The sequence below is a fragment of the Ruegeria sp. HKCCD3925 genome (assembly GCF_057221175.1).
Genome location: NZ_JBWVBI010000002.1, coordinates 460,136 through 575,478 on the forward strand (window position 1 = coordinate 460,136; position 115,343 = coordinate 575,478).

General features: G+C 54.9%; 103 protein-coding genes, 1 pseudogene and 1 riboswitch (2 of these 105 running past the window's edge). Of the genes and pseudogenes, 58 read left to right on the forward strand and 46 right to left on the reverse strand.

Annotated features, from left to right (window positions below; genetic code table 11):
• The 3 genes in view from AC2TEM_RS06875 to AC2TEM_RS06885 are tightly spaced (at most 9 nt apart) and all read left to right on the forward strand, a layout consistent with a single transcriptional unit that may run on beyond the window.
• Positions 1-343: the end of a transporter substrate-binding domain-containing protein gene (locus AC2TEM_RS06875; protein ID WP_170423022.1), read on the forward strand. Its footprint begins 422 nt before the window's first position; 343 of the gene's 765 nt are visible here — the last part of the coding sequence; its start codon lies off the left edge, out of view; the stop codon is at positions 341-343.
• Between the two features lie 9 nt (positions 344-352).
• Positions 353-1,105 (forward strand): ABC transporter permease, encoded by a 753-nt coding sequence (locus AC2TEM_RS06880; protein WP_170423024.1) that lies wholly within the window; start codon positions 353-355, stop codon positions 1,103-1,105.
• Positions 1,102-1,899, forward strand: coding sequence for an ABC transporter permease (locus AC2TEM_RS06885; protein ID WP_170407528.1), 798 nt, complete (start codon positions 1,102-1,104; stop codon positions 1,897-1,899). Before AC2TEM_RS06880 ends, AC2TEM_RS06885 begins: the two co-directional genes overlap by 4 nt.
• Positions 1,900-2,081: 182 nt before the next feature.
• Here AC2TEM_RS06885 and AC2TEM_RS06890 read toward each other — a convergent pair whose 3' ends face one another.
• The 5 genes from AC2TEM_RS06890 to AC2TEM_RS06910 all read right to left on the reverse strand — a co-directional run bounded on the left by AC2TEM_RS06890 (position 2,082) and on the right by AC2TEM_RS06910 (position 6,644).
• The gene (locus AC2TEM_RS06890) at positions 2,082-3,068 is read right to left on the reverse strand and encodes a zinc-dependent alcohol dehydrogenase family protein (protein WP_170423026.1); all 987 of its coding nucleotides are present in this window, start codon (positions 3,066-3,068) and stop codon (positions 2,082-2,084) included.
• Between the two features lie 82 nt (positions 3,069-3,150).
• Positions 3,151-3,996, reverse strand: coding sequence for an enoyl-CoA hydratase/isomerase family protein (locus tag AC2TEM_RS06895; protein ID WP_170394211.1), 846 nt, complete (start codon positions 3,994-3,996; stop codon positions 3,151-3,153).
• Positions 3,997-4,087: 91 nt separating this feature from the next.
• On the reverse strand, positions 4,088-4,876 hold the full coding sequence (locus tag AC2TEM_RS06900; protein WP_170423028.1) for an SDR family NAD(P)-dependent oxidoreductase: 789 nt from the start codon (positions 4,874-4,876) through the stop codon (positions 4,088-4,090).
• A gap of 12 nt (positions 4,877-4,888) precedes the next feature.
• Positions 4,889-5,854 (reverse strand): LLM class oxidoreductase, encoded by a 966-nt coding sequence (locus AC2TEM_RS06905; protein WP_170423030.1) that lies wholly within the window; start codon positions 5,852-5,854, stop codon positions 4,889-4,891.
• A gap of 13 nt (positions 5,855-5,867) precedes the next feature.
• Positions 5,868-6,644, reverse strand: a complete 777-nt coding sequence (locus tag AC2TEM_RS06910; RefSeq protein ID WP_170423032.1) for a CmcJ/NvfI family oxidoreductase — start codon at positions 6,642-6,644, stop codon at positions 5,868-5,870.
• Positions 6,645-6,751: 107 nt separating this feature from the next.
• Here AC2TEM_RS06910 and AC2TEM_RS06915 point away from each other — a divergent pair, with 107 nt between their 5' ends.
• A complete protein-coding gene (locus AC2TEM_RS06915; protein WP_170423034.1) occupies positions 6,752-7,663 on the forward strand; it encodes a LysR family transcriptional regulator in 912 nt (303 codons plus the stop codon).
• A 287-nt stretch (positions 7,664-7,950) separates the two neighbouring features.
• On the opposite strand, the gene AC2TEM_RS06920 is transcribed toward AC2TEM_RS06915, so the two are convergent.
• The gene (locus tag AC2TEM_RS06920; RefSeq protein ID WP_170423036.1) at positions 7,951-8,835 is read right to left on the reverse strand and encodes a LysR family transcriptional regulator; all 885 of its coding nucleotides are present in this window, start codon (positions 8,833-8,835) and stop codon (positions 7,951-7,953) included.
• Positions 8,836-8,930: 95 nt separating this feature from the next.
• Between AC2TEM_RS06920 and acdA the strand changes: the two genes are divergently transcribed.
• The 3 genes from acdA to AC2TEM_RS06935 all read left to right on the forward strand — a co-directional run bounded on the left by acdA (position 8,931) and on the right by AC2TEM_RS06935 (position 14,067).
• Positions 8,931-10,148, forward strand: a complete 1,218-nt coding sequence (acdA, locus tag AC2TEM_RS06925; protein WP_170423038.1) for a 3-sulfinopropanoyl-CoA desulfinase — start codon at positions 8,931-8,933, stop codon at positions 10,146-10,148.
• 341 nt (positions 10,149-10,489) lie between these two features.
• Positions 10,490-10,843, forward strand: a complete 354-nt coding sequence (locus tag AC2TEM_RS06930; protein ID WP_170394225.1) for a hypothetical protein — start codon at positions 10,490-10,492, stop codon at positions 10,841-10,843.
• A 593-nt stretch (positions 10,844-11,436) separates the two neighbouring features.
• A complete protein-coding gene (locus tag AC2TEM_RS06935; protein WP_480856052.1) occupies positions 11,437-14,067 on the forward strand; it encodes a tetratricopeptide repeat protein in 2,631 nt (876 codons plus the stop codon).
• 4 nt (positions 14,068-14,071) lie between these two features.
• Here the strand turns inward: AC2TEM_RS06935 and AC2TEM_RS06940 are convergent, their stop codons facing one another.
• Both AC2TEM_RS06940 and AC2TEM_RS06945 read right to left on the reverse strand, forming a co-directional pair.
• Positions 14,072-14,791, reverse strand: coding sequence for a WbqC family protein (locus AC2TEM_RS06940; protein ID WP_170608951.1), 720 nt, complete (start codon positions 14,789-14,791; stop codon positions 14,072-14,074).
• A gap of 5 nt (positions 14,792-14,796) precedes the next feature.
• Positions 14,797-15,399, reverse strand: a complete 603-nt coding sequence (locus AC2TEM_RS06945; RefSeq protein ID WP_170423044.1) for a class I SAM-dependent methyltransferase — start codon at positions 15,397-15,399, stop codon at positions 14,797-14,799.
• Between the two features lie 489 nt (positions 15,400-15,888).
• On the opposite strand from AC2TEM_RS06945, the gene pseB reads away from it, so the two are divergent.
• From pseB to AC2TEM_RS06995, 10 genes are read left to right on the forward strand one after another with little or no spacing between them, the layout of a single operon-like run.
• Positions 15,889-16,902: a UDP-N-acetylglucosamine 4,6-dehydratase (inverting) gene (gene pseB, locus AC2TEM_RS06950; protein ID WP_170423046.1), complete on the forward strand. Its 1,014-nt coding sequence runs from the start codon at positions 15,889-15,891 to the stop codon at positions 16,900-16,902.
• A gap of 45 nt (positions 16,903-16,947) precedes the next feature.
• Positions 16,948-18,153 (forward strand): DegT/DnrJ/EryC1/StrS family aminotransferase, encoded by a 1,206-nt coding sequence (locus AC2TEM_RS06955; protein ID WP_480790487.1) that lies wholly within the window; start codon positions 16,948-16,950, stop codon positions 18,151-18,153.
• Positions 18,150-19,133 carry a hypothetical protein gene (locus AC2TEM_RS06960; protein ID WP_170423050.1) on the forward strand — a complete coding sequence of 328 codons (984 nt, stop codon included), beginning with the start codon at positions 18,150-18,152 and terminating at the stop codon, positions 19,131-19,133. The genes AC2TEM_RS06955 and AC2TEM_RS06960 overlap by 4 nt, the downstream gene beginning before the upstream one ends.
• Positions 19,126-20,172 (forward strand): N-acetylneuraminate synthase family protein, encoded by a 1,047-nt coding sequence (locus AC2TEM_RS06965; protein WP_170423052.1) that lies wholly within the window; start codon positions 19,126-19,128, stop codon positions 20,170-20,172. Before AC2TEM_RS06960 ends, AC2TEM_RS06965 begins: the two co-directional genes overlap by 8 nt.
• A gap of 38 nt (positions 20,173-20,210) precedes the next feature.
• A complete protein-coding gene (locus tag AC2TEM_RS06970; protein ID WP_170423054.1) occupies positions 20,211-21,254 on the forward strand; it encodes an N-acetylneuraminate synthase family protein in 1,044 nt (347 codons plus the stop codon).
• Positions 21,251-22,282 (forward strand): Gfo/Idh/MocA family protein, encoded by a 1,032-nt coding sequence (locus AC2TEM_RS06975; RefSeq protein ID WP_170423056.1) that lies wholly within the window; start codon positions 21,251-21,253, stop codon positions 22,280-22,282. Before AC2TEM_RS06970 ends, AC2TEM_RS06975 begins: the two co-directional genes overlap by 4 nt.
• 4 nt (positions 22,283-22,286) lie before the next feature.
• A complete protein-coding gene (locus tag AC2TEM_RS06980) occupies positions 22,287-22,988 on the forward strand; it encodes an acylneuraminate cytidylyltransferase family protein (protein WP_170423058.1) in 702 nt (233 codons plus the stop codon).
• A 45-nt stretch (positions 22,989-23,033) separates the two neighbouring features.
• Positions 23,034-23,777, forward strand: coding sequence for an SDR family oxidoreductase (locus AC2TEM_RS06985; RefSeq protein WP_480790488.1), 744 nt, complete (start codon positions 23,034-23,036; stop codon positions 23,775-23,777).
• Positions 23,767-24,255 (forward strand): GNAT family N-acetyltransferase, encoded by a 489-nt coding sequence (locus AC2TEM_RS06990; RefSeq protein ID WP_170423062.1) that lies wholly within the window; start codon positions 23,767-23,769, stop codon positions 24,253-24,255. Before AC2TEM_RS06985 ends, AC2TEM_RS06990 begins: the two co-directional genes overlap by 11 nt.
• Before the next feature lie 28 nt (positions 24,256-24,283).
• On the forward strand, positions 24,284-24,949 hold the full coding sequence (locus tag AC2TEM_RS06995) for a PIG-L family deacetylase (RefSeq protein WP_170423064.1): 666 nt from the start codon (positions 24,284-24,286) through the stop codon (positions 24,947-24,949).
• On the opposite strand, the gene AC2TEM_RS07000 is transcribed toward AC2TEM_RS06995, so the two are convergent.
• Positions 24,946-25,626 carry a class I SAM-dependent methyltransferase gene (locus tag AC2TEM_RS07000; RefSeq protein ID WP_170423066.1) on the reverse strand — a complete coding sequence of 227 codons (681 nt, stop codon included), beginning with the start codon at positions 25,624-25,626 and terminating at the stop codon, positions 24,946-24,948. The genes AC2TEM_RS06995 and AC2TEM_RS07000 overlap by 4 nt on opposite strands.
• Before the next feature lie 302 nt (positions 25,627-25,928).
• On the opposite strand from AC2TEM_RS07000, the gene AC2TEM_RS07005 reads away from it, so the two are divergent.
• Positions 25,929-27,251 (forward strand): NAD(P)-binding protein, encoded by a 1,323-nt coding sequence (locus AC2TEM_RS07005; RefSeq protein ID WP_480790501.1) that lies wholly within the window; start codon positions 25,929-25,931, stop codon positions 27,249-27,251.
• 643 nt (positions 27,252-27,894) lie between these two features.
• Here AC2TEM_RS07005 and AC2TEM_RS07010 read toward each other — a convergent pair.
• From AC2TEM_RS07010 to AC2TEM_RS07020, 3 genes are all read right to left on the reverse strand, one after another.
• The gene (locus AC2TEM_RS07010; protein WP_480856053.1) at positions 27,895-29,412 is read right to left on the reverse strand and encodes a glycosyltransferase family 2 protein; all 1,518 of its coding nucleotides are present in this window, start codon (positions 29,410-29,412) and stop codon (positions 27,895-27,897) included.
• 83 nt (positions 29,413-29,495) lie between these two features.
• Positions 29,496-30,635 carry a glycosyltransferase family 61 protein gene (locus AC2TEM_RS07015; RefSeq protein WP_170423070.1) on the reverse strand — a complete coding sequence of 380 codons (1,140 nt, stop codon included), beginning with the start codon at positions 30,633-30,635 and terminating at the stop codon, positions 29,496-29,498.
• 522 nt (positions 30,636-31,157) lie between these two features.
• Positions 31,158-32,030 carry a hypothetical protein gene (locus AC2TEM_RS07020; RefSeq protein ID WP_170423072.1) on the reverse strand — a complete coding sequence of 291 codons (873 nt, stop codon included), beginning with the start codon at positions 32,028-32,030 and terminating at the stop codon, positions 31,158-31,160.
• Between the two features lie 498 nt (positions 32,031-32,528).
• On the opposite strand from AC2TEM_RS07020, the gene AC2TEM_RS07025 reads away from it, so the two are divergent.
• The 13 genes from AC2TEM_RS07025 (at position 32,529) to AC2TEM_RS07085 (ending at position 42,913) form a co-directional block, all read left to right on the forward strand.
• Positions 32,529-33,317 carry a glycosyltransferase family 2 protein gene (locus AC2TEM_RS07025; RefSeq protein WP_170423075.1) on the forward strand — a complete coding sequence of 263 codons (789 nt, stop codon included), beginning with the start codon at positions 32,529-32,531 and terminating at the stop codon, positions 33,315-33,317.
• 255 nt (positions 33,318-33,572) lie between these two features.
• On the forward strand, positions 33,573-34,268 hold the full coding sequence (locus AC2TEM_RS07030; protein ID WP_170423077.1) for an FkbM family methyltransferase: 696 nt from the start codon (positions 33,573-33,575) through the stop codon (positions 34,266-34,268).
• 396 nt (positions 34,269-34,664) lie between these two features.
• Positions 34,665-34,765, forward strand: a riboswitch (TPP riboswitch).
• A gap of 79 nt (positions 34,766-34,844) precedes the next feature.
• A complete protein-coding gene (gene thiD / locus AC2TEM_RS07035; protein WP_170423079.1) occupies positions 34,845-35,633 on the forward strand; it encodes a bifunctional hydroxymethylpyrimidine kinase/phosphomethylpyrimidine kinase in 789 nt (262 codons plus the stop codon).
• On the forward strand, positions 35,630-36,658 hold the full coding sequence (locus AC2TEM_RS07040; RefSeq protein WP_170423081.1) for an FAD-dependent oxidoreductase: 1,029 nt from the start codon (positions 35,630-35,632) through the stop codon (positions 36,656-36,658). Before thiD ends, AC2TEM_RS07040 begins: the two co-directional genes overlap by 4 nt.
• Entirely contained in the window at positions 36,655-36,852 is a 198-nt protein-coding gene (gene thiS, locus AC2TEM_RS07045) for a sulfur carrier protein ThiS (RefSeq protein WP_170423083.1), read from the forward strand. The genes AC2TEM_RS07040 and thiS overlap by 4 nt, the downstream gene beginning before the upstream one ends.
• Position 36,853: 1 nt before the next feature.
• Positions 36,854-37,624: a thiazole synthase gene (locus AC2TEM_RS07050; protein WP_170423085.1), complete on the forward strand. Its 771-nt coding sequence runs from the start codon at positions 36,854-36,856 to the stop codon at positions 37,622-37,624.
• Positions 37,621-38,217: a thiamine phosphate synthase gene (locus tag AC2TEM_RS07055; protein ID WP_170407481.1), complete on the forward strand. Its 597-nt coding sequence runs from the start codon at positions 37,621-37,623 to the stop codon at positions 38,215-38,217. Before AC2TEM_RS07050 ends, AC2TEM_RS07055 begins: the two co-directional genes overlap by 4 nt.
• Positions 38,214-39,182 carry a HesA/MoeB/ThiF family protein gene (locus AC2TEM_RS07060; protein WP_170423087.1) on the forward strand — a complete coding sequence of 323 codons (969 nt, stop codon included), beginning with the start codon at positions 38,214-38,216 and terminating at the stop codon, positions 39,180-39,182. Before AC2TEM_RS07055 ends, AC2TEM_RS07060 begins: the two co-directional genes overlap by 4 nt.
• 42 nt (positions 39,183-39,224) lie before the next feature.
• Positions 39,225-40,133 carry an ABC transporter substrate-binding protein gene (locus AC2TEM_RS07065; RefSeq protein WP_480763033.1) on the forward strand — a complete coding sequence of 303 codons (909 nt, stop codon included), beginning with the start codon at positions 39,225-39,227 and terminating at the stop codon, positions 40,131-40,133.
• Entirely contained in the window at positions 40,130-40,801 is a 672-nt protein-coding gene (gene tenA / locus AC2TEM_RS07070; protein ID WP_170423092.1) for a thiaminase II, read from the forward strand. The genes AC2TEM_RS07065 and tenA overlap by 4 nt, the downstream gene beginning before the upstream one ends.
• Positions 40,798-41,523: an ABC transporter ATP-binding protein gene (locus AC2TEM_RS07075; protein WP_170423093.1), complete on the forward strand. Its 726-nt coding sequence runs from the start codon at positions 40,798-40,800 to the stop codon at positions 41,521-41,523. The genes tenA and AC2TEM_RS07075 overlap by 4 nt, the downstream gene beginning before the upstream one ends.
• Positions 41,520-42,173, forward strand: coding sequence for a TenA family protein (locus tag AC2TEM_RS07080; RefSeq protein WP_480856054.1), 654 nt, complete (start codon positions 41,520-41,522; stop codon positions 42,171-42,173). The genes AC2TEM_RS07075 and AC2TEM_RS07080 overlap by 4 nt, the downstream gene beginning before the upstream one ends.
• A complete protein-coding gene (locus AC2TEM_RS07085; RefSeq protein ID WP_170423096.1) occupies positions 42,170-42,913 on the forward strand; it encodes an ABC transporter permease in 744 nt (247 codons plus the stop codon). The genes AC2TEM_RS07080 and AC2TEM_RS07085 overlap by 4 nt, the downstream gene beginning before the upstream one ends.
• Before the next feature lie 210 nt (positions 42,914-43,123).
• Here the strand turns inward: AC2TEM_RS07085 and AC2TEM_RS07090 are convergent, their stop codons facing one another.
• The 4 genes from AC2TEM_RS07090 to AC2TEM_RS07105 form a co-directional block, all read right to left on the reverse strand.
• Positions 43,124-44,425 carry a glycosyltransferase family 4 protein gene (locus AC2TEM_RS07090; protein ID WP_480790490.1) on the reverse strand — a complete coding sequence of 434 codons (1,302 nt, stop codon included), beginning with the start codon at positions 44,423-44,425 and terminating at the stop codon, positions 43,124-43,126.
• 173 nt (positions 44,426-44,598) lie between these two features.
• Positions 44,599-45,555, reverse strand: a complete 957-nt coding sequence (locus tag AC2TEM_RS07095) for a glycosyltransferase family 2 protein (protein ID WP_480856055.1) — start codon at positions 45,553-45,555, stop codon at positions 44,599-44,601.
• A complete protein-coding gene (locus AC2TEM_RS07100) occupies positions 45,518-47,266 on the reverse strand; it encodes an ABC transporter ATP-binding protein (RefSeq protein WP_480568386.1) in 1,749 nt (582 codons plus the stop codon). The genes AC2TEM_RS07095 and AC2TEM_RS07100 overlap by 38 nt, the downstream gene beginning before the upstream one ends.
• A 137-nt stretch (positions 47,267-47,403) precedes the next feature.
• Positions 47,404-48,087: a DnaA N-terminal domain-containing protein gene (locus tag AC2TEM_RS07105; protein ID WP_170423102.1), complete on the reverse strand. Its 684-nt coding sequence runs from the start codon at positions 48,085-48,087 to the stop codon at positions 47,404-47,406.
• Positions 48,088-48,557: 470 nt separating this feature from the next.
• On the opposite strand from AC2TEM_RS07105, the gene AC2TEM_RS07110 reads away from it, so the two are divergent.
• Positions 48,558-49,865, forward strand: coding sequence for an AAA family ATPase (locus AC2TEM_RS07110; protein WP_170423104.1), 1,308 nt, complete (start codon positions 48,558-48,560; stop codon positions 49,863-49,865).
• Complete coding sequence (locus AC2TEM_RS07115; RefSeq protein ID WP_170423106.1) at positions 49,862-50,968, forward strand: ParB N-terminal domain-containing protein; 1,107 nt, start codon at positions 49,862-49,864, stop codon at positions 50,966-50,968. Before AC2TEM_RS07110 ends, AC2TEM_RS07115 begins: the two co-directional genes overlap by 4 nt.
• An 881-nt stretch (positions 50,969-51,849) precedes the next feature.
• On the opposite strand, the gene AC2TEM_RS07120 is transcribed toward AC2TEM_RS07115, so the two are convergent.
• Genes AC2TEM_RS07120 through AC2TEM_RS07155 form a run of 8 tightly spaced genes read right to left on the reverse strand, consistent with a single transcriptional unit; the run spans position 51,850 to position 59,134 of the window.
• Positions 51,850-52,692, reverse strand: coding sequence for a fumarylacetoacetate hydrolase family protein (locus AC2TEM_RS07120; RefSeq protein ID WP_480856056.1), 843 nt, complete (start codon positions 52,690-52,692; stop codon positions 51,850-51,852).
• A 17-nt stretch (positions 52,693-52,709) separates the two neighbouring features.
• The gene (locus AC2TEM_RS07125) at positions 52,710-53,465 is read right to left on the reverse strand and encodes an SDR family oxidoreductase (RefSeq protein ID WP_170423110.1); all 756 of its coding nucleotides are present in this window, start codon (positions 53,463-53,465) and stop codon (positions 52,710-52,712) included.
• Positions 53,466-53,473: 8 nt separating this feature from the next.
• Positions 53,474-54,976: an aldehyde dehydrogenase (NADP(+)) gene (locus AC2TEM_RS07130; protein ID WP_170423112.1), complete on the reverse strand. Its 1,503-nt coding sequence runs from the start codon at positions 54,974-54,976 to the stop codon at positions 53,474-53,476.
• A gap of 12 nt (positions 54,977-54,988) precedes the next feature.
• The gene (locus AC2TEM_RS07135; RefSeq protein ID WP_170423113.1) at positions 54,989-56,101 is read right to left on the reverse strand and encodes a fumarylacetoacetate hydrolase family protein; all 1,113 of its coding nucleotides are present in this window, start codon (positions 56,099-56,101) and stop codon (positions 54,989-54,991) included.
• A gap of 1 nt (position 56,102) precedes the next feature.
• Positions 56,103-56,933: an amidohydrolase family protein gene (locus AC2TEM_RS07140; protein WP_170423115.1), complete on the reverse strand. Its 831-nt coding sequence runs from the start codon at positions 56,931-56,933 to the stop codon at positions 56,103-56,105.
• Positions 56,930-57,358: an RbsD/FucU domain-containing protein gene (locus tag AC2TEM_RS07145; RefSeq protein WP_170608945.1), complete on the reverse strand. Its 429-nt coding sequence runs from the start codon at positions 57,356-57,358 to the stop codon at positions 56,930-56,932. The genes AC2TEM_RS07140 and AC2TEM_RS07145 overlap by 4 nt, the downstream gene beginning before the upstream one ends.
• Positions 57,348-58,400, reverse strand: a complete 1,053-nt coding sequence (locus AC2TEM_RS07150; RefSeq protein WP_170423119.1) for an aldo/keto reductase — start codon at positions 58,398-58,400, stop codon at positions 57,348-57,350. Before AC2TEM_RS07150 ends, AC2TEM_RS07145 begins: the two co-directional genes overlap by 11 nt.
• The gene (locus AC2TEM_RS07155) at positions 58,397-59,134 is read right to left on the reverse strand and encodes a GntR family transcriptional regulator (RefSeq protein ID WP_170394143.1); all 738 of its coding nucleotides are present in this window, start codon (positions 59,132-59,134) and stop codon (positions 58,397-58,399) included. Before AC2TEM_RS07155 ends, AC2TEM_RS07150 begins: the two co-directional genes overlap by 4 nt.
• Positions 59,135-59,218: 84 nt before the next feature.
• Here AC2TEM_RS07155 and AC2TEM_RS07160 point away from each other — a divergent pair, with 84 nt between their 5' ends.
• The 6 genes from AC2TEM_RS07160 (at position 59,219) to AC2TEM_RS07185 (ending at position 68,892) form a co-directional block, all read left to right on the forward strand.
• Positions 59,219-60,772, forward strand: coding sequence for an altronate dehydratase family protein (locus AC2TEM_RS07160; protein WP_170394141.1), 1,554 nt, complete (start codon positions 59,219-59,221; stop codon positions 60,770-60,772).
• Between the two features lie 29 nt (positions 60,773-60,801).
• Positions 60,802-62,340: a sugar ABC transporter ATP-binding protein gene (locus tag AC2TEM_RS07165; RefSeq protein WP_480790491.1), complete on the forward strand. Its 1,539-nt coding sequence runs from the start codon at positions 60,802-60,804 to the stop codon at positions 62,338-62,340.
• Positions 62,337-63,344 carry an ABC transporter permease gene (locus AC2TEM_RS07170; RefSeq protein ID WP_170423121.1) on the forward strand — a complete coding sequence of 336 codons (1,008 nt, stop codon included), beginning with the start codon at positions 62,337-62,339 and terminating at the stop codon, positions 63,342-63,344. Before AC2TEM_RS07165 ends, AC2TEM_RS07170 begins: the two co-directional genes overlap by 4 nt.
• Before the next feature lie 47 nt (positions 63,345-63,391).
• Positions 63,392-64,336 (forward strand): ABC transporter substrate-binding protein, encoded by a 945-nt coding sequence (locus AC2TEM_RS07175; RefSeq protein ID WP_170423123.1) that lies wholly within the window; start codon positions 63,392-63,394, stop codon positions 64,334-64,336.
• Positions 64,337-65,175: 839 nt separating this feature from the next.
• Positions 65,176-66,426 carry an aminotransferase class V-fold PLP-dependent enzyme gene (locus AC2TEM_RS07180; RefSeq protein ID WP_170423125.1) on the forward strand — a complete coding sequence of 417 codons (1,251 nt, stop codon included), beginning with the start codon at positions 65,176-65,178 and terminating at the stop codon, positions 66,424-66,426.
• A gap of 21 nt (positions 66,427-66,447) precedes the next feature.
• Positions 66,448-68,892, forward strand: coding sequence for an FAD-dependent oxidoreductase (locus AC2TEM_RS07185; protein WP_170423127.1), 2,445 nt, complete (start codon positions 66,448-66,450; stop codon positions 68,890-68,892).
• 16 nt (positions 68,893-68,908) lie between these two features.
• Here the strand turns inward: AC2TEM_RS07185 and AC2TEM_RS07190 are convergent, their stop codons facing one another.
• Positions 68,909-69,793, reverse strand: a complete 885-nt coding sequence (locus AC2TEM_RS07190) for a LysR substrate-binding domain-containing protein (protein WP_480856057.1) — start codon at positions 69,791-69,793, stop codon at positions 68,909-68,911.
• A gap of 206 nt (positions 69,794-69,999) precedes the next feature.
• Here AC2TEM_RS07190 and AC2TEM_RS07195 point away from each other — a divergent pair, with 206 nt between their 5' ends.
• The 7 genes from AC2TEM_RS07195 to AC2TEM_RS07225 are packed head-to-tail and all read left to right on the forward strand — an operon-like array spanning position 70,000 to position 78,771.
• On the forward strand, positions 70,000-71,355 hold the full coding sequence (locus AC2TEM_RS07195) for an MmgE/PrpD family protein (protein WP_170608943.1): 1,356 nt from the start codon (positions 70,000-70,002) through the stop codon (positions 71,353-71,355).
• A gap of 16 nt (positions 71,356-71,371) precedes the next feature.
• Positions 71,372-72,613, forward strand: a complete 1,242-nt coding sequence (locus AC2TEM_RS07200) for an FAD-dependent oxidoreductase (RefSeq protein WP_170608941.1) — start codon at positions 71,372-71,374, stop codon at positions 72,611-72,613.
• A 1-nt stretch (position 72,614) separates the two neighbouring features.
• Positions 72,615-72,878: a sarcosine oxidase subunit delta gene (locus AC2TEM_RS07205; RefSeq protein ID WP_170407402.1), complete on the forward strand. Its 264-nt coding sequence runs from the start codon at positions 72,615-72,617 to the stop codon at positions 72,876-72,878.
• Positions 72,878-75,715, forward strand: a complete 2,838-nt coding sequence (locus AC2TEM_RS07210) for a 2Fe-2S iron-sulfur cluster-binding protein (protein WP_170423137.1) — start codon at positions 72,878-72,880, stop codon at positions 75,713-75,715. Before AC2TEM_RS07205 ends, AC2TEM_RS07210 begins: the two co-directional genes overlap by 1 nt.
• Positions 75,716-75,717: 2 nt before the next feature.
• A complete protein-coding gene (locus tag AC2TEM_RS07215) occupies positions 75,718-76,266 on the forward strand; it encodes an aminomethyltransferase family protein (RefSeq protein ID WP_170423139.1) in 549 nt (182 codons plus the stop codon).
• Positions 76,263-77,228, forward strand: coding sequence for a D-2-hydroxyacid dehydrogenase (locus AC2TEM_RS07220; protein ID WP_170423141.1), 966 nt, complete (start codon positions 76,263-76,265; stop codon positions 77,226-77,228). Before AC2TEM_RS07215 ends, AC2TEM_RS07220 begins: the two co-directional genes overlap by 4 nt.
• A gap of 4 nt (positions 77,229-77,232) precedes the next feature.
• On the forward strand, positions 77,233-78,771 hold the full coding sequence (locus tag AC2TEM_RS07225) for a trimethylamine methyltransferase family protein (RefSeq protein ID WP_170423143.1): 1,539 nt from the start codon (positions 77,233-77,235) through the stop codon (positions 78,769-78,771).
• Positions 78,772-78,813: 42 nt separating this feature from the next.
• Here AC2TEM_RS07225 and AC2TEM_RS07230 read toward each other — a convergent pair whose 3' ends face one another.
• The 5 genes from AC2TEM_RS07230 to AC2TEM_RS07250 all read right to left on the reverse strand — a co-directional run bounded on the left by AC2TEM_RS07230 (position 78,814) and on the right by AC2TEM_RS07250 (position 86,228).
• A complete protein-coding gene (locus AC2TEM_RS07230; RefSeq protein ID WP_170423145.1) occupies positions 78,814-79,554 on the reverse strand; it encodes an aspartate racemase/maleate isomerase family protein in 741 nt (246 codons plus the stop codon).
• Positions 79,551-80,618, reverse strand: a complete 1,068-nt coding sequence (locus AC2TEM_RS07235; RefSeq protein WP_170423147.1) for an aminotransferase class I/II-fold pyridoxal phosphate-dependent enzyme — start codon at positions 80,616-80,618, stop codon at positions 79,551-79,553. The genes AC2TEM_RS07230 and AC2TEM_RS07235 overlap by 4 nt, the downstream gene beginning before the upstream one ends.
• The gene (locus AC2TEM_RS07240) at positions 80,615-82,267 is read right to left on the reverse strand and encodes a hydantoinase B/oxoprolinase family protein (RefSeq protein WP_170423149.1); all 1,653 of its coding nucleotides are present in this window, start codon (positions 82,265-82,267) and stop codon (positions 80,615-80,617) included. The genes AC2TEM_RS07235 and AC2TEM_RS07240 overlap by 4 nt, the downstream gene beginning before the upstream one ends.
• Positions 82,264-84,363: a hydantoinase/oxoprolinase family protein gene (locus tag AC2TEM_RS07245; protein WP_480856058.1), complete on the reverse strand. Its 2,100-nt coding sequence runs from the start codon at positions 84,361-84,363 to the stop codon at positions 82,264-82,266. The genes AC2TEM_RS07240 and AC2TEM_RS07245 overlap by 4 nt, the downstream gene beginning before the upstream one ends.
• Before the next feature lie 257 nt (positions 84,364-84,620).
• A complete protein-coding gene (locus tag AC2TEM_RS07250) occupies positions 84,621-86,228 on the reverse strand; it encodes an ABC transporter substrate-binding protein (protein WP_170423153.1) in 1,608 nt (535 codons plus the stop codon).
• Between the two features lie 218 nt (positions 86,229-86,446).
• On the opposite strand from AC2TEM_RS07250, the gene AC2TEM_RS07255 reads away from it, so the two are divergent.
• From AC2TEM_RS07255 to AC2TEM_RS07265, 3 genes are read left to right on the forward strand one after another with little or no spacing between them, the layout of a single operon-like run.
• Positions 86,447-87,427 (forward strand): ABC transporter permease, encoded by a 981-nt coding sequence (locus tag AC2TEM_RS07255; RefSeq protein WP_170423155.1) that lies wholly within the window; start codon positions 86,447-86,449, stop codon positions 87,425-87,427.
• Positions 87,424-88,344, forward strand: coding sequence for an ABC transporter permease (locus AC2TEM_RS07260; protein WP_170423157.1), 921 nt, complete (start codon positions 87,424-87,426; stop codon positions 88,342-88,344). Before AC2TEM_RS07255 ends, AC2TEM_RS07260 begins: the two co-directional genes overlap by 4 nt.
• A complete protein-coding gene (locus AC2TEM_RS07265) occupies positions 88,334-89,974 on the forward strand; it encodes an ABC transporter ATP-binding protein (RefSeq protein ID WP_480856059.1) in 1,641 nt (546 codons plus the stop codon). The genes AC2TEM_RS07260 and AC2TEM_RS07265 overlap by 11 nt, the downstream gene beginning before the upstream one ends.
• A gap of 46 nt (positions 89,975-90,020) precedes the next feature.
• Here the strand turns inward: AC2TEM_RS07265 and AC2TEM_RS07270 are convergent, their stop codons facing one another.
• The gene (locus AC2TEM_RS07270; RefSeq protein WP_170423161.1) at positions 90,021-90,263 is read right to left on the reverse strand and encodes a hypothetical protein; all 243 of its coding nucleotides are present in this window, start codon (positions 90,261-90,263) and stop codon (positions 90,021-90,023) included.
• A gap of 506 nt (positions 90,264-90,769) precedes the next feature.
• Between AC2TEM_RS07270 and AC2TEM_RS07275 the strand changes: the two genes are divergently transcribed.
• Positions 90,770-91,078 (forward strand): helix-turn-helix domain-containing protein, encoded by a 309-nt coding sequence (locus AC2TEM_RS07275; protein ID WP_170683839.1) that lies wholly within the window; start codon positions 90,770-90,772, stop codon positions 91,076-91,078.
• An 83-nt stretch (positions 91,079-91,161) separates the two neighbouring features.
• Here AC2TEM_RS07275 and AC2TEM_RS07280 read toward each other — a convergent pair whose 3' ends face one another.
• The 7 genes from AC2TEM_RS07280 to dctP form a co-directional block, all read right to left on the reverse strand.
• Positions 91,162-91,836, reverse strand: coding sequence for an adenylate kinase (locus tag AC2TEM_RS07280; RefSeq protein WP_170423165.1), 675 nt, complete (start codon positions 91,834-91,836; stop codon positions 91,162-91,164).
• Between the two features lie 121 nt (positions 91,837-91,957).
• Complete coding sequence (locus tag AC2TEM_RS07285) at positions 91,958-92,365, reverse strand: universal stress protein (RefSeq protein ID WP_170423167.1); 408 nt, start codon at positions 92,363-92,365, stop codon at positions 91,958-91,960.
• A gap of 127 nt (positions 92,366-92,492) precedes the next feature.
• Positions 92,493-94,007 (reverse strand): malonate--CoA ligase, encoded by a 1,515-nt coding sequence (locus AC2TEM_RS07290; protein WP_170423169.1) that lies wholly within the window; start codon positions 94,005-94,007, stop codon positions 92,493-92,495.
• A gap of 5 nt (positions 94,008-94,012) precedes the next feature.
• Entirely contained in the window at positions 94,013-95,269 is a 1,257-nt protein-coding gene (locus AC2TEM_RS07295) for a malonyl-CoA decarboxylase (protein ID WP_170423171.1), read from the reverse strand.
• A complete protein-coding gene (locus tag AC2TEM_RS07300) occupies positions 95,266-96,582 on the reverse strand; it encodes a TRAP transporter large permease (protein WP_170423173.1) in 1,317 nt (438 codons plus the stop codon). The genes AC2TEM_RS07295 and AC2TEM_RS07300 overlap by 4 nt, the downstream gene beginning before the upstream one ends.
• A gap of 5 nt (positions 96,583-96,587) precedes the next feature.
• Positions 96,588-97,130 carry a TRAP transporter small permease gene (locus AC2TEM_RS07305; RefSeq protein WP_170423175.1) on the reverse strand — a complete coding sequence of 181 codons (543 nt, stop codon included), beginning with the start codon at positions 97,128-97,130 and terminating at the stop codon, positions 96,588-96,590.
• Between the two features lie 101 nt (positions 97,131-97,231).
• Positions 97,232-98,218 (reverse strand): TRAP transporter substrate-binding protein DctP, encoded by a 987-nt coding sequence (dctP, locus tag AC2TEM_RS07310; protein ID WP_170423177.1) that lies wholly within the window; start codon positions 98,216-98,218, stop codon positions 97,232-97,234.
• Positions 98,219-98,356: 138 nt separating this feature from the next.
• Between dctP and AC2TEM_RS07315 the strand changes: the two genes are divergently transcribed.
• From AC2TEM_RS07315 to AC2TEM_RS07325, 3 genes and pseudogenes are all read left to right on the forward strand, one after another.
• Positions 98,357-99,013, forward strand: a complete 657-nt coding sequence (locus AC2TEM_RS07315) for a GntR family transcriptional regulator (RefSeq protein WP_170423179.1) — start codon at positions 98,357-98,359, stop codon at positions 99,011-99,013.
• A 180-nt stretch (positions 99,014-99,193) separates the two neighbouring features.
• A complete protein-coding gene (locus AC2TEM_RS07320) occupies positions 99,194-99,451 on the forward strand; it encodes a metal-sensing transcriptional repressor (RefSeq protein WP_170423181.1) in 258 nt (85 codons plus the stop codon).
• A 4-nt stretch (positions 99,452-99,455) separates the two neighbouring features.
• Positions 99,456-99,645: pseudogene (locus AC2TEM_RS07325) on the forward strand (MFS transporter); the annotation flags it as partial.
• Between the two features lie 286 nt (positions 99,646-99,931).
• Here the strand turns inward: AC2TEM_RS07325 and AC2TEM_RS07330 are convergent.
• From AC2TEM_RS07330 to AC2TEM_RS07345, 4 genes are all read right to left on the reverse strand, one after another.
• Positions 99,932-100,810 (reverse strand): sulfotransferase domain-containing protein, encoded by an 879-nt coding sequence (locus AC2TEM_RS07330; protein WP_170423183.1) that lies wholly within the window; start codon positions 100,808-100,810, stop codon positions 99,932-99,934.
• Positions 100,811-100,895: 85 nt separating this feature from the next.
• Complete coding sequence (locus AC2TEM_RS07335; RefSeq protein ID WP_170423185.1) at positions 100,896-102,137, reverse strand: glycosyltransferase; 1,242 nt, start codon at positions 102,135-102,137, stop codon at positions 100,896-100,898.
• The gene (locus AC2TEM_RS07340) at positions 102,137-103,189 is read right to left on the reverse strand and encodes a glycosyltransferase family 61 protein (RefSeq protein WP_170423187.1); all 1,053 of its coding nucleotides are present in this window, start codon (positions 103,187-103,189) and stop codon (positions 102,137-102,139) included. The genes AC2TEM_RS07335 and AC2TEM_RS07340 overlap by 1 nt, the downstream gene beginning before the upstream one ends.
• Before the next feature lie 292 nt (positions 103,190-103,481).
• Positions 103,482-104,609 (reverse strand): DegT/DnrJ/EryC1/StrS family aminotransferase, encoded by a 1,128-nt coding sequence (locus AC2TEM_RS07345; protein ID WP_480790493.1) that lies wholly within the window; start codon positions 104,607-104,609, stop codon positions 103,482-103,484.
• 227 nt (positions 104,610-104,836) lie between these two features.
• On the opposite strand from AC2TEM_RS07345, the gene AC2TEM_RS07350 reads away from it, so the two are divergent.
• Positions 104,837-105,760 (forward strand): glycosyltransferase family A protein, encoded by a 924-nt coding sequence (locus AC2TEM_RS07350; protein ID WP_170423189.1) that lies wholly within the window; start codon positions 104,837-104,839, stop codon positions 105,758-105,760.
• A gap of 204 nt (positions 105,761-105,964) precedes the next feature.
• Here AC2TEM_RS07350 and AC2TEM_RS07355 read toward each other — a convergent pair whose 3' ends face one another.
• From AC2TEM_RS07355 to AC2TEM_RS07370, 4 genes are all read right to left on the reverse strand, one after another.
• Positions 105,965-107,329 carry an oligosaccharide flippase family protein gene (locus tag AC2TEM_RS07355; RefSeq protein ID WP_170423191.1) on the reverse strand — a complete coding sequence of 455 codons (1,365 nt, stop codon included), beginning with the start codon at positions 107,327-107,329 and terminating at the stop codon, positions 105,965-105,967.
• Between the two features lie 408 nt (positions 107,330-107,737).
• Positions 107,738-108,547, reverse strand: a complete 810-nt coding sequence (locus AC2TEM_RS07360) for a CpsD/CapB family tyrosine-protein kinase (protein WP_170423193.1) — start codon at positions 108,545-108,547, stop codon at positions 107,738-107,740.
• Between the two features lie 40 nt (positions 108,548-108,587).
• Positions 108,588-110,123 carry a GumC family protein gene (locus tag AC2TEM_RS07365; RefSeq protein ID WP_480790494.1) on the reverse strand — a complete coding sequence of 512 codons (1,536 nt, stop codon included), beginning with the start codon at positions 110,121-110,123 and terminating at the stop codon, positions 108,588-108,590.
• Positions 110,123-111,022, reverse strand: a complete 900-nt coding sequence (locus AC2TEM_RS07370) for an ExeA family protein (RefSeq protein WP_480856060.1) — start codon at positions 111,020-111,022, stop codon at positions 110,123-110,125. The genes AC2TEM_RS07365 and AC2TEM_RS07370 overlap by 1 nt, the downstream gene beginning before the upstream one ends.
• A 468-nt stretch (positions 111,023-111,490) precedes the next feature.
• On the opposite strand from AC2TEM_RS07370, the gene AC2TEM_RS07375 reads away from it, so the two are divergent.
• The 4 genes from AC2TEM_RS07375 to AC2TEM_RS07390 form a co-directional block, all read left to right on the forward strand.
• Complete coding sequence (locus AC2TEM_RS07375) at positions 111,491-112,093, forward strand: polysaccharide biosynthesis/export family protein (RefSeq protein WP_170423197.1); 603 nt, start codon at positions 111,491-111,493, stop codon at positions 112,091-112,093.
• Between the two features lie 34 nt (positions 112,094-112,127).
• Positions 112,128-113,558 carry a hypothetical protein gene (locus AC2TEM_RS07380; protein WP_170423199.1) on the forward strand — a complete coding sequence of 477 codons (1,431 nt, stop codon included), beginning with the start codon at positions 112,128-112,130 and terminating at the stop codon, positions 113,556-113,558.
• A gap of 28 nt (positions 113,559-113,586) precedes the next feature.
• Positions 113,587-114,843 (forward strand): glycosyltransferase family 4 protein, encoded by a 1,257-nt coding sequence (locus AC2TEM_RS07385; protein WP_170423201.1) that lies wholly within the window; start codon positions 113,587-113,589, stop codon positions 114,841-114,843.
• A gap of 324 nt (positions 114,844-115,167) precedes the next feature.
• On the forward strand, positions 115,168-115,343 hold the beginning of the coding sequence (locus AC2TEM_RS07390; protein ID WP_170423203.1) for a hypothetical protein. The gene runs 4,042 nt beyond the window's last position; only the first 176 of its 4,218 coding nucleotides appear in the window; its start codon is at positions 115,168-115,170; its stop codon lies beyond the right edge, outside the window.

The following is a 115,343-nucleotide window of genomic DNA, read 5'->3' on the forward strand; positions in this document are numbered from 1 at the left end:
CATCCACCAGGCCTATGCGCAGGAATATTTCAAGGATGCTGAACTGCGGGTTTATCAGACACAGGATGAGGCCAATCAGGACCTGTTCGCAGGCCGTATTGATGCAACTCAAGCAGACAGCATCGCCATGGCCGACTTTGTAAACTCGGATGCGGGCGCTTGCTGTGAAATTAAAGGCGCCGTTGCAGATGATCCCGCTATTCTGGGACGCGGCGTTGGGGCTGGCGTGCGCAAAGGGCAAGATGACCTGCGTGAGGCGCTGAACAAAGGCATCGCCGCAATTCTTGCCGATGGCACGCACGAGAAGATCACATCGAACTATTTCTCGGCCAGCATTTACTAAGCCGCTGCTGTGAACGGACTGTTGGATTCACTTGGATTGGCGCAGAGCGCAGAGCTTTTGTCGCTCTCGCCGCCGGGATGGGGGGCCAATCTGCTGCGCGGATTGTCCCACTCATTGCAGATCGCTTTCGGCGCTTATGCCCTCGGTCTCGTGATCGGATTGTTCGGAGCTTATGGCAAACTCTATGGCGGGAAGGTCACGCGCGATCTTCTCGCCATCTACACGACGGTGATCCGGGCTGTGCCCGAGCTGGTCCTGATACTGATCCTGTATTACGTGGGATCTGACATCATAAACAAAATCTCCGCCGCAATGGGCGGGGGTCGGGTTGAGGTCAGTGGTGTTGGCGCAGGCATATGGGTGCTGGGTGTTGTCCAGGGTGCTTACGCGACCGAGATTTTGCGCGGCGCAATTCAGGCGGTTCCGCCCGGTCAGATCGAAGCCGCCAAATCCTACGGGATGCCCGCCTTCATGACCATGCGCCGCGTGACAATCCCGGCCATGATGAGCTTCGCCGTGCCAGGTCTTGCCAACCTGTGGCTGATTGCAACCAAAGATACCGCGTTGCTCGCTGTTGTGGGTTTCAACGAGCTGACACTGGAAACCCGCCAGGCTGCAAGCAGTACACGCGCCTATTTTACTTTCTTTCTGGCAGCGGGATTTCTTTATCTCATGGTAACGCTGTGTTCGGGCGGCATCTTCGCTCGGATTGAGAAATGGGCGCGTCGCGGCCAACCCTCCCTTAAAGGAGGGGGCAGATGATTGATTTCAGATCGTTGATGCAACCACATCGCATTGTGATGATGCTGATATTCGCTGGAATCGTTGTCTGGTGCGCCGTCTCTCTTCAGTGGGACTGGATCCCGAAATATGCGCCGCTCGCCCTTCAGGGCATTTGGACGACAATCTGGCTGTTGGTGGTCACCGTAGTTTTGGGTTTCCTACTCGCCGTTCCACTTGGATTGGCACAGGCGGTTGGGCCTTGGTATCTTGCCGCCCCTGCCAAGGCATTTTGCACTATAATCCGTGGCACACCGCTGCTGCTGCAACTCTGGTTATTGTATTATGGGCTTGGGTCTTTGTTTCCGCAGTTCCCCTGGATACGCTCTTCCGAGTTGTGGCCCTATTTGCGACAGGCCTGGCCATATGCAGTACTGGCGCTGACGTTGTCCTATGCCGGCTACGAAGGAGAGGTGATGCGCGGTGCCTTCAAAGGGGTCGCCAAGGGTCAGCTTGAGGCAGCCAAGGCATTTGGCATGCCACGTTTCACCATGTTTCGCCGTATCTGGTTGCCGCAAGCTATCCGCAACGTCCTGCCGACATTGGGCGGTGAAACCATATTGCAACTCAAAGCAACTCCATTGGTTGCGACGATCACTGTCGTCGACATTTACGCCGTATCTTCACGTGTGCGCTCCGACACTTTCATTATTTACGAGCCGCTCATCCTGTTGGCCGTATTCTATATTCTCGTCGCGGGCGTGATCGCATTTGGTTTCCACTGGCTGGAAGTAAAGGTTCTTGGGACTGGAAACCGCAATGGCGGTACCAGTTAGTATCGCCAGCAGCGGAGGGGATCCATGTGCTGCGTCAGCTCCGACCAGTGCTTTGAGTTCATAGCAATCTGAGCTGCAACTTGCATTCAGCTTGGCTGAGTACTGATGGTCGATATCAATATCAGGCCCTACTGGAATGGTGCACAATTATATCTCTGCGCACCAATCCCGGCCGGTTCCGTTCACAGCTCTACAACAACTTTTCCGACCGCCGCTCCGTTTGTCAGGTGCTCATAGGCTGCATCGACATTGGTCCACCCAAACCTCTGTTCGTCAACAATTGGTTTGAGTTGGCCCGCGTCCGCCATTTCCGCCAGAGTTTTCAGGATGTCACCATGGGATTGACGCCCGACATCATGCATCATCGGGATCAGCATGAAGACGACGTGCAGAGACAGACCTTTGAAATGCACAGGTGTCAGATCAATCTCGACCATCGCGACGGTTGAGGCGACTTGGCCATTGAGCTTGGCCGCTTCGAACGAGTTCGTCATGTTAGGCCCACCCACGCTATCAAACACCACATCGAAGCCCACGCCATCAGTGTGTTCGGCCACGTAGTCCTCGACCTTTTGGGTTGTGAAATCCAACGGGCGCGCACCGAGATCCTCGATGAGGGCTAACTGATCCGCTCCGCGACCTGTTGCCGAAACGGTTGCGCCAAAGTGGCGCGCAACTTGAACGGCAACATGACCAACGCCACCGGCACCGCCTTGAACCAGAACGGTCTGCCCTTCGCCGACACCGGCGCGGGTCAATCCTTCGTAGGCGGTGATGCCTACGAGAGGCAGCGCCGCGGCCTCTCGCATGCTCAGCGTCTTGGGTTTGTGTGCAATCAGGCGGGCATCCGCATTGATGTACTCGGCAAGCGAACCAGGGAGGTCCATCAAACCACCGGCGCAGCCATACACCTCATCGCCTATGGAAAAACCTATAACACCTTCGCCAACGGCTGTGATTGTGCCAGCAAAATCCATGCCAAGGACCGCGGGCAAATTGGGGGACAGAGGTAGATCCGCGCCCATGCTTCGGATCATTGTATCGACGGTATTGACGCTGGCCGCGGCCACTTTGACGACTACATGCCCAGACGTTGCGACCGGGTCAGGCATTTCTACAAGCTCGAACGGTGCATCGGGTCCGTAGGCGTTCAGAACCATTGCTTTCATTGGGATATTCCTTTTTTAACGAAGTGTCAGGCGCGGCTTTGAACAGCGCACGCCTGACGTGATCATTGTGTTGGAGGACGGATCAGTTGATATCCTGAACCTGCATAACCAGATCGCCCCACTTGCGCTGGTTTTCGATGTCGTGTTCCAGACCCTGTTCATCCGCGATGGTGAACCGTTTGACCGCCGGGGTTTTGCTTGTGGCCTGATACAGCCAATAGGCTTCGGCCTTCAGCGCTTCATCAATGGGTTTGTCGATGGATTCATAGACCATCTGCTTGCAGGCATTGATCGACTCTGCCGGGAATTTTGCGATCCGCTCGGCCAGAGCCGTCACATACGGGCCAATCTCATCTGGCTCCAAAGCCTTGTTTATGGTGCCCAGACGTTCTGCATCATCCGCATCGTAGTCTTGTGCGCTCAGGATGATCTCAAGCGCTTTTCCAAGGCCGGTTTGACGTGCCATGCGCGAAGCACCGCCGCCGCAAGGCAGGATGCCCATTCCAACTTCCATCTGCATGAACTTGTACTTACCCCGCGCCGCAAATCGCATGTCGAGCGCCAACGCCAACTCGTGTCCGCCACCACGTGCGAACCCTTCCAGCTTTGCGATGGTGGCTTGTGGCACCTTGCTGATCCGCTCGCAGACCGATTGAAGGTCCAAAAGCTGTGCGTCCTCGCGGGATACGGCCTCAGTCGACATATCCTTGAGCAGCTCGGTATCGTAGTGGCAGACCCAGATTTCCGGGTTGGCGGATTGAAAGATCACGACCTTGGTTTCGCGGTCTCGCTCTAGCCGCATGGCCAGACTGTTGAGGTCGGCCAGCATTTCCTGGCCTTGCACGTTTACGGTGCCAAAGTTGAATGTGACTGTTGCGATGCCGTTTTCAACAGCAACGTCAAAGGTTTGAAAGTTCTCATATTTCATCAGACAGTCCTTTCTTGGGCCTCGACGCGGCACGCGCGAGGGGTAAGGGAGGTTAAAGTTGGAAGCGCGTATGGCTTTAGCGCAGCGCGGGTCAGTTGGTCTGGTTAATCAAACCTTTGATTGTGTTCATGACGTCGGCGACGTGAGTTTTGTCCAGTGCTGCGGCATGTGGATTCGCGAAGGCACCGCTGTCATTGTCAAAATAGGCACCTGACGCATCAGCGAACCGATCACCCAATGCCGCATCAATCAGGATATCAGCGCCGATGTTCATATCGTTCCCGGCTAAGCCGAATCCTTCTTTCACCATCTTTGAGGCCAACAGCGATCCGGGATTTACCGCGACCATGACGGGTGCATCGGACAGAGATTTGGCCCATTCCCGGGTCCAGATGGTGATCGCCAGCTTGCTTTGCGCATAAGCCTCCATATCAGCCAGCGGGACACTACCCTCCAGTGCATTTATATTCACCGGGGCCTGCGCTGCCGATGACAGGTTCACGACGCGCCCGGCGGCGGGAATGATCGGCATCAGCAATTCTGTGAGCAGATAGGGTGCGAGTGTGTTGACGACAAAGCGGATGTCCTGCCCATTCGCAAGCACGGTTTGCGGAGCTTTCAGCACACCTGCATTGTTGATCAACACGTCCAGTTTGTCATGTTTGGCCTTTACGCTCTCAGCCAGTTCTCGCACTGCGGACAGATCGCTCAGATCAGCGCTATAAGTTTCGACATCGCCGCCGACTTCGGAGGCCGCGCTGTCCAATTTGGAGGTACTGCGTCCATGCAGAAGTACTTTGTGTCCATCGGCGGCCAGCTTCTTTGCCGTGAGCAAACCAATGCCGTCGGTTGAACCTGTAATGAGTATAGTCTTGGTCATTGATCTGATCCTTTAGGAAAAGTCGGGCAGTACGGTATCTGCCAAGTGTTCGAGGGTCGTATCGATGGGCGCTTGATTGAACCGTAGGTTCAGTGCAACGTGATTGACCCCAAGCGTTTCTATTTCACGTAGATAGCTACGCAGGAAATCGGTGCCAGACTGAAACCCAAGATGGATCGGGCGCGGTGGTGCGGCGTGATCGGCAACGACATCGATATACAGGGATTGCATGACAGGCTTGTCTGGCTGGCCCGCTTCCTTACCGCGCCTCCGATAGTCCGCAATAGCCTGCCTTTGGGCAGTCGCATTGCGCGGATAGGTCATCCAACCATCGCCGTTCTGCGCCACCCAATCGGGGGATTGCTGGCTACCACCCGTAATAATCATCGGCAGGCGGGTCCCATGCGGCTTTGGCAGCAGGTCAATCCCGCCAGACAGCGTACCCTGTGCACTTTCACGCTCGGGATAGTCCAATCCAACGGCGCGGATATAGTCAAAGCTGTCGCGGAAACGTGCCCCGCGGTCATCATAGCTCTGGTTCATAGCCGGATACTCCTCAGGCCGGTCCCCGGAGGCTACACCCAAGAGCAACCGTCCGCCCGAGAGCACATCCGCGCTCGCCGCCGCCTTGGCTACATGAGCGGGGTGACGCAATGGCAGGATCACGCTCGCGGTTCCAAGGGCAATTCGGTCCGTAACCGCAGCAAGCGCACCCAGATAGACAAATGGATCGAAAATCTGTCCTGCATCACCAAAGCTTGGAACGTTGAATGGCACGTCGCGCAGCCAAAGTGATGCAAACCCGAGGTTCTCCGCTTTCCGAGCCGCTTCCAGATGATCCCGAAGCGTCGGCTCTGCACCGACTGCATATGCTTCGAGCGGCAACACAAGGCCAACGCTCAGCCGTCCCGGTCGAAATACCCGGTTATAGGCCACGTTGATTTGGGCAAAATCAGCAGGCTGCATTTTATCCAACATGTCCGGCTCTCCTTTAATAGCGCACCAATGTGCGGCTCTCGATGCTTTTGCGAATGGTGTTGACGTTTGAATCTTCGACCATATCAAGCGCACTATGCGCGATCGACGGAGCACCTCGATTGTCATAGATGTTGAAGATCGCGACCTCATCCGGCGTCATCTTCGACTGATAAATCCACTCATGCCTGGGGTTTCCTACCAGCCCCATTATTTGCCCATTGCGGTCGGGATAGATCAGGTCCAGCAAAATCCAATCAGACGGTTCAACTGATGACGGGCGAACAAAGCCCAGGGGTGCTGAGTTGATAGGATGATCCACAGGGCGCCACACATTAACAAAAGCATAGTGACCGCGCGCCCACTCGGCTGCGGCCTCGGCACCCAAAAGATCGACAAGCCGCTGTTCGGCTCCTTCCTTGCTATAGTCACTGTGGACGTTGCGCGCGGGTTTGCGCGTCGCTCCTGGGTCATCTATCCGAACCGTGTGATCAAAAACCACAACCTCGCGCGCACCTAACTTGTTCGAGAGCATTGCCGTTAGTTCCGCATCGTATGTCGGTTTCCAGACCTCGCCGGTAAAATCTTGTACCTGCGTTTCCAGCAGCGCGAACTCAACAACATCAGACGCAAATGTAACTGTGTTGCTCGTGGTGCGGGCATCTGTCAATGCAACAGCCGTGCTGGCCAGTTCGGGCGAAATCAAATTACCAGCAATCCCGCCTGCATCTAGTTCAAAGGCTTGCCGCCAGGGCTTGTGAACGTGGTAGTTGACTGTGGCTGTCCGCGTCATCTGCGTCTCCTTCCCATGCCGAGTTGCATCCATGAAGGGGATTTAACGCTAATCTATTTGCGTATAAACTGCCCATTCATGGATTGATAATTCGGGTTTACGATATAATGGGGCTTGATACAGACGCGCTGAGATTGTTTGTAGCGGCGGCAGAAAGGCTGAACATCAGTGCGGCGGGGCGCGCTTTGGGCATGGCTCCAGCTGTCTCGAGCGCAAAGCTTGCCAAGTTGGAGCAAAGCCTGGGTTCCGAACTGTTACATCGCACAACGCGCAAGGTGTCGCTGTCTGTTGAAGGTGCCGATTTCCTGCCCTTCGCCCGAGAGATTATTGCGCAGGAAGAGGCGGCACTTACGGCGTTGGGCAAACAAACAGCGACCATCCGCGGTACATTGCGCTTCGCTGCACCCAGCACCTTTGCTCAGCTCTACATTGCACCAATCCTGCCGAAATTTCTTCAACAGCACCCCGATCTGACGCTCGATTTGCGCCTGTCGGATGTGCAGTTCGATCTTATCGAGGGGAGTTACGACCTTGCACTAAGAAATGCGCCGCTTGTCGACACCAGCCTGAAAGGCCGAAAATTGGCTGATGACCGACGCATACTGTGCGCTGCGCCGCACTATCTTGACACATACGGCACACCCAAAACACCTGCCGATCTGAAAAGCCACCACCTGATCGCTTTCCAAAATCGCCAATTGCGCACGCTAACGGGTAAGGCAGGTGAGAAAACCGCATTTGACCCAGCGATGGCTAAGGGTCAATTGATCATAGACGACGGCCAAAGCCAGGTCTGCGCCACTCTGGCCGGCGCCGGAATATCCCTAAACGCACTATGGAGCGTGTATGATCACCTGAAATCGGGCCGGTTGTTGCAAATTCTGCCAGACTTTGAGGCTACGGAAGACAATGTTCTATGGCTTATCTATCCCAAGTCCAACGTATTATCTCCCAAAGTTCGGGTATTCATGGATTTTCTGATCGCAGAGATTGGCTCAAATCCACCTTGGGAATCATGATCCCAATATTGGTCAAGCGCGCCTTAAGACATCACGGCGCCAGTTTGGAGAAATGCACGAGGCGGACACGCCTTTTACAATTGCAATAGCCTGATCTGTTCCGCGAATTATGAGTTCCCGTGAATGCGGCCATCGCTCCCGTAGCGAGTGGCTAGTTAGACAGGCTGCATCGCAGCATCTAAACGGTTTATCCAAGGCCGGTTCCGGTCGTTCTTGCGTGAACCCAAAAGAGGGTTTCAAGACCTTAGTCGATCAAGCCGAAGCCGCGAGTGCAGGAAAGGTGTTTCTTATTCGCCCGCAGCGACGGCCTCGCCTGTCGAGAATAGCGCGGCAAGCATCGCCTCACTTCCAGCCAGCGCGCCCTTGCGCACGGTCGCAAGAACAAGTTTCCGAGCCGACGATTGTGGGAGACAAATACTTTTGACGTCGTCAGACCGATACCGCAAAACATCGGGGACAGGCAGAAGCGTAAATCCCAAGCCTGCCGAAACACATTCCATAATCGCTTCAAGGTTATCAAGGACAATGGTTTCGGAACCCTTTGGTCTTTTGTGCTTAAGCATCTCTCCAGCAATGAGTTTTCCGATCCCGGTGTCGGGCATAAAGTGAAAGAAGGGCTGTGCATTCAATAAACCCGCGAGGCCGTCTTTCAGCAATTTCTCATGGGCTGCAAAGGCAAAGGGTTCCTCTCGAAGCACCTTTTCCGCAAGCGTGTCTGGAACACCTTCTGCATCTGTAAGAAGGGCGGCATCAAGCTGACCGCTTACAACCTTTTCTTGTAGAACCTTGGACAGGCCGGTTTCGAATGAGAAGGTCGCTTGCGGTGTTTGACGTTTTGCGTTGTTCAGGAAGTTCGGCAGCAAGCGAACGGCAGCAGTTGTGACAAATCCTATTCGGAAATGCCCGACAAGCGTGTCCGTCGGGCGACAGATTTTGAGAAGGCTGTCTTCGTGCTGCAGGAGCGGGATCGATGCCTCGACGACGCTCCGGCCGATTGGCGTAAGTCGCGGTGGTCGTACGGTGCGGTCAAAGAGGTCGACGCCAAGCTCCACCTCAAGCGCCTTCATCTGCATTGAAAGTGCAGACAATGTCATGTTTTGCTGCTCGGCCGCTTTCGCAAAGGAGCCGACATTCGAGACCCGTATGAGGGTTCTGAGAGAACGTGTCTGCATAAGTTAAAGTATACTGGATTAGATATCCAATTTTATTCGATTGTGTTGTATTACTGCAAGCGTATTCTGTTAAAAAACAGAGACGAGGGATACGCATGCCGCATCCGCTTGTGAACGTTGCGAAAGAACTGGCCCCAGAATTTGAGAAACGTGCCGCAGATTGGGACAGATCGCGCAGGTATTGCTGGCAGAATGTTGGCGAATTGGCCGATGCTGGCATCATGGGTATGACCATTCCCAAGAAATATGGTGGGCAGGGCGCGAGTTTTCTGGATGTCACCATGGTGGTGGAAGAGATCGCAAAAGCCTGCACCCTGACCGCCCGCATCGTTGTCGAGGGCAACATGGGCGGCATCAGTGCGGTCATGGGGTACGGCAATGATGAGCAGAAGGCTTTTTGTGCTCAGCATGTCCTGGCAGGAGATAAGCCTGCGATCTGCATAACCGAACCTGACTCGGGAAGTGCCGCGACCGAAATGCAGACTACCGCGCGGAAACAGGGTCGCACATACATCCTCAACGGGTCCAAGCATTGGATCACTGGTGGAGGGGTCTCGAAGCTGTACCTGATCTTTGCCCGCGTGCTCGATGAGGCAGGCGTCGATCAGGGGATTGGCGGTTTCATTCTGTTTGCCGATCCGATGTCAGGTGATACGCCCAAGGGGTTCACCGTGGTGGGTCGCGAATACACGATGGGCCTTTGCGGTATGCCCGAAGCAGAATTGCGGTTCGAAAATGTCGAGATCAACGAGAAATGGCTGGTCAAACCGCCTTCAGGATTGAAGCGTGGCTTTGCCGACCTGATGAACGCTTACAATTCGCAACGCGTCGGTGCGGGAGCAGTTGCTATGGGTGTTGCGGCAGGGGCACTTGAACATGCAAAACGCTACCTCGTTCAACGTGAACAGTTCGGGCGCCCGCTTGCAGAATTCCAGGGGCTTCAATGGATGCTGGCCGATATGGACACGAAAGTTCATGCAGCCAGGTTGCTGCTCCATGAAGCGGCACGATCGCGTGGCCCAAACGGTAGTCAGTATCCCGATATGACCATGGCCGCCCGCGCCAAGCTTTTTGCGTCCGAGATGGCTATTGAGGTGGTCAGCGATGCGCTGCAGATGTTCGGCGCGCGCGGCTACAGCGATCGTGAACCTCTGGAGCGGATGTATCGCGATGTGCGCATGTTCACTATCGGCGGCGGGACCGCACAGATTCTCCGGACCCAAATCGCCGGAAATATTCTAGGCATTAAAACACCACAGACGCGGGACGGATATACGCGCCTTGCCGACATGGAGCGTTACGCGGCTGAATAGAAGACCCTATAAAAATTGAAAAAGGACTTTCGGGCCGCCGACTTCCTTGTGCCGCAGCCCTACGCGGCTGCGTGCCGTCACGCCTTCGGCATGCTCGGCCGATGGTTTTTTCGCGCTAATCTAGTTGCCTATTTAGCCAACTTAGCTGCGCAAGAAAGGCGCTGCATTCATGCGCCAGAGAAGTTTGCGACCGAGCCAGCGAAACAAATGCAATTTTACGCTGCGTAAAATGGCTGGGCTATTTTTCGACAATCGTAAACTTCCTAAATGAGATTTGCCTAGGCAGGCAAGTTTAGCGCGTACGCCAAGCAATTACTTCGATTCCCGAAAGGAAAGCTGCGATGAAAAAGTTCATTTTTGTTGCTCTCATCAGTCTTACCGCATGCACTCAGTACCCGATGCAGAAGCCACTGATGGTTGACGGAACCAGGAATGCGACCTTCTACACAGATGAGGCTGAATGCCGATTGATGGCCGCGAGTTTCAATCCTGGGCAGCGTAAAATGGATGCTACGTTCGGCGCTATTGATGGCGCGGTCACTGGTTGGGTTGTTGGCGAGAAGGAAGATGTCATCGGAGGTGCGATCGCAGGTGGCATAGTCGGATCTGTGCGCGGCCAGTACAATGACGAAATGGCGCGGCGTCATGTGCTTGTGAACTGCATGCAGGTGCGTGGTCACGGAGTGGTGGGCTAGTAATGGCTGCAGATTACTTAGTGGTTTATCGAAAGGGGCCTTGGCTGTGACTCAGAAAAGGGTCCGAACAGAGTTCGTAATTTGGGGCAAACTCTGACCAGAGAAGGAGTGCTCTAATGCCGAATAAACGTTTTAGTTGTAACAGATAAAGAAACCGGCCTGATTGGGTGGGTGAACTGTGTCGCGCAGATCTTCCGAAGACGCGTCTCGATTGCCTTGCATTTTGGCGCATCGAATTGACATATTCCACCCAGAAGCGCGCTTCTTTCAGGCTACAGGTGATCAACTTCCGCATGTTTAGCACCGATGAGCAAAGTGTTTTGAAATGCCGAAACTACGTAAAAGGCCGTCCCAAAAATGCGCCAATCCAGAACACGACACCGATGGTGTGGGCGAACGATATGTCCGGTGTGCAATGGTCTTTCTGTTCGTCGTCACAACAATCGTTATCAACTGGCTTTGAAACCTGAACCTAACTGTTTTAATGAAGTTTGCGGCTGAACCGTCGAGCCTCAGAAATGTCATTGAAACGAATGCACCGAGACAATATAGAAATGCCGCAAACTTGAACTTGTTCTCCATAAACATTTAGAATGCGCGAAATTACGAACTGGATAGGGTTTTGCATGCGTTTGTTGAATCGATTCTTCAAAAATAAATCTGCTGCAAAAGCGCCTAAAAATGGTGTATTCACCATCTCGAAGGTTGGCGCCACGCACTTTCCGGACGCAGAACTAGACGATGACACCGCATTCGTGGTCAGTGCGGCACTTACGGAACTCACACTTGATGATCGCACCAAGAAAAAGTTGCGTAAACTTCTTCTTACGTTGGCCACCAATCAGCACAGCGGCTTTTTTGCCATTAGACCGCATGAAATCGGTGACGCCGAAGCGACAGAATGGCTGCTGCGCGCAGCGATCAATTGCTTGCCACAAGATTCCGGCCTATTGAGCCAACTAATAGCTCGCCTAACGACGAGCGGAAAAGTTGAAATTTGCACCAATGTTTTGAATAACTATCTAAGGTTCAACCCAGACGCGGCTACGGTCGTCGTCGAGAAATTGCATTTAGATGCAAATGCGAACAAACGCGAACATATCGAAGCTGATCTTTTGCGCGTCTCTGACCGATTGCTTGACAGCCCGCAATTGGCACAGAGGGCAATTGCGCTCCTGCAATCGATAGGAGAGAGCTCAATGCGCCTTCAGCTTTGCCGGAACGCTGCAGATAAATATCCTAACCAACCCCGCTTTCTCCTTGGTCAAGCAATATGTCTGGCAGAATTAAACCAGACACAAGCCTGCGACCGAATTTTTGAAGACATTTGCAACAGGTTTCGCGGCACACCAGAAATTGTCGCTGTCGCTCGGCAATTTATGCGTCGCGATCAGTACGAGACAGCCATCACATTACTCTCCGAGCACATAGGCTATGCGCCTCAAGCGCTGAAGATCCTATTCGTAGCCGCCCAAATTGAAGCATATGTGTCCGACGACAATATTGCGGCTGCAGAAGCTGTCGTTGCAAACAGAGTGCCCACCGACGAAGACGCGCAAGGTATCTGGCAGATCGCCCTCATATATCGGTCTCAAGGAGATGACAAAAAAGCGCTTCGCCACTTGAAGCAATTCGAGAAGTTGCTCGATGGAAAAAAGATGCCTTCTGCCGCTGAATTGCTGCGGCTCCAGCTTGAATGTTCAGATCAAACATCGAATGTGATCGAGGCAGTCCCAGTTTCGTCGCCTCTGAAAGGCGTTTGCGTGATGATTTCACAGAATTTGACTAATTCTCTGATTTGGCAGGGCCTTACCATAGCAGAGTTACGTAAAGAAGGGTATGCGAGCATCGTTCTAGAAGAAAATAATTTGCGCGCAATGCCAACTGGCGACCCCGACATTGACCGATTCCACGGCTGCATTTGCAGATCTCAGGTTCGATTTAAAGGCGAGCCAACGGGACCGGCAAAGCTGCGCAACAGATGGAAAATAGATCTAGACGCGGAAATTATAGAAGTGAACGGATTGAATTTATTCCAGCCGATCCGAGAGCGCGTCTCCACCATTCAGCGTAGATACTCCGTCGATTTCCAGGATGTGCGAGCGCAAGAAGTGATCGAAGAAATGATTCAAAAAGCGGATGTCGCGGTGTCTGTCTTCGAAGACCTACGTGCGACCCTTGAACCCAAAGGTTTGCGGGTGCTTTTTCTCGGAGTCATGTCGCACTACGTACCGAGCGCTGTTTATAAAAAAATGTGCGCGATGACTTCGGAAACCGCAAACTTCGCCTATGTAGCATTTTTGGTCGCCTATCAGCACTATTATACGGTGATGGGCAACACGCATAGCACAGCTCTATCAGTAAAGAATCTGACTAAGACAAAAGTCCGTATGCCCCACAAACCTACCCGCCAGGAATTCCTTGACTGGATTGAAGGGTTAGATGACCCGGAAACACATATCGAACGTGCAAAGCAGTTGACGACTGCGGACAGAGGTCGCATTCAAGAAAGCATGGAACGATCGGAAGCGCTTGAGAAAATAATTTCCCATCGCGCGAACGGCGGTAGTGTTGTGTGTTTATTTGGGAAGCTGACCTACGACATTGGGGCTGACCGCGAAGGTGGACCTGGGCACAAGGACATGGCTGATTGGGTGCACCACTCTGTTGAGGCAGTTCGCGGCAAAGACGATGTCCTGTTACTGATTAAGCCACACCCCAATGAGCTTCGTCGGGAATTGAATCGCCCTGTGGAGTTCTTCTTTGATCTTTTGCCAGAGTCTCTTCCATCAAATGTTATGCGTTTGGATCATAGATGGTTCAACAACAATGATCTGATTCCGCTAACTGATCTTGGTACGATCTGGCACGGCACCGCGATACTGGAATTGATGCTAATGAAAGTACCAATTCTGGCCTGTTCTTGGACCGGAATGAACGACAACCCAATCAAACCGCTCGCGCCCAAGAGCCGAGAAGATTATGCAATGTCTCTGTCCAGCCCGAAGCAGTTCAAAGTTACCGATGAGGATGCTTTACATGCAGCCCTCACGATCGCCTATATGGGTAGTGATGAATTGATGATCCCATATGAATATGCGCACATGCCATTCCTACGTGGAGTGAAGGGCGACAAGCCCACGCATTGGTTTCCTGAGAAACTGGAACAGTACTTGAAAGAGGGTGACCCGAATATCGAGAAATTGGCGAAACGATTGATCTGAAATTTCAATCTATGGCTAAGCTGTCAGGATCGGACAATAAGATGTCTGTAGCGCCGGGTCCGCAATTAAACAACAGATCGACAATACTAAGATGTGGAATAAATGGATCTCCGTTCTGTCGATATAGCGGGTGTCGGTAGTCATGAAATACCACCTCGATGCCAGCTTCTCTGAATGCATGCAAATCAAGGTAATCGCGCCCGAATGGGCCAGAGATATACATATCAGCACTGCACTTCTTGCAGATCTCAAGAACTAGATCAGCTTTGCGCGCACGTGTTTTCAGTTGATGCGAATAAATGAGATTTGGCTTCAGATCTAGTATGTCCAGTAGATGGTCCGTAATCGGGTTTATATAATCGACCAGATTTGGCGATTTTTGTTCGAGCAGAGCGAAGAGACCTTTTGAGAAATCTTTATAATATGGTGTCTTAGAATAGTTCGCCTGGAGCGAGGAAATATGCTTTCGCTGCCAGTTTATCCTATCGGATACTAGTATATCGTGAATGGGCGTTTCCTGCTTTATGCCCTTGGTCTGGATCGGAATCGTAAGCCAGGAAGCACCAGAGTTAGTGCGCACCCTGTTTCGGTTAGTAAACTGAGTCTTCGTGTTTTTGTCGATTGCGACATGGTCAAGAATGACAACTGTGTCAGATTTTGCAATCCGATCAAAAAATCCCAGCCAAGGTAAGTATGCAGGCTGCATTATTGAGACTGTAGTCATAACGCTTATCGATACAAATAGACTGTGAAATCAGCCGGGTGATAGTCATGCCTGAGAACGACTTTCCTTGATAACTTCTGGCAGTCAGTTAAGCAGCGCGCTGGATTGGCATAGAATTCATCCGGTTCTTTGCTGTCAGCCAAATCGCTCAAAGTGTTAAAGCATACACCTTTACGTGCCAACGCATACATATCCGCCACAGTTTTGTTCATTGTTATATGGCATCCCTGAACATCAAAACAGAAGATGCCGCTTGCAAAGACATAGTCAAATTGTTCACATTCAGAAAACATGCTCAGGTCACCATGATAAATTGTCGACAAACCCGTGTTTTCCCGAGCACGCTTGACCATTTCCAGCGTTATGTCACAGCCATAATAGTCATGCTCGAAATCGTTATCGGTCAACCAATTGTGGAACGCACCCAATCCGCAACCGACATCCAGAATTCGCGCGCCTCTCAATTGGGCAATCTGACTCATGACCTCAAAGCGTCGCATTTGCGATCCGTGGGACCCCCAACCTACAGCGCGAAAGCCGTCTTGCTCTGACACTACCATCGACGTGAATCGTTCGGATACCAATTGCCTGTCTGTCTTCGCGTTCATGGGTTTACTCATTTTCGGCCTCACTGCAGTAGCGTATCGCATCGCAGACTAGCAAGGTAAATACAATCTAACCCTTTGATCACTTGTTAATCACCCGCGGTCGGTTCATGATCTTCCTTTGCTCAATCCAAGAGATAGTTTCTGCCGTTAAGAAATCAGTTGCCATGCTCGGAATGTCCTGCACAACCGCTATCAAGCGAAGGGAGTTACCATGGAAGCTTAGAAACAGCCAATTCACTTAGCGCATGGCGTGTTATGCCCGCTTAACTGTCTAGGATTAAGTACCGGCGCGAGTATCTCACCTGGCTAGCTGACTTAGAATGCAGAATCGTATCGACGATATTCGATTGACGGTTCAATACCCCGCCAGAACGAACGTTTCATTCCCTATTGAACCTCTGGACAGTACATTGCTTCTTCGGTACGCAAGCCTTGGTTCGAGCCACACTTTTGGCCTACGGCCACGACACTTCAAACAAGGTTATGAAAATGACAGACGCTCGCTTCCCACCCATGGATCTGACCGGAAAATGCGTGCTTGTAACAGGGGGGACGGGTTCGTTTGGAAAGCGATTTGTCAGACGTTTGGTGGAAGAGGATCAAGCCACCCGAATAGTTGTTTATTCTCGTTGCGAACAGCGGCAATATCAGATGGCGAATACTCCAGAGTTTCGTGATTGCGCCAAACTCAGATTCATGATCGGCGATATACGAGACCTTCATCGGCTCGAAATGGCCACCCGTGGTGTAGACATAATAATTCACGCTAGCGCGATAAAGCATGTCCCTATTGCAGAATACAACCCAATGGAATGCGTGAAGACAAATATCGACGGTGCGCAAAATGTCGTCGATGTCGCGATCCGTAATGGAATCGAGAAGGTTGTCGCTTTGTCTACAGACAAGGCTTGCTCGCCAGTGAATCTTTACGGTGCGACTAAATTGGCCAGTGATAAAATCATGGTCGCTGCAAACAACCTGAGTGGCACCGCGAGAACACGCTTTTCTGTTGTCCGCTACGGAAATGTCGCGAACTCCAATGGTTCGGTTTTGCCACTTTTTCAAAAACTGATCGCAGACGGGTCAGATCATTTGCCGATCACTGATGATCGCATGACCAGATTCTGGATAACATTGGATCAAGGTGTCGACTTCGTTATGACTTGCTTGCAGGCCATGCGGGGCGGTGAGATCTTTATTCCGAAAATCCCAAGTATGCGCATTGTTGACCTTGCAAAAGCGATGGCACCTGAACTTCCACATAAAATCATCGGAATTCGTCCCGGTGAAAAGCTTCATGAGGCCATGATAACGGTAGACGACGCGCGCATGGTTTATGATATGGGGGATAGATACGCAATCGAACCACCATTTACATGGTGGGATAGGGAATCTTACTCGTCGCTTGGATACGAAACTGTGCAACCAGATTTTAGCTATACTAGTGATAAAAATGACCAGTGGCTCACGAATGAAGAACTGCTCAAAATGGTGCGTGGCTGAGCATATAGGATGGATCGTCCCTTTATTCCATATGGGCGGCAGAGTTTGACCGAAGACGATGTTTCTGCGGTCGTGGATGTTCTTCGCAGTGAATATTGGACCACGGGTCCAGCAGTTCCAGCGTTTGAAAGAGAATTCTCTGCCGCCTGTGGAGAAGTCGAATCCATTGCGACATCTAATGGAACAACTGCATTACATCTCGCCGCGCTTGCTGCGGGAGTGGGGCCGGATAGCTGTGTTATCGTGCCAGACATCACATTTATTGCAACTGCCAATGGAGCCCGTTACACAGGCGCTGAAGTAGTGCTCTCGGATGTTTCTCCTCAGACTGGGCTGCTCGGTCCAGAACAGTTGGAGGTCGCGCTAGAAACTGCAGGACGGCCTGTACAAGCTGTTTTCGCGGTTCATTTGGCAGGTCAGACAGTTGATATGCAGGCGCTACGCGAGGTGTGCGATTCTCAGCCGAATGGTAAGTCGGCGTATTTGATCGAGGATGCCTGCCATGCCGTTGGCAGTTTGGCGCAAGACGGCACGCCCGTTGGCTCATGTTTACACAGCGACTTGTCCATTTTTTCGTTCCATCCGGTCAAGACCGTTGCTGCAGGCGAAGGCGGGATGGTTACATGCAAATCACCAGAGATGGCTGAACGCCTCCGGCAACTGCGCAGTCACGGAATCACGCGAGACCCGGATCAATTCCGATACCAAAATAATGCAGTGAGCGCTTACGGGGCTATAAACCACTGGTACTATGAGGCGCTAGAGACCGGCTTCAACTACCGCCTAACAGATATTCAAGCCGCGCTAGGTTTGTCACAATTGAAGCGACTGGCAAGCTTCAAAGCAAAACGGCAAGAATTGATCTCTAGATATGAAAAACATCTTGTAGAAGCACCGCTCGAAGTACGAAATTCCATTCGATTGATCGAACGTGTCGAAAACTGCGATCCGTGCTGGCACTTGTGCGTTGTGCAGATTGACTTCGAAAAACTCAAGATCGACAAGTCAGAAATGGTCGCCGCATTGCGGGATCGATCTATTGGCTCGCAAGTTCACTATGTGCCGCTTCATATGCATCCGGTCTGCAGCCCGGGTCATATGCCTGCAGTCTCGACAGTTCGCGATCTCAGTGGAGCGACGCGGTACTACGACTCATGCCTTTCATTGCCGCTATATCAAGACTTGAGCCTATCTGACGTGGATTACGTGTGTGATAATCTCATCTCGCTATTGAAGACCTCGTTGGTATGAAGATTGTTTTTCGTGCTGACGCGGGCGATGGGATCGGAGATGGTCATCTCTCTAGGGATCTTGCGCTTGCGGAAGCTCTGCGAAAGTTGGGTGCGGACTGTAGACTACTTACCCGGCCTGAGAATACCGCATCGCGGAGCGCTTGGGTTACACGAAGTTTCGCGGTCGAAGATTGGCTATATCCAGCCGGTAAATATCAAGACATCAAAGCTATTCTAGACTATCTTGATACAACCAGAGCTCATGCGCTGGTAGTTGATAATTACGCATTTGATGAATATGCTTTGAATACGCTTTCGCGCCGGAATTCCCTCGTTGTGTTCGACGATTTGGCAGTTATTGATCCATCGGCTGAATTGGTTATCAACCAAAACCCTGGAGCCCAAACGTGGTGCTCGACAGCTTATAATAATGCCCTGAAAAGAGCCCTGGGGTCTAAATTTGCCTGCCTGCGTAGAACCATCGTTGATCAACCCTCGATCTCCCGCGAAGGCGTGCTTATTGCCTTTGGCAACGCGCAACCGAATGGCCTCTCGACTACGATCGCAACTATTCTATCGAACGCTGGAGAAAAGGTGACAATTGTCGCCCCCGAAACAGCAATGATACCGAACCTTCCGAACGTGACTGTCAAAAAGCCACAGGATTTTGCCCCGCTGCTGGCAGCAGCAGAGGTTTCCGTGATTGGTGGAGGGGTGACATCTCTGGAAGCCTGCCATCTTGGTACGCCATCTATCGTTTTGCCGCTAGCGGACAATCAGGTTGCAGGTGCTCAGGCCCTAGCGTCTGACGGCTCGGCAATCTGCGTAACTACACCAAAAGAAGCGGCTTTTGCTGCGGTTTCTCTGCTTAATGATGACGGCTTGCGCTACCGAATTTCTTTAGCCGCACGACGTGTTGCGGATGGCATGGGGCCGCAACGTCTGGCAAAACTGATACTTGATACTCTCTTACACAAGAATGAGGTCCCAGATGAATAGTCGCATTTTTGAGCGCATCATGGATCCAATCATGCCCACATATATTGTCGCAGAGATTGGGATTAATCATAATGGATCTCTCGATCTGGCCAAACAAACAATCGATGCCGCAATTGAGTCCGGCGTGGATGCTGTAAAGTTTCAGAATTTTGCGACCGCGGATTTCATAACCGACCCAACACTCACTTATAGCTACGAAAATGCAGGCAAAACGGTCACGGAAAAGATGATCGACATGTTTCGACGTGTTGAAATGGATGACGATTTTCTGGCGGAAATTGGCAGGTATTGTAACGAGAGAGGGGTAGATTGGCACTCTACACCGACCAATTCTGAAGGTATTCAGCGTTTGATCGAGTTGAATGTGCCTGTGTTGAAAAATGGATCGGATTATCTTGGTCACTTACCTCTTATTTCTGAAATGGCAGCCGCTCAAAAGCTTCTGGTACTTTCAACAGGAATGGCAACATTCGAGGATATTGAAGACGCGGTTTCTGCAGCACTAAGTGAAGGCAATGATCAAATCGTAATACTCCATTGCACATCTCAATACCCAACACCCCCAGGGGAAGTCGGCATGAAGCGAATGACGCGCATCGCTGCAGCATTTGGATTGCCGGTTGGATTTTCGGATCACACGCTTGGTTCAACAGCTGCGGTCGCTGCCGTCGCACTTGGCGCACGCTGGCTCGAAAAACACTTCACTCTGGACCGTGGTCTTTCGGGCCCCGATCACAACATGTCCGAAGACCCGGAAACTATGAAAAGCTATGTGTCCGATATACGAAATCTGGAAGAAATGTTGGTGCGCGACACCTTTCTTCTAAGTGAACGTGAAAGAGAAGCGAGGGCAGCGCATCGCCTATCTTGCGCCGCTTCAAGAGACCTAAGTGCGGGGATGCGTATCTCGGCTGAAGATATTCGATTTGCGCGCCCCGGTCATGGCTACCCACCCAAATTTGCGGATATGCTTCTTGGCAGGGCGTTGCGGCGGGACATTGGGTGCGGAACGCTTTTCTCTGACGCGGATTTTGTATAAATCCGCCCGGTAACAACTCAGCATATCAAAGGTGCCCTATGACGAAGACGATTGAGATCGATGGCAGGACAATCGGCGAAGGTGAGCCCTGCTACTTGATTGCCGAAGTCGGGACAACTTGCATGGGCAATATAGATCGGGCGAAACAGTTGATCGACTCGGCCTGCGCGGCCTGCATGGACGCGGTTAAGTTCCAAGTTATCGACCCCTACCAAGATATTCAGGATGAAGCTGAATACCGGGTGGTCTGGGATGGGATTGAACAAACTGTCAATATGCGCAAGATGTTCGAAGCACTATCCATGAGTAGAGATGAATGGGGAGAACTCATATCGTACTGCTCTGAAGAAAATATTACATTCCTGGCGACCTGTGATTTCGTCGACGGCATCAATATGTTGGAAGATCTCGGTATTTCGGCGCACAAGATTGGCGCATGGGATACCACATACAAGGACCTCATTGATGTGATTGGGCGTACCGGAAAACCTATGATCGTTGACTTAGGGCCGACATCTCAGCAGGAATTGACGGAGCTTGTCTCCTGGTACACGTCTGCGGGTGGATCAAGCGTTATTCCTTTGCATGACTATCACACCTCTATCCCGAAGCAGATGAATATGCATGCAATCACGCACTTGAGTGCGAACACTGATGGCCCAGTTGGGTATTCTTCCCCCAATACTGATAGTGATCTCGACTTTGTCGCGTTGGCTCTTGGGGCGCATGTCATAGAAAAGCGGCTAATCATGTCGCGCAACGACCATGTTTTACATGCGCATGAATCTCTCGAGCCCGATGAACTTATCACTTGGTCAGAAAAAATTCGCAATGCCGAAGCGGCGCTCGGTCGTGTCGCGATAATTCCTTCCGACAATGATCTTGCTGGGGCTAGGAAGTATTACCGATCAATAGTTGCCGCACGCGACATTGCAAAAGGGACCATCATCGCGCCCGAGGATCTCGATTACAAGCGACCCGGAACAGGTATTGCTCCAAAAAACTCACAACTGTTGATCGGGAAATCAGCGACCCGAGACCTCACTGCAAATACGCTGTTATCGGCCGACGATTTCAAATGAAGCACTCCGAGATGCACGAAAGCTGGTCGCAGTATTTACGGGAGTGCGCAAGATCTATTGACCCTATCGGGATTGTCGGCCTCGGCTCCATCGGAAAACGATATGCGAGAATCCTGCGTGAGCATGGTCTCAGAGTCTTTGCTTTTGAGGTAAATCAAACTATTGCGCAAGAGATTGCATCCAAGACAGGTGTCGTCACACGCAGTTCTATGGAAAGCCTACTTAGTGAGAAACTTTCATTTTGCATCGTGGCAACGCCCCCGGATCAACACTTGCAACCGGCAGAAGCGGCACTTTGGGCGGGAGTCCCGGCACTTGTAGAAAAACCTCTAGCGCACACCCTGGCGGACTCCGAAGCCCTGGTGAGAATTGCGGAAAAATCGGGAACTGCCTGCTATTGCGTTTGCAACATGCGTTTTCACCCCGGCTTACGCGCTCTACATCACAACCGGCATCGAGCTGGCGAGATATGCTTTGTGCGGGCACATTTTGGTCACCGCCTCAGCCAGATGCGTCCGGCGGGAACCAATATTTTTGCTGCAAGCTCGGAAATGGGAGGGGGAGTCATTCTAGACTGTATCCATGAGTTTGATTACCTGCAGGCAATGCTCGGACCATTGCACCATATTAAGAGCACTACCGCCTCTTTGGGGCCAGACAAGATTGCAGCTGAAGACTGGGCCCGTATCGAACTTCAAACAATAGATGGAATGCCCGTAAGCTTGGATTTGGACTTTATTTCTCGAAGAAAAAACCGCGGTTGCGAATTGATAGGCTCAGAAGGTTCCGTCATCTGGTCAAGTTTGGGGCGCTCCCCAGAGGAAGTTTCCGTAACATTCTCTGATGATCGGGTTGTACAATCGCTATACAATAAATGCGGACTAAATGCGGACGAGGAATACGGGCTGATGCTAGCGGATATGATCCGATCCCTTTCTGCTAAATCTCTACCCATGATCCCTATTCAGACAGTACAGGAAGCTGCGCGTAGTCTTTCGTTATGCCTTCAAGCTTTGGAAGATTGTTAACCCAATGTCACACACTGCACCGGTCGCATTAATTCCCGCGCGTGGAGGATCAAGGCGACTACCTAGAAAGAATGCCTTACCCTTTGCCGGCAAGCCAATGATGGGCTGGACAATCGAAGCGGCATTGGAAACGGGTATTTTTTCAAAAGTTTACATGACAACCGAGGACGACGAATATGCAACCATCGCTCAGCGATATGGCGCACAGGTTCTTGGTAGATCCGCGCATTTGGCACAGGATGATGTCGGGTTGATCGATGTGATCAAAGACGCAGCAGTCAACGTTCCGGATTGGCCTGATAGATTTTGTTTGTTGCTTCCCAATTGCCCATTGAGAAACGCGAACGACATTCGCAGGTTTTTTGACGCATTTGAAGTCAGAGATTGTGTGGCTTTGCTAAGCGTTGTTCCATTCGGCTGGACCCCACCACAAAGAGCCTTGCGACAGAGCGAAGCCGGGCTAGAGTTCATATTTAGCGAGGCGATGTATCAAAAATCGCAGGCTTATGAAGAAACCGTCTGCCCAAGTGGGGCGATATACTGGGCAAAAACTGAGGCACTGCTTGCGGCGAACAGCCTTTATGTTCAAGGTATTCAAGGTCTGGATATGCCATGGCACCGGGCTATCGATATCGACGAATTATATGATTTCAAACTCGCTGAAGCGCTTAAATTCGCGCAAGACGGCGGATACTCATTTGAATAAAGCTCGATTTGTGATCGTCGAGCCGAGAAGTGATCGAGGTGGGTAGTGCTTAGTGAAGGAACTTTTGTAGTTACAGGAGGCTTGGGGCGCGTTGGATCGGCTATCTGGCCAGCCATAGTCGAAGCTGGCGGAACGGCAATCGTCACAACCCGATCATCCAAGCGAGCACATGCGTTCAATCAGAATGCTCCGGCACGGGCACACGCAATCGCGTTTGATCCCAAAAGTCGAGAGGACTTTGACGCATTCTGGTCGCACCTACGCGCTGATGGGCACACTGTATGCGGGCTCGTCAACAACGCGATGGGTACGGTACCTACAAAACCAATGGATAAATTGGAAGTATCAGATTGGCAAGATGCCGTAAAGGTCGACTTGTCCGATCTGATTTCAATTTGCAACTCTCTTATTGCCATCGAGAATCCCGTCTCGATTGTAAATGTAAGTTCAATATACGGCGCGATGGCACCAGATTTCTCAATATATGATGAAAACCGCTTGCCACCATCTCCTATCTACGCGGCCACAAAAGCGGCTCAATTACAGTTAACAAAGTACCTTGCTGTTGCCTGGGCCGACAAACGTGTACGAGTGAACGCGGTATGCTTGGGTGGTGTCTTGCAAACTCAAGCTGAAGAGTTTTTGGAGGCCTATGGCAGGATGGTGCCTCAACGCCGCATGATCACGCCTACAGAAGCTGCGGATAGTATCTGTTTTTTGTTGTCTAATAAGGCGAGTGGTATCAGCGGGCATACAATTTTTGTAGACGGGGGTCGACATGCATGGTGATATCTGTGCGGTCACTCGAATGACCGGCGCCGATAGCGACTTGGTTTTCCGCTGGCGCAATCTGCCTCAAATCGTGGCGTTAAGCGGAAGCGGACAAAAGGTTACAAAGCCCGAGCATGACCGATGGTTCAGCGAGGCTGTGTCTGATTCTAACAGGTTGCTATTGAAGATCACGTCGGCCGAAGGTGCGATTGGACTAGTTCGTTTTGATCTTGGCGAAGATGAGGTTAAGTCTGCGGTGGTGTCAATTTATCTGCTGCCCGAGCACTCTGGTCGCGGATTGGGTCAGAAGGCGTTCAGTAATGGGGTCGCATTGCTGAAAAGTGATTGGCCAGACACTCGATGTATCATTGCCGAAGTCGTCCATGATAACGCACCTGCAGTAAAGTTCTTTAAATCCCTTGGGTTCAATCAGATGGGCGAGGTCAGAGGCTCCAAAACCAGACCATTGATACGTTTTTATCTTGACGTTAGCTAGTCAAGCGAAGCTTAGGAAAGGGTATTAGATGAGTGTTTTGGTACTTGCGGCGCACCCTGATGATGAGGCATTAGGCTGCGGAGCTACAATCGCGCGTCACGTCGATGCGGGCGAAAAAGTTAACATAATTTTTGCATCAGACGGCGAGTTATCTCGGCCAGACGCGGCGTTGAAGGCGGTTTCGAAACGTGAAGAGATGGCTCGGGAAGCTGCATCGGCCCTAGGTGCAGAACCGCCCTTATTCCTGGGATTTCCGGATAACAAGCTCGACACCGTTCCTATGTTGGAGATTGCGCAAGCCATCGAGATCACTGTCGCTGACATGTCTCCACGTAGAATTTACACCCATCATGCGGGCGACCTGAATGTGGATCATAGTATGCTTGCGCGTGCCTGTCTCACAGCGTTTCGGCCTCAGCCAGGAAATGGCGTGATTGATATCCTGGGCTTCGAAGTGCTGTCAAGTACACACTGGAATGCACCCGAGAGCGCGTTCACACCAACAGTTTTTGTAAATAGCGAGGGCTACGTCGCACAAAAGATCGAAGCGCTAATGGCATATACGCCGGAGATGAGAAAATTTCCTCATGCAAGATCACTAGAGGCTGTCCACCATCTACTAGGAATGCGAGGAGCCATCGTTGGTTTGCGGGCAGCTGAAGCATTTACTCTTCTTCGACGCATCGAGAGCTAGAGTTTTTGAGCTACCAGCCGCCATTCGGTATGCTGTCCCATTTCTGACGACAAAACATCTTCGATCATAACATGCTGCAACTGTGCCAGCATGAACTTGTTCTTTAGTAACTCGTCAATGTCTTGACGCGACAGAAAGGTGATCTGGGCTTGACCTGCCAGTGTACCGCCGTGAATCTCTTGGAACGTATGTTCGTCAAATTTTGTTCCTTTGGTCATACTGGTATGATCCGCGCTGTATCCTTGGGAAAAAAGCAAACCTTCTGATTTCAGGACTCGGTGAACCTCTGCAATTGCATTGGTCATTTCTGCATAATCTACGCAGGCAGTTGACGCTCGATCAATAACAAGATCAAAGCTTTCATCGTCGAACGGCAGTGGCGAGAATTGTGCCTGAAGAAAAGTTCCATTCAGCGCGTCAGCTTCAAAACGGGCTTCCGCATTTCGAACAGCCACCTGGCTTATATCAATTCCGGTGACCTCAAACCCTTCTCTGGCCGCGCACCAGAGATTGGCTCCAGTCCCACATCCAAGCTCGAGAATTTTGATATCGGCCTTGTTCTTCGACAAAACTCGCGGAGCGCGCATCAAGAAACTTACGACCATGTCCCATGGGTATCCTTGAGCATGTCCATCTAAGTATTTTTTTTCCCAGTATTCGTGAACAGTTTTTGCCATAGTTCAGGCCTTTGAGTGCGTCGTTTGCTGCCAGACAAAAGCCATTCAACCCTATACGAGAACCGGCTTCAACTGCGGCAGTTTTGCGCACGCAAAGGGACTGATAGTCGCGCTTTGCCATGTACCTCCATCAAAGTAGGCTTGAATAAAGATCAGATAAATGGTCGAAACGCTCAAGCCGACATATAACTTACATAGTGTCGTGTTCTCGCGTACCGTTTTTATGCAGTATTACCGCACACTAAATCACGCTATGCACCGCGTCTCAGAATTAACAGGGGAAATGCGCTATGTCCAAATCAATGCATTGGTGCGTCGTAGGCGGGGGAATGTCTGGATGCTACGCCGCAGCATTTCTGACTTCCAAAGGACACAAGGTGACATTGCTCGAAGGCTCGTCCAGACTTGGTGGCATTCTGGCTGGGCCGAATTGGAATGGTTTTGCCCTCGACAATGGATGCCATCTGTTTGATTTCGCCGATCCTGAGTCATCGGAGATTTTCCGCGCCACCATGGATGAGCAACTCGTACCTGTACCAGTCACATACGCATCAATCGGGGACTACGGTCACGAGATGGGTATTGCGGTTCCTGATCTTTCTTCAGCGCAGCAGGCTGATCGAGTCGAGATGATTTCCGAGTTACGTGCCGCCGCGGAGAATAAGTCGCGGGCCGCTCGTTCACTACCTGATGCAGTTGCATTGCGATTTGGAAATCGTATAGCTGCCGAGCTCATGCCTGGGTTCGAAAAGCTCTGTGGTCAAGCTTGCGCGCAACTGGCACCAGAAGCGTTCGATATACTGAGTTACGCAAAACGAGTAAGACTTGGAGATGATCTGCAAATGGCATCTCTCAAACAGGAAAGCCCTACCCTGGACGATCGCCTTGCTGTCAAGGCAAAACCGAGACCAAAGCCGCGTAATTTCTACCCTTCTGAGGGAGGGATGGCATTCTTCTGTACCAAATTGAGGATGTATCTTGAGAGTATTGGGGTGAAGGTGCTTACAGATACACGCATCGACCGCATTCGCCATGAAGACGGGAAAGTTAGGTTGCAGGCGGGAGATGACATCGTGGCCGACAAGCTGTATTGGAGCTTACCTGCATCGACATTGTCATCTGTGCTCGGTGGATTACCCAACACACGTACTTTCTTCCACCCTGTGAGTGTGGATTTTTTTGCGTTTTCGCTGCCAGCAGATCAAATCACACCGATCACTTACCTACATGACTTCCGAGCGAAGACAGCCATATTTCGTAGTTCTTCTCCCGGGTTATACGGCAATCAATTCAACGAGGACGGGCATTCATTTGTAATTGCCGAGGTGTATGACAGTCTTGTCACTCCTACCTTGGCTGAAAACACGAAATCAGCGAATCTGATATTCGAGCAATTGAAGGATGTCGGTCAAGTTGCAAGGCATGCGGAGTTCAAAAACACTCACTCTTGGAGGCTACCAACCGGGCTTATGCTACCAAAACTAGGCTGGAAAGATGCGATTTCACCACTGGCTAGTCGCTTGGCAGAGAACGAGTATTGGCTGATAACGAATCCATTGGTCCCTCGCGGGAAGCGTTCAATATTTACCTCGATCAAAGCACTGCTCTGGCAGCATATATCGTGAATCTGCAGCCCGCTTCGATGTCGCTACGCGATTCTTTCGCGACTTTTTATATGGAAGAATCTATTCAATTGGCGGCCTAGACACCTCGTTAGTAGGATAAATGGCTTTGCCGGTTTGTTAGTTGCCTGAAACAGGAGGCTACCGAAGCGGAATTCAGGCGTTCAGTTCGCGCGTGTAGTTTTGCGATATATCGAAAGCATCAGCTCTGGCATGTCGATAAGAATTGACAAAAACGCGGTGGCGTTTGGGAGGAACAGTGAGGCGATTTAGTCACGGGCGGCCCAAAACCTCTACGTCTTTTTGAGTGATTTGCACCGCACCATGATCTTCTCCGGTCGGGGACACCGATGCGTGACTTCAGCACGCTTATTCAAGCCCTTAAACCGCAGCAAGTCGGATAGGTTTAGTATGAGGCTTCTGTAAACTGACATCACGCTGCCGCAACCCTACAAAGCCGTTTAAGGGAAAAACACCGCCGCTGAACTGCTTCTTCCGGATCATCTGTACAACTTAGATGTCATCCAATATTGCGGACACTGCTTCAAAGGACTTATCCAAAACTGTTGAATGACAACCGAGCAAGCCCGCTACGCAACTGCCTTGAACTTTGCGCTACTCTCCGACAACTACTATCTGGGCGGTGTCAGCTTTGCATATCCGCATCCATGATGGCGCGGATCCGTTGCAAATCCTCAAGTTCGATGCTGGTGATCTCGTCATAAAGGTTGCGAAACTCGGGCTCATCCATCAAAAACTCAATCTTAGCTTGGTGCCAGGCAACAGCTTTTTCGTGTAGCTGCGCAATCTGCGGAATGGCTAGCAACGCTTCCATCGCCACTGACAATCTGGCCAGGTTGCGTTGGATAGTGACGTCCTGATACTGGTTCCAATCCATCCGTATCCAATAATTGCGCCCGACAGTGCGATCCACATGCAGGGCCCGGCCGCGTTGACGCTTGACCAAGAAAGACTGCGCAGATCTTAGTGCGTAGTGGTTTAGCTGGACCAGCTCATAGCCGATGGTCTTGATATCGGATCTCCAGCCATTCTTTGCCACTTTGTGCGTGATATCCTGACCCGATCCATTGACCCATAGCACCTGTTCGGCTTTTGCTTCTTTAAGCTTATTGGGCCGGTGACAGCTTAGTTTACGATAGGCACGAATATTCCTGGTGGCGGTCTTGAAGCCCCAAGCGGTATGCGGTTTGGGCAGATATGACGGAGCGCATCGGTCAAATTGCGCAAGGACCGGCCTGTCCTCGTAGGTCTTTATCCCGGCCGACCCAAATTGCCGCCAGGTCATGGCAATATTGCTGACCCCCTCGGGCAGGCGCTTATAAAGTTCCGGCAGTGTCCCGTTACCAAAGCGGATGTTGATAAACTCATCCACATCAATATGGATAACCCAATCAGCACGTTTGACCACCTTGAGCTTTGCAGACTGGTTCAGAGCCCACTGTTGCGGGGAATTGCCCTTCCATTTGTTGTTGTCGACATGCGTGACCAGACCGGTTTTGGCCAGCGCATCCAGCATCAGATCCGTGCCATCCTCGCAGCCATTGGTATAGATAACAAAGTGATGCACCCCGATCGATTGGTGGTATGCAATCCATTCCAATAAGAATGGGCCTTCGTTTTTCATGCAACCGATCAGCACCGTGCCGCTGGAACCCTCTGGCGGCCTGAGGTCCACCGGCACCGTGTCACCCATGGGTCGACTTTCGTCAAAACTTGTCAGGTCATTGCGCGGCAAGAAGCGACGGGCAAATGGCAGCACTTCTTTTGGAGTGGATTCTTCTTTTGCAGAGGAGGCCAGGGTAAAGAATGCAGGAGGCTGCGCAGTCAGATCATCTGGCCATTCAATCTGGTTAACTATCGCATCGGCACCAAATTGTGTGGCCCAAATTCTGGCGCGATCAGATCCTGAATCAAGATCAGTCAAAATCAGGATGTCGGCCGCCAATTGCCCCAAAACTTCGTGGACTCGACCAACAGAGACTTCCGTGGTGAGGTTTTCTGCTAGCCCTGGCATGGCCAAAAGCATGAACCGCGGTCGCTCATTAGCAATCGCACTGGCGAGTGCGAGCAAAAAATCGGGCGGCTCGGCCTTTGCACGTCTTCGCCGTGTAATCTGCGCAAACGTAACCAGTTGCTGCTGCAAATCCGCATTATCGATACTCAAAACAGACGCAACCCCATTGGCTTGGCGCGCCTGATCCCGAGCTGTGTCGCGTATATCCAGGATTAGCTGCAATAGTTAGCGGGCTCTTGATGGATGGGAACCAGCTGGTCGCCAAGGGCTTTTTCCAGTTTTCGGATGGTTCGCCGCCGCTGCCGCCAGAACATTTCTTCCCAGGCCAGATCAGGTGAGACAAATCCTGCATCGGCAAGCATTTTATGCAATCTGGACATGTCAAGCTCTCCAAGTGAATGGCGGTTGGGGCGACCGCGCGAAGCCAATACCCAATCAGTGCGAATGGCATTGGCGACCAAAGGCTCTTGCCCGCAAAAGGCCGCTAGCTGAGCTGAGATATTGTGATGCACCGAAGAAGTGCGGCGCGGGATCATTGCAACCTGCTGATCTGGACGGCCTACCAGAGCAAAAAGATGCAGTGCCGACCCGTCTAGTGCAACGATCTGACGGGCGGCTTTGTAACGCGCGATCTGCTTTTCCATCGGGTGTTGTTCCGGATAGAAAATCTCGTACCCGTTCTGGCGCAAATTCTCTTCGAGAAACTCTTCTCCGATAACGCCACCCCGCCGTATTCCAAGACCCGCGCGCGAAATATAAAGCCGCTCCGGCCCATCAGGGGGAACGTCGGCGCCAAAATTTTGATGGATCAAGGCACGATATTCAGGCGTTCCCGCCACAATCGGGCCCAGCCCAAATCCCTGACCGGGCACATGCAGATGTTCTACCTGAGTTGGCTCGGTCACCACTTTGATTGGCAGATCAATACCCAAAAGCGCAAAAAAATTATGCTGCATGGGGCGCGTTTCATCCCCATTGGCGGGTCGCTTGGGGGTAAAGAGGACCCCATCAATATCCTTCGCGATTGCCGGCAGCGGCCAAAGACGTGCGGTGCTTTCAGCCAGGAAATGACCAAAGTGTACCCATAACAGCCCGGCATAAAGCCAGCGACCCGACAATTGCGGCAAAGGGTCTGTTGGCGATACCGGCTGGGTGGTCATGGCACGCTTTCCCCGCCAAAGCGCCCCATGCGCGCAATATTCCCGGTTTTCAGTCAGAACACCAGCTTCCTGCACCGTGTCGGAGACTGCGGGCGGAACCACAATGGCCCGCTCAAGCGCAACAAGTTCGCGCGACCATCCTTGATCAGGCTGAGGAGGTTGGTTCAGATCATTATCGTTAAGGGTAGACATCTTTGTTCACACCCTATCAGAGCGACCGGATCGACAAAGACATGCTTCTAGTCGGTCTTCTGCTGTTAGAAGCCGGGATAGATGATCGGTGAATATCCTTGTGATCTGCAACCAGCGTCTTTGACATTCGACTATCCGATAAACTGGGCCCCAGATTAGTCCGAGACCCGCGTTCGGGCTTCTTATCATTCGGCCCTATACTCCTTAGCATCCTAATATGGCCGGACCTGCATCGCTGCAAGCAATCGTAGTGAAATTTCTACGCTAGAAAAAGTAAAGGCTCTATCCGCAGAAGGACAATCGAATATGTTGACAGTGTCGCAGTTTATCATCCTTGCCTGAAGCGACCGCCATTGCTTTGATTGCCAAGTTGTTGTCCGTTGTACTCAATGCAATGGCCGGTTGGGAAACCGTCCGCCAAACAACTTGGCACTACGGTATTAGCAGATGACACCTAGTGTTATTGTTTGCGATCGCCCCAAACCTGGACACAGACTGGCGCTTTTGACTTGCCCAGACATTTTAATCTTGGTCAACAGACTTCAGCACATCCTGTGGCATCGCCTTAGAGGGATCGATGTCATGTTTCTTGCATAGCTTGGCGACCTGGCTGTTGGGATGCGGCAAAGGAAACCCACCGTCCATATTGTATTTCTTGCGCATGCTTGAGCCGCCAATGTGATGAACCCCCAACGCGTTTTCATTGAGCGATATGCGGGAAAACCGCGGCCGGAAATAATTCAAGCGCATGGCCGTAGGTTCTTGGGAATAGAATGACTCGGGTGGCAGGGCGTGTTTGACTTCACCGTTTTTGCCCAGGAAATACGAGATAGCCTGAGGCCCGAACGTATAAAATGGCAGCTGCGACAGGTTTTCCAACGGTACCGAGAAAGAGCCGTCTTCATTGGACTTGCCGATGGAAACATCAATATTCTTTTTCCACGGCCAGTCATTGGGGATCACGATCTCAGACCCGTTCATAAAGTCATGCATACCCTGCAATGTTGGAGAACTGTGCGGCAGCCGGAGAGCCGCATTGTTATAATAGCGTTTCTCTTTTGCGAAAATATACGGAATGTCGGGGATCGGCTGCATACACAACATATCGCAATCCATCCAGATTTCGTCGGATTCCCGAAGCATGTTGATCCTGAAAAAATCCGACAACGGGGCATAAGCGCTGTTTCGCTTTTCGTTTCGCCATATTTTCAGGTGGTCAGGTAAGAAAATACGTGCATCCGCATTTTCAACGCCCGGTGGCGTATTCGTGATTTCATTCAAAGAGTACAACTTGACCTTATGGCCGTGATCCACAAAGCTTTTGAGGCAGAGTTGCTCGAAAAAAGTCAGACTGGATCCATGCCAAAACGATGAAATTACTGGAGAAATATCCATGCTGGATCGATGCCCGTTATATTTTTCGCTTGCTCCGCATTAGCATGGCTCCGGTATTCGATCCACTGGTTTAATGATCCCGATACAACCGCAATTGTGATGGTGACCCAACCGTCCAATATGAACTGTCTGTAGCGCAGGTCCGTTAGTCAGAATTCTCGCACCTTTGTGTTTCGCGAAAAAGAACGAGCGGTAACGATCAAACTTTAGGGGCTCGCAATAAGCGGTAATTGTTTGGTTACCTCAACTTTGGTCCAGTTTTCTCAGTCCTCCCCGACAAAGGTCGCAAGATCACCCAAACTGTCTTAAATCGGATCGTCCAATAAGACCTCAGGATGCTCTTGATTAAGGCGGAAAATTCACCGATCAAGGTTGCCACAAATCCAGACTTACTGGGCAATAGAGGAAGCCGGTGACTCTAAAGACGTGCAATCAGCGAATTTGGCTCTTCCCAAACACAGGACTCCTTTGAAGATGGCCACCTGGAGTGTCGTTACCATGGTCAAAGAGCCGCCAGAGCTGGTGGCTATATTTGCTTCCTATTATGCGTCAATCGGCGCGCAAGAGATCTTTATCTTTCTGGATGGTGATGATCCGAAAGCGCGGCAACTTCTGGCTCAGATACCGAACTGTCGCGTTGAAGTGATGGATGACACGTTTTTTCGAAGGAACTGGGACTGTACTTATCCAGAAAACAGTTTCAGACGCCAAAGGCTGATAGCGACAAAAGCCTATCGAGAAGCAAAAGTCGATTGGATGCTTTTCCTCGATGCGGATGAGTATCTGCAAGCCGATGATTTTGCACAAGAGCTTGCTGACCTGCCCTCGGATGTTGATACGATTTCAATTCCTAATGGCGAGCGTGTGTTTTCAACCGAGGACACCACACCCGGACTATTTGGTGGTCTTATGCTGAAGCCTAAGCACACCCGCGGCTATGTCGCCCGAAGCTTATTCGGAGAAGAACGACTCAAGTACAGCGACAGAGGATTTTGTGCGCATCGTTTCGGAAAAAGCGCCACCCGAACGGGGAAGAACATCAAATTGGGTGTTCATGCGCCACAGCGGTGGAGAGCTAACATCAAGCGATATGTTTCTCAACAATCGGTCATTTGTCACCTTGACGGACTGACCGAAATCCACTGGATGCTCAAATTGCTGAGATATCATGATAAGCGCACATATGAATCACCGAAGGGCAGCAACGATTTCTGCTATGAACAGGTCCAATTCCTGAAATATTTATCGTCTATGAACGCTGTTCAAGAGCTTCATGACATTATCTGAAAATACGACAAGGACACCGAAGAAAGACTAAGGGGTAATGGTCTTCTCGATGATGTGCAGGTCCGCCCTTTCCGGCGTTTGGATACTTATTATCATGACCACGAGTTTGACTTGTCGGTTGAGTGGTTCAACGAGGTTCTGAAGACGAATATCTCGGACCTCTATGCGAGATTACCGACATGATGTTTGATGCAAATAGTCTGACCTTATGCAAAACATGCTCTACCGACGGCTCATCCTTGGAATGGAGCAAGAATGACCGAAACGAACCCTGATGTTGCGATCCAGTACCGTGGATTGAAGATACCTTCATCGCCATTTCTGGACGAAACGATCATGAATCTGATCGAGCAGGACAATTATGAAAGCTGGGAAATGGATGGCGCTTTGAGCGTCGTTCAACCTGAGGATCGTATTCTGGAAATGGGCGCCGGGCTGGGTATCGTGAGTGCTGTTGTCGCGCTCGAGAACAAACCAGAGGCTATTCTCAGTTTTGAAGCCAATCCAAATCCAATTCCACACATCCGTCGTTTACATGCCCTAAATGGGCTTTCAGACCGGATCGAAGTCCGGAATGCGATACTAAGCGCCAATCCAAAGGATCCCGACTCTATTCCGTTTCATAATGACGCTTCATATCTAGGGTCTTCAGTTTTTGATAATGAAGGTGAATCAACAAAATCAGTGCGCGTAGCTAAAGCGGACTTCGAAGCGGTGAAACGAGAGTTCGCTCCGACGGTTCTTGTGATGGATATTGAGGGGGCGGAACTGGATTTCTTGAGGAATGCGGACCTGTCGGGCATTCGAGCCATTGTTATTGAATTCCATCGCCTCATTTATGGGCACAAAGGTGTCCGGGCCTGTAAAAGGATTCTTTCGAACACAGGTTTTCTACGGCTGGACGATTTGTCCTGGAGGGTTGTTTGGACCTGCACACGAGATCTTGGCTGAACCGCGTCATTGAGACGAGCATTTTCGAACTATGCGAATTGGCCAAGGCAGTTGAGCGCCCTTAAATGAAACGTTTAGCCGACTTGTGACCTGAATTTGCCCATAGCAATTTATTCGTTGCAACTATGTGCATCTGCGGACGGGAACTTGTGACAGGACCTCAAAGAACCGTTTCTGCCTTCAATCTCGGATCGCGGGGCTGGGTCAACGACCACGATGTCGGCGCTGGGTGTCCCTGTCTTATTGTGCCGTTTTCCGGTCATAGCATCTGGAAACACCACCATTTTGCGACACCGGCAACACCCCGAGTTAACTGCAAAGCTCAAAGCGAAGCCGCACCCATCAAACGGTGTGCAACAAAGCTGTTGACGAGACCTGATCTCATCAATAATCGGTAACCATCTGTTGGGGTGCCCCTCGGGGCTGAGATGCAGACATGCAAACCCATTGAACCTGACCCGGTTAGGACCGGCGGAGGAAACAGGCATACCGGGCGCTCCGTGTCACAACTCGTGTCACTACACAGGCTCTGGGTCTTTCCACGCACATCCTGACCATGACAACGAAGGATGTGCCATGGTTGCGACTGCATTAACGATTGCCGGTTCCGACAGCGGAGGCGGCGCGGGCATTCAGGCGGATCTCAAATCATTCGGCGCAATGGGCGTGTTCGGTTGCAGCGTGGTGACCGCGATAACCGCGCAGAATACCTGTGACGTGACCGCAGTACATCCGGTACCCGACAATGTGGTCGCGGCTCAGATCAAGGCGGTCCTGGACGACATCCGCATAGACGCCATCAAGATCGGAATGCTGGGCACGCCATCATTGGTCGAAACAGTGGCCCGTGCATTGGAAGGTTTTTCCGGACCTGTCGTCCTCGACCCCGTCATGGTGGCGAAATCCGGGGTCGCCCTGCTTGAAGATCAAGCGATTGCCGCGCTGAAGCAGTATCTTCTGCCGCGCGCTGACCTGCTGACACCGAACCTGCCCGAGGCGGACAAGCTGCTGGGACAAACCCATAAGGGCGACAGTGCCGGACTGGTTGCGCCGTTGCTGGCGCTAGGTCCTAAGGCAGTTCTGATCAAGGGCGGCCATGCCGATGGCATTGAGTGCCTTGATGTGCTGGCAAAGTCAGGGTTCGTTGTCACGCTGGAGGCACCGCGGATCGCGACCCGCAACACGCATGGTACTGGCTGCAGTTATTCCGCAGCAATTGCGGGCTGCCTTGCGCGGGGCATGGATCTTGAAACTGCGGTGCGGCGGGCGCATGGCTGGCTGCACGCTGCAATAAAACGTGCCGACGGGTTGGAGATTGGACAAGGCCATGGCCCGGTACATCATTTTCACGAGATGTGGGCATGAGCGCTGTCACCATTCTGGGTGCCGGGGTTGCCGGGCTTTGCGTTGCAGCCGAGCTGGTGTCACGCGGTGTTTCCGTACGGATGATCGACCCGGCAGGTCCCGTGAATACGCATTCCTGCAGCTGGTGGGCCGGGGGCATGTTGGCACCGGAATGCGAGGGCGCAGTCACCGAACAGCCCGTTGTGGAACACGGGCGCAAAGCAGCGGATTGGTGGCAAAAGCAGGGGGCGCAGTTCGGCCAGGATGTGATCCGGAACGGTACCATGGTTGTCGCTTTGGGTCGGGATCAGAGCGAGCTGGTGACATTTGCACGGCGCACCGAAGGTGTGGAATGGCTGGACCGTGAGGGCATCGCCCTCCATGAGCCACATCTGGCCGAGCAATTCGGCAAGGCGTTGTTCATCGCGAGTGAAGCGCATCTCAATCCCCGCCCGATGTTGGCCGGGTTGCATGCGCAGCTGGTGGCCTCGGGCGTTGAGTTTCTGACCACAAGCGAAACGCTGGGTCAGGTCATCGACTGCCGTGGTCTGGCCGCGCAGGATCGGCTGAGCGATTTGCGCGGCGTAAAGGGTGAGATGCTCATCGTGCGCTGCCCGGACCTGTCGCTATCGCGTCCCGTGCGGCTGCTGCATCCTCGTTTCCCGCTCTACATCGTACCTCGCGGCGATGGCGTATTCATGTTGGGCGCAACCCAGATCGAAAGTGGGCAGCGCACCCGCGCAAGCCTGCGATCCGTGATGGAACTAATGAATGCGGCCTATGCGCTGCACCCGGCATTTGGTGAGGCCGAGCTGCTGGAAATTGGCGTCGATGCCCGCCCGGCCTTTGCGGACAATCAGCCGCGCATCCGCCATTTCGAAGATCGCATCATGGTGAACGGGCTGTTCCGGCATGGCTATCTGCTTGCTCCGGCGTTGGCGGAAATGGTGGCAGATCTGGTGACCTGCGGCACGCAGCCCGCGCTTTGGTACGAGAACTGCGAAGGCACGAAAAGCGCGTATGAAACACCGGGGAGAACCACATGAAACTGATGGTGAATGGTGAGGTCACCGAGGCCAAGGGCCCCAGCCTTGCCGATCTTCTGATCGAACTTGGCAAAGGCAATGACAAACTGGCCACGGCGGTGAACGAGGTGTTCGTTCCGGCATCAACACGTGCGGCGCACATGCTTTCCGATGGGGACCGGATCGAGCTGGTTTCGCCGCAGCAGGGGGGCTGACATGCCGGAATTCTACGGCAAGGAAATAGCGTCGCGCCTGATGTTGGGCACCGCGCAGTATCCGTCGCCCGCAGTGCTCGCCGATGCGTTTCGACGTTCGGGCGCAGGCATTGCCACGGTGTCGCTGCGTCGCGAGGCGGGTGGTGAAAGGGCCGGGCAGGATTTCTGGTCTCTGATCCGTGATTTGGGTGTCGAGGTGTTGCCCAACACCGCCGGGTGCCACTCGGTACGTGAAGCTGTCACCACAGCGCAGATGGCGCGCGAGTTGTTTGAAACCAACTGGATCAAACTGGAAGTGATCGGCCATGCCGACACGCTGCAACCCGACCCGTTCGGCCTTGCAGAGGCGGCGCGCATTCTCGCCGACGAAGGGTTCGACGTCTTCCCCTATTGCACTGAAGACTTGGTGCTGTGTGAGAAACTGATCGAGGCTGGCTGTCGTGTGTTGATGCCTTGGGGGGCGCCGATCGGCACCGGACTGGGGCTGAACAACCTTTACGGCCTTCGCTCGGTACGGGCTCATTTTCCCGAGGTGCCTCTTGTGGTTGATGCAGGGCTGGGCCTGCCATCACAGGCGGCACAGGCCATCGAAATCGGCTATGATGCGGTGCTGCTGAACACGGCGGTCGCTAAGGCAGGTGATCCGGCGGCGATGGCCCAAGCGTTTGCCCGCGCGGTTGAAGCCGGTGCCTTGGCCTTCGGTGCCGATGCTATGGAACCGCGCGACATGGCCGCGCCCTCAACACCTGTTTTCGGAAAGGCCATGCTGTGACGCTGCCGTCGTTCTACCCGATATTCGATGACATCTCATGGCTGCGCCGAATGCTGCCGCTCGGAGTGCGGTTGGTGCAGCTGCGCATCAAGGAACATCCCCTGGATGCGGTGCGCGCGCAGTTGGCGGAGGCGCGGGATTTGTGCCGCGACCACAGCGCGCTGTTGGTGGTCAATGACTATTGGCAACTGGCGATTGAGCTTGGCTGCGACTGGGTGCATCTGGGGCAGGAAGATCTGGATACCGCTGATGTTGATGCAATCCAGGCTGCTGGATTGAAACTTGGCGTCTCAACCCATGACGAAGCAGAGCTTAAGCGTGCGCTGGCTTTGCGGCCTGACTATGTGGCGCTTGGGCCGGTGTATCCGACCATCCTCAAGAAGATGAAGTGGCACCAGCAGGGTGTTGAAAAGCTGACCGACTGGAAGGCGCGGATCGGACCTATTCCGCTTGTGGCGATAGGTGGCATGTCGGTCGAGCGCGCGCCGGGTGCGTTCGCCGCCGGGGCCGACATCGTGTCCGCCGTGACCGACATCACCTTGAAGGACGACCCAGAAGCCCGTGTACGCGAGTGGCTAAGGATCTGCCCATGAGCCGCTATGCACGCCAGATTGCTGTACCTGGCTTTGGCGCATCGGGGCAGGAAAACTTGCGCACCGGGCATGTACTGGTGATTGGCGCAGGAGGGCTTGCCGCACCAGTGCTGCAATATCTGGTCGGGGCCGGTGTGGGACGTATCCGTTTGGTTGATAATGATATGATCAGCCTGTCGAACCTGCACCGCCAAACGCTGTTCCGTGAACGCGACATAGGGCAATCCAAAGTGCAGGTGGCAGCACGTGAAATGATGGCGCTGAATGATGAGGTGCGGATCGAACCGGTCGAAACCCGCTTTGATCCGGCCAATGCCCCGCAACTTTGTCAGGGTGTTGATCTGGTGCTAGATTGCGCCGACAGTTTTGCCGCCAGCTATGTGGCCTCGGATGTTTGCCTTGCTGCCGATCTGCCGCTGATCAGCGCCAGCGTTGTGGGCTCGGAGGGCTATGTTGGGGGCTTCTGCCACAAGGCTCCGGGTCTGCGCGCGCTGTTCCCGGATCTGCCTGCAAGGCTGGGTTCCTGCGACGCCGATGGCGTGCTTGGCCCGACGGTGGGTGTGATCGGCAGTCTGCAAGCGCAGATCGCGGTTGCGGTGCTGAGCGGGGACCTTACGCCAATGGGGCGTCTGGTGACCTATGACGCCACCAGCATGCGCTTTGGCGGTTTTCGCTTTGACGGCGCACCGGATCCTGCACCAGAGCCGGACTTCATAGCGCAAGAGATGCTTCGGGCCGGCGATCTGGTAATCGACCTACGCGCCGCAGATGAAACTGGCCCGGAGCTGGCCGGGGCTCAGCGCCTCAGTGTCGATGAAATCGATCCGCGTGACCCCCTTTTGCAAAACAACAGACGCCTCATCCTTGCCTGCCGTTCCGGTCTTCGGGCCTGGCAGGTGGCGATGCGGATTTCCACGAAAAACGGGCCCGAAATCAAACTTCTGGCCCTAGGTGACAACAACTGAAACGAGGAAACCGAATTGAAACATTTTCTGACCGTAGCGGCGATGCTGATGGCTACACCGGCGCTGGCACAAGACAAGATGACTCTGCTGCTGGATTGGTTCGTGAACCCTGATCACGGTCCGATCATCGTGGCGCAGCAAAAGGGTTATTTCGCAGACCAGAATCTTGAGGTCGAGATTGTGCCGCCTGCTGATCCCTCGGCCCCACCCAAACTGGTGGCCGCTGGGCAGGGTGACATCGCCGTGAGCTACCAACCAAACCAGCACCTACAGGTAGCCGAAGGTCTGCCGCTGATGCGCGTAGGTACACTTGTGGCGACACCGCTCAGCTGTCTTCTGACACTAAAGGACGGCCCGATTCAAGAGATCAGCCAGCTAAAGGGCGGCAAGATCGGGTTCTCAGTTGCCGGCGTAGAAGAAGCGGTGCTGAGTGCCATGCTGGGCAAGCACGGTGTCGCGCTGGACGAGATCGAAATGATCAACGTCAACTTCTCGCTCAGCCCGTCGGTCATGTCCGGACAGGTCGATGCGGTGATCGGTGCCTATCGCAATTTTGAGCTGAACCAGATGGAAATCGAAGGCGTCGAAGGCCGATGCTTCTATGTCGAAGAAGAAGGCGTGCCGACATATGACGAGTTGATTTACGTCGCCAACCCCGAGCTGATGGACACGGACAAGGTGCGCCGCTTCCTGCGCGCCACCGAGCTGGCCACGCAATACATCGTCAACAACCCGGATGAAAGCTGGGAGGTTTTCAAAAGCTACGCGGAAGAGCTGGACGACGAGCTGAATGCAAAGGCCTGGGTCGACACCCTACCCCGCTTTGCCTTGCGTCCTGAGGCGCTGGACGAAGGCCGCTACATCCGCTTCGAGGAATTTCTGGCCAAAAGCGGCCTGGTCGAGGGCACCCGCCCGGTATCGAAAATCGCGGTCGATCTGGGGGCACAATGAACTACGGTACCTCATTTGAGGCGTGGCGAGCGGCGGCCGGGGAAACCTGGCCTGCCTATACCCGCCACGCATTCGTGCGGGGCATGGGTGATGGAACCCTCCCGCGCGCAGCGTTTCTGCACTATCTCAAGCAGGATTATGTCTTTCTGATCCATTTCGCCCGCGCTTGGGCGCTGGTGGTGACCAAGGCCGAGACCGTCGCGGATATGCGCCTCGCCGCGGGGACCGTGAATGCACTGATCAATGACGAGCTTGCCCTGCATATCGGCATCTGTGCCAAGGCTGGGATTTCCGAGGAAGAACTTATTGCAACGCAAGAGCGTCAGGCTAATCTTGCCTATACACGCTATGTGCTGGATGCCGGGCATTCAGGGGATATGCTTGATCTGCTGGCCACACTGGCCCCCTGCGTCATGGGCTATGGTGAGATCGGGGCAGAGCTTTCGGCGACAAAGACCTCGGAAACCTATGCCGATTGGATCAACACTTATGGCGGGGAAGATTACCAACAGGTCTGCTGCGATGTTGGCGCGCTGATCGATGGCGTGGTAGCGCGGCGCATCGGGGATGACCCGCAAAACTGCCCACGTTGGGCAAATCTTTGCGACCGCTTCCACAAGGCGACCGAGCTTGAGGTCGGCTTTTGGGGCATGGCATCGCAGCCATGAGCCCGGCCCCCGCCCTATATCTGCGCGGATCACTGTCGATTGGCGACACATCCATCGCGCGCGGCATTGATCTGCGACTTGATGCAGGGCGGTGGACCTGTCTTCTGGGGGCCAGTGGTGTGGGCAAATCCACAGTGCTCAAGCTGCTGGCCGGACTGGGAGATCATGTTTCTTTGGACGGTGAAATCTGGGCCTCGGACGGTGGCGCGCTGGCCGGGCGGGTGGCCTTAATGGCGCAGAGTGATTTGTTGCTGCCTTGGCTATCAGCGCTCGACAATGTGGCAATAGGGGCACGATTGCGCGGCGAGAAATTCGATCGGGGCCGGGCCGAGCAGGTACTGGAGCAAGTTGGGCTAGGCACACATCTGGGCAAGAAACCGGGAAAGCTCTCCGGTGGGCAAAGACAGCGCGTGGCCTTGGCCCGAACCCTGATGGAAGACCGCCCCATTGTGTTGCTGGACGAACCATTTTCAGCCCTTGATGCCCTGACTCGGGTGCATATGCAGGACCTCACCGCACAGCTGCTGAAGGGACGTACGGTGCTGCTTATCACCCATGACCCGGCCGAAGTGGCGCGGCTGGGGCAGAACATCATGATCATGACGCGCGACGGGCTGCACCCGGTCGAAACTCCAATGGGCAGCATCCCGCGCCCTGTTGATGATCCGGGCGTGCTGGGCATCCAGGCCGCGCTGCTTCAACAACTCAGGACTGACAGATGAGCACAAGCGAAACTCTCAGGGCGCTGAACCAGGACAACTGGACAGCGGCCACGACACATGACTTTACCAATGCGCTGGCTACCGGAACGCTCGATCACGGCAAAATGGCTGGCTATTTACAGCAGGATTACCTTTTCGTGGAAGGCTTCGTGCGTCTGCTGGCCTCAGCAGTGGCGCATGCACCCAACCTCGCCGATGCTGTGCCGGGCGCACAGTTTCTAGGTCAGATCTGCGGGCCGGAGAACACCTATTTTTTGCGTGCATTCAGCGCACTGGATGTGCCGCAGGCAAGCGAAGCCGCACCCGAAACACTGGCGTTTCAAGCCCTGATGGACGAGGCTCGTGCATCAGGGCGTTATGAGCGGATGCTGGCGGTCTTGGTCGTCGCGGAATGGGTCTATCTGGATTGGGCTAGCCCGGTCGAAAACCGCGCCGATAATCTGCCGTTCTGGCTGGGTGAATGGATCACCCTGCACTCCGGCGACGGGTTCGAAAGTGTGGTGGCCTATCTGCGTGAGCAATTGGATGCGATCTGGCCGACCCTTTCGGACCAGGCGCAGGCCGAGGTTGCCGCCACCTTCGAAAAAGCCGTGGCCCTAGAGCGCGCCTTTTTCGATGCCGCATGGGCAGGATTCCCGGCTGCCCGATGACAGGTTGGCCTGCAGGAATCGCTGCAGCCGCAGTGGCAGTGTCGCTTTGGCAACTGGTGGTCTGGGCCACCGGCTTGCCGCGTTTTATCTTGCCCCCGCCAGCGTTGGTTTCCGAAACCATTTGGAACAGCCGCAACCTTCTGCTGGAACATGGACTGGTCACCGCGACCGAAGTGCTGATCGGGCTGGCCCTTGGCGCAGTGCTGGGCGGGCTGTCGGCCATCGGCCTTGCCGCCTCACCGCTAGCACGCGCGCTGGTGCGACCAATTTTGGTGTTTTCCCAGACCATCCCCGTCTTTGCCCTCGCACCGATTCTGACCCTGTGGCTTGGCTTCGGGCTCGAGGCCAAAATCGCCATGGCGCTGCTGATCATTTATTTCCCGGTTACTTCGTCTTTCTTTGATGCACTGATGCGCAGCAATCGCGACTGGCTGGATCTGGCTCGGGTCATGGGGGCGTCACCTGCCCGAGTAATGTGGCACATCCGTATTCCATCTGCTCTGCCCGGATTTGCCAGCGGCCTGCGTCTGGCTGCTGTCTATGCCCCGATCGGTGCCGTCATCGGTGAATGGGTCGGAGCGTCGCGTGGGCTGGGATATCTGATGTTGTTGGCCAATGGCCGTGCCAAAACCGACCTGATGTTCGCCGCGCTGATCGTGTTGGCGGGACTTACCATCATCCTGCACGCAACAGTCAATGCCCTGTGCAATCGGTACCTGGATCAGCGTGATCAGATATGAACAAAGTACTGAACATCAATATACGCGAACGCGGAGATCAACTTTAATCGTGCCACCCGTTCCGATAAATGTGCTCGAAGCGGGAGCCTCAGATTTCCGGGTCGCGACGTGAAACACAGCCTGATCGTCGAGCGCAGAATGTGCCGCGGTCCTCTATATCCCGATGGATTAGACCCAAAAGACGAGGAAGCTAGTTAACTACCTCGGGGGTCAACTGGCGCGATCCGCGAGGACGTGGTTGTAAACAGCGCTGACTTTGAGCGCTTTGACCGGCCAAGTGAATTCATCTGAAACGCGCTGGCGCGCCCGCGCGGCCATATCTGGCAAAACGCCGCGATCTGCCAAAATTCTGTCCAGAGACTGTCTTAGAGCGCTTACAATGTTATTTCTGGATGCGATAGGCACCGCAAAGCCCGTATCTGGTGTTACCAGTTCTGATGGTCCCGCATAGTCAACAATCATCGGCACTAGGCCAATCGACATAGCTTCCAGCACAACCCCACCTCCGAATTCCCTGATCGAGGGGAAAAGTAAAATGTTAGACTGCACTGCAATATCCTGAACCAATTCATGAGGGACGTTGCCATGAAAGGTGACTGCATCTGTAAGCCCATCAGCCAGAACTCGCTCTTCTAGTTCAGCTCGCATCGGACCATCTCCGATCACATCAAGCCTCATCTCACCGCTAGCAAGATGCACCCGGGCAGCCTCAATGCCCATATCAAGGCCTTTGTAAGGGACGAGACGCCCAATAAAAACTGCCCGTAGTGGACCGTCCGGTTTTTGCTGTGCAACCCGGTTGAACCGAGTGGTGTCGATGGCGTTTTCGGGAATGTAATGAACTCTGTTCTGGTATGTCTTTGAGAATTCGCCAGCTGTATATTCCGACCCGACAATGATAGCCGAAGTGGCGTTCAGCATGCGACGTCTGCCAGGCATCGCTTTGTAAGCACTCCGGACGTAGGACAGCCATTCTCGTTCGCGGCGGCGTTCAGCATTAAAACCTTTGGGCCATGGTACGCCACCATTTATTGGTCCGACAACGAATGGCACACCGACAGCGTCACACTTTGCCGCGATAGGTGAAACAGTAGTGGGTGTGAGCGGCGTAACTCGATGAACAATATCGTATCGACCTGCGCGAATTTCTTCTGCAAAACGCTTCCACACCAGATGCTCAAAATAGGGATAACTCAACGCATTAATTGCGGTATTCATCGTCCAACCCTTGCCCTGCCCCATTCGAAGAACCTGTGCCAGTTGGTACATGGGTTTGGCCACCGTTTCTGAGTCAATTATTGTGAAGTCTTTTCCTTCAATATACCCAGCCCGCAAAATAGCATCTCGATTACGAATATGCGTCACGAGATGCACATCGGCCACTTCCTTCAGCGCGTGGCACAGCGACCAACCAACAAGAGGTACACTAACCCATTCGGGATTGGCCGCCTCGGCGATTAGGAGAACACGGGGACGCGACGCCTGGGCGCGGTTCTGCTGATGCTGCGGCATGTGTCATTCCTTCGTGTGGATACAGAATGCAGGTAGCACAGCCACTGAAGCCGAAAAAGTACCATTGATATCAGCGCTAGCCGAGAGTTAAACCGTCCGGATTAAATTGAATTAAGCCGATCCAGTACGCCGTGCGTCAGGTTCTGAAGGTGGTTTGCCATTGCCAGTTGCCACTACTTTCGCTGATCAGGCCTCCGTAGCCAGAGAAGCCGAATGGTTTCCGTAATTTTTGCAACGCGGATCACATAGTGAACGCCCCACACACCAAAAGCCTGTTTGGTTGACAGATCTTGATTCCTCAGAAGATTTTTCAACGTCTTGAAGGAAGGGATCAATTTCTGCACAGGCGGGATGTAATTAACGATGCCGCGCTTGGCATTGCGGCGCAGCCTAGCCCCCTCAATACGACGGGCTTTGGTGATGTGATCCCCAAGACTGTCGCGCGCCGGATGACGGACGATGGCGTCTTCGGCAAACACAATCGCTTCGCCCGCAGATTGAGCACGATCATTCCATTCCATGTCCCCGCCGGACAACACCGTGTCGTTGAACCGACCGATGCGATCCATAAGCTCCCGCCGTACGATCAGATTGGCCGTAACCGCACGCCCCCGTTCCACCCATTTTTTTTGCTCTAACCCCAAATGAACATCATATAGTTCGGTCGTCTTCCAATCCTGCCCGTTCGGGATCAGCACAACATTGCCGCCAAAGCGATTAACCTCGGGGTGGTCTTCGGCTATTTTCAACCCGGCCTCTAGATAGAGCGGGTCAGGCTGACAATCGGAGTCGGTGAAAAACAGCAGCTCCGAGGCGGCTTCTTCGATTCCTCGGTTGCGCGCTGCGTATGAGCCGGGTTTTGCCTCACTTAGAATGCGGGCGTTGGCGGGCAGGCGAAACCCGTTGGGCATGGGGTCGGTCGGGTCATTGTTGACTGCAAGTATCTCGAACTGGTTTGTGTTCAGTGTCTGAGAGGCGAGCCCATCCAGACAAAGCTGCAATTGGTCCCAGCTTTGATAGGTCGGGATGATCACTGACGCGCTCAGGGGCGAACGCGCCGGTGTAATGTCAGGCCGTTGGATCACGTCGGGATCATTCGGCATTGACGGCGTTCGAGTACTGATGGTCATACAGGGTTTTGAATGGCCCCGGTTTCTTCAGCAACTGTTGGGCGCTGCCCTGCTCAAGAACTTCACCAGCCTCAATCACGACGATCTTGTCCGCATGCATGATGGTTGAAAGCCTGTGAGCCACGATGATTGTCGTACGCCCTTCGGTCAGGCGGCCCAAGGCTTCCTGAACCAGATGTTCCGACCGCGAGTCCAGCGCACTAGTTGGTTCGTCCAGCAGCAGGATCGGGCTGTCGCGCAGAAGCGCGCGCGCAATCGCAAGGCGCTGTTTTTGACCACCGGACAGGAAGGCACCATTTTCACCAACCAGAGTGTCAAAGCCTTTCTCAAGCGACATGATGAAGTCATAGGCATTCGCGGCCTTGGCAGCCTCGATCACGTCGTCTTGCGAGGCACCCTCACGGCCAAAACGGATGTTGTCGGCGATTGAGGCCGAAAACAGGAACGTCTCTTGCCCGACGAACGACATGTTCTGGCGCAGTGATTTGAACGAGGCGTATTTGATATCCTGACCATCGATCGATACCGAACCACTGGTCGGGTCATAAAGGCGCAGGGCCAAATTCAAAATGGTCGACTTGCCGCCGCCGGACAGACCAACCAGAGCGGTGGTCTTGCCAGCTTCGAACGTCAACGAAAGCCCTTTCAGGATCGGATCGCGACGACGGTAGCCGAAAGTGACGTCGTCGAACACCACCTCTCGCGGACCATCAGGCAGGCTTTTTGGATTGGCCTCTTCCGGCAGAGTTTCAGGCTCGTCCAACATATTGAACAACATCTGCACCCGGCGCAGACCCAGTTCCATCTTCACCCGCACCTTCGTCAGACGCTTCGCGGGCTCATAGGCCATCATCACAGCGGTCACGAACGACATCAGTTCACCCGGAGTAGACGCTGCAGCGCCAAACAGCTTACCAGCGCTCAACCCGATGACCGAGGCAATTGCAAACCCGGCCAGAATATCGGTCAGCGGGCTTGTCGCTGCCTGCAAACGCGCAAGCTTATTGCGCCGCTTCTCGACGCTTTTCACGGCCGAGTTCATCTTATTGGCCATGCGCTCTTCCAACCCGAAAGTCTTAACCACGCGAATGCCAGACGAGGTTTCCTGAATGACTTTCATGATCGCGCCCATCGATTGCAGTTCCATATCTGCAATCTCGCGAATCTTTCTGAGCAGTATCCTGATCCCTAAAACCGCCAGCGGGCCGACGATCAGGGTAAAAAGGGATAATATGGGTTGCTGATAGAACATAACAGCCAGCAGACCGATCAGGGTCAGCATATCGCGAACTGCCGTGGTCACCATTATCTCGATCACCGTGCGCGCTGCCTGGGCCGTTTGTGTCACCTTCAACAACAAATCCGAGCTTTCTGTCAGGTTGAAGAATGAAACACCCTGCCGCAAAAGCTTATCGTAAAGCTTGATCTGTTGTTTCGAGACAATCCGGTTCCCGGCACGCGTAAGGGCCACAATCTGGACGTAGGTTGCAATGCCTTTGACCAGGAAGATCGTGAACACGGTCATCGAAACGCCAAAAATCTTGGCTGAGTTTTCACTGTCAAACAGCGAATCCACAACATCGCGCATGATAAAGGCGATACCCGCGGTTGTTGCCGCAACAAATACCATCGCGATGATCGCGATCGTATAAGGTACCGCTTGCTCGCGCATATTCTCGGAGAGAAGTCGCCACAGGACGGAATCACTCAATACAGCCGCAAATTTTGATTTGATCTTTTGCAATGCACATGTCCACTGTGATCAGGATCGAGCTTTGTCACATCTGACGCGCTCATAAACAGTTTCCGCTAGATAGTCGCCTGTTGCCAGTTGAGCAAGCCCGCGCCCTATTCTGCCGCTTCAATGCGAATTGTTCGAACCGAAGGGTCTACACGTGAATAAGCGGCTAAAACCCTCCCCGACCATTTCTGTGCAATGTAATCCGCCATGAAACGCGTTGGCGCAATCAGAGTCGCCAGGCCCCCTGCCCTTTCGGCTTCGTTCAGATGCTTGAACCAACTGGACCAAAGTTCTGGGTCACGCTCATGTAGGATCGATTGAACCTGTGCCCAAACGTCTTCACCCTGCGGCGGCGGGATCGATGGCTTTGACTGAAATGGCACAACATTAGTATCGCGCTCTGGCTTCTGCTGCATTCGTTCCTGGAAATCCGTTCCGATCACGGGCCAGGCTTCCATTGTGTCCAGCATGATCTGCTTGAGGTCGAGTTCATAAACCGCAACCCGACCCCGAGCGGCGGGTCGTTTGACCGCAATCCAGCCTGCGCTGCGCAGCTTAGCCATCTCACGTTTAACCGTGCGTTCGTTCACGGACCACAACCGAGCGATCTCTTCCCGGCCAATCGACAGTTCATTGGAGCGCCAGTTATAGCGCGTGGTAATTAATGTCATGATGCGAAGAACACTGCGATGACGATGCTTGTCACCTGATAAGGCGTGAACGGCGAGCGCCGACAAGATATCGTACTTCAGTGCAGGCGCATTTCGCCCGACCGGTTTCGCAACCTGCATCCGTTTCCTCACCGCTCTTTTTTGCCTCATGCGGGTTGATCCCGCCGTAATCGCGCCGTTTCCCAACGCTTTTCGTGATTGTTCACTGATTAGCGTCCAATACTTCGATTCTGTCAAGAGTTCGTTGAGATCACGCTATTTGATAGGTGCTATTCGCTATCAAAAAATAAAAGAAATAGGTGAAGTTATGGTGATGGGGGACACATAGGGTGTCCCCTTATGGAGCAGCAATGTCCCCCTATATGCCGTGTTAGCTCGAGTTGTGTCCCCCTAAATCTGGTGGGATATCCGACGTCAGGACGATCGCAGAGAGCAGCAGCGTTCCGAATCGGTCAGCACTAGATACGGCCATATTTTCTTACCCGTGGGTAACATCACAACCTTACAATAATTTCTTTTGCCAAATATGCAAATCGGGCGTAAATAACAAAAGAGAGAAAAATAACGTCCAGAAGAATGAGAACTGAGGCATGTACACGCACGAAGACCTGAATGCATTGCGCACCCAGTCCCTGAAATTGCAGGGCTGGATTCGCCAGCAGACTTTCAGCCCTGAGATGGAGAAGACGCTAAGGCGGTTCTCAAGCTGGGAGGTGTCCGAGCTGATCTTTAAGGTGAACCAATCGACTTTCCGAGGAAAGCTGGCCGCCGATCCTTCATTGCCGGGAGGCGAGGTCGAGCCTGATGGGCGGCAGCGTTGGTTTAGTCTGGAAGAGGTAAATGAGCTCAGGCGGCGGCTTAAGGTTAATCGCAAAGCGCTCACTCCCCCACGCCCTGCGGGCAAGCGGGCGGTTCGGGCCGCTGTTGCCAATTTCAAAGGGGGGGCTGGCAAGTCGACCGTGGCGTTGCATCTTGCACACGCCGCTGCTCTGGACGGCTACCGAGTATTAGTGGTGGATTTTGACCCTCAGGCGACGCTCAGCCATTCGATGGGTCTGACCGATGTCGCTGAAGACTTCACCGTCTGGGGTATCATGGCGCGGGATCTGATCCGTGAAACCGAGCGCATGAATAACCGCCCTGCGGCTGCGGAATCAGGAACCGCCCTGCCCCGCCGAGAATTACCACCCTCTATAACGGATATGGGCCTCGGCGAACTGCGCATTTCTGATTTTATCAAGCAGACCTCATGGTCAACGATTGATGCGATTCCTTCTTGCGCCAACGCTGCTTTCGTCGAATTCGCATCAGCACAATATCGGCACCTGAATCCTGAGTGGTCTTTTTTTGCAGCTGTGTCTCGCTATCTGGATCAAATACCGAATGATGCTTATGACCTGATCCTGTTCGATTGCCCGCCTGCGATAGGATACCAATCCATGAATGCGGTGTTCGCAGCAGACATGTTGTATATCCCGTCGGGGCCCGGATACTGGGAATACGATTCAACCACCTCATTCATTGGACAGTTGGCTGAAGCCCTCGAAGATCTGGCCTATGGTTTCGACAAGACCTTACCCACGGGTAAGATTGGTTTACCCAAGACATTCTGCGAAATTCGGTTTTTGCTTACGCGCTACGAACCGGGGAACGCACTGCACACAGCGATGTATGACGCATTCCGCAAAGTCTTTGGTGAGCACCTCGCCGAGCACCCGGTCGAGATGACGCGTGCGGTCGAGCAATCGGGTCGATTCCTGAGTTCAGTTTATGAGATGGATTACCGTGAGATGACGAGGGAAACCTGGCGTCGCGCGCGTTCGACATTTGATAATGTTTATGATGAATTCCGGGGCGTCATGCTATCGGCCTGGGACAAGCTGGAGGATGACGTATGAGCCGAAAACGCAGAATGTTCGATATCGATATGCCAGCGATGGAAGAAATCCCGGTTGGCAAGGTTCCGGATAAAGCGCTTGAGAAAAGGCGCGGACCAATGGCCACTGCAATCTCCGAGAACGCTAATGCGCTACGCGACCAGCAAACTACCGAAGATGCAATCAGAGTCGAAAATGACAGGTTAGCGCACGAGCTTGTGCGACTACGTTCCGAAGGGTATGTTACTGAACAGATCGCATTGGCGGATGTTGTTACCGAGCGCCTGACGCGCGACCGCAAGCCTGGCCCTGATCCTGAGTTGGATGAGTTGAAAGCTTCTATTCAGGATGTAGGTCTTTCGAACCCGATCCGGGTCGAGCGCCGCAACGATGGACGCTTTGAGTTAATTCAAGGAATGCGCAGATTATCGGCATTTCGCGCATTACTTGAGGAAACCGGCGACGCGCGATTTGCGACGATACCGGCCGGTGTTTCTGACGTCGCCGAGCTGGATGAAAGCTATCGTCGCATGGTCGATGAAAACCTGATCCGAAAGGATATCTCGTTTGCGGAAATGGGCGCGCTCGCACGTGCCTATGCGCAAGACCCGGCCAATGATTGTCCGGATGTCGACAAAGCGGTTTCAACCTTGTTCAAATCTGCAAGCTATACCAAGCGCAGCTATATTCGGGCGTTTGCGAGTTTGCTGGCCATGTTGGAAAAGGTTCTTATGCACCCAAACGATATTCCACGGAATGTGGGTGTTGAGCTCAAACGAAAGCTCGACTCTGATCCCGGATTGATCCGACAAGTCAGTACGGCTTTGGTGAATGAACCAAATCGCGACAGCGTGCGCGAAGTGGCCATTCTTCGCGATTTTCTCACAATCGAAAATGCGACCGCCGCCAAGCCAAAGGCTGAAGCCGTTGGTAAACCACGCCGCGCGAAGACAACGTTTCAGGTAAGGGGCAGGGCAGGGATTGCAAAGTGTTCTGCATCCAGCGGAAGGATCGAACTTCGCTATGATCTCGATTTTACCCGTGTCGATAGGGCGAAATTAGAACGTGCTGTGGCCACCTTGATCGAGGATCTGCGAGAAGAGGACGATCTTACCCACGGGTAAGACGGGCTTAGCGAGATAGATCCGAAGCGCGGCGCTGGTTAATTTCAGCGCCGTTTTTTTGCACAAACAGACCAATCGTGTAATACGGTACCCTGGGAGACCATCTAAACGCTTAGCTTTTACCGTCCGGCCTCAAATTCTTGTTTTGTAGTTCGGGCAGGTATGTTCCGAGCAGAGTTGACGACTAAAAGTTCAGGCCATCAGTAGAAGGTTTCTTAACGTATTGATATGGAACTAGGGCAGATAATCTACAATTTATGTAGTTAGTCGCGGCTGAACAGATACACAGTTTTCGCGGCAGGGCAGGGACGACGCGATCGCTTCTATCTTCGAGCGCCCCGGCACTACATTTCAACGGGAAGACCAACATAGCGTACCGAAACATATTCGAGGCGCGTGAGCATATAACGGATTGGCCGTGAGCACCTATCAATGAGGGATATGATTGCGCTGTGGCTTGCCAAAGAAAGGGCGGCGATGGGTTGAATGATTGACCGAGTAGAAGGTCATTTGGACGTAGTGTGCAAAATACTTTAATAAGTATTATTAAGAGCTGTATCGGTCTGCCTACTTTAATGCGAAGGCGCCCCATCTAGCCGGCTTAGGGGCCTGCTGAATCGTGATTTAAGGACAGGCTTTGTTAAAGCTTGCTAAAAAAACAATGACTCTTCTCAGTATTGAAACGCCCGAAGCAACCAGAAAGATGTTCGGTAACCTGATCCGATACTACAAATACCGGATTAATCGCGCGAGAAGCGCCTATAAGAATATATACTGGCCTGATAGATAATCAGTATACGGGCGGCGTTATCTGAGACAAAACCTTCTCGCTTACTTTTGTTGCTTCAAGGCTACATATGGCATTCGCCAACAGCGCGCTCTCATCCCTGGATGACGTTCTGACGTTGCGTGCCCAGACCCTGAATACCAAGCTCCATTTTGTCGCCGGGATTCAAGTAGGTCTGCGGGTTCTGTCCCATACCAACACCCGGGGGTGTGCCTGTAGAAATTACGTCACCGGGTTGCAAAGACATAAATTGCGACAGATGCGAGATGACCGTCGCTACGCCAAAATGCATCGTTTTGGTTGATCCGTCCTGATATCGGTGCCCGTTTACCTCAAGATACATCGGAAGGTTCTGCGGGTCGGGGACTTCGTCTCGTGTTACCAGCCAGGGGCCAATTGGGCCGAACGTGTCCGCAGACTTTCCTTTGACCCATTGGCCAGAGCGATGAAGCTGAAAGTCACGTTCTGACAAATCGTTCACTACGCAGTAGCCGGCGACGTGGTCTATGGCTTCCGCCTCAGAGACATATTTGGCCTCTTTGCCGATAACAACTCCCAGCTCAACTTCCCAATCGGTTTTGACCGATCCGCGCGGGATTTCTACGGTATCGTCGGGGCCGGCGATGGCCGAGGTGGCTTTGAAGAAGATCACGGGCTCAGCAGGCAATTCCATGCCGCTTTCTGCTGCGTGATCGGCATAATTCAGGCCAATGCATATGAACTTTCCAACATTGCCAACGCAAGGACCGATGCGCGGGTTGCTGTCTACCAATGGCAGGCTGGCCAAATCTAGTGCGCGGAGCTTTTCAAGAACGACATCGCCAAGAGTATCGCCCGAGATATCATCCACCACACCGGAAAGGTCGCGAACCGAGCCGTCTGAGGCCAAAATGCCGGGTTTCTCAGCGCCCTTCGCGCCATAGCGTAGTAGTTTCATTGTCAGGTCCTTCCTGCTCAGATCGTCCAGCCGCCATCTATGGCAAAGGGCTGGCCCGAAGTGTATTTGCTGGCATCACTGGCCAAATACAGAGCCAGTTCAGCGATCTCTTCCGCTGTGCCAATACGGCCCATCGGTTGACGGGCGATGAAATCAGTCATTGCCTGCTCATAATCCCCGGTGGTGCGAAGCCGGTCATGCAGGCTGGGGCTGTCCACCGTACCTGGACAAATCGCGTTGCACCGAATGCCCTGGGTCACAAAATCGGCTGCCACAGACTTGGTCAGGCCAATCACCGCTGCTTTTGACGCGCAATACGCAAATCGGTTGGGCACGCCTTTCATGGACGATGCGACCGACGACATATTGATGATCGATCCTCCGCCTGCTTTCAGCATTCCGGGTAGAGTCAGTTGGATCAGTCTGAACATGGCCTTTACGTTGAGGTCAAAGCTGAAATCCCAATCCTTTTCAGTGCATTCAAGAATTGATCCCCCCGCTACATAACCTGCGCAGCTAAACAGAATGTCCAGTTGCGGCAGATTGACCGCTGCATCTGTAACGGCCTTATCGTCCATTACGTCCAGTTGCAGCGGTTCGATACCCGGAATACCGCCCAATTCGGCAAGCGCAGCATCGTTGATGTCGCTGGCTATCACCCGTGCGCCTTCGGCAGCGAACAATTCGGCGGTTGCACGGCCAATGCCTTGGCCAGCTGCTGTGATGAGAGCGGTCTTATCTGCAAGCCGGTTGGATGGGTTGATTGTCGACATGAACAACCTCACAATATCTCGGGTAGAAGCTCGGATGGGATGTCCTGATAACAAACCGGCCGCAGGAAACGGCGTATCGACAATGTTCCCACGGATGTTGCGCCAAAGTTGGTTGAGGCGGGGTAGGGGCCTCCGTGAACCATGCTATCGCAAACTTCGACCCCGGTCGGAAAGCTGTTGGCCAACAATCGCCCAGCCTTTCGTTCAAGCAGCGGTAGCAGTGCCTGAGCGTCGGGTTTGTCGCCAGCGTCCAGATGTAGTGTGCAGGTCAACTGCCCTTCGATGGCCCGCGCGATCTGTTGCATCTGAGAGCTGTCGTTCACGCGTACGATGATGCCCAATGGTCCGAAGACTTCTTCTTGCAGCTTCCGATTGGCGAGCCAGTCATCACCTGAAACAGTGAACAGGTATGGGGCCGCATCGCGTGACTTGCAGCTTGTGCCGATAATCTTCGATACACCGGTACCAGCAGCTACACGCGAAACTCCGTTTCGGTATGCCTCCGCAATTCCATCGGTCAGCATTGTCTGTTCGGCCACCGAAGACAGGCCAGCCTCTGCCGCTGCTTGAAACGCGTCAGCATCCGGACCTTCGATGATCACGGCGATACCGGGATTGGTGCAGAACTGTCCAGCGCCCATGGTTAGGGACGCGGCCCAGCCATTGCCGATTTCAGCACCGCGCGCGGCCGCCGCTTGCGGCAGTATGAACATCGGATTGACTGAACCCAGTTCGCCAAAAAACGGAATGGGTTCATCGCGTTGCGCGCATAAATCGAACAGCGCCCGTCCACCTCCGAGGCTGCCCGTAAAGCCAACCGCCCGGATCAAGGGATGTTGCACCAATCGCGTGCCCACATCCCGTTTGCCACCCTGTACCAATGAAAACACTCCGGGATGAATTCCTGTCGCTTTGATGGCGGCGTCGATTGCCTGGGCGACAATTTCGCCAGTGCCGGGATGGGCCGAATGGCCTTTGACAACGACAGGGCATCCTGCGGCTAATGCTGCGGCTGTATCACCCCCTGCGACTGAGAAGGCCAATGGGAAGTTCGAAGCGCCGAACACCGCAACAGGACCCAGCGGGCGCTGTATCATGCGCAGGTCGGGGCGGGGTAGGGGTGCACGATCCGGCATGGCCGGGTCATGGCGCATGTCCAGATAATCGCCCGCTTCGATGTGATCGGCGAATAGGCGCAGCTGGCCGATGGTACGGCCACGTTCCCCTTGCAGGCGTGCCTCGGGCAAGCCGGTTTCCTGAGTGCCGATTTCGGTGATGGCATCCTCGCGGGCATCAATCTCATCTGCGATCTTGCGCAACAGCGCGGCGCGTTCGATACGAGATGACCACCCGAAAGTGGCAAATGCCGACTCTGCTGCCTCCACTGCGTTATCAATTATCGCCGCTGTCCCCACAGAAAAGTCATGGCTTGGTCCATGCGCTGGTTCCGACGCAAAAGTGGTGTCTGCGCCGATCCATTCGCCAGCTATCAGGTGTTTTCCGGTCAACATATTCGTTCTCTCTTACAGCAGGCCGCGATGGGCGAGGTTTCGCATCAGGTGTGATGCCCCAAAGGACCATTCGGGGCATTCCGTCGACAGGCGCACGGTGTTTGTCAGCGCTCCAAGGCGCGTATTGGAGATAGTGACGACATCGCCAATTTTGTGAGTGAACCCACCGCCAGGTGTGTCACGGTCTTGGGTCGGGGCGAACAGAGTGCCAAGGAAAAGCATCAGCCCATCAGGATATTGGTGATGGCGCCCGATAGTCTGCTTCACAAGGTCTGCAGGATCGCGACTGATCTGGGACATGGATGAGCTTCCGTTCAGCACAACTCCATCCGATCCGGTCACGGTCAGCGCAAGTTCAGCCTGGCGTACATCGTCCAGTGTGAACCCATCATCGAACAACCGGATCATCGGTCCGATCGCGCAAGAGGCATTGTTGTCCTTTGCTTTGCTCAGCAACAAAGCCGAACGACCTTCAACGTCACGCAGGTTGACGTCGTTCCCCAGCGTAGCGCCCTTAATCTCGCCCTTAGATGTAACGGCCAGAACGACCTCGGGCTCGGGGTTGTTCCAGGTCGAAATCGGGTGAAGACCGATTTCTGAACCAAACCCGACCGAAGACAAAACTTGTGCTTTGGAGAACACCTCGGCATCGGGGCCGATCCCGACTTCCAGATACTGGCTCCAGAGGCCTTCAGCGATCAGTGCTTCTTTGACCTCTGCGGCCGCGTCCGATCCAGGTACGATGTTCGAGAGGCTGTCTCCGATCCGGTCTCCGATGCGCGCCCGGATCGCGTCGGCTTTGGCAGGATCACCGGAGGCTTGTTCCTCGATTACGCGTTCGACCATGGACCCGGCAAATGTGACACCACAGGCCTTGACCGCCTGCAGGTCACACGGGGCCAGCCATTGGTGGTCGGCGTCCAAAGGGCCGATATCTTCACCTTGAGCGTTGCGCACATGATCTGCTTCATCGTCGCGTTCCAGAATGTCCCTGACAGTTGGCGCCGTTTTTGACGTGATATCGATAATCCGCCCATTGCGCAGGGTCACCACGCTGGGGCCGATTCCGCCGCGCTCAATACGGCCGAGCCACAGCCCGTTCGAATCCAATGTACCTATGGTCATTTTAATTCCTGAGGTTGTAGGCGCGGGCGGCGTTGCCACCCATTATTGCCTGTCGTTCTGCGCTGCTCAGATGTTTCAGCAACATGTCGGTGGTTTCACACCAGCGCTCATAGCTACTGGCCAAGGTGCAAACTGGCCAATCGCTACCCCAGATCAGACGCGATGGACCGAAGGTGTTCAGCAGGTGATCCACGTACGGGCGCAGGTCTTCGATCGTCCAATCTGCGGCAGCCTCGGTCACGAGGCCGGATAGCTTGCACCATGCGTTTGTATCCCGGGCCAAGGCCGACACGTTGTCGGACCAATCATGCAAGATTGCGTCTTTGATCAACGGTTTCGAGCCATGGTCGACGACTACACGCATTTCCGGATGGCGTTCCAGAAGTTGTCTGAGCGGGCCCAGATGTTGGGGCAAGGTCAATGCATCGAATGTCAGGTCATGCCGTTGGACAGCCTCGAAAGCTGGAGGCAGCGTGTCGCCGAGCATCCACAGAGGGTCAGCGATGTCCTGTATCATCGGACGAAGACCGACCAGTGCCGGATGGGCGTCTAACGCAGAAATCTGTGAGCCAACATCATCGGCTTCAAAATCAACCCAGCCGACAACACCTTTGATAAACGCATTCTGGTCGGCCAGCGAGAGCATGTATTCCGTCTCAGCCACAGTGGGCGCCGCCTGGACAAGGACTGTGCCATCGATCCCGGCAGCCTTAAGCAGGGGCATTAGATCGTCCGGCGTGAAATCCCGGTAGATCGTGTCCAGATCGGGCGTCAGCCAGCCATAGTCGCCACGCGCCAAAGCCCAGAAATGCTGATGCGCGTCGATCCTCATGCGATCACACCCTTTTTCAGGATGATGTTGCCATAAAGCCTGCGTTCGCCCGTTTGAACGATGGCAAACGCGTTGGCCGCACGCTCGTAGAATGCAAACCGTTCCAAGCCCTGAACTTTGGCCGGGTTGTCGGCGGTCGTGTCGATGATGCGTTGAAAGTCCGCGACTGCGTCGGGAACCGCCTCCGCGTCGCCGACAACCTGCATGGTCAACGCCGGATCAGGAACGAATGTGTCCAAGGGCATCACCGACAAGACCGCTTGCAACACTTCACTGGCCGAAGATCCATCCGCCCGAATGCAGTCCGGCCCGCTGCTGGAACCCGGGAAGTTCGCATCTGCAATAACGATTTCATCCCCGTGGCCCATGGCCCTGAGGGTATACAGCAGCTCCGGCGACAGGATCGGATCGATGTTACGCAGCATCTGCAGTCTCGCTTGGCAGAGGCGCATCCGGTCGGATCAGACCTTCGGATCGTAGGTCCGCCCACAGGCCCGGGGGAATGTCACGCTCCATCAATGCCACATTGGATTGGACTTCGGATGCGTTTACAGCCCCGGGTACAACTGTTTTGACGCATGGATGGCCCAGAACAAATTGCAACGCCGCCGCAATCAGCGGAGTGTTGTGGGCTGCGCACACGGCTTCGATCTTGCGGACCCGGTCCAGAATGTCTTCTGGTGCGTCTGCATAATTGTACTTGGCGCCGGGTACAGCTCCGGTGGCGAGAATGCCTGAATTGTAAGGCCCCCCGAGGATAATCCCGACATCGCGCTGCTCACAGAGTGGCAGAAAACTGTCGAGCGCTTCCTGCTCCAGCAGCGTATAGCGCCCGGCCAGCAGGAACCCGTCGAAATCCCCCAGTCCAAGCAGCCTTTCGCAAACCTGCCATTCGTTTACGCCCGCGCCGATTGCAGCGATCTCGCCTGCGTCGCGCAGTTCGGTTAGCGCTTTGTAACCCCCACCATCAAAAAGTTCGCGCACCTTGGCGTCCGACATTTCCTGACTGCCCTGGCTGAAGACACAGACATCATGGACCAGAAGAATGTCAGAATTGGCAACGCCGATCCTGTCGCGGCTGGCCTCGTAAGACCGCATGACCCCGTCATAGGTATAGTCGAACACAATCCGTTTCTGCGGCACATCGACAAAGGCTTCAGGTGTCACTTCATGCGGTTTGCAATCCAGTAATAAACGCCCGATTTTGGTCGAAAGCTGAATGTTCTTGCGACCGAACCGGTCGATCGCCTGCCCAAACCGATGCTCTGACCGGCCAAGCCCGTATTGCGGCGCGGTGTCGAAAAAACGGATGCCTGCGTCATAGGCGGCTTGCAATGCAGCCTGCGCGTCCTCGTCCGAGACTTTGCGGTACAGGTTCCCCAATGGTGCCCCACCGAACCCCATGCGGGTCAGGGGAACGGGCCGCGTGGTCCGGTTGTTCAGTAATTCTGTTTGGGAAACGGTCATCCTGCCTCGCTATTCAGCTGTGGGGTGAGGTTGAACAGATGCGGCTTCAGTTGCTCCAACTGCTCAATGCGCGGCATCAACTGCCCGAGGTGGGCGCGCATAGCGACCTGCGCGGCCTGTTCGTCGCGATTGCTGATTGCCTCGAAAATGGCCCTGTGTTCTGCCAGTGTTTCAGCGATCCGGCCAGGGGTGGGCAGCAATAGCATGCGTGCGCGACTGACCTGTAAGGAAACGGTTTGGGCAACGTCGGCGAGGCGGCGGAAGCCTGTAAATTCCATCAGAAGACTGTGGAACTCTTCATCAGCCTGATAAAAGCCTGGGATATCATCATCCATAATCAACAGTTCCTGCAGACGCATGTTGCGGCTTAACCTTTTACGCTGAACGTCGGTTATGTCGCGCGCGACTTTGGCGACAGTTGCAAGTTCAAGCGCTTCACGCAGGAATACGCCTTCGCGGATCTCGTCCATCGAAAAGTAGGATACGCGAGTGCCTGATTGCGGCACTACATCCACCAGACCTTCCGAGGCCAAACGCGCGATCGCATCGGCCACAGGTGCGCGCGACACACCCAATCTTTCACACACAGGTGCCTTCCTGAGGTTCGCTCCGGGTGGGAAATCCAGTGAGAGAATCGCCTGCTTCAATGAGTGGTGAACCCGCTGAGCGAGCGGTCCTTCGATCGTTGTGATCTCGGGCAACAGTTCGGCATCAATATCTTGGTGTTTGTTCATACTGCATAAGTTAGCATTCTAACATGTTAGTTGACAAGTAGAGATATTGGATTTAGCAACATTGACCAAGCAAGTGGAGAAGAGATGCGAGCGAACGGCAGCATAAACGTTTTGGAAGAGGCGGCTCGCGATGTCGTAAAGCTAAATCCGCAGGACAACATCGTTATTGCTTTGCGTGACTTGCAAGCGGGTGAGCAGCCGGCACATGTTCCCGTGCAATTGGCTGCGCCCGTTACCCGCGGCCACAAGCTAGCCGTGTCATCAATCCAAACTGGCGAGAATATTGTCCGCTACGGTCAGATCATCGGGCAGGCCAAATGCGATATAGCGCCTGGCGAACATATCCATGTGCACAACCTTGGCATGGGGGCGCATCAGCAGGACTATGCACATGCCAGCGCCAACACCCCGCTGCCTGTTCTGACTGAAAAGCGTACATTCGACGGATACCATCGATCTGACGGTAAAGTGGGAACCCGAAACTACATCGGGATTCTAACCACCGTGAACTGCTCGGGTTCGGTAGCGCGTTTTATCGCCGACGCAGCGGAAAAGACCGGGTTCTTGGAAAGCTATCCCAATGTTGACGGTGTGGTCCCGATTGTGCACGGGACCGGATGTGGAATGTCCAGCAAGGATGAGGGTTATGCCACCCTGTTTCGGACGTTGGCCGGCTATGCACAGCATCCGAATTTCGGGGGTATTCTGCTGATCGGTCTGGGCTGCGAAGTCATGCAGGTGGCAGATCTTGTCGGCGGTCGACCAATCCGCGCTGACGGTGCGCTGCGTTATATGACCATTCAGAACGAGGGCGGAACACGCCGCACTATCGAACGGGGGCTGGCGGAGTTGCGCGGCATCGCCCATCTGGCCAATCAAGCCGAACGCGCTCCGGCTCCGATCAGTGCCATCACGGTCGGTATGCAATGCGGCGGCTCGGACGGGTATTCTGGGATAACCGCGAACCCGGCGCTGGGGTATGCGTCGGATTTACTGGTGCGCCATGGCGGAACAACGATCCTGTCGGAAACCTCGGAAATCTACGGTGCCGAACACCTGCTGACCCGGCGGGCCGAGACGGTTGAGGTGGGTGAAAAACTGATCGAACGCATCCACTGGTGGGAGGACTACACGGCCCGAAACGGCGGTGAGATGGACAACAACCCAAGCCCAGGCAACAAGCGCGGGGGGCTCACAACCATTCTTGAGAAATCGCTTGGTGCCGTAGCTAAGGGAGGCACCGCGCCACTGCGAGACGTCTACAAATTCGGTGAGATGATCGACAAGAGCGGGTTTGTCTTCATGGACAGCCCCGGTTTTGATCCGTGTTCGGTCACCGGGCAAGTCGCTTCGGGTGCGAACCTGATTGTGTTTACCACCGGGCGTGGTTCGGTGTCTGGATATCAGCCAACGCCCTGCATCAAGCTGGCCACCAATTCCGAAATGTATGCCCGCATGGCCGAGGATATGGATCTGAACTGCGGTGACATCGTGACAGACGGGATCAGCATCGAGAGCAAGGGCGAAGAACTGTTCGAAATACTGATCCGTGTCGCCTCAGGCAAGAAAACCAAAAGCGAGGAACTTGGATTTGGGGGCGTTGAATTCGTCCCCTGGCAAATTGGTGCGGTGATGTAAACCGCGTTGGCCCAAGGGGAGAGGGGCAAATGGGAGGCAATAAAAATAGACTGGTCGAAATGACGGGGATTGATAAGTTTTTCCCCGGCGTGCACGCGCTGAAATCCGTGCAATTCGATCTTGAACCGGGTGAAGTTCACGCGCTGATGGGCGAGAACGGTGCCGGTAAAAGTACGTTGATGAAAATCCTGTCGGGTATTTATCAACGTGACGGTGGGACCTTGAAGATAGAAGGGCGCGAAGTCAGTCCGACAGCCCCGCGCGAGGCGCAGGATCTAGGTATTGGGATCATCCATCAGGAACTGAGCCTGATGAACGACCTGACTGTAGCCCAAAACATTTTTATCGGACGCGAACCGCGTAAGAGCTTTGGCCGTTTGGACGAGGCGGCGCTGAATGCGCAGACTGCCGAAATCTTTGCTTCGATGAACCTCAGCCTTGATCCCAAGGCGTTGGTTGGCAGCCTGACCATCGCAAAACAGCAAATGGTCGAGATCGCCAAGGCACTGTCCTTTCGGTCCAAGGTGCTCATCATGGACGAGCCAACAGCGGCCCTGAATGACGCCGAGATTGCCGAGCTGTTCGTGATCATCCGCCGCCTCAAGGCTGAAGGTGTGGGCATCGTTTACATTAGCCACAAGATGGACGAGCTGAAGCAGATCTCGGATCGCGTGACGGTTATGCGCGATGGGGAATATGTCGGAACAGTTGGGGCTGCTGAAACCCCGATCAGCCAGATCATCGCCATGATGGTGGGCCGAGAGGTCAAGGAAGAACCGCTGGACGTGCCCGACCTGGGTGATGCGGAGATGTCTTTGCAAGTCACAGGGCTGAGCCGGAGCAACGAAATTCAGGACGTCAGTTTCTCGGTCCAAAAGGGTGAAATTCTGGGCTTTGCCGGTCTGATGGGCGCAGGTCGTACAGAGGTTGCACGGGCTATCTTCGGGGCCGATCCCAAAGATAGCGGCGAAATCCGGGTACATGGTCAGGTGGTGTCGATCAAATCACCCTCCGACGCCGTCAAAGCGGGGATTGGATACCTGTCCGAGGACCGAAAGCACTTCGGTCTCGCCACTGGTATGAATGTACGCGACAACATCGCGCTTGCCTCGATGGACCTGTTCACCGGCGCAGGCGGGGTTCTGCACGATGGTGAAATCAGCGACACCGCCAAAAGCTACATCCAGCAATTGGGCATTAGAACGCCATCGGATGTGCAGGAGGTTCGCCTACTGTCAGGCGGCAATCAGCAGAAGGTTGTCATCGCCAAATGGCTGCTGCGCGACTGCGATATTCTGATCTTTGACGAACCGACCCGCGGTATCGACGTCGGCGCGAAATCCGAGATTTACAAGTTGCTGGAAGAACTGGCAGGGCAGGGCAAGACGATCATCGTGATCTCATCCGAACTTCCCGAGATCATGCGTCTTAGCCATCGCATCGCCGTGATGTGCGAAGGACGACTGACCGGCATTCTGCCCGGCGGAAAAGACACCACTCAAGAAGACATCATGCATCTGGCCACGCAACGTGCGGCGGCGATGCAGGTAACAGGGACAGTCCAATGACCACAGCAACCGACATCGAAAAGAAAAAGCCACTATCGGGCCTCGCGGACAGTGGCGCCTATCAAAAGCTGTTGGCCTTTGCCAGTTTGATCGTCCTGCTGATCGGATTTTCTATTGCGTCGCCGAATTTCATGCAGACATCGAACATGATCGCCATTCTGCAGGCGACATCAGTGAATGGCGTTCTGGCCGTCGCCGCGACGCTGGTCATTATCACCGGCGGGATCGACCTTTCAGTCGGAACACTGATGACCTTCTGTGCTGTGATCGCCGGGGTGGTCCTGACATATCTCGGCATGCCCTTGCTGTTGGGTGTGGCCGCAGCCATTGCGGCGGGCGCATTTTGCGGACTTTGCTCGGGCACTTTCGTAGCGAAAATGAAAATTCCGCCATTCATTGCGACGCTTGGAATGATGTTGATCCTCAAAGGCCTGTCGCTGGTGATCTCGGGCACGCGACCAATCTACTTCAATGATACGCCGGGCTTCGATCTGATTTCGCGCGGGTCGCTGATCGGAGAGGTTTTCCCGTCGCTGCCCATCCCCAATGGGGTCTTGATCCTGTTCCTGGTTGCCATCGCGGCCTCGTACATTCTGGGGCGCACGGTTCTAGGCCGGTACACCTTTGCACTTGGCTCAAATGAGGAAGCAGTGCGCTTGTCCGGCGTGAACACCGACATGTGGAAGATGCGCATTTACGCTCTGGCCGGCGCGATCTGCGGCATCGCCGGAATCCTCATCGCCTCGCGCCTGAATTCCGCACAACCGGCATTGGGACTGGGTTACGAGCTGGAGGCGATCGCAGCTGTGGTGATCGGCGGCACCTCCTTGTCCGGTGGACGCGGGACGATCCTGGGTACGCTGATCGGTGCGCTTATCATGGCCGTGCTGACCAACGGATTGCGCGTGCTGTCCGTTGCGCAGGAATGGCAGACCGTTGTGACCGGCGCAATCATCATCCTGGCCGTCTATGCCGATATGGCACGGCGCAAGAAATCGGGATGACCTAGCAGCTAATTCAAAGACCAAAACGACCAACTGGAGGAGAAAACATGTTATCACGTCGTTTCATTCTGGGTGCGCTGAGTGCAGCCACCCTGGCAGGACCCGCCTCGATGGCGGCAGCCGAAGAGATCTACATCCCGCTGGTATCCAAAGGCTTCCAGCATCAGTTCTGGCAGGCCGTGAAGTCGGGTGCGGAGCAGGCGGCTGACGAATTTGATGTCACCATCACATTCGAAGGCCCGGACAATGAGACCATGGTGGACCGTCAGATCGACATGCTGGCTGCCGCTCTGGCCAATAATCCAAAGGCAATCGGTTTTGCCGCGCTGGACAGCCAGGCTGCTATCCCGCTTTTGAAACAGGCCAACAAAAAGGGCATTCCGATCATCGCCTTCGACAGTGGTGTTGATAGCGATATTCCGCTTTCAACCGCGACAACGGACAACCTGGCGGCAGCAGGGTTGGCAGCAGACAAGATGGCTGAAAAAATCGGGGGCAAAGGGAAGGTTGCTGTTGTCGCCCATGACCAGACAAGCCGCACAGGTATTGATCGTCGCGACGGTTTCGTCAATCGCATGGCTGAGAAGTATCCGGATATTGAAGTTGTCACGGTTCAGTACGGCCAGGGCGACCACCTGAAATCGACCGAAGTCACCAAGGCGATCCTGACGGCTAACCCTGATCTAAATGGTATCTTTGGCACCAACGAAGGCTCAGCTATTGGTGTTGTAAACGGTGTTCAGGAGCTGGGCACCGAGGGTTTGGTGATCATCGGTTATGACAGTGGCAAGGCCCAGAAAGACGCAATCAAGAGCGGTCTGATGGCGGGTGCGATCACGCAAAACCCTGTGGGCATCGGCTATGAGACTGTGAAAGCAGCGGTTGCGGCTCTGAATGGGGAAGAGGTTCCAGGTCTGATCGACACAGGCTTCTACTACTACGATGCCTCGAATATTGACGACCCGAAGATCTCGGCCGTTCTGTACGACTAAAAGTACTTATTAACACTGTCCGGCCTGCCTTTTTGGTGGGCCGGACAACCAATGTTCATCGTTCAGGTGAATTATGTCAGTTTTTGCGGGGCAACGGCGTTTGGGTCGCAACACCGGTCTGTCGCTGCTCTGCGCATGTCCTTGGTGCGTCGATGATGGGTTTAAGCCTAATTAGCAGAAATTTTGGCAAATTGATTTAATACTCGAAGTCTGGACATAAGCTAACCTGTTGCAGACGATTAACTTTTCAGCTTTCAATCAGCAAGCTCTATACACCAATATGTTACAAGCTATTGACCATCGACGAATGCGCCACCAGCGCGGGAGTGGTTCGCGGTATCGCCGCGTCGAAGGCAAGTTCGTGATCTCTTACAATGGCGATTAGTCAGGTCTGAAAGGCGTGACGAAATCCCAAACTGCTGTAAACAAATGCATGAATCGCTATCAATCTAAATACCCCTGCCGATATGGGAATATCTGGAATGCAGGATGCATGCCCGCTTCTACGATGTCTGGTTTGTGATGGCGGTACAGGCTGCGCCAATGAGGTTGGATCGTCACTCTCTCAACACCGTCCTGCAAAGCGATGTCTCTAGAACAACGCTCAGGTTACAAACCGTCGGCCTGACCAGCGGTTTCTCAACCAAGCGAAGGCATGCGTGAGGGTGTGATCGGGCCGACGAAATTGAAATTCGCGAACCATATCGTTCTTGTGGCTGAGTTCTCTTGGCTCGATGGTCTCAATTTCCACCCACAATGCCCCAAGTTTTTTTGTGAGTAGTTTTGCAAAAGGGCGCATATATCTTGCCAGAATGACATTTTCGCAGGAATGGTTCCCGATGACTAAGATCACTCCAGAATTGCTTGAACAAATCCGTGCCCGATTTGCGCAGGTCGACCACTGCCCGCAGCAGGGACCGCGTATTTTCTTTGAAAACGCGGGTGGCGCGCTGACGCTGAATTCGGTTGTGGGCACCTCGCAGGCTTATGCTTCGATCCCTGACAATCAGGGCCGCGACAACCCGGGAAGTCACGAACTGGTGCGGGTAATCAACAAGGCCAAAGAAGATATGGCCGTGTTCATGAACGCCCCCGGTGGCCAGTTCTTTGTCGGCGAAAGCGGGACCGAGCTGCTGTTTCGTTTGATAATGAACGCCTGTCTGGGCACAGGCACCGGTCGGGTGCTTGGCACAACGCTGGAACATCCCGCGACCCGAAGCGCTTGCGCGCGTTGGGCCGGGGTGGCCGGGCAAGTTCATGTTCTGGTGGTCCATGACGACGCCACAGGCACCGTCACCGCAGATGCTTATGCGGCGCAGGTAACGCCGGACACAAAGGTTGCGACTATCGTGCACACCTCGCCGGTGACCGGTATGGGCGTGGATGTAGCGGCTGTGGCTGCCGAGATCCGCGCCGTTGCGCCCAATTGCTTCATCATAATCGACGGTATCCAGCACGCCGCGCATGGCCGGATCGACCTGACCGCCTATGATGTCGATGGCTATGTGATCTCGCCTTACAAGGTGTTCTCGCGCCATGGTTACGGGGTGGCCTGGATTTCTGACCGGCTGACCAAGCTGCCACATAACAGCTTGATCGACGGCCCCGCCGACAATTGGGAAATGGGGACGCGTGATACCGGCTCTTACGCTACAATGTCTGACGTAATCAGCTATTTCGAATGGCTGGGCGCACAGGTCAGCGACGCCACCGACCGGCGCGCAAAATTCGTCGCTGCCGGAGAGGCGATCCATGAGCAGGAAAAAGCTCTGACTGATGCGATGATCCGCGGAACCGGCAACCTGCCTGGGCTGGCCGAGATGGAGAAGGTGACCATTCTGGGCGGTGTCGATAACCCTGCACGCGAGGGGCTGGTGTCACTGCAGGTCGAGGGCGTGCCGTCGGTCGATGTGGTCAAGCAACTGAACGAACAAGGCATCCGTACGCATTTGCGCAAGGCCGATCACTACTCGGGCAACATCTTGACACCGCTTGGCATGGACAGCTGCGTGCGTGTTTCGATGTGCCACTACAACAGCGTCGCCGAAGTGGCCCAGTTTCTGGGTGCAATGAAAACCATCGCCGCCTGAGGCATTTGAGAGGGGAAGCACATGAAAACGCATGCACAAGCGGTTGTAATCGGCGGTGGCCTAGCCGGCTGTTCAATTCTGTATCATCTCGCCAAGTTGGGTTGGACCGATGTGGTCCTGCTAGAGCGGGACGAACTGACCAGCGGCTCGACCTGGCACGCGGCGGCCAACATTCATGGGCTGCATGACAACAACAATATCACCCGCATCCAGCACTATACGATGAATCTATATAAAGAGCTGGAACAGGAAACCGGTCAGAGCTGCGGCGTGTTCCAGCCCGGCTCGCTCTATTTAGCGCAAACCGAAGAACGCGAGCATCAGCTGCGCCTACAGGAAGCCAAGGCTAAATTCTATGGTTTGAACTTCCACGAGGTCAGTCGCGAGCAGGCCAAGGAACTGCACCCGCTGGCGCAGTTCGACGATATCCGCTGCATCATGTATGAACCCGATGGCGGCAATGTGGATCCCTCGGGCGTGCCCCACGCCTATGCTGCCGGTGCCCGCGCCATGGGAGCAACCATAGAACGGTTCTGTCCGGTACTAGGTACGGATCAGCAACCCGACGGGTCTTGGATCGTGCGTACCGCAAAGGGCGATATTCACACGCAATGGGTGGTGAATGCCGCTGGTCTTTGGGGCCGCGAAGTTGCGGCGCTGGCGGGGCTGACTCTGCCGTTGCAACCGACCGAGCACCAGTACTTCGTGACTGAATCCATCGAAGAAGTTGCCAATCTGGGCCGTCGCCTTCCGTCAATTGCAGACCGGGATGGCGAGTACTATTTCCGTCAGGAAGGCAACGGATTGCTCATCGGGGCCTATGAGAAGGACATGAAGTTCTGGGCCGAGGACGGTACGCCGCTGGACTTTGCCCATGACCTGTTCCCCGACGATTTGGATCGGATCATGGAAAACGTGATCCGCGCTACCGAACGTGTGCCAGTTGCCGCCACCGCAGGGGTCAAACGGGTGATCAACGGGCCGATGATCTGGTCTCCGGACTCCAGCGCCTTGTGGGGTCCGGTGCCCGAACTGAAGAACTATTTCCTCTGCGGCGGACTGATCCCGGGTTTCTCGCAATCGGGTGGTCTGGGCCTGCTGGCGGCGCAGTGGATGATCGAGGGCGAGCCGCAATACGACATGTTTGCATGGGATCTGGCCCGCTTCGGCGACTGGGCCGACAAAAAATTCACCAAGGCACGGGTTGAGGACCAGTATACCCACCGTTTTGCCATCCACTTCCCGAACGAGGAGCGTAGTGCAGGTCGCCCCGCCCGAGTCCGCCCTGCCTTTGAAATGCAGAAAGACATGGGCTGTGTCTTTGGTCTGAACTGCGGCTGGGAGCATCCCCTATGGTTCGCCGATCAGCCCGGTGTACAGGAAACCAACGGCTTCACACGCCAGAACTGGTGGGAGCCGGTGGGACGTGAGGTACAGATGCTGCGGGAGAATGTGGGCGTCATCGACATATCGAATTTTGCGAACTACATCATCAAAGGACCCGGCGCGCAAGATTGGCTGGATCGCTTGGTCGCCAACCGCGTACCGACCGTGATCGGGCGGTCTTGCCTGACGCCGCTGATCTCTGTCCGTGGCGGCGTGGCTGGCGATTTCACCATAACCAAGGTGGCCGATGACGAATACATGATGATCGGATCGGGCATGGCCGAGCGCTATCATCAACGCTTCTTCAACATGATCGACCTGCCAAAGAACACAACCTTCGAAGTCGCCACGGACCGCATAGCAGGGTTCAACGTCGCCGGTCCGAAAGCGCGTGACCTGCTGCAGCGGCTGACCAATGCAGACCTGTCGAACGAGGCGTTCCGCTTTATGCGCTCGGCCACAATCGAGGTTGCAGGTGTCACCTGTCTGGCCATCCGCGTCAGCTTTACCGGCGATCTAGGGTGGGAGTTGCACTGCGCCGAAGAAGATCAGACCCGCCTGTACGCTGCGCTGCTGGATGCGGCCAAGCTGCTGGATGGCGGCCCCGTTGGCGGCCGCGCGCTGGGGTCGTTGCGGATCGAAAAAGGTTATGGCTCATGGGGCCGTGAGTATTCGCAGGAATACTGGCCGCAAGAGGTCGGGCTGGCGGGCCTGATCAAGCTAGACAAGGATTTCCTGCACAAGGATGCGTATCTGTCGGTCAAGGACAACGCCGCGCGCGAAGTGCTGTCAATCTTCGAGGTCGAAGTCTCCGAGGATGCCGACGCGACCGGCGGTGAGCCGATTTTTACCCCGGATGGTACCCCGGTTGGCCGCGTGACATCCGGTGCATACGGCTATTCGGTCGGCAAATCGCTAGCGCTTGGCTATATAAACCCTGAGGTCGCACAACCTGGTGATACGGTCGAAGTGTTCATCCTTGGCATGCCCCATAAAGCGAAAATCCTGTCCGAGCCTCCCTTTGATCCGGATGGAAACCGCCTGCGCGATGTTAAACCGGCACTGGAAGGGGCTGCCTGAGCAGCCCCGTTGCAGGTCAGCGGTTCATGCTGGCGGCGGCGTTTAGCAGCCAGTCCTGAAACAGCCTGACCGACGGTGAAACGGGTTTTTCCTTGAGACGCACGAAATAGGCCCATGGGCTGTCCAAATCGAATTCGAACGGTTCGATCAGCAGCCCCCGGTCCACATAAGACCCGGCCAGAGAGCGGGGCAGGGCGACGCAGCCCAACGACTTCGCCGCCATCTCCATTGCCAGATTTGAAGCGTTGGTTCGCAGCCCTTCCTTCTGGTTCAGGTCTGCCAGATCAAAATGGCGTGCGACCCGTTCCCAATAAGCTGGACGACCCAGAATATGGATCAGAGGTGCCTCTTGCAGTTGCGCCGGATCGGTCAGCTGGGCGCCATTGACTGTGAATTCGGGCGCGCACACGACCGCAAGCTTTTCGGCCCACAGCTGCCGCGCGCCCACCGTCACATCGTCAATATGATTGACCGTTATCGAAATGTCCGAGACGTTCGGCTCGACATCAATCCAGACGGTGCCGTGTACCGTCAGGTCGATATCCGGGTGCTGGTCGCTAAAACCCCGGATTACGTCCGGTAGCCAATTCTCGGCCAGGCTGACCGGGCAAGACACGACGACTTTGCGGGTGTGTGACCGCTGGATGACCGATTGTGTGGCCACGTCAATCTCATGCAGAGCATGCCGCACTGAAGGCAGATACGCCTCGCCCACGTCGGTCAGCGACAATGACCGGGCATGGCGCACGAACAGAGGCCGCTGCAAAAACTCTTCGAGCGAACGCACATGGTTGCTGACGGCGGATTGGGTGCAGTTCAGCTCATCTGCCGCGCTGGTAAAGCTGAGGTACCGGGCGGCGGCCTCGAAGGAGCGCAGGAAGATCAGGTGGGGCAGGTTCATCATGGCGATAGGTTCCTGGGCGAGCGGGTAGGTGGTGCGCCGGGAATTCTGTTTCGCGGCGGGAATTGATCTGGTTCATATGCTACAATGGAGCGGAGCCAAAGCTACAAATTTTCCGGGGCCATTGCCCTCGTATTGTTTTCGTGCTGCGATGGGCAAACACACTTAGGTTTTGGCCGAACCCGAAACCTCATCTGTAGGGCATCGTGACCAACACATTTCAAACTATCGCAAAGTTTGCGCTAAATCGAAGGGTGCAGGATTTCCCCGACAGCGCGCTCGAAGCGGCGGCACTGATGCTGCTGGACACGATGGGGATCACCATCGGGTCCGGACCGATGCAGGCCGGTCAGATCGCGCGTGACAGCGCAGTGGCGCTTTACGGTGCGGGCGATCCGGGCCTCAGCGCACGGATGCTGTTCGATGGCCGCAAGGTTAGCGTTGCCGGCGCGGCTTATGCCGCTGCGACTCAGACCGATAATCTGGATGGCCATGACGGCTATAACCCCACCAAGGGCCATATCGGTGTTGCCGTTGTGCCGGCTCTGGCGGCTTTGGCGGAAACGGTCGCGGATTTTTCCGGCCCCGAGGCGTTGGCGACCGTAACTATTGGATACGAAATCGCCGGGCGCGCCGGGATTTCGTTGCATGACACAGTCAGCGACTACCACACTTCCGGCGCATGGAACGCGTTGGGAGTTGTGGCCGTTGCCGCCCGTCTGCGCGGGCTGAGCGCAGAACGGATGCGGCAGGCCATGGGCATCGCCGAATATCACGGGCCGCGCAGTCAAATGATGCGCGAGATTGCCAACCCCACCATGCTGCATGACGGCTCGGGCTGGGGCGCGCTGGTGGGTGTATCCTCGGCAGTGCTGGCCGAGAAGGGATTTACCGGCGCGCCGGCGATCACAATAGAGGCGGATGAGGTCGCGCATCACTGGCGGGATCTGGGCAGCTTCTGGCAGATGGAACATCAATATGTGAAGCCCTATCCGATCTGTCGTTGGGCCCATGCGGCGATCGACGCCACTAGGGCGCTGATGCGTGAATATGGCCTGTCTCATCAGGACATTGCCGCGATTCAGGTGAACACTTTCCACGAAAGTGCCTGCCTGTTTCAGGGTATGCCGGATGACACTTCGAAGGCGCAGTATTCGCTGCCCTTCGCTGTGGCGACGATGGTGGCGCACGGCCGTATCGGGGTCGAGCATATCACCGGCGCGGGCCTCTCCGATCCGCTGGTCGCGGCGATTGTCGACCGTATCTCGGTGGCCGAGACCGCGCGCCATTCCGACCGCTTTCCTCAAAGCCGCGTTGCTGATGTCGTCATGACCTTGACGGATGGGCGGGAACTGGCGTCGGGCGACGTCCACGCGCGCGGCGGGCCCGAGGCACCCATGGACCGTGACGAAGTGATCGCCAAGTTCATGGAGTTCGCCAGTCCACCGCTGGGGGTCAGCCGTGCCGCCGCCATACGCGACGCGGTTCTGGGGTTGCAGTCGCCGGACGCCAAATTCTCGGATCTCGGCGCGCTGATTTATGACGCCGCTGACAACCGCTGAAATCAGGACAACAAAAATGCCGCTAAGGCTGCTGAAATACGGGCTATCCGCCGATTACCCTGTCACCGGAGACATTCCGACCACGCCAGAGCTTAAACCCAGTTACGATGTGGTCATCGTAGGTGGTGGCGGCCACGGACTGGCCTGTGCCCACTACCTATCAAAGTATCACGGCATCACCAATGTGGCTGTGCTGGAAAAGGGTTATCTGGCGGGCGGCAACACCGCGCGGAACACCACTACCATCCGCTCGAACTACATCACCAAAGAGGGCATCGCGTTCTACAAGGAAGGTGTGCAGCTTTACGGGGAGATGAGCGAAGAGCTGGATTTCAACGTCATGTTCAGCCAGCGCGGTCAACTGACGCTGGCCCATACCGAGGCGACGCTACGCTCGTTCCATCTGCGGGCCGAGATGGGTAAACACGCGGGCACCCGGATCGAGGTCGTTGATGCGCAGACGGTCAAGGACCTGTCCCCGCATCTGAATATGGATGAGGGCGGGCCGCTGGAAATCATCGGCGGTTTGTGGCACGCCGATGGAGGCACTGCGCGGCATGATGCGGTGGCCTGGGGCTATGCAGCGCAAGCCAGCAGGCGCGGGGTGGAAATTCATCAACGTACCGAGGTTGAAGGGTTCGACACTGCCGGTGGCAAGATCACAAAGGTGCGCACCAATCGCGGTGATATCAGTGCCGGTCAGGTGGTGATTGCTGTCGGGGGCATGAACTACGACATGACGATGAAAGCCGGGGTAGAATTGCCGATCCGTTGCTATCCGTTGCAGGCGATGGTTACGCAGCCGCTGAAACCGTGGCTGCACACGCTGGTCAGCTCGGTCAGCCTGCACACCTATCTGGTGCAGTCTTCGCGAGGCGAGATCGTGATCGGCGGTGGCTCGGACCCTTATCAGCTGTATTCCACCCGCTCGACACTGGACATGAAAGAACATCTGGCCGAAGGCGCGGTACATTTGTTCCCGTTCCTGCACGGGGTGCGTCTGCTGCGACAATGGGCCGGGATTACCGACATGACGCCCGATTACTCACCCATCATGGGTGCCAGCCCATTGTCCAACCTATGGCTAGATTGCGGTTGGGGCACTTGGGGGTTCAAAGCCACTCCGGTGGCGGGCAAGTACATGGCGCAGTCCATCGCCAACCAGAAGGTCGCGCCGATACTCGAACCCTTCACAATGGAGCGTTTCGCCACTTTTGATCTGCTCAATGAAATGGGCGCAACTGCCGCGAGCCACTGACATGAAGATCCTGATCTGCCCGATGAACGGGCCCCGCAATATTAATGAATTCCAGAGCTTCGGCCCCCTGCGCGCCAACCCCGACCCGGATGCAACCAGCGATCAGGACTGGGCACGTCACCTGTTCCGCGCCGACAATTCACGCGGAACGCTAGTGGAATGGTGGCGGCACGTGCCCTCGAACTATTTCTTTCTGGCCGAGCGCAACGCCACCACGAACGAGGTGATCCGCACTTTTGACCCCTCAGAGCTGGAGCAAAGGTGATGGCCCGACTTCCCGCACCCTGGGGCAACAGGATCAATCGAGATGCGCCGGTATCGTTCAGCTTTGAAGGGCAGGCGTTTCAGGGATACGAAGGTGATGTGATCGCCTCGGCTTTGGCCGGGCAGGGGAAGTGGATGCTGTCGCGCTCGTTCAAATACCACCGACCGCGCGGTGCGATGTCGATGGCGGGGACCGAGGCTGATACGCTGGTGCAACTGCCCTCGGACCCGAACGTGCAGGCCGACCGGCTTCCGATTTCTGCAGGGCTGCAAGTTACGGCGCAGAACGTCAACGGATCACTGTCGCGAGACCGCGACGCATTCATGGACAAGCTGGGGCGATTCATGCCGGTGGGGTTCTATTATCGCACCTTCATGGGCCCGACGCGCAATAGCTGGCTGAAACTGTGGGAGCCGCTGATCCGCAAGAAGGCGGGGCTGGGCGTTCTGGATATCAACGCACCGCATGAAGACTACGAAAAGGCCAACCTGTTTTGTGACCTGCTGGTCGTCGGCGCGGGGCTGGCCGGGTTGACCGCCGCCATCGAAGCCGCCGAAGCCGGGGCTGACGTCATCCTGGCCGAGCAGGAGCCGGTCTTGGGCGGTGCGCTGACCTATGGCCGCGATGCCGACAGGCTGTCCGACCTGCTGGCGAAAGTGCAAAGCCTGCCGAACCTCCGCATCATGACCGGTACAGTGGTGAACGGCTGGTTCGAGGACAACTGGCTGCCGCTGATCCGGGGCAACAAGCTGTTCAAGACGCGCGCGCGCGAGGTTCTGCTGGCCACCGGCTGCATCGAACAGCCCGCGATCTTCCGAAACAATGACCTGCCGGGCATCTTGCTGGGCACTGGTGCGCAACGGCTTATGCGGCACTATGGTGTGAAACCGGGCAAGCGCGCGGTGGTTCTGGCCGCCAATCTCGACGGTTATCGGGTGGCGCAGGATCTGTTGGACGCAGGCGTAGAACTGGCGGCGGTGGTTGATCCGCGCCCCGGCGGCAGCGGCGGCGAGCTTGGCCAGCTACTGTTAACAAGGGGGACGCGTGTCATTCACGGCACCGTGGGCGAGGCGCGTGGCAAGACCCATGTTACCGGCGTAAAGGTCGGCGGCGACTGGCTGGATTGCGATCTGTTGGTGATTTCGGTCGGCTATGCGCCAATGTGGCAACTGCCCTGTCATGCTGGCGCGAAACTTGGGTACAATGAAACGGCGGCGCGGTTTTCCCTGTCTCTGCCAGACGCTCCGCTGGGCATTGCCGGGGGTGTTGCCGGAGTCTTTGCGCCTGATGCAGTGGTAGCCGATGCGCAACGCGCGGCACAGACGGCGTTGACTCGTCTGGGGCTGCCAACCCGCGACATCGCGCAGGTCGAAGATGTCGAGGCTGCGTTGACGAATTTCGAACCTGCAATCGCCGGGCATCCCAAGGGCAAGGATTTTGTCGACCGGGACGAGGATATTCAAATCAAGGACCTGCAAAACGCGGTTGAGGAAGGCTATCGCGAGTTGGAGCTGATCAAGCGCTTTACCACCGTCGGTATGGGGCCGTCACAAGGGCGGCACTCGGCGCTGGCCACCGCCCGGGTGGTGGCCAAGGCGACCGACCGCACCATCGGGCAGATCGGCGTGACTACGGCCCGTCCGCCCTTTGGCCCCGAAACGCTGGGCGTGCTGTCCGGTCATCATCACCCGGCAGACAGGCGCACAGCGCTGCATCACGAACATATCCGGTTGGGGGCGGACATGCGCCCGGTCGGAGCGTGGTGGCGGCCTTATTTCTACGGCCCCAAACAAGACGCCAAGCGCCTCATCGAAGAAGAGGTGCATGCGGTGCGCAATGGGGTCGGCGTGCTGGATGTTTCAACTCTGGGCGGGCTCGAGGTGCGTGGCCCGGATGCGGGCGAATTCCTCAATCGCATTTACACCATGGCCTACAAAAAGCAGCCTGTGGGCCGGTGCCGGTACTGCCTGATGGCAAACGAAATGGGCACGGTGATCGACGATGGCGTGGCGTATCGGCCGGCCGAGGATCTGTTCTATGTCACCGCCACCACCGGGGCCGTGGCGCGGGTTTATTCGGATATGTTGTTCTGGAATGCGCAGTGGCGGTTGGATGTGGATGTGCTGAACGTCACCTCGGCCTTCTCGGGCTTCAACATTACCGGTCCCAAGGCGCGCTCCGTGGTCGAGGCGCTGGACAGCGATATCGATTTCTCGCGCGATAGCTTTGCCTATCTCGACGGGCGCAGCGGCATGGTGGCCGGGGTGCCAGTGCGCGCCATGCGGATTGGGTTCACCGGCGAGTTGAGCTACGAGCTGCACTGCCCCACCAGCTATGCCCACACCCTGTGGGATGCGGTGATGGCGGCGGGTCACGCGCACGAGTTGCGCCCTTACGGGCTGGAAGCCAGCCGGATTCTGCGGTTGGAGAAAGGCCATATCCTGATTGGTCAGGACACCGACGCGCTGACCTCGCCGGATGAGCTGGGGTTCGAATGGGCGATCTCGAAGACCAAGCCGTTTTTCGTGGGCAAGCGCTCAACCGAGATGCGCCGAAACAAAGGCCTGCCGCGCAAGCTGGTCGGGCTGACATTCGACGGGCCAGATGTACCGGGGGAAAGCTGTCTGGTACTGAGGGACGATGTACCGGTGGGGCATGTGACCTCGGTCCTGTGGTCGCCGACGCTGAACACCCATATCGCGCTGGCATATGTGCATGGCGATGACGCTACGCAAGGATCGCAGGTCACGGTGAAGTGCCGCAATGGCAAGCGCGTCGTTACAACTGTGCGCGGCCACACCTTTTTTGATCCTGAAAACAAACGGCAGGAGGTGTGATGATGCGAACCTATCCGCTTGACCCAAAGGGCGCTGCTGAAGGCACACCGCTGGTTTCCGGGCAGATTTTCCTGCAGGACCTGACCCATACGCCGCGTTTTGGCCTCAAGGGCCGAGGCACCGTGGCGTTTCTGCAATCGCGGGGCCTGAAGGTGCCAGACGTCAACGAAACCGCCGATGGCCTTCTGCGTCTGGGTCAGGAAGAGGTGGTGGTACTGGATGCGCCTGCCGACCTGTATGCCCGGTGGCAGGTCGCCGCCACGCCAAAGGGCTATTATTCCTGGCGCGAGGAAACCTGGGCCATGATGCACCTGACCGGCCCGCGCCTGTTCGATCTGCTGGCCAAGATTTGCCCGGTCGACCTGTCGCCCGGTGCCTTTCCAGTGGGAAAGATCGCCCAGACCCGCGTGGGCTATGTCGAGGCAATCACATGGCGCAACGACCGCAAAGGTGTGGGGTTCGATGTCCTTTTCGACGTCGCCGCCACTGCTTTTTTCGCCAACGCGGTAGCCATTGCCAGCGCCGAGTTCCAACCGGAGGTACCCGCATGAAATCCCCCACCGTGATCTTGCACACCGATAACCCCGACGCTGCCCGTGCGGTTCTTGCTGAAGGTCATCCCGATCTGCCGATCCACACCTGCGACAGCTACGAGGCGCTCACGGGTTTGATCGAGGATACAGGGGCTGAAGTTGTCTATTCCGTTCGCTTTGCGGGCACCCCCGGCTTTCCACGCGCAGCACTGGTCGAGAACCCGCAAATCAAATGGGCTTCGGTCGGCGGCTCAGGTACCGATCACCTGAACCCTTGGAACCCTGATGAGGTAACGGTGACAAATGCCGCCGGGGTCGCCGCCGATATGATGGCACAATATGCGCTGGGGGCGATGCTGCATTTCACGCTGGATTTCCCGGGCTTTCGTGCCGCGCAGGCGCGGCGGGACTGGATCGGCGGCAAAGTCGAGCCCATCGACAGCAAGACGGTGCTGATCATCGGCCTTGGCAAAACAGGAGAGGCTGTTGCGGTACGAGCCAAAGCTATGGGGCTGAACACAATCGGTGTACGGGCCCGCCCGAAACCGACCCCCAACGTGGACGAGGTACACGGGATGGAGGCTTTGCCTGATCTCTGGCCACGCGCTGACTTTATCGTCGTTTGCGTACCACTGCTGGACAGCACGCGCGGTCTGGTCGGGGCGGAGGCTTTTGCCGCCATGAAACCGACGACGGTGATAATCGACGTCTCGCGAGGTGGGGTAATTGACGAAGCACCTCTACTGGCCGCGCTGGAACAGAACCGGATCAGAGGCGCGGCGCTGGACGTGTTCGTTACCGAACCGCTGCCTCAGGGGCACAGGTTCTGGGAACTGGACAACGTGATCGTCACACCGCACTGCAGCTCGGTCTATGACGGCTGGGATCTGAAATCGGTCCGCATGTTTTCCGAGAACCTGATGCGCTATCGCAAGGGCGAGGTGCTGAACAACATCGTAAACCCACAACGGGGATACTAGGTCAATGGCACGAGACAGACGCAGCGGCGGGCGACGCGGCAAATCCGGGCGCGCGGCGGCGGGAATCGAACAGCTGCCCTGGCAACAGGTGCGCAACAGCTATCCGCCGTTCGAGCTGTTGAACCCTGAACAGATGGATCAGCTGCATACAACCTCGATGCGCATTCTGTCCGAGGCCGGTATCCGGGTGATGGGCGACAATGTTATGGACATTTTCGAACGCGCGGGGGCCATCGTAGACCGCGACACCAAGACCATCCGTATGGACGAAACCATTGTCGCCGAAGCGTTGAAAACGGTGCCCTCGGAATTCACGCTGACCTCTCGCAACCGCGCGAAACAGATTACGCTGGGCGGCGATCATGTGAATTTTGGTTTGGTTGCCGGGCCGCCGAACGTACATGACTGTATCAAAGGCCGCCGTCAGGGTAATTACGATGACTATTGCAACTTCATCCGGTTGGCGCATCACTTCAACGCTATCCATCTGATCGGCAATCAGGTGATGGCCCCGATCGAAATGCCCGCCAACAACCGCCATCTGGACACCTACAACGCCAACCTGAGCTATAGCGACCTGAGCTTTCACTGCACCGCTATCGGGCGCGGGCGGGCGATGGATGGCATCAACATGATGGCGATTTCGCGCGGTCAGAAACCCGAGGACATGCGCGGCGATCCGGGGGTGATCACAATCATTTCGGTGAACTCTCCACGCCTGTTCGACGATGCCATGGGTGACGGCCTGATCGCGATGGCCGAGTATGGTCAACCGGTGACGGTCACGCCGTTCACTCTGATGGGGGCCATGACACCGGTCACGCTGCCTGCCGCGCTGGCGCAACAGAACGCCGAGGCGCTGTTCGGTGTGGTGCTGACGCAGTTGGTCAGCCCGGGAGCGCCTGTCATGTATGGCTCGTTCACCTCGAATGTGGACATGAAATCTGGGGCTCCGGCCTTTGGTACACCGGAGAATGCCAAGGCGAATATTGTCGGCGGGCAGTTGGCGCGGCGCTATGGCATTCCGTACCGGACATCGAATGCAAATGCGTCCAACGTGGTGGATTTGCAGGCGGCATACGAAACGATGATGGCCACCTGGGGCGCGGTTCTGGGAGGGGCTAATATCGTCTATCATGCCGCCGGCTGGCTTGAAGGCGGGCTGACCGCATCTTACGAGAAATTCGTTATGGATATCGAGATCATCCAGAACATGATGGAATTCCTCAAACCGATGAAATTTAACACGGATGAACTGGGCCTGGACACCATCAAATCGGTGCCCACTGGCGGCCATTTCTTTGGCGTCGATCACACGATGGAACGCTATGAAACCGCGTTCTACAAACCGATGCTGTCCGACTGGCAGAACTATGAAAACTGGGAGGCGGCCGGAGCCAAGGACGCCCTGCAACGCGCCACCGAGGTTTGGCAGCAGGCGCTACGCGAGTATCAGATGCCCGAGATGGATCCCTCCGTGCGTGAGGAGCTGGATGCCTATATCGCCAAACGCAAGCAAGAGATCGGCAGCGGCGAACCCTGATGGAATATCGGGGCAGGGGGGTCGACCGCTGCCCCGGTTCGGTTACAGCAGATCGAACAACCGGCCCGGCAGCGCCTCGTGGCGTGGCAGACCCAGCGCCCGCATCATGCAGAACATCATCGCCTGATTTGAGGTCACTACCGGCTTGTCCAGCGTGTCCTCGATCTGCGCGATGGCCTCGACTGCGCGCATGTCGGTGCAGCTGAGCACGACGGCTTGCGCGTCCGGGTGGTCTGCCTCACAGGAGAGGTCGTAAACCTCGTCCGGGGTCAGCTCTCCCTGCCCGTAATTGCCCAGCTCGCGGCCAACATCGGCGCAGCGCACGGTTTCGATGCCGTTTGCGGCCATGAAATCCATCGCCTGCGTGTTGATTTCGCCCAGATAGGGCGAGGAAAAGCCCACTTTCGTCACCCCAAGCGCCTGAATGGCGGCGATCAGCGATCCGGCGGCGGTCAGCGATTGCGCCCCTGATCCGGCCTTGATCTGCTGCGCCAGATCGGCGTCGAAAGTCGGCCCATGGGTCAGCGTGGCCGAGGTGCAGCCGTACAGCACCACATCTGGCCGCACGCCCGAAATCATCCGCAAATCGTGGCTGATGTCCGAGGCCCCAAGCCCTGCCATCTGGTCAGAACCGGGGATTTCATCGACATCATAACCACCCATGCGCTGGAAATGCACGGTGGTATCCGGGCAGCGCATCAAGGCCATATCGGCCTCGAGGTTGGTGTTGGTGAAGGGCACCAGAACGCCGATCTTGGCCCGGGTACGCGTTTCGTGGCTCATGACGTTACCTTTCTCAGAACGGCCAGACAGCGATCCATTACCGGCGTGTCGCAGATCGTGGCGCGCAGGCAGTCGGACAGACCATAGCCGCCCATACCGCGCATCAGCAGTTTCTCGGCCCGTAGCGCGGCGTCGGCCTGTTGCGCCTGCTCGGTCGAGGCAAAGCGGATCAGCACGAAATTGGTGTGGCTGTCCGGTACGATCAGCCCCAGATCGCGGCAGTCCTCCGCGAGCCGATCGCGAATGGTTGCCGTTTTCGCGACCACGTCCCGCATATGCGCCTGATCGCGCATCGCCGCCGCTGCCGCAGCCTGCGAGGCAATCGAGATGTTGTTGGGGTTCAACAGCTTGCGCAGCTCTCTGGCGATGTCGGTGGGGAAATAGCCCCACCCGGCGCGCGCCCCGGCAAGCCCGTAAGCCTTGGAGAAGGTGCGGGTGATCACGGTATCCCCCCGATCAGCCAGCGCGAAAATCTCTGCTGGATCGTTGGCTTGGTCGGCGAACTCGGCATAGGCCTGATCGACCACCAGCAGCACGTCGCCGGGTAGCGCGTTGCGCAGGCGCAGGATGTCGGCATTCGGGATCAGGGTGCCGGTGGGATTGCCCGGGTTACAGACAAACACGATACGGGTCGCCGGGGTGACGGCGGCCAGAACCGCGTCGACGGATACGGTCAGATCGACCTCGGGCGCGGCGACGTATTCGGCCTGCGCCTGCGCCGTGGCCGAGGCCACGAAGGCATAGCCATACTGCGTGCCCAGCACGTGATCGCCGGGCCCGGCAAAGGCGCGGATCAGGCAGCCGATCAGCTCCATCGAGCCCGCGCCACACAGCACCCGCGCCGGGTCGACCCCGTGTACCCCGGCAATGGCCGCGCGCATGTCGGGCCATTCGGGATCGGGGTAGAGCGTCAGATCAGCCAGCGCTGCCTGCCCGGCCGCCACGGCGGACGGACTGGCCGGAAAGGCGCTTTCGTTCTGCGCCAGCGAGATGGTGCCTTCACCACCCAGATCGGCCAGCGCATAGGCGCCCATGGCGCCGACATGAGAAACCGGACGGATCATGTGTCACCTCCGTAAGCTTTGGCCCCCTCGGCACTGACCAAACCGCGTTTGAGGTCCAGCTCCAGCGCATCCGAGTTGCGGTCGCCCGGATCGCCGAAACCGCCACCACCGGGAGTGTCGAAGATCAGATAATCGCCGCCTTCAACTCGCAGCTCTCCCTTGCCGGGAATGTCGCTGTCGCCTTCGCGAAAGCGGATGCGCCCGGGCGCGCCGGGTTTGCCGCCCATGCGCCCAAGGGCGGGGAACTTTAGTCGCTCGACCGACAGGAACACGATGAAGGGCGCACCGTTGGACGAGGTCATCTCGATCCGCTGCCCCAGCCCGCCGCGATACTTGCCCGCGCCGCCGGAATCCGCACGCAGTTCGCGCCGCCAGATGGTGACAGGCGCGACGCTTTCGGTGATCTCCACCTGCGAACCGAACACGCCCGAGGGGTAGGCGGTGGCTGACAGCCCGTCCGCATGAGGCCGCGCGCCGGTGCCGCCATTATGTACCGGTTCCACTGCGAATTCGCGCCCACCATCGCGGGCCACCTCGGGGGCGTGGCGCATGGGCAGGTCGAACATGCAGCTTGCGCCCTCGGCGGGCACTTCATCAGGTAGTGCCTGATGCAGACAGCCCAGCACCAGATCGGGTGTCACCTGACCCAGCGTGTGCCGCATCGCCACCGGCACCGGGCGCTGTGCGTTCAGGATGCAGCCCTTGGGGCCGTCCACGGTGAACGGCTCCAGCGATCCGGCATTGTTGGGGATGTCCGAGCCGACGATGCAGCGCAGCGCAAACACGGTATAGGCGGTGGCATAGTTCAGCGGCACGTTGATGCCCTTGCGCGAACAACCCGAGGTGCCGGTGAAATCCACATGCATCCCCGATTTACTGACGGTCAGCGCGGCGTGCAGCTCCAGCTCATTCTCATAGCCATCCATCTTGAGGACGTTCTTATAGACCCCCTCGGGCACCTCGGCGATGGCCTCAAGCGTGCCACGGCGCGAAGTGTCGATGATATAGGACCCCAGCGCATCCAGATCGGTCAGGCCGAACTCTTCCATCATACTGACCAGCCGGTTCACCCCGGCCTCGCAACAGGCGATCAGGGCATAGATGTCGCCCTCGTTGGCGATGGGCTCGCGGCTGTTGGCGCGGATGATGTCCAGCAGCAGCGCGTTAGGGGTACCTTCCTCGACCAGTTTGCAGGGCGGAATCAGCAGCCCCTCGTCATGGATGTCGGAGCCTTCCGGCCCCATGCCCAGACCACCCAGATCAACCAGATGCGAGGTGCATGAGGTGAAGCCCACCACTTTGCCATCCTTGAACGCGGGCATCATCAGCAGGAAGTCGTTCAAATGCCCCGAGGCCAGCCACGGATCGTTGGTCATGTAGATATCGCCCGGTTTCATGGTCTGAACCGGGAAAGCGGCGCGCAGATGCTGCACCGCTTCGGCCATGGTGTTGATATGGCCCGGCGTGCCGGTTACCGCCTGTGCCAGCATCCGGCCGTTGGCGTCGAAGATCCCGGCGGAGATATCGCCGCATTCGCGCACGATGGGCGAAAAGGCGGCGCGGATCAGGGTTTGGCCTTGTTCTTCGACCACTGCCAGCAAACGGTTCCACATCACTTGTAGGCGGGCGGGGGAAAGATCGGTCGTCATGAAGCGCCTCCTTTCTGGTCCTGAACCAGGACGAGGTTTCCTATGGCGTCCACATGGGCCGAGAAATCAGCCGAGACCAGCGTGGTGGTCTGCGGCTCGTGGATCAGCGCCGGGCCTTGTATGTGATCGCCGGGGTATAGGTCAGCCCGCGCCACGAATGCGGCCTGTTTCAGCGCCCCGTCCACATCGCAGGTGATCGGGTGGGATACGGTTGCGGTGATGGTAGTCAATGCCGGAGTTTCCGGCACTGGCGGCACGGCGCTGTCGCTTGTGGCGACGCGCACCGCCCAGTTGAGAATCTCGATCTGCATCCCCGGCACCGGGCGTGAGAACTGCTTGCGATATTCTTCCTCAAAGGCGGTGGTCAGCGGTGCAATATCGTCTGCCGTCAGATGCCGGTCGGGCAGAGTGATCTCGATCTCGTGACCCTGACCGTTGTAGCGCATGAAGGCGGTGCGCTGTGTTTCGGTCGGGGCATCGCCCGCGCCTTGGGCAACCACGCCTTTGGCCTCGACGATCATGGTGTCGAACAGCGCGTTGATCTCATCCATGTCCATGCTGTCCAACAGCGAATAGCGCGAGCGGACGATTTCGAACGACACGGGTGCGAACAGGAAGCCCACGGCAGACCCCACGCCCGGATTGGGCGGGATTACAATGCGGCTGACCCCGGCGGATCGTGCCACCCGGCTGGCATGCAACGGCCCGTTGCCGCCAAAGGCAATCATCGTGCGCAGTCCAAGATCCTTGCCCGATTCCACCGCGTGCATCCGGCCTGCGCTGGCCATGCTTTCATCGACGATGCGGCTGACGCCGTCGGCTGAGCCAACGGCATCGAGATCTAGTTTCGACCCGATCACCCGGCTCAGCGACTGTTTGGAGCCTTCGGGGTCCAGCTTGATATGCCCCTCGGCAAATGTGTCGGGCACGATGTAGCCCAGCGTAATGTCGCTGTCTGTCACCGTGGGCTCGGTGCCGCCGCGCATGAAGGCCACGGGTCCGGGTTCAGACCCCGCCGATTTCGGACCCACGGTCAGGCGTCCCAACCGATCCACCCCGGCGATGGAGCCACCGCCCGCGCCGATCTCGATCATCTCGATCACCGGGATGCGCACTGGCATGCCCGAGCCCTTTATGAACCGCGCGGCGCGGGCGATCTCGAACTGGCGCGAGGTCTGCGGGCGGGCCTTATCGATCAGGCACAGCTTAGCGGTGGTGCCGCCAACGTCAAAGGACAGCACCTGATCCAGCCCGGTGCGGGCGGCGATGCGGGCGGCCAGAATGGCCCCTCCGGCGGGGCCGGATTCCACCAGCCGGATCGGAAAACGCGCGGCGGTGCGCACGGTGCACATGCCGCCGCCCGCCGTCATCATCAGGATCGGACAGGTCACGCCCTCGGCCTCGAACCGGTCGACGAAACGGGCCAGATAGGTCTGCATCAGCGGCTGGATATAAGCATTGGCGACGGTGGTGCACAGCCGGTCGAACTCGCGCGCCTCGGGGCTGACCTCGGACGAGATCGAGACGGTCAGATCGGGCCGCTTCTCAGCCAGCACATCGCGTAGGCGGCGTTCATGGGCGGGATTGGCATAAGCGTGCATCAGGCAGATCGCTATGGCCTCTGCGCCGCTCGCGTCGATATCGGCCAGCAGTGCGTCGATGGCCGAGTCTTCGAGCTCGATCAATACCTGACCACCCGCCGACATGCGTTCGCGCACGGTCAGAGCACGCTCGCGCGGCACCAGCAGGTCAGGCTTCTCGAGGTTGATATCATATTGCGAATAACGCCGCTCATACGCGATTTCCAGGATGTCGCGAAAGCCTTCGGTGGTCACCGTCGCCACCACCGCGCCGCGACGTTCGATCAGCGCATTGGTCGCCAGGGTGGTGCCGTGGATAAAGCCGGTCACCTGATCCAGCGTCCGGCCCGATTGCTGCACTACTCGCGCGGCCCCTTCCATGGCGCCGTCAGCAGGGTTCTGATGGGTGGTCAGGGTCTTGGTGGAGGCCAGGATTGTCTCTTCGCCAGAGACAAGGACCGTATCGGTGAAGGTGCCGCCAATATCGATGGCCAGGCGCAGCGTTTGAGTTGTCATGAGGTCTTCCGAAATTTCTGTAATCGCAGCGTAAAGCAAAAGGCCCGAGGCCCTGCTTTATGCAAGGATCACAAGATCACAGCCGGTTGCGCGGCGGTCCGTAGGATTCGGAATGTCAGTCTGTGTCATGGGCGAAATGTGCAGTTTCAAGATAGCGGCAGCAAGCTGGATTACGACAGAAAGGCCTGCAAGCGACATCTATCGTCTCTGCAGGCCAGAAATCTGCCGACACGGGCCACCAGACGGAGAGCGCGCGATCAGGCAAGCCACCAGCGTTCAGGGGCTTTGGCACCATCCATTTCCCAATTCGCGGCGATCTCGCCCTGGGCGACGGTTTTGGCAACACCCATGATATGATTGGCGAACATCGGAACGATCGCACCGCCATCATCATGAACCAAAGTCTGCGCTTCGGCATACAGAGTGCGGCGTTTGGCGTCGTCCAGCTCTGCACGGGCCTCGACCACGATGGCGTTGAAGCGATCGGCGGCTTCGCCTGTGCGCCAGGCGGTCTCGTTCCATTCGGTGTCGTTGGTATAGGCCGATGCAAACATCCAGTCCTCGGTCGGGCGGCCCGACCAGTACGAGAATGACCAGGGTTTCTTGTTCCAGACATTCGACCAGTAGCCATCCGAGGGTTCGCGAACCACTTCGATTTCAATACCTGCTTCGGCCGCGGATGCGGCGATCAATTGAGCCGCATCTACTGCGCCAGCAAATGCCGCGTCTGAAGATGACAGCTGCAGCGCGCCGCTATGGCCTGATTTCTTATAGTGATAGGTGGCCTTTTCAGCATCAAATTCACGTTGCGGTAGATCGCCGTCGAAATAGCGGTTGGCGGTCGAGATCGGATGATCGTTGCCCAATGAGCCATGACCCAGCAGGATCTTGTCGACCAGTTCCTGGCGTTTGACTGCCAGCTTCAGCGCCATGCGCAGATCGTAATTGTCGAAGGGCGTGGCATCGACCCGCATTGGTATCGTGTAATGCAGGGTCGAGGTTTTCTCGAGGATGTTGATATGTGGTGCCCGCGATAACAGGGCGACCGTCTTGGGATCGACCCGGTCGATTGCCTGGACTGATCCGTTCATCAGCGCAGTCTGGCGCGCAGTCGGGTCGATGATAGTAAGGAACTCGACCTCATCGAAATGGGCCCGATCCTGTTTGAAGTAATTCGGGTTGCGGCGCGCCTTTACCCGCACGCCCGGCTCGTACACCTCAATGATATAGCCACCGGTGCCGATACCGGATTGCGGGTCGGTCAATTTGCCATCGGTCGAAGGCATTATGACCAAGTGATAGTCCGACAGGATGTATGGGAAGTCGGCATTGGCTGATTCCAGCTCGAACACCACGTTGTTGCCATCGGCGCGCATTGATTTGATTTGGGCGACCAAGCCGTTCACCGCAGATTTCGATCCCTCGCCACGGTGGTGGTCGATAGTGGCGATGACATCGGCAGGGCTAAGGATTTGGCCATTGTGGAACTCGACCCCTTCACGCAGGGTGAATACCCAAGTGATCGCGTCGTCCGAGGAATACTCGGTCGCGAGTTCGGGCACCAAATTGCCGCTTGCATCTACTTCGACCAAGTTGTTGCCGAACAGATAGGCGACAGCGGTGTTGATCGTACCTTCATAGGTTGCTGGATCTAACGAGTCGGTGGTCGAACCGCTGCCAAAGCCAAATTTGATCGCTCCGCCTTTTTTGGGGACCTGCGCAAGTGCTTGTCCGGATAGGCTCAATGCTGCTGGAACGGCAAGGCCTGCAGCCAGTGCGCTTGACATGAAGCTGCGACGTGAAACCCGACCGCTCTGCAGTTTCTGCATCTGAGAGGACAGGAAAGGTGATCCGGGCTTTTTCATTTGGGGCCTCCTGGTTGAACCTGTTGTTCACAATGTTCTTTGAACCGCAGCACGCAGGCCCGTTCCGAACGTCCAAGCGAAGATCACTCGGCTGTACGGCTTCAACAAACGAAGAAAACGGGGACATAGGTCATGTTTTCTTTGTCAGTGTTGCGGAGATGATCTGTCTAGACTGCGCGCACCCGCCGAATGAAGCCCCGCAGACGCAAGGAGTTCAGATGCATCCGGTTCTGGTGACGATACTGAAACGCCTGGGACTTGGCGTAGTGACCCTAGTTGTCGTTTCCATCATTATCTTCTGTTCAATCCAGATGCTGCCCGGCGATTTCGGTGAGGCTGTACTGGGCCAGGCCGCGACTGAGGAAACGGTGGCGGCGTTCCGGGCCGAGCTTGGCCTCGATAAACCTGCCTATATCCGATATTTCGACTGGATCGGTGCGTTGGCGACCGGGGATCTGGGAACGTCGTTCTCAGGTCGGGCGAGTTCGGGTGTGGATCGATCACGTCCGGTAGTGGAACTGGTCGCACCGCGCTTATGGAACACATTGTTTCTTGCGGGTATGGCGGCGCTGATCTCGGTTCCGCTAGCGCTGTTTCTGGGCATCACCACCGCGCTGTGGCGCAGTTCGCGCTATGATAAGCTGGCCAGCGCCAGCACCTTGACGGCGATCTCTTTCCCCGAGTTCTTCGTGGCCTATATCCTGATTTTGCTGTTCGGAACGCTATGGCCGGTGTTGCCGTCGTTGGCCAATGTGGAGCCAGGGATGCCGCTGGTCGAGCGGATCGTCAAATGCATATTACCTGCGCTTACACTGACACTTGTAATCGTCGCGCACATGATGCGTATGACGCGGGCTTCACTGATCAGTCTTCTAGCTTCACCCTATGTCGAGATGGCGCGGTTGAAAGGAGAGAACGCCCGCCGCGTGGTTCTGCATCACGCGCTGCCCAATGCGTGGGCGCCAATTTCAACGGTGGTCGCGTTCAACCTGGCCTATCTGGTAGTTGGAGTGGTCGTGGTCGAGGTGGTGTTCGTCTATCCCGGCGTCGGCCAACTGATGGTCGATGCGGTCAGCTCGCGCGATATCCCGGTGGTTCAGGCGTGCGCCCTGATATTCGCCGCCACATATGTCCTTCTGAACCTGATTGCCGACATCATTGGAATCGTCACCAACCCGAGGCTTCTGCACCCAAAATGAGCCAGACAAGCAAGACATATTCAGCCGCCGCCGAGGTGGGTCGCGTGCGGACCCGTCGCAGCAAGCGCGAGCGTATTTGGATCGAGCTGAAGAAAGCGCCGCCGACAGCAATTTTCGGCATGTTTGTGATCCTGTTCTATATAGTCATGGCAATCGGAGCGCCGGTCACCGCGCCTTATGGTGAGGCCGAGGTATTCCCGACGCCTTACGCACCCTGGTCGTCCGAGCATTGGCTGGGTACCGACCAGATCGGGCGTGATATCCTGTCGCGGCTGATCTATGGCGCGCGCAACACCATCGGTATCGCTTTTGTCACTACGCTGCTGGCGTTCTTCATCGGAGGCGGTCTGGGGCTGATCGCTGCGATTAACCGCAGTTGGCTGGATCAATTGATCAGCCGGGGCGTAGATATATTTATGGCCATTCCCAGCCTGATTTTCGCGCTGATGCTGCTGTCGATTTTCGGCTCGTCGGCGCTGTCGTTGATTTTGATTATTGCGATTCTGGATTCAACCCGCGTGTTCCGCCTGACTCGCGCTGTGGCGGTGAACGTGGCAGTGATGGATTATGTCGAGGCAGCCCGGCTGCGCGGCGAAAAACTGCCTTGGGTGATGCGTCGCGAGATTTTGCCCAACATCATGCCTCCGCTGGTGGCCGAGTTCGGGCTGCGATTCTGTTTCGTGTTCCTAACCATCGCTGCGCTCAGCTTTCTGGGCGTCGGTATTCAGCCCCCCACCGCCGATTGGGGAACCATGGTGCGCGAGACCGCCAACCTGATCCAATTCGCCAAATATGATTTCAAGGCCGGGGTCACGCCGCTGCTGCCCGCTGCCTCGATCGCGTTGATCACTGTGGCGGTCAACTTTGTCGTCGACTGGTTCTTGCACAAAACAAGCGGATTACGCGATGAACACTGAGACTGACCTTCTGCTGGATATGCGCGACATCCGTATCGAGGGGTTCTCGGACGAAAAGTGGAATCCGATCATCAGAGGTGTCAACCTGACCCTGAAGCGCGGTGAGGTGCTGGGCCTGATAGGCGAAAGTGGCGCGGGCAAGTCGACGCTGGGCAAAGCGGCTATGGGATACACTCAGCCCGGCTGTCGTATCACGGGCGGTTCGATCCGGTTCAAGGGGCAGGAGTTGCGGGATCTGGACGACCACGTGCTGCAGCATCTGTGGGGATCGCGGATAGCCTATGTGGCCCAATCGGCGGCTGCGTCGTTCAACCCGGCGCATAAGTTGTTGGATCAGACCGTTGCTGCAACGGTGCGCGAGGGACTGCAACCCGAGAATGTCGCGCGTGAGGATGCCCGCGCGCTTTATGCCTCGTTGTCGTTACCGCATCCCGAAACGATTGGTGACCGCTATCCGCATCAGGTCTCCGGTGGCCAGTTACAGCGGATCATGACAGCCATGGCGATGTCACCCCGTCCCGATTTGATCATTTTCGACGAACCGACAACTGCGCTGGATGTGACGACCCAGGTCGAGGTTCTGACTGCTATGCGCCGGATCGTCGAAGAATTTCATACCGCCGCAATCTACATAACCCATGACCTGGCGGTGGTCGCGCAGATGGCGGACCGGATCAAGGTGCTGCGCTATGGAGAAGAGGTAGAAGAGGCGGAAACGCGCAAAATGCTGTCTGCGCCCGAGCAAGAGTATACCAAATCCCTCTGGTCCGTGCGGCTATTGCAAAAGCAGGCCGAGACTTCGGATGATATCATCCTTAAAATTGACGGTGTGGATGCGGCCTATGGCAAGAGCGCCAAGGTGTTGAACAATGTGTCAATCAGCCTGCCGCGGGGGCGCACGGTGTCGATTGTCGGCGAATCCGGATCTGGTAAATCGACCACGGCGCGGGTGATCACCGGCTTGCTGCCAGCCACAAGCGGGCAGGTCACGTTCAATAGCGAGGTCCTGCCAAACGAACTGAAAAATCGCAGCCGTGATCAGCTGCGCAGAATTCAGATGATTTATCAGATGGCCGATACCGCGATGAACCCGCGTCAAACCGTAGGTGAAATCATTGGACGTCCGCTGGAATTTTATCATGGTCTGCGGGGCCGGGCGCAGGAGGACTGGGTCATCGAACTGCTTGAAGCCATCGAGTTGTCGGAAGACTTCTATGATCGTCTTCCCAGCGAATTGTCCGGCGGACAAAAACAGAGAATTTGCATTGCTCGCGCTCTGGCCGCCGACCCTGAGGTGATTATTTGTGACGAAGTGACGTCCGCACTGGACCAGATTGTGCAGGAGGGCATACTGCAATTGCTGATGCGCCTACAAAAGGAGCGCGGAATTTCCTATCTGTTCATCACGCATGACATTGCCACGGTCGAGGCTATTTCGGACGAGATTGTTGTGATGCTGAATGGTCAAGTCGTCGAGCAGGGATTGAAGAATACCGTTCTATCCGAACCCTTCCCGGACTATACAAAGCTGCTGCTAAGTTTGGTTCCCGAGATGGACCCGGATTGGTTGACGAGCCTGCTGAAAGAGCGAAAAGAAAATCACTTAGATACAAAACATGACACTGCGTAGGCGCGGGCAATAACAACACTTGCGAAGCTCAGTCGCAGTGGACTTCTCATTCTGCTTTTATTCCGAAACTCTTTTTTACCGGCACTACAATAGATCGATACGCAGAGAACCTGAAACTCAGGAGCAACTCGCGAATTAAGGTGGCTTTTGACTGGATCGCACTGATATTCTTGTTCACAATCAGTTCGATCCTCTTTTGGGCTGCCATAGGGTTAATACTTGAGGTCACCGCAGGCCGTGTAATTGCCCCGTTCTTCGACACCCCATTGGTGACATGGGTTGCAGTCATCGCAACCTTCCTCGCCGGGTTTCCTCAGGCAGCGCGCGCGAAGCCTTGTCGCAAAATACGAGTGCAAGGCTGCGATCAATAATGTGCGAGCGGCGCTTGTCGTGATGACTGTCCCAATGGCATCATCTCCGACGGTCATGGGACTGCTCTCTGCAATGGGTGCTCGAGTAGTGGCTGGAATGCTGCAGAGCGCACCTTACATGCGTCGCAAAAAGATCTTACCGACTAAACTTCCTAGAACGACATAGTCCAATTTGGTGATGCCTCATGAACAATAGATCTGGGACCGAGTGAACGTCGATCTCAATCTGGCATCCCCTGTCTTGTTCGTTGGAGGTGGCAGTAGCACTTTGCCTACCAAGCTGCTCGCACCGCGACCACTGATGCAGGTCGCCCGGTTTTTTCTGATCGACCCTGGCGAGCGGGCGCAGAGCTTTTACATCTCTTTTTCGCCCAACCTGACTCATGGGGGCAACGCAATCCTTCGAACGCAGCATTGAGTGCAAATGCGTTATGCGGGCCCGATCCCGGTTTCCGAATTGGCCCGCACCGCTCGACTTGAGCTGCGCACTTTTGGATTCCGATTCCTGACGGCCACGGGTTTCACGCCATCGGAATACCTGCAACAGCGTCGCATCACCAATGCATGTCAGAGGCTGGAACTATCGCAGTCCAGTATCGAAACCATCGCCCGGGAGAGGTATATGGATGTTTCAGCATTCCGCCGAATGTTTCACGAAATAGTCGACCTCTCGCCGGGAGATTACCGCAAGCGCTTTTCTTTTCTTAAAGACGTTTCGCATTTAAGAAAATGACGTCTGAACAGCCTTTCTTGGGTCTGTTTTTGCTTTGGCTAAGCGTAATTGCAAAGGTCTTATTCCTCTGCTTTCTTTTGTCATCACGACCTTGACGATATGGCGGCCTCGATGCTTCGATTGATTGCCTCGATCGGTCCAATTGCGTCAACATTCGCCAAAACGCCCATATGGCTATAGTAGTCGATCAAGGGTGAAGTCTGTTCACGATATTCAATCAGGCGTGCAGCGACTGTTTCGGCCTTGTCGTCAGCGCGGCGCTTAAACTCAGAGCCTCCGCAATTGTCGCAGCGTTCCGCTGCCTCAGGCGGTTTGAATGTATCATGGTAACCTTCGCCACATCCTGCACAAGTAAAGCGACCGGAAATGCGGTCGACCATCTTCTTGTCATCCACCGCAAGACTGACGACAGCGCTGATCTGCTGCCCCGTTTCCGCCAATAGTTGATCCAATGCGCGCGCCTGGCTAAGCGTGCGTGGAAATCCGTCTAATATCACCCCTCCGGCACAGTCCGAATCCCTCATACGGTCACGCAAGATCGAAATGACGATGTCATCTCCGACGAGCCTGCCTTCAGCCATGATAGATTCCACCGCCTTGCCTGTTTCGCTGCCGCTTTCAATCGATCTGCGGAGCAAATCGCCTGTCGACAACTGAACCAAGCCAAATTTTTGCTCAAGCAGTCGGGATTGCGTTCCCTTACCGGCACCAGGAGGGCCGAGAAGGATTAACACTTTAGACGTATTCGGGCTGGTCACTCTTTTTCCTCTTAGAGAATATCGTAAACACGACTTGGAATAGACCGCTCAGTGCCATTTCAGATGTATTAGCGGTGTATGACGGTCGTGTGTGGGCGTTGCTTCTGATCCCTAGACCAGACTATCGCACCACGTGTACGGAACAGTTTGCATGCCTGACTACGCGTGCCGCTGTGGACCCCAGTAGATAATCCTGCAATCCAGGCTGGTGGCTTGCGATAACGATGCAGTCTGCATTGTTATTCGTTGCATAATCGAGAATTCCACGGCCCGACTGTCCTTCGACAATTTCAATTTTGGAGTCCGCTACCCCGTCCACTAGTGGGCCCAGTTTGTCAGTAACACTGGTCTTTGCGATATCCAGATGGTTTTCAGGAAGCAGGTCGCTTGTGTATTGCGGAAGGTGCTCAATGACATGCAATAGAGTGATATGACCACCATCCGAGCGGAGAGTTTGTGCAACATCCAGCGCTCTTTGCGCGTCGCGGTCGGTATCAAAGGAAACAGGGACTAGAATATTTCCATACATTTCTGGTTCTCCAGCAGGTAGAAAAATTCAACAACCCGAGCAGGGAACAGGTCCGCCTGCCCTGGTTGTTGAAGTTAGGCCCGTAGCATTATCGAGAAGAGGGGCTACTGGGCCGGGGAGGGTCATCTTACGCTGCCACGAACATGTCTTTGTATCGGTCGCGCAGGATGTTCTTTTGAACTTTGCCCATGGTGTTGCGGGGTAGTTCGTCCAGCAGGATCAGTTTGCGTGGATGCTTAAACCGCGCCAAGCTACCGCGCACGGCCTCCATCATTGCGTCCAGATCGGGGGTTTGGCCCGGCTCTGCAACGATCACGCCCAGAACAGTTTCGCCGAAATCGGGATGTGGAACGCCCACCACGGCGCTTTCCAGCACGCCGGACTGGTCATCCAGAACCAGCTCGATTTCTTTGGGATAGATGTTGTAACCGCCTGAAATAATAAGGTCTTTGTTGCGGCCAACAATATGAACATAGCCGTCTTCGTCGATCCGGCCCAAATCGCCAGTGATGAAGAACCCGTTCTCGCGCAGTTCGGCGGCAGTCTTCTCCGGCATCTGCCAGTAACCTTTGAACACGTTGGGCCCGCGTACCTCGATCTCGCCGATCTCGCCCTGAGCCAGCGCATTGCCGTCTGAATCACAGATCTGCAGCTCGACCCCAGGCAATGGAAAGCCCACCGTGCCTGCGCGGCGGTCGCCGTCATAGGGGTTCGAGGTGTTCATGTTGGTTTCGGTCATGCCATAGCGTTCAAGGATGCGATGGCCAGTGCGTTCTGCGAACTGTACATGGGTTTCGGCCAGCAAGGGTGCCGAGCCTGAAACAAACAGGCGCATATGTGCGGCCAGATTCTTGGTGAAGCGGTCATCGTCCAGAAGGCGGGTGTAGAAGGTTGGCACACCCATCATGGTCGTGGCATTGGGCATCCGCCCGATGATCTCATCCAGATCGAACTTGGGCATAAAAACGATGCTGCTGCCTGCAGCCAGCGTGACATTGGTGGCCACGAATAGTCCGTGAGTGTGAAAGATCGGCAGCGCATGCAGCAGCACGTCGTCGGATGTGAAGCGCCATTCTTTGACCAGCGTCTGTGCATTCGACAACAGGTTGTTCTGGGTCAGCATCGCACCCTTCGATCGGCCTGTGGTCCCCGATGTATAGAGGAATGCGGCCAGATCGTCGTCATCACGGTCAACGGTGTCAAAGCTGGCAGGCATTGCTGCAGCCTGCTCCATCAGGCTGCCGCTGCCATCAGCGTTCAGGGTTTCCACCTTCGCGCCTAGCTGCGCACCAACCGGGGCGAGTTTCTCTTCGCTGCGGCTGTCACAAACGATCAGCGAGGCGCCACTGTTTTCGATGAAATAGGTCAATTCATCCACAGTGTAAGCGGTATTGAGCGGCAGGAATACAAGACCTGCCTGCGCACAGGCAGCATATAGCGCCAGCGCTTCGGGCGATTTCTCGATCTGTGCCGCAACCCGGTCGCCGGGTTTCAGGCCCAGCTGCGTCGCCACATGGGCGATTTGTGCGGCGGTGCTCAGGAAGTCCTGATGGGTGATGGTCGTTCCGTCGAGCAACTGCAAAAAAGCTGTGTCTTTACCGGCATGTGCGCCGAACAAACCGTCATAGAGAGGATTGGCCATAAGGGTTACCTTTCCTGTGTCGTGGTGAGAGAGGCTGACGCGGCAAGCGATTTGGCCTCGGACGAGGCGATTACCTCGCGGGTGTTGGCGAACTGTTCGTGGTTCTGCGCTACGCGGCCAAGGTCATAAAGATAGTTGACCATGGTGCCACCGGACTGTGCCCGGCCCTTGTCCGAAACATCTGCGTCGGCATGAACCGCATGGACCAGCGCACCGTTGCCAAGATGGAACCGTGCCACCGGATCGAACGGCAGATCGCCCCGACCTTTGGCGTTCAACAGGTAATGTGCGGCCAGTGCTTTCATCTGATCGGGCTCTTCGATGTTCCAATCGATGCCTTCCTGCGACAACCATTTGGTCAGCCCCGGAATTGGCGAGAGCGTGACGAAGGTTTTCAGCCCCGCCAACTCAGCCGACAGGTCCGAGGCCACCTGTTTGATCAGCGAATTGCCGAAAGAGATGCTGGCCAACCCGGCCTGACAGTTGGAGATCGAGTAGAACACAGCCGTATCGGCCTGATCTTCGGGCAATGGATCGCGGTCTTCGGCGAGCAAGGCCTGTACGGAACCCGGAATACCGCTGTTCAGCGCCACTTCGACAAAGATCAGCGGCTCATCAGGCATCGAGGGATGAAAAAAGGCAAAGCAGCGCCGGTCAGTGGGTTCCAGCCTGCGGCGCAGGTCATCCCAGCTGTCGATGGCATGGACCGCCTCATACGCAATGATCTTTTCCAGAATATGCGCCGGGCTTTCCCAGTTGATCGGGCGCAGCACCAGAAAGCCACGATTGAACCAGCTGGCAAACAGGTGCCGGAAGTCCAGGTCAAGCGCCTGCAATTCGGGCTCCTTGCCGCCCAGTCGCAATAGGTCGGCGCGCATCTGAACCAGCGCTCCGGTGGCACCGGGTACCCGGTTCAGACGGCGGATCATTTCCTGCCGGGCCGGTTCCACCGCAGCCGCAAAGGTGCGATAGGTCGCTTTCGAAGGGTTGCGCTCGTATTCGTCCAGTGACGAACGTACCGCCTCGGGATCGATATTCATGGCGGTGGCGAGATAGCGGAAGAACTCCAGCTTGTCGTCATCACTCAGCGTATCGAACCGGGTCAGAATTTCCTCGGCCAGCGCCAGCCCCGAAGTTTCCCCCGCTGACCCAACCAGCGCGTCGGCCAGTTCGGTCAGTGGTCGGCCATCCGGAGCCACCGCGCCGTCGCGGCGGTAACGCCGCTCGAACACGGTGGATAGAAGATCCGCCAGCAGGGTCATACCGCTGCTCCCATCACCAGGTCAGGCAGCCATGTGGCCAGACCGGGGAACAGGCACAGCAGGACAATCGCGATCACCATGCAGGCCACGAAGGGGAGAGAGCCTGTCAGGATGGTCTTGAGCGAGATGTCGGGCGCAATGCCGTTGATCACATAGAGGTTCAGGCCGACAGGGGGCGAGATCAGGCCAATCTCCATGTTGATGGTCAGTACAACCGCAAACCAGATCGGATCGAAGCCAGCGGTGGTGATAATCGGCAGCAGGATCGGTGCCGCCATCAGGATCACAGCGACGGGCGGCAGAAAGAACCCGGCGATCAGCAGGAACACGTTGACCGCACCCATCAGAACCCAACGGTTCACGTCCAGCGTACCGATCCATTCGGCAATCGCCTGTGTGATGAACAGCGAGCTGAGCATGTAAGAGAACACACCGGCAGCGGCGATGATGAACAGGATCATCACGCTTTCCTTGGTGCTGTCGCGCAGCACGACCCAGATGTCCTTGGGGTTCCACAGCTTGTAGATGATCATCGCGATCAGCAGGCAGAGCAGGGCACCGACAGCAGCCGTTTCCGACGGGGTGGCGATACCGCCATACATGGCGTAAAGCACACCCAGAATGATGCCGAGGAAGGGCAGCACGCGCGGCAGAATCTCGAACCGTTCGGCCCAGGTGTAGCTGCCCGAACCCAGACGGGTCGCGTCACCGGATTTCCAGGTCGAATACAGCGACCAGGCCATGAACAGACCCACCAGCATAAGGCCCGGGATCACACCGGCCAGAAACAGACGGCCAATCGAGGTTTCGGTGGCAATACCGTAAACGATCATGGTGACCGATGGCGGGATCAGGATTCCCAGAGTACCGCCTGCAGCGATCGAACCGGCGGCGACGCCGTCAGGATAGCCACGTTTGCGCATCTCCGGGATACCCATCTTGCCGATGGCGGCACAGGTCGCGGGTGACGAACCGGACATAGCCGCAAATAGGGCACAGGCACCGAGGTTTGATACGACCAGACCGCCGGGAACACGGGTCAGCCAGCGTTCCAGCGCTTCGTACAAATCCGCTCCAGCTCTGGTAGAGGCGATTGAGGCCCCCATGATGATGAACATCGGGATAGACAGAAGGGCGAAGTTATCGAGTTTGCCGAACAGGATTTCCGGCATCAGTTCCAGCGAGCGCGGTCCGTCAAAGACGATTAGGAACCCAGCCGAGACGATCAGCAGGCCGATGGCCACGGACACGCCCGAGAAAAGAACAAGGATGGTGGCGATGGCGACAATAGCGCCGAGCAGAAGGGGATCCATCGGCTTTACTCCAGACCAAATGGTTTATCGATGCCAAGCAGGACGGCGACGAGATCGGCGATCAGTTGCAACAACAGCAGACCAAAGCCAACTGGGATGGCGAGGTAGGGGATCCACAGGCGAACGCCCCAAACGGTGTCGGATTTCCATCCGCGCTCCCATGCGAAGTGCCAATACTCGTAGCCGTAGAACAGCATGACTGAGACGATGGCGATGGACAGAACCGAAGTCAGGATCGCCATGTAAAAGCGGGCTCGAGGTGCGAGCGAAATCGGGATCAGGTCAACATTCACGTGACCGCGCAGGCGCTGCACATAAGGCAGACCGACCAGGGTTGCGGCGATGACCAGATAAATGACCGCTTCGGTTTGCCAAATGGTCGATTGATTCAGCACGAAGCGCACGATGATCATCTGGCAGGTGATGGCGACAGCAGCGACGATCATGCCTGCGGAACACCATCCAGCCAGAGTTGAAAGCGCAGCGACAAAGCGAAGGAAGGGATTGTTCCCTGTGTGGGAAGCAACGGCAGAGCTATGACCGGCCATTTGCGCCTCCTGTGATTGAGATGCAATTAAGTCTGAAGATCAGAGAAGATCAGAACCAAGATCGGATGCCGAGCGGCGGCAGGCCGCCCGGCAAGATGGGGTCATTCGACTGCCAGAGCCTTGTCCAGCAGGTCCTGCCCATCAGGAACCTCTTCTACGAAGGCCTTGTAAGATGTTTCCATTGCCAGCGTACGCCATGCTTCGAAGTCTTCGGCGCTCATCTCCGCAATCTCAACACCGGCGTCGGCAAAAACTTTCGCCGAGTTGGCGTCCTGTTTCTTGGCCTCTTCCAAATAGAAGGCCTGTGCCTTTTCCGATGCAGCCAGCAATGCGGCTTGCTGATCTTGGTTCAGTCCGTCGAAGGTGGATTTGTTCATCAGCAGCGGCTGATACATGAACCACAGCGCCACATCGCCCGCAGGGGTATAGCAGGCAACCTGCTCGTAGATGCGGTAGCTGACAAAGGACGAGGACGACGTGTTGGCCGCCTGCAAAACGCCGGTTTGCATGGCGTTATAGATTTCCGACGACGCCATTGATGCGATCGAGGCATCAGCGCCGGCCAGCATCTGCTCAAAGGATTTACCTGCCGCGCGAGTCTGCAGGCCTGCGACATCCTCAGGGTTCGTGATGCACTTGTCTTTACCGGCGAAGCCACCGGCCAGATAGCCATGCACCAGCACCATCACGTCGTCCTGAGCCATTTTCTCTTCCAACGCCTCCATGAAGGGCGAGTCGGCCAGACGGGCAGCGTGATCGTGGTTTTTCACCAATCCCGGCATCAGCGTCAGATTATAGGCAGGCTGCTGACCGCCGGCGTAGGACAGCGGCAGTATGGTCATATCCAATTGACCGCGGCTGAGCGGCTTGTACTGCTCGCGCGGCTTGAACAGCGATTTCGAGCCGAAAATCTTGATTTCCAGATCAACGTCCGCCGCCGCAACCTCGTCTGCAACAATCTGTGCTACTTGATGGCGAATGTCCTTGTTCGACCACTGATGTGACAGGCGCAGTTCCTCCGCTGACACCAATGTACCGGCGGATGCAAGCGCCAACGCAGCGACCGCCGTTTTGAACACTGATTTCATTTTTTCCTCCCGTTTTCAGTCCCGGATGAGCCGGGGATGAATAGGAGCATAGGGCAGTAATGTTTTTTTAGTCAAGGTTTTTGTATACAAGATATGATTTCTTGAGTTCTCGCCTAATCACAAGTAAAACAGAAACCTATGGACCAACGACTTGCAGATACCATCGCTCAGGATTTGGAAGAGCTGATTTTTGACGGGACATTTTCGGACGGTGACCGTCTAGATGAGGTCAAACTGGCTGAGCAGTTCGGGGTCTCACGAACGCCACTTAGGGAAGCATTCCAGAGACTTGCCTTGTCGGGGTTGGTCGATCTGATAGCGCGGCGGGGCGCTTTTGTCCGACAGCCCGGCCCGGTGGAACTGATGGAGATGTTCGAGGTCATGGCCGAGCTTGAAGCCGTTTGCGGTCGACTTGCGGCGTTGCGCATTTCCGATGAAGCTTTGCTTGAACTGACCGAAGCTAACAGCAAATGCCAACTGGCCGTGGATGCGGGCAATCCCGATGCGTACTATCTGGAAAACGAGCGGTTCCATCGAATCATCTATCAACAGTCCGGCAATGCATTCTTAGAGCAAGAAACTTCCAAGCTGCACAGAAGGCTCAAACCATTCCGTCGACAGCAGCTTCGGTTCCGTGGTCGTATGGCCCAGTCCATGGCCGAACACGAAGAAATTGTCAGAGCCCTGAAAAAAGGCGTACCGGAAGAAACAGCGAATGCGCTGCGTGACCATGTCGCCGTACAAGGTGAGAAGTTTCGCAACCTTATGGCTTCACTCAAGAGCGCCGCTGAGTAGCAGTTGTCGTTAATACACGCGGAATTTCATTGTGAGCGCGACTGGGCTGGTCAGCTAGCGTTGATGCCAGTGCACCTTTGAACCAGATCTCTAGTATAATCGAGTCAAATTTCGAACCCATATTGACGCGGCAGGATTTCCTATTGTCCTATCCCCCTGGTAGGGATATGTGGTTGTGATATGAATCACAAGCACACCTCACACCCAACGATTATCGCGCGGCTTAAGCGGGCCGAAGGCCATCTTGCGAAAGTCATCAAGATGTTAGAACAGCAGAGTCCCTGCGCAGACGTCGCGCAGCAACTACACGCGGTTGAAAAAGCAGTTACGAACGCAAAACGAGCGCTTATTCACGACCATATCGATCACTGTCTGACGGGCAAGGATGATTCCAGGCAAGCCGCGGAAGAATTGAAGAGTATTAGCAAATATCTTTGATCCGATGCTTTCAGTTCTGAAAAATCGAACATAATCGCCATCTGTTCTTCGCCCAAATCGTAGCGTTGTCGGGCACTGGTTTGGCAACAGTGGCTCTCAGTTTGCTCGCCTTTCAGCTTGCCGAAGATTCTGCTGCGTTGGTGCTGGGAGCTGCGCTAACGATCAAGATGGTCGGATTTGTCGCTACTTTGGCCATTCTAAAAGTTTGCGACACATCCCGACAGTCGTGATCATGATGATTGACAACATCGGAGGCGATATCGATTTTAACTGGAGGCTGCTAGCCAATGGTTATCTACCCGAAAACTTTCACGAAAAGGGTTCTGTCGCTAACGATATCTCGGTGGAAGAGCTGCGTGAAAAGAGTCCTATCAGCTATAAGGCAAAGGAATTCGGATTAGGCGAAGGTTATTCTGAAGCGGTCCTCGAACGTATCCCTAAACCCGCAACGCCAATACGGCCATGGCTGCCCCTTGATGCCTATATGAGTTCGATACCCGTCAGGGTTCTCAGCTTTTCGAGGTCATCTAAAAAGAGCTTCATTACTTCAGATTTATCCTCAATTTCAATCTGTTGAGCAGGCACCTGTACGGAGTTACGCGCTTGAAGTAGCATCGATGTCGGCAAGCTATTCTTGATTGCACTTGTGAAGCCGGAAGGTAAGCGTCTCAGTAGGCGACCGAGTGTGTTATAGCTTGAGGCTGCATGTCGGCTCTCCGGATTGCGCTTTGTATCAACATGAAAATACTCGCATTCCAGAAACTCAAGGCACGTGTTGACAACTGTTGCAGGGTCTTTCCGCAGGTCATCAAATTTAAGGAGCAATATCTGTTCTCGATCAAATACTTCAAGGTATCGTTCTATCTGATCACCATAACGGCCGATCAAGACAAACATGGGATCTTCTCGCAATGCATCGAGGAGTTTCACCGGCCTTTCTGTGACAGGTACATCCCGCAACTTATGCTTAAGAGCGGATATCGCTCGTTCTACGGGGTGCCGAAGAATGTAAATGATACGTGCATCTGGACGCAGTTTGGCGATGCGTTCCGGTATCGGATCTACGACACCGGGCGCAATTGGCGCAGTTAATTGATCATGCGGACGTAAAAATGAGTAAGTCGTAGAGGCGTCTATCATTACTTTTGCATCAGCGTTCGGAAAACAAGACCTATAATAGTCGATACCCTTGTCGTAGTGCTGAGAAAAAAAATGAGGTTCTTTTGGATTGGATACACAGATTTGCGGTGACTGGTCGAGAAGCCCCGCCAGATAGGTAGTTCCTGATTTCTGTGCACCAATTATGAAAGCTCTTGGGGGGAACACTTCTTTCCTATTCGTTCTATCCTGAATCTGCATTAGCGAGACTGCTATATACCGTAGCACATTGCACCAATTAAAACGCTGTATGTGGAACTGATCAACAAAGCTTATTTAACTGAGCTCAATAAGCTGATCTGGTTTGTAAGGACCGGGCCTTGAGTGATTGAGGAAGTCGACTGGCCCTAATGAGGTGAGTGGCACGCTTGTGGAAAGTAGGTTCAAAGCTATGAGAGGCCCCAAAATCGCGGCTGCGACAGGCCATTTTGCGTAAGGCTGCGCGGTCTAGGTTCAATTTACTAACCTGCGCTGCAAGTTCTGCAGCATTACCTACCGGCACGGACCAACCCGCGCCTGACTCGCTGACGATTCCGGAAAACGCCTCATTGGCATAACCCACTATGGGTACGCCGCAGCTCATTACTTCAGTATAAGTACTAGACGGATCTCCTTGAGGGTGGCAGCAAACAAATAGGTCTGCATTCTTCTTTAAAAAAGGGATCCATCCCGAGGTGAAATCGATGGGCGGACGAACCTTCATACGATCAGATAGCCCGCGTTTAGAGATGCTACGTCGCAAAGCCTCTTCTTGATCGCCGCTGCCGAATATATCAAACTGATAGGGTACTTTAAGCCGGTCCAACGCCTGAGCGACCCGGGGCAGTTCTAACACACCTTTCATGGCGCTCAACCGTCCACCGAAAACCAATCGGAGAGGTTCGCCTTTGTCCATCTGCGCATGTTTGGCTTCTAGCCCGCAGTCGTCAATTATATCCTTGGTGCGAACACGATTGTCGAAATACAGAAACACCTCTTTTACCAAAGGAGAATAGATTTCGTAAGTGGGAGTGCCATTACATTGTAGTCCCGCAGCAAATTGACGAGCGAGCAGGCGGCGTTTACGTTCGGCGCCCACTACATACAGCCTACGCCGCAGTTTTCGCAAAGGATTGGATGTAGTTACATTGATTATCTGTAGCTCTGTCTGGGGTGAATATTCAGATACAAATACTACAGGCACACCAATTTCGCGGCAGAGAACAACCGTTTCAGTCTCATCCGGGGACAAAAGCGCTAACACCACCGCGGCAGAGCACAAGCGTGCTGCCAGTTCGTCCCTGTCATTGGGTCGTATTTCCAGTCCGGTCTCAAGTCGGTCGGGGGCGACTTCGACTTGGTCCATATCAATGCCGGGCCGCGTATCCAGAGCAATCAGAGAGGTGACCGGGCCAGGCCATGTGCGCGCATATTGAGCGGCACCTTCAAGAAACTTCTTTGTTACCACTAGTCGACCGTCTTTACTGCGCCTTGCCTTGAGGCTCGGCAAAAGGATCAACTCTTTGCAGAAATTTTTGTCACCAGTCATTATAGAAGATCTAACGTGCGTTCCAATTCGTCAATATCAATACTAAAACCATTATCCGCGGGATGGCCCACAGTAAAGGCAAACCGCATTCCTGCGCGGTCAGTGAATTCCTTGAAAGCCATAGCAAAACGGTCTGGGGGTTGAAGGACCAAAAAAGTGCCACCTTCAGCCACTGAATAGATCCCATGGGCCAGATGACTACCCTCGACGCTGACGATGATTGGCACATCGAGCAACCGTTTGGATACTTCACGGGGGGATAGCTTGGCGGGTTCGACAATGTCGAAGCCTTTAGCGCTGAGCACATCTTCCAGAGCTTGCTCATTCACAACAATGCGGCGCTCGCCGGTTTCTCCGCGTTTAAGATAGGCGCCCGGCCTGCCAATGCCAACCGAACCAACTGAAGTGCGTAGACGGCGACGCAGCTCGGAAAAACGTACCGCTTTTGAGGCGTTGTGTGCATAGTCTGTATAGAGTGTTAGTCGCTTAACGTGCGCGGAGGTTACAGGTGTAGGCAAGGGTAGTTGGAGCAATCGCCGATAACCAGCTTCGTGATCATAGGGTTTTGTCACCATCGAGATTGTTGTTTCGGCGTGTTGGGCTAGCATTTCCTGAGGCAATGATGCTCTCATAAAAACTCCAAAATAATGACTGCCGGACCAACATGATGTTAGGCAAGCTTCGCTGAGATGCTCCTTCGAATTGTTGTTATTCTGTAAAAGCTTAAAAGAACCGAAGCCCTCTTGCGTGCGTGCTGCGCCATGGAAAAGAAAGGATCCAGAAATCGTGACATCTTTTATCAGGTAGGCGCGCGTGGCAGCGTGCTCAGTGTCGCGACCTTCAATCGAGTGTCGCTCTGTTTCCCAATTTCGCCAGGGGGAAAGTGCTGTGATGCGATCAAGAGACGATGCGACATAAATTGCCGGAGGAGTATTAGTAATGTCGGACGGACAAATTTCCCAGCTGTCGCTGGCCAGGCTACGTATATTTGGACCCGGGCCAGAGATGAGACGGTTAAAGCACCATCTTAGCGCCACAGTATCTAGGGGCATGGTGGAGGCCCCCTATAGATAAGTGGAGATATCTTTGCATCGAGCAGACTAGGTCTAGGTAACCTGTACTGCTTAAGTTTGGTGCACAAAAAAAGTATATTTTCACGCCGACTGTATAAAGCGGCCAAATTACGATGCATTCGGAACTCCAAAAGTCATGAGCTTATTTGGTTCGCGATCTATCAGGTCTTTGAAAGGCAAGTTAAGTATCGATGCAAATTGCGTTTAAGTTATGCTAGCACAACAGGGCATCCAGGTTAACTATCTTTGTTCTGAATGCAAAAATTACAATTCATACTTCGCGGATCAAATCGATAATCCGGTTTTGGTCTTCCAGCGCCAAATCGGGGTAAAGAGGCAGGCACAATACCTGCCCTGCAGCTGTGATAGAGTTTGGTAATCCCACTGGATTGGCTGAAGGTAGGTCGCGGTACATCGGCAACTGGCTTAGCAAAGGAAAGAAGTATCGCCGTGCATAAATGTTGTGCGCTGCCAGGCGGGCTTTAAGTTCTGAACAGCTTAAAGGATAACTAGGCTCCACCATGATCGGAAATGCATAGTTATTCTGCCCGTAAGTAGCGGGCGAATAGACGCAGCGAATGCCAACCGTGCCTTCAAGACATTCCCTATACCTCTGCGCTACCTGTCCTCTCAGAGCGATGTCTTCATCCACATACGCAAGCTGCGCAAGGCCTACTGCAGCGTGCAATTCACTCATCTTTGCATTGAGGCCTATCGTGTCAATTTGCGCTTCATCGACGATTCCGTAGTTACAAAGGCGATCAAGCGCCAGCTTTGTTTCCGGGTCATGTGAAATGATTGCACCGCCTTCCAAGGTACTGAACACTTTGGTGGCATGAAAGCTCACGACTGACAGATGACCGTGGCGTAGGAGGGTGCCACTGCTGTCCTTCGCGCCAAAGCAGTGAGCCCCATCGTATATCAGGGCTAGCCCGTGGCGTTCAGCGATTTCAGCCAACGCGTTCGTATCGCAGGGAATGCCATAGCAATGGACGGCGAGTATAGCGCTTGTGCGAGGGGTAATACGTCGTTCAACGTCATCGGGATCGACGTTGAGCGTCACCGGATCAATGTCCGCAAAGACCGGGTCTGCACCCAGCCAGCTTATCGAATGTGCAGTTGCCACAAATGAAAACGCTGGGGTAATCACCTCACCTGATACACCAAGGTGACGAAGGGCCAGCATAATCCCCAAGGTTGCGTTGGCGACCGGCGTTACAAACGGTACATCTAGGTAAGCTGTAAGCGCTGACTCGAACCTCTTAAGAACGGCCCCGCCATTCGTGACGAACCGGCTTTCCCATATACGATCCAAATGTATCCCGACTTCTTCGCGAGGAGGCAATGAAGGCCGGGTTACATACAAACTCTTGCTCAGCGAGTTAGCAGCGTCATTCACGACAAATAATCCAATGCAACCCTATAGAGCATATACACATAATCTTCTGCGTTCTAGTATTGCCCGTGATTTTAGACAGTATGCAAACAGTTACGGCATTAGGATGACCAATGTAGACGGGAAGGGTACAGTGCACGTTGTGGCACTTACCGAAATACAAAGGAAATCGGCCCGTCCGATTCACAAGTCACCAAAGATGATCTCATTTCAGACGGAGCTTTCCGATCATGGCTGACCCGCATAGCTACGTTGTTATTTCGCCATGTAGAAATGAAGAACAATACATGCGCAGAACCCTCGATAGTGTGGTTGCTCAAACTGTGCGACCGGATAGGTGGATAATTGTGGATGACGGCTCTACGGATGCCACACCACAAATCTTATCCGAATATGCCGCCAAATATGATTGGATCAGGGTCGTTCTCAAGACTGATCGTGGTCATCGGGCGGTTGGTCCCGGTGTCGTTGAGGCGTTTTATGCAGGTTACGATTGCATCACGCCGTCCGACTACACCTATCTTTGTAAACTTGACTTGGATCTCGAGCTTCCAAATCGCTATTTTGAGAGCCTGATGAATAGGATGGAAGCGGATAGCCGGATCGCGTCGTGTTCTGGTAAGGCATATTTCGAAGATGCGGCAGGTCAGATGGTGTCTGAGAATATTTCCGATGACATGTCACTGGGCATGACAAAGTTCTATCGTGTTGCTGCGTTTGAAGCTCTGGGAGGTTTCGTGCGCGAGGTGATGTGGGATGGAATTGATTGCCACAAGGCCCGGATGCTCGGCTGGAAAGCGGTAAGCTGGGACGTACCAGAATTGCGCTTCAACCACTTGCGAGCGATGGGATCAAGCCAGAAAGGTATCTTTACCGGTCGCCGCCGACACGGCTTCGGACAGTACTATATGGGAACCGGGCCATTGTTTCTGCTGGCGTCGGCCGTCAACAAGATGCGGCAGAAGCCTTACATATTGGGTGGTTTAGCAATAGTGCAGGGCTATTTTGGGGCGATGTTACGAGGTGCTGAGAGGCACGGAGATCCAGAGTTGCGCCGCTTTATCCAGCGATACCAGCGCAGAGCGTTGTTGGTGGGCAAGGCACGCGCTGTTGCGGAAATAGAAGCGGAGCGCGCAATTTATTGGTCAAATTGAGTACTTAACTGTGCATTAAAGATACTTTGATTTTCAGTTTGCTGCCTGCAAGCAGGGAAGTTATTCGCCAACTGCTGCCGTTTCTGTGCGTAGTGCTTTCGCTTCTCAGCAGGGTATTAATCGCTCTGTTTGGGTTTGGGGGAACAATATCCGAAGCCCCTGGTTGAATTCGGATGTATCAGAAATGGCGCAGGGCCACCTTTGTCATTTGATCGCGGCAACGAGCGATACGACATCAGCGTTCAGCCAAATGACAATTGAGCCGTAGACGACGGTCAGCGTGGCAAAGAGGCTATCGTGTAGGATATCCTGCCCCCTATGACGTCGGATCAAGTGGACGATTACCGGATATGTCAATAACGCCGCCAGGGGTCGCGCTGCGATAGCCCCGATAAGTCCATACTGCATCAAGCCCAACGCGGTCAAAGTGAGTTGTAGTGTTGCTCTGAAAACTTGAAAGGCTGTGAATACGCCAGTTTTCCCCTCGGCAACCAGCAAGATGGGATACCCTTGAATGATAAGGCCCGGCATTTGAGAGACGGTCAATGCGACAAGAATTGGCCCGGCTGCCTGATATGCATCCGTGTAAAGAAATTCGATTAGCCATAGTCCAATAAGCCCGAGAAGAAATAGTGCGCTCAGCATCCCACCTGTCAGCGCACACCGGGTTTTTGAAATAGCTTGTCGGTTCTTGGCCGATTCTCCGGGTGGTCGAGCACTGTATAGCGGGAAAATTACTTGCTGAACGAACCGGCCCATCAATGTGGTGGGGACGGATGCGAAGAAGAATGCAATATTGTAAAAACCCATGCTTGCCAGGGTTAGATACTTTGTCAGCAAAACTCGGTCACCGTTGTCCAGCAGATAGCCCAAGCCGGAACTGAGAAAGAGGTATTTTCCAAAATGAAATTGCTCGATGAGCGCGGCGCGTTCCAAACGAAACCGGTTGGCGTGACCTGGCAGCATCAGATGCGACAATACGGTCTTTGATGTGTGCGCCATAATAACGCCCAGCATCAACGCCCAAACAGATTCCCATATTAAGGCTAATCCGATCATCACAAAGATCGATAGCAACTGGGAGCCCAGCTCCAGCAGTGTTATCCGACCCAAGAGAATATTCCGTTGTGCCGTCGACAAACGCGTTGACCGGAAGCCCATAACGAAGACCGAAAATGCAACGCCAAACATCAATTCATATAAGATTGGTTCTTCGTAAAACTCTGAGAGCGGTTTGGCGAGAGCTAGCGTAATACCGGTTAGTAACAGTCCACGGATAATTTGCAGTGTCCAACACGTATCAAGAAATACAGGGTCCTCGCCCCGCTTGGACCGAACGATTATGGATGTCAGTCCAATGTCGGAGAGCATTTGCAGTCCGGCCAAATAGAGATTGACTATTGCGAGCAATCCGAAGGCTTCTGGAAACAACAAGCGTGTTAGAATTAGATTTGACGCCAGCCGAAGAAACTGGCTCGTGCCAAAACCCAAAAAGGTTAGCGCCGAACCGCGTATGACGCGTGCACCAATGCCATCTCCCGACAATTTAGTGCGCAAAAAGCTTAGCACCGTGATTTCCCAAAACGACCTATACGAACTAAAAAGAAAAGCATAATCAATTCGCTCCGAAGTGTCCGCTGGGAAGAACTATCTTTTTGATACCAGCATGAAAGCAGGATCTGAGGCTCATACTAATAACCACTAGTTGTTCTGCCAGTCCTTGAATACATGCTCAAAACCTATTCTGCATAGTTTCTTATCATCCCCGGAATGTATGATTAGCATCTCCTGCCCTTTCTAAGCGAGCGAGAGCGCTGCGCTTACTTAACAACATCGGGAATAAGTCTTGTGTGGCGGAAGGCCTAAGCCAACGTTCTTCATAATTCTAAAAGTGTTCTCCATCTGGTCGCACTTGATGCATTTTATCGTTCGGGGTTTAGGCAGAGCATCACATCTCTGAAATTAATCTCTCTAAGACTACATATCTTCCTGCGACATTGCGCTTGGATGGCAACCATTCAAAACAACACCCAACACATTAGTACTTTCTGCAACCTCGCGTTCGCAGGCGTCGAAATGACCGAGTTTAGTTCGGTTTGCCCTTGCTACAATCAATGCACAATCAACTGTCTTGAGAAATGCGCGTGCGCGATCCCCGCTTAAAATTGCAGGTAAATCAAATATGAGTATGTCGGGTTCATACGTCTCTTGGGCGGAAACAATGAACAATTCCATCTGATCTGAAAGGAGCAAACGGGTTGGATCTGGGTCTGCATTGAATGAGGTCACGACCGCTACGTTATCACGAATGCGCAAGGCGTGATCTTGCAGAGGTACGTGTCCAAACAAGACATCTGATAAGTCAGTTTTCTTCTGAATTCCAAAGAACTTGTGAACAGATGGATCGCCTAGATCGAAATCAAATAACATAGTGCGAAGATCGCTCTGCCGCCCGAGACCCAGAGCGAGATTACATGCGATCGTGGTTTTGCCGCTTGCCGAAGCCGGGGAGGTAATCGCTAAGCGTGACCATTCATTCTGCTGCATCTGCAAGAGGATCCGTGTCCGGAGAACATCAAAACTTGAAGATGCCTGATTGGCTTTCTGAGATACTACAAGGTGCTTGCGTAAAACATCTTCTGACAGTTCTAACTTGGCCAGATTTTCCCAAGGCGATGGGGAGGGCGGCGATTTTGCGGCCTTGGGCGGACGAGTAGAGACACCTTGAACCCTACGTTTGTCGCGCTGATTTCGGGCCTTGGTAAGTGCAGCCTGAAGCTTTTCCATGCCTATGTCCGTCCTTCAGAAGGGGCACCAATCCGTGCCATCAGGTTAGTCCCAGCCTTTGGAGGACCCTATCAGCTATCAATTCGAGCGGCATGACTTCTGTATGTACATAATAAAGCCCAAGCGGAACAGCCGTAAAAACCAAAAGGACCCAGAACGCCAACATTGCGTGCCGGCCCAATCGCTCGCCGCGTGTCTCCATATAAGGTATGACACCCAGTGGCACGATGTTGAACCTTGATTGAATTTCTGCGGGATGGCGAAGCCGGCCGTTCAATAACTCAAACAACACAAACACGCCGATAGCTAAAAACAAGCCCCCGCCGACACCAGCTGCAGCGATCTTCTTACGTGCGGGGCCTGAAGGTGCCTGAGGTACCACGGCACCTTCGATCAAGCTTATCCTCTGACCCTGAGCATTGACTTCGACACGTTCGGCCATGCGCGCCTGGTTGAGATTGTTAAGGGTAGCGTTATAGCGTTCCCTAATGCTATCCAGATCACGCTCCAAACGCTCCAGTGTAATTGAATTAGTGGCCGTTGCTGCGATGGCGCGTGCTAGTCGTTCGAGCTCTGCGTTTACCCGAACAATTTCCTGATCGATCTCAGCCACACGCCTATCCTGTTCGGCCAAGGTTAGATCTATGATAGATGGCTCTTCTCTTGGCGTGCCGCTACCGGTTGATACGATGGTAATCTCCGCCAGGCTCTCTTCCAACTGAGCAATCTGATTTTGCAGCAGGACAACTCTGGGATTGGATTCGGAGTAGATTGTCAGAGCTTCGCGTAACTGGCTCTTAAGCTCCTCAAGGCGACGCTGCTCGGGGAGAAGATCCTCCACGGGCTGATCTAATCGCCCAGTTGCTTCAAAAAGCGAAACCATCTCGTTTCGCTGATTGATAACCGAAGCGCGTTCTTGTTCTAGGCGACCCAATCGCTCTTGCAGGATCGTTTGTCTGTCTTGTCGATAGGTCAGATCTTCAGGTAGCGCATCTACGTTCGCGTTTTTAAACGCGATGATGTCACCACTCTTCTCATCAATCTGCTCGGCGAGCCGTGCTGTTTCCTGTTCAAAGAAAGACAAGGTGTTTTCCGCTCGCTCACGACGGAACGCTGCGTTGGATTCTAGAACTAGCGTCGTATAATCATTGACCACATTGGCTGCCACCTGCGCGCGATAGGCACTAAATGTGATCGACATCAGCGTGGCTTGGTTGCGACCGCTGGATCGTCGGATACGTGTATTCTCCCTCATCTTTGCAACGATGCGGTCTGGCGTCATCGTGTCAATTTCAGCGAAAACACGATGCGCTCGCGCAAGATCGAGCAGATTTGCTCGAGTCATAAGTTGTTCTTCGATCAGTTGGAGTTGCTCGGAAGCGTCCGTGCGCACGATCGAAACAACCATGTCATCGGGGATTTGTTGCGCCTCGACCTGTAGGCGCGCTGTCGAAGAATATACAGGGGGCAGCGTCAAAGCAGCGTATATTGCAATTGCAGAGCAAATCAGCATCAAGGCCAGCATGAGGGGCATGCGACGCCATATGAGCATCCAATAGAAACGAAAGGGTAACATTACTCAGCAGCTTCCGGAGAACAAATAGTATAGTTATTCGACAACACCAGCGGATCAGAAGTGGAATTAGGCAGAAACACGATGCCGTCTTCCATCAACTCCTCAATAATCGTCGTATCAACTGACGGAATTTCTATGCTGGCCGCATAGACTAAAGCTAGATCGCAGATCTTGTTGATAATGCGTGGAACCCCACCGCTTATCTGGTGTATTAGTTCGATAGCTGGATCATTTATCTCGTCACCGGTACCTCCCGCACAGCGCAGCCGAAAGCGCACATAATCAACAGCTGTCTCATGGTTCATCGGACGCAAATGGTAACTTACGCTGACACGCTGTGCAAACTGACGTAGTTCGGGGCGCCCGATCATGTCACGCAACTCGGGTTGACCCAAGAGCACAAGCTGCAGGAGCTCGTCCTTATTCGAATTGACATTCGTCAGCATGCGGAGTTCTTCCAAGGTCTCAGGCTGCAGGTTCTGGGCCTCGTCGATCACTAGAACAACAAACCTGTTATCCGCATATGCCTCGAGAACGAAATCGACGAACTGCTGAAACATCGAGACGTAGTCTGCATCCGGAGGGATCGATAAATCAAATGCGTTAAGAACCCATCGCAACAAGTCCCCACGTCCGCCCTGAACATTGGATATCAGGCCCACGACGGCATCTTCATCCATATCCGCAAGCAGCGCCTGCAAGAGTGTCGTCTTACCTGTTCCGACTTCGCCTGTAACAACCGTCAACGGTGCCCTTGTCGTCAGGCCATATTCAAGTACCGCATAGGCTCGTTTGTGGCCGCGCGACCAGAACATCATTTCGGGGTCCGGCAGCAGAGTGAACGGCCGTTCGGACAATCCGAAGTGCTCCAGGTAAAGATCGCTTTTCACAACAGACACTCTTAATTCAACTCAACACTGCCGTATCGGCAAACCACCATTGGTTTACGTTAACTTGCCGCCTCATTTTATATAGTAACCAAAAAACGGCCGACAAACACTTTAAGACCGCATGAAAGCCACCAAACTGGGCATTTTGATGTTCTTGCCGCACCTTATGGCAATTTTAGTTTCAGCTACCGCACCTGAAGTGGCAAGGGCCTTTTGATAGTACCGCGATGATTGCAAGGCGGCAAGGACATCACGATGATGTTTCACCCTGTTGGTGGCCCCGCTTTTTGGCTGTGCTACTTAGTCTTACGACGGCGCGACCGTCTAGCAAATGCAGAAGTGGTAGCTCTCAAAGCGTGTCAATTTAATAACAATCCGCAAGGAATCGGCTACTTGCTGTTGTTCCCGGTTTTCTAATGCAGCGTCCAATACTAGAAAACAACGGCACAAGAAATTCCATCGAGAGGCCGTGCTGCAATGAAAAAAATAGTGCTTTTCCCCGGACTGATCTTTGCTTTTGTGCTCGCTATCGCGTCTACGGCATGGGGCCAAGAGAACTACCGTGTTCAGCCCGGAGATACGCTTGTGATCGAGGTCCTTGAAGATCCGAGCCTGAATCGCAGCACCTCGGTTTTGCCCGACGGAAATTTTAGTTTTCCATTCGCTGGCACGCTTCGCGCGAGTGGTCAAACCGTGCCTCAGATCGAAGCAAGAATCAGGGACGCGATTGCCAGCAACTTTGCAAGCGCGCCAACGGTCTTTGTATCGGTTCAACCGCTGGAGCCCGCCGAAGAAGGCGATCTGATGGAGATATATGTTGTGGGCGAAGTAAATTTGCCCGGGGTTGTGGAAATGGACGCTGGAAGCACAGCACTTCAAGCAATAGCGGTTGCTGGCGGTCCTTCTCGCTTTGCTGCGATCAAACGTGTACAGCTTCGCCGCATCGATCCGCGATCGGGTCAACAAAGTGTCCAGACTATCAACTATAAGGCCCTTGCTAACGGGGCCACCGTGAGCAGAGATATCCTATTGAAGGATGGTGATGTCATTATTGTCCCAGAAAGGCGCCTCTTCGAGTAGCCTGCTGCGTCGCCGTATCACGACAGGGGGTACGGTGTTTGCACTAAGTTTTGGAGTCCTGCATGCTCAGGAGCTGCCGGTGGATGGTCCTGTGGCCGATTTTCCGCCGGAAGACATAGAAGATGTGCCAGCAGATGCCGAGGCAGAGGTGCCGCGTTTCACACGTCCGGACGAGGCCGAGCCAGACAGCGCCAGAACACTCTTTCTCGATTTCAGGGAAGAGCTTAGATATAGTGATAACCCCGATTTGGAAGTGGATGATGAAGCCGAGGACGTCTTCACCGCGCGTACAACCCTCCAGGGGGGTTACATCCGGCGTACTGGTATAGATAGTTTCGAACTGCTGTTCGGCGCCGATCTGGACTTGCGTACGGACGATGAAAGCGGGATTCAACGTCCCAGAATTGACCTCGACTGGATGCGCGATGTCGGAAATAGCAACATCGGTCTCAGTCTCGGGTATAGCGAATTTGACTTGGGCTCCGATACAGGTTCCTTTTTCAACTCGGATACCGAAAGTATCGATTTCGGGACCATTGACCGCGGTACGCGCGAAACAAGCGATGTCGCAATCGAAGGCGGGTTCGGCTTGGAAAGGCCATTTGGCGGGAGTTATCTGCTGTCGTATCGCGAGATCCGCTATGATGACACAGATGACCCTGGGCTTCTTAATGCCGATCGTTCAATCGCTGAGGGTGATTTGTTCTTCGTGCTCACGCCACGCTTCACTGTGGGCCTTGAAGCTGGCCGAACAGATTTCGACGAAGATGGAGAAGGTGCACTTGATACAATCACGACATACTATCGGACCTTTGCTGAAACTCAGTTCGATTCTCGAACGCGCGGTCGATTCAGTCTTGGGTGGGAAGAAGTCGACGAGTCGGGCGAAATTGACAACGTAGAAGATGGAGTCGTTTTTGGTATTGCGCTTGCTCGGGACACGCCCATTGGTGAGAACTTCCTTGATATCGATTCCCGAATAACGACGTCAGGCCGACAATCTGAAGTTCGGTTGGGCCAGACAATTGAGCAATCGACGCGCGAACTGGGATACTCTGTCGGCATTTTGGACACAGAGGGCGCTGACTTAGAGCCGCTATTCGGTCTGCGTTGGGCAGAAGAGTTACCGCGAGGGACTTTCGATACATCGCTCGAGATGACCCCCTTCAGCGATCGTGACGGTGAATCGCAGATTAATACACTGTTCAGAGTAGGATTTAGTCGAGAGCTTACTACACGCAGCGGATTTTCTGTGGATTTGTCTTACCTCGACGTCAATAATCTTGAGGTCGATTCCGCTGACACTCAGCGGCTTGATCTGTCGCTGAGCTATAGCTACGCGCTTACAGAAGACTGGAACCTGGTCAGCGGCATTTCCTTTGCGCGAGTCGAAGAGGACGATGCTGAAGACCGGGATGCCAATACTGTATTCGTTGGTCTTGAGCGACGGTTTGTCTGGAACTAGCCGAAAATATAACATGGACAGCAGGCACATGGACACGCGTACCCCACTGCCTCGGATAGCATATCTGACAGGGATCTACCCGCTAGGCTCGCTTACTTTCATTCAACGAGAGGTCGAAGCATTGCGGGCAATAGGTGCGGATGTGCACACGGTCTCGTGTCGGAGCGTCTCACCTGATAGCTTTACGGGAGCGCCTGAGCAAAAGGCTGCGCGCGAGACATATTATCTGCTGCGGGAAGCAGGCAATCCCGTTGAATTTATTACTGCCCAATGGGCCGCCTTGCGGACGCCAGGTCGATATCTGCGTGCTTTCCGGCGGGCACTGAAAATGCGCAATCCTGGTGTGAAATCGCTATTCCTGCACTTGGCTTACCTATTGGAAGCAACGATGATGGCGCAGTTTGTTCGTCGTGCGGGTATCGGTCACATACACTGTCATTTCGCTAAAAACGGGCCGCTTGTAGCGATGTTAACTCGGGACCTGACGGATGTACCGTATAGTTTTACTGTGCATGGGCCTTCCGATCTATATGACCCAGAAGGCGTTCGGCTTGGAGCGAAAGCAGCCGAGGCAAGTTTTGTGGCCACCATAAGTCACTACGCCCGTAGTCAACTGATGCTGTTCTCCTGCCCAGAACACTGGGACCGTTTCCGAATTGTTCATTGCGGTGTTAACCCAGCACTTTATGCGGGGCCCAGCACACGTCGGGACGACGAGGAGATCCGGTTAATCTTCGTTGGTCGTTTGGCACCCGTAAAGGGATTGCGCGTATTACTTAGTGCGCTGAAGCCGCTTATCACCGGTCACCCAAATCTTCGACTTACGGTGGTCGGTGACGGTTCGGATCGGACGCTACTTGAAGCTGATGCAGCGCAATTCGGAGATCGAATTACTTTCACCGGCTACTTGTCCCAGCAGGAGGTGGCGCAAAGGTTACGGCAAAGTGATATCTGTGTGCTGCCCAGTTTTGCAGAGGGCGTGCCTGTCGTTCTAATGGAAGCGATGGCTTGCGGGTTACCCGTTGTGGCAACACAAGTGGCTGGCGTTGGCGAGTTGGTGACCCATGGGAAAAATGGGTACCTTGCAAGGCCCGGTGACCCAGAGGATCTGCGCACATACATCGAAGCACTTGTCACGTCTGCTGACCTGCGGGAAAGAATGGGGGCGGCTGGTCGCGAGGTCGTGCACACAGATTTTGTCGTCGCAGATGAGTCGGTCCGACTCGCCCGTTTGATCGCTGATGGCCCAGGACCGGATGTACGCCCAGCTTTAGTTCAATCTTAACGAACTGCTTCAGAATTAACTTTACCGCCCCTAAATCGGCAGAAATTCGCGCCTCCTCTATCCCAACTGGCCGACTTCCGCACAAGAGACGGAGCATTGAGCACCTCATAACATGTTATGCTTGTCAGCGGTGTTTCCCGCCTTACAAAGGCCGCAAAGCCGAACCGTTTTCAACGAAGTTCAGAAGTAGCAAGTATGGTAGGAGAGCAGTTCTCCGTTGGTAATGTTGAGCGCAAAGGGGGTCATTGCGCGGAAGAGGGCTTCTCAAGAAGCCTCGTTAACTAGTGCGGCGTTAATTATCTTGGATAGACAGAAGGTACTAATATGCCAATCGCACTAGATGATCTCGCATCAACTGGATTGATCGGAGGACGTGTAGCAACTCTGCAGCCTGACAACTTTGAGTCGGCCGTGAGTGTTCGCGTCGTAGAGGCGCCCGACGTGGGCAAGCTGACAGTAAACCCTGACAACTCACTCGCGCTGGTTTTGACCGGATCAGA

Coding starts and splice junctions, on each gene's coding strand:
- AC2TEM_RS07115 (WP_170423106.1), top strand. CDS start 49,862: ATGAGCCGAAAACGCAGAATGTTCGATATCGATATGCCAGCGATGGAA.
- AC2TEM_RS06970 (WP_170423054.1), top strand. CDS start 20,211: ATGACGAAGACGATTGAGATCGATGGCAGGACAATCGGCGAAGGTGAG.
- AC2TEM_RS07175 (WP_170423123.1), top strand. CDS start 63,392: ATGTTATCACGTCGTTTCATTCTGGGTGCGCTGAGTGCAGCCACCCTG.
- AC2TEM_RS07240 (WP_170423149.1), bottom strand. CDS start 82,267: ATGACGACCGATCTTTCCCCCGCCCGCCTACAAGTGATGTGGAACCGT.
- AC2TEM_RS07130 (WP_170423112.1), bottom strand. CDS start 54,976: ATGTTGACCGGAAAACACCTGATAGCTGGCGAATGGATCGGCGCAGAC.
- AC2TEM_RS07210 (WP_170423137.1), top strand. CDS start 72,878: ATGGCCCGACTTCCCGCACCCTGGGGCAACAGGATCAATCGAGATGCG.
- AC2TEM_RS07295 (WP_170423171.1), bottom strand. CDS start 95,269: ATGACCCTGCTGGCGGATCTTCTATCCACCGTGTTCGAGCGGCGTTAC.
- AC2TEM_RS07065 (WP_480763033.1), top strand. CDS start 39,225: ATGCTGATGGCTACACCGGCGCTGGCACAAGACAAGATGACTCTGCTG.
- AC2TEM_RS07340 (WP_170423187.1), bottom strand. CDS start 103,189: ATGCCCCTAGATACTGTGGCGCTAAGATGGTGCTTTAACCGTCTCATC.
- AC2TEM_RS07165 (WP_480790491.1), top strand. CDS start 60,802: ATGGGAGGCAATAAAAATAGACTGGTCGAAATGACGGGGATTGATAAG.
- AC2TEM_RS07030 (WP_170423077.1), top strand. CDS start 33,573: ATGACCGAAACGAACCCTGATGTTGCGATCCAGTACCGTGGATTGAAG.
- AC2TEM_RS07200 (WP_170608941.1), top strand. CDS start 71,372: ATGCCGCTAAGGCTGCTGAAATACGGGCTATCCGCCGATTACCCTGTC.
- AC2TEM_RS06895 (WP_170394211.1), bottom strand. CDS start 3,996: ATGAAATATGAGAACTTTCAAACCTTTGACGTTGCTGTTGAAAACGGC.
- pseB (WP_170423046.1), top strand. CDS start 15,889: ATGACAGACGCTCGCTTCCCACCCATGGATCTGACCGGAAAATGCGTG.
- AC2TEM_RS07140 (WP_170423115.1), bottom strand. CDS start 56,933: ATGAGGATCGACGCGCATCAGCATTTCTGGGCTTTGGCGCGTGGCGAC.
- AC2TEM_RS06945 (WP_170423044.1), bottom strand. CDS start 15,399: ATGAACGCGAAGACAGACAGGCAATTGGTATCCGAACGATTCACGTCG.
- AC2TEM_RS06915 (WP_170423034.1), top strand. CDS start 6,752: ATGGGGCTTGATACAGACGCGCTGAGATTGTTTGTAGCGGCGGCAGAA.
- AC2TEM_RS06930 (WP_170394225.1), top strand. CDS start 10,490: ATGAAAAAGTTCATTTTTGTTGCTCTCATCAGTCTTACCGCATGCACT.
- AC2TEM_RS06905 (WP_170423030.1), bottom strand. CDS start 5,854: ATGTTGGATAAAATGCAGCCTGCTGATTTTGCCCAAATCAACGTGGCC.
- AC2TEM_RS07385 (WP_170423201.1), top strand. CDS start 113,587: ATGGACACGCGTACCCCACTGCCTCGGATAGCATATCTGACAGGGATC.
- AC2TEM_RS07235 (WP_170423147.1), bottom strand. CDS start 80,618: ATGATCCGTCCGGTTTCTCATGTCGGCGCCATGGGCGCCTATGCGCTG.
- AC2TEM_RS07155 (WP_170394143.1), bottom strand. CDS start 59,134: ATGAACAAACACCAAGATATTGATGCCGAACTGTTGCCCGAGATCACA.
- AC2TEM_RS07190 (WP_480856057.1), bottom strand. CDS start 69,793: ATGAACCTGCCCCACCTGATCTTCCTGCGCTCCTTCGAGGCCGCCGCC.
- AC2TEM_RS07075 (WP_170423093.1), top strand. CDS start 40,798: ATGAGCCCGGCCCCCGCCCTATATCTGCGCGGATCACTGTCGATTGGC.
- AC2TEM_RS07320 (WP_170423181.1), top strand. CDS start 99,194: ATGAATCACAAGCACACCTCACACCCAACGATTATCGCGCGGCTTAAG.
- AC2TEM_RS07095 (WP_480856055.1), bottom strand. CDS start 45,555: ATGACCATCAGTACTCGAACGCCGTCAATGCCGAATGATCCCGACGTG.
- AC2TEM_RS07005 (WP_480790501.1), top strand. CDS start 25,929: ATGCATTGGTGCGTCGTAGGCGGGGGAATGTCTGGATGCTACGCCGCA.
- AC2TEM_RS07110 (WP_170423104.1), top strand. CDS start 48,558: ATGTACACGCACGAAGACCTGAATGCATTGCGCACCCAGTCCCTGAAA.
- acdA (WP_170423038.1), top strand. CDS start 8,931: ATGCCGCATCCGCTTGTGAACGTTGCGAAAGAACTGGCCCCAGAATTT.
- AC2TEM_RS07275 (WP_170683839.1), top strand. CDS start 90,770: ATGCGTTATGCGGGCCCGATCCCGGTTTCCGAATTGGCCCGCACCGCT.
- AC2TEM_RS07330 (WP_170423183.1), bottom strand. CDS start 100,810: ATGCAGATTCAGGATAGAACGAATAGGAAAGAAGTGTTCCCCCCAAGA.
- AC2TEM_RS07350 (WP_170423189.1), top strand. CDS start 104,837: ATGGCTGACCCGCATAGCTACGTTGTTATTTCGCCATGTAGAAATGAA.
- thiD (WP_170423079.1), top strand. CDS start 34,845: ATGGTTGCGACTGCATTAACGATTGCCGGTTCCGACAGCGGAGGCGGC.
- AC2TEM_RS07180 (WP_170423125.1), top strand. CDS start 65,176: ATGACTAAGATCACTCCAGAATTGCTTGAACAAATCCGTGCCCGATTT.
- AC2TEM_RS07020 (WP_170423072.1), bottom strand. CDS start 32,030: ATGGATATTTCTCCAGTAATTTCATCGTTTTGGCATGGATCCAGTCTG.
- AC2TEM_RS07290 (WP_170423169.1), bottom strand. CDS start 94,007: ATGGCCAATCCTCTCTATGACGGTTTGTTCGGCGCACATGCCGGTAAA.
- AC2TEM_RS07335 (WP_170423185.1), bottom strand. CDS start 102,137: ATGACTGGTGACAAAAATTTCTGCAAAGAGTTGATCCTTTTGCCGAGC.
- AC2TEM_RS06995 (WP_170423064.1), top strand. CDS start 24,284: ATGAGTGTTTTGGTACTTGCGGCGCACCCTGATGATGAGGCATTAGGC.
- AC2TEM_RS07225 (WP_170423143.1), top strand. CDS start 77,233: ATGGCACGAGACAGACGCAGCGGCGGGCGACGCGGCAAATCCGGGCGC.
- AC2TEM_RS07255 (WP_170423155.1), top strand. CDS start 86,447: ATGCATCCGGTTCTGGTGACGATACTGAAACGCCTGGGACTTGGCGTA.
- AC2TEM_RS07170 (WP_170423121.1), top strand. CDS start 62,337: ATGACCACAGCAACCGACATCGAAAAGAAAAAGCCACTATCGGGCCTC.
- AC2TEM_RS07360 (WP_170423193.1), bottom strand. CDS start 108,547: ATGGAAAAGCTTCAGGCTGCACTTACCAAGGCCCGAAATCAGCGCGAC.
- AC2TEM_RS06885 (WP_170407528.1), top strand. CDS start 1,102: ATGATTGATTTCAGATCGTTGATGCAACCACATCGCATTGTGATGATG.
- tenA (WP_170423092.1), top strand. CDS start 40,130: ATGAACTACGGTACCTCATTTGAGGCGTGGCGAGCGGCGGCCGGGGAA.
- AC2TEM_RS07215 (WP_170423139.1), top strand. CDS start 75,718: ATGCGAACCTATCCGCTTGACCCAAAGGGCGCTGCTGAAGGCACACCG.
- AC2TEM_RS07315 (WP_170423179.1), top strand. CDS start 98,357: ATGGACCAACGACTTGCAGATACCATCGCTCAGGATTTGGAAGAGCTG.
- AC2TEM_RS06920 (WP_170423036.1), bottom strand. CDS start 8,835: ATGCAGACACGTTCTCTCAGAACCCTCATACGGGTCTCGAATGTCGGC.
- AC2TEM_RS07160 (WP_170394141.1), top strand. CDS start 59,219: ATGCGAGCGAACGGCAGCATAAACGTTTTGGAAGAGGCGGCTCGCGAT.
- AC2TEM_RS07145 (WP_170608945.1), bottom strand. CDS start 57,358: ATGCTGCGTAACATCGATCCGATCCTGTCGCCGGAGCTGCTGTATACC.
- AC2TEM_RS06910 (WP_170423032.1), bottom strand. CDS start 6,644: ATGACGCGGACAGCCACAGTCAACTACCACGTTCACAAGCCCTGGCGG.
- AC2TEM_RS07300 (WP_170423173.1), bottom strand. CDS start 96,582: ATGGATCCCCTTCTGCTCGGCGCTATTGTCGCCATCGCCACCATCCTT.
- AC2TEM_RS07080 (WP_480856054.1), top strand. CDS start 41,520: ATGAGCACAAGCGAAACTCTCAGGGCGCTGAACCAGGACAACTGGACA.
- AC2TEM_RS07085 (WP_170423096.1), top strand. CDS start 42,170: ATGACAGGTTGGCCTGCAGGAATCGCTGCAGCCGCAGTGGCAGTGTCG.
- AC2TEM_RS07185 (WP_170423127.1), top strand. CDS start 66,448: ATGAAAACGCATGCACAAGCGGTTGTAATCGGCGGTGGCCTAGCCGGC.
- AC2TEM_RS06990 (WP_170423062.1), top strand. CDS start 23,767: ATGCATGGTGATATCTGTGCGGTCACTCGAATGACCGGCGCCGATAGC.
- AC2TEM_RS07245 (WP_480856058.1), bottom strand. CDS start 84,363: ATGACAACTCAAACGCTGCGCCTGGCCATCGATATTGGCGGCACCTTC.
- AC2TEM_RS07205 (WP_170407402.1), top strand. CDS start 72,615: ATGAAGATCCTGATCTGCCCGATGAACGGGCCCCGCAATATTAATGAA.
- AC2TEM_RS07125 (WP_170423110.1), bottom strand. CDS start 53,465: ATGTCGACAATCAACCCATCCAACCGGCTTGCAGATAAGACCGCTCTC.
- AC2TEM_RS07365 (WP_480790494.1), bottom strand. CDS start 110,123: ATGTTACCCTTTCGTTTCTATTGGATGCTCATATGGCGTCGCATGCCC.
- AC2TEM_RS07135 (WP_170423113.1), bottom strand. CDS start 56,101: ATGACCATAGGTACATTGGATTCGAACGGGCTGTGGCTCGGCCGTATT.
- AC2TEM_RS07000 (WP_170423066.1), bottom strand. CDS start 25,626: ATGGCAAAAACTGTTCACGAATACTGGGAAAAAAAATACTTAGATGGA.
- AC2TEM_RS07220 (WP_170423141.1), top strand. CDS start 76,263: ATGAAATCCCCCACCGTGATCTTGCACACCGATAACCCCGACGCTGCC.
- AC2TEM_RS07025 (WP_170423075.1), top strand. CDS start 32,529: ATGGTCAAAGAGCCGCCAGAGCTGGTGGCTATATTTGCTTCCTATTAT.
- AC2TEM_RS07285 (WP_170423167.1), bottom strand. CDS start 92,365: ATGTATGGAAATATTCTAGTCCCTGTTTCCTTTGATACCGACCGCGAC.
- AC2TEM_RS07090 (WP_480790490.1), bottom strand. CDS start 44,425: ATGCCGCAGCATCAGCAGAACCGCGCCCAGGCGTCGCGTCCCCGTGTT.
- thiS (WP_170423083.1), top strand. CDS start 36,655: ATGAAACTGATGGTGAATGGTGAGGTCACCGAGGCCAAGGGCCCCAGC.
- AC2TEM_RS06935 (WP_480856052.1), top strand. CDS start 11,437: ATGCGCGAAATTACGAACTGGATAGGGTTTTGCATGCGTTTGTTGAAT.
- AC2TEM_RS07270 (WP_170423161.1), bottom strand. CDS start 90,263: ATGACTGCAACCCATGTCACCAATGGGGTGTCGAAGAACGGGGCAATT.
- AC2TEM_RS07050 (WP_170423085.1), top strand. CDS start 36,854: ATGCCGGAATTCTACGGCAAGGAAATAGCGTCGCGCCTGATGTTGGGC.
- AC2TEM_RS06940 (WP_170608951.1), bottom strand. CDS start 14,791: ATGACTACAGTCTCAATAATGCAGCCTGCATACTTACCTTGGCTGGGA.
- AC2TEM_RS07040 (WP_170423081.1), top strand. CDS start 35,630: ATGAGCGCTGTCACCATTCTGGGTGCCGGGGTTGCCGGGCTTTGCGTT.
- AC2TEM_RS07120 (WP_480856056.1), bottom strand. CDS start 52,692: ATGAAACTACTACGCTATGGCGCGAAGGGCGCTGAGAAACCCGGCATT.
- AC2TEM_RS07265 (WP_480856059.1), top strand. CDS start 88,334: ATGAACACTGAGACTGACCTTCTGCTGGATATGCGCGACATCCGTATC.
- AC2TEM_RS07260 (WP_170423157.1), top strand. CDS start 87,424: ATGAGCCAGACAAGCAAGACATATTCAGCCGCCGCCGAGGTGGGTCGC.
- AC2TEM_RS06960 (WP_170423050.1), top strand. CDS start 18,150: ATGAAGATTGTTTTTCGTGCTGACGCGGGCGATGGGATCGGAGATGGT.
- AC2TEM_RS07060 (WP_170423087.1), top strand. CDS start 38,214: ATGAGCCGCTATGCACGCCAGATTGCTGTACCTGGCTTTGGCGCATCG.
- AC2TEM_RS06900 (WP_170423028.1), bottom strand. CDS start 4,876: ATGACCAAGACTATACTCATTACAGGTTCAACCGACGGCATTGGTTTG.
- dctP (WP_170423177.1), bottom strand. CDS start 98,218: ATGAAATCAGTGTTCAAAACGGCGGTCGCTGCGTTGGCGCTTGCATCC.
- AC2TEM_RS07250 (WP_170423153.1), bottom strand. CDS start 86,228: ATGAAAAAGCCCGGATCACCTTTCCTGTCCTCTCAGATGCAGAAACTG.
- AC2TEM_RS07015 (WP_170423070.1), bottom strand. CDS start 30,635: ATGTCTACCCTTAACGATAATGATCTGAACCAACCTCCTCAGCCTGAT.
- AC2TEM_RS06980 (WP_170423058.1), top strand. CDS start 22,287: ATGTCACACACTGCACCGGTCGCATTAATTCCCGCGCGTGGAGGATCA.
- AC2TEM_RS06965 (WP_170423052.1), top strand. CDS start 19,126: ATGAATAGTCGCATTTTTGAGCGCATCATGGATCCAATCATGCCCACA.
- AC2TEM_RS06890 (WP_170423026.1), bottom strand. CDS start 3,068: ATGAAAGCAATGGTTCTGAACGCCTACGGACCCGATGCACCGTTCGAG.
- AC2TEM_RS07150 (WP_170423119.1), bottom strand. CDS start 58,400: ATGACCGTTTCCCAAACAGAATTACTGAACAACCGGACCACGCGGCCC.
- AC2TEM_RS06975 (WP_170423056.1), top strand. CDS start 21,251: ATGAAGCACTCCGAGATGCACGAAAGCTGGTCGCAGTATTTACGGGAG.
- AC2TEM_RS07305 (WP_170423175.1), bottom strand. CDS start 97,130: ATGGCCGGTCATAGCTCTGCCGTTGCTTCCCACACAGGGAACAATCCC.
- AC2TEM_RS07105 (WP_170423102.1), bottom strand. CDS start 48,087: ATGCAGGTTGCGAAACCGGTCGGGCGAAATGCGCCTGCACTGAAGTAC.
- AC2TEM_RS07375 (WP_170423197.1), top strand. CDS start 111,491: ATGAAAAAAATAGTGCTTTTCCCCGGACTGATCTTTGCTTTTGTGCTC.
- AC2TEM_RS07230 (WP_170423145.1), bottom strand. CDS start 79,554: ATGAGCCACGAAACGCGTACCCGGGCCAAGATCGGCGTTCTGGTGCCC.